The organism is Collinsella sp. AF38-3AC, assembly GCF_003474365.1.
Lineage (GTDB): Bacteria > Actinomycetota > Coriobacteriia > Coriobacteriales > Coriobacteriaceae > Collinsella.
On record NZ_QROM01000009.1, the window covers coordinates 1 to 85228 of the forward strand.

Genomic DNA, 85228 nt, shown 5'->3' on the forward strand with positions numbered 1-85228 from the left:
TTGCCTCTTGACAATGTCCTGCTCATATTAAAAGGAACGTCCCCAAGTGCCGGAAATAAGCTACCCAACAGATCATTTTGGCAACAGCAATTACGCTGATGTTTCGGAAACGCCAGCGAGCGCCGCCCAGGGCGAACAAGTTGGCATGAAAAAGGCAAAGCATGGACCTTCTGGTCATGCCTTGCCTTTTGAATGACAAATTGTCGCCCTGGGTGGCGCGTAGCGTCAACTAGTTACGCGGTTCGTAGAACCGCGTAACCCCTAAAAGCGGTTGCCGCGGAAGCCGCCGCCGTTGCGGCCGCCACGATCGCCACCGCGACCGCCGCGGTCGTTACCACGGTTGCCGCCGAAGCCGCCACGGTTGCCACCGCGGTCGCCATAGCCACCACGGTTGCCGCCGAAGCCGCCACGGTTGCCACCGCGGTCGCCATAGCCACCACGGTTGCCGCCAAAGCCGCCGCGACCGCCACGGTCGCCGCCACGGTCACCAAATCCGCCACGGCCGCCACGATCGCCACCGCGACCGCCACGGTCGCCACCGCGGCCACCGCGATCGCCAAAGCCGCCGCGGCCGCCACGGTCACCGCCACGGCCACCACGATCGTCACGGCCGCCGCGAGGACCGCGGTCCTCATCCAGGCCCATGGCGACGAGCGGAGCGATAACCTTATCGAGAGCGGCCATCAGCTCGGTGGCCTCCTCGTAAGAAAGCTCGGGCAGGAGCTTCTCCTTCTTATTGGCAAGCTCGACCAGGCCCTCAGCGGCATCCTCGGCAGCGAAGACAACGATCTTGCGCATATCGCCCTCGGCGTCGTCGATGCGGCCGACCAGATCGGCAGCCTCGGCCTCGGCCATCAGGCCATCGAGCTCACGGAGACGCATGCCCAGGAGGTCGGACATTTCCTTCTGCTCCATCTTGGGCTTGAGGTCAAGAAGCTTGATGGCGCGCTCGATGTTCGCCATGCGCTCGGCCTTGGCCTCCTCCTCCTTGGAAATAGCAAAGCGACGGCTACGCAGCAGGCGGGCGGCCTTCTGCATCTTGTCCATCAGCTCTTCGTCATCGTAATCAACGGCGGCCTCGACAACCTCGGCCTCCTCCTCGGCGGAAACCTCGTCAGCAACCTCAACCTCGGCAGCTTCGGTCTCCACGGTCTCGACTGCCTCGACCTCGGCAGCCATGGTCTCGTTCTCGGTCTCGTTCATGATCTCTTCGTTCTCGGACATGAGACTCCTTCTTGGCCCTCTCGGGCATCATCGCCCCATTCGCGGGGCCCGTCGCGCACTCTTTGCGCTTTAAACATTCATGCCTCTCGGCAAAACGTCCATTAGTTTATGGTGTCGCCATCCAATCTAGCTGCAGAATCTATGTGCACACATTAATGCGACATGTCGCGGTATCATGGCCTGAACCAAACGCATCCACCTTAAGGAGCCCGCCATGATTAAGCCCATCATGAAATCCGAGTTCTTTTTGCGCCTGCCTTCCGAAGACGCGGGGCCCGACGACGCCGCGACCGGGCAGGATCTTCTGGACACGCTGCACGAACACGAGCACGAGTGCGTGGGCCTTGCCGCCAACATGATCGGCGTACGCAAGCGCATCATCTGCGTAAAGGACGACAACAGGGCGCTGCTGATGTACAACCCTCAAATTCTTGAGAAGGTCAACGCCTACCAGACGAGTGAAGGATGTCTTTCGCTCGTCGGCGAGCGTCCCTGCACTCGTTATCGCCGCATTAAGGTGGAATATCTGGACGAGAGCTTTGTCCACCGCATCAAAAACTTCTCAGGCTACACCGCCGAGATCATCCAACACGAAATCGACCACTGCCAAGGAATCGTTATATAGTTCCGCCAATTCAAGAAGGCTCCCTGCAGCCAAGCAACTGCAGGGAGCTTTTCATAGTGCGGAACTTCTATCCCACTAGCTCTGGCGGTAGTGATCGAAGAAGTCGGCGAGGTCCTCGAGCGACTCCTTTAGTACTTCCATGCGCGGCAGGTACACGATGCGGAAGTGGTCGGGCTCGGCCCAGTTAAAGCCGCCGCCGCGCGTGATCAGGATCTTTTTCTCGTGCAGCAGGTCAAGGGCAAACTGCTCGTCATCGGTGATGTTGAACTTCTTAACATCCATCTTGGGGAAGATGTAGAACGCCGCACGCGGCTTGACCACCGAGATGCCATCAATCTTGTTGAGCGCCTCATACACAAAGTTGCGCTGCTCGTAGACACGGCCGCCGGGACGGATGTAGTCGTTGACGGACTGATGTCCACCGAGTGCCGTCTGAACGATCGATTGAGCCGGCACGTTGGAGCACAGGCGCATGTTGGAAAGCATGTTGATGCCCATGATGAAGTCGCTCATGCAGCGCTGGTTGCCCGAAAGCACCATCCAACCGATGCGATAGCCCGCAATCATGTGCGACTTGGACAGGCCGCTAAACGTAACGCAGGGCAGGTCGGGGGCAAGCGATGCAATGGAGACGTGCTCGTAGCCGTCCATGCACAGACGGTCGTAGATCTCATCAGCAAAGATCATCAGCTGATGCCTGCGTGCAATCTCGACGATGCCCTCGAGCACCTCGCGCGGATAGACGGAACCCGTGGGGTTGTTGGGGTTGATGATCACGAGGGCTTTGGTCGCGCTCGTGATCTTGGACTCCATATCCTCCAGATCGGGATACCAATCCGCCTGCTCGTCGCACAGATAGTGCACGGGATGTCCGCCGGCAAGAGTTGCGCACGCCGTCCACAGCGGGTAATCGGGGCTGGGAATCAGGATCTCGTCGCCGTTATCGAGCAGTGCGTTCATCGAAAGCTGAATGAGCTCGGACACACCGTTGCCCGTGTAGATGTGCTCCATCTGAACATTGGGCAGGCCCTTGATCTGCGAGTACTGCATGATCGCCTTGCGCGCGGAGAACAGGCCGCGCGAGTTGGAATAGCCTTCGCAGTCGGGCAGCTGCTGGCGCATGTCCTTAATGACCTCGTCGGGCGTGCGAAAACCAAAGGGCGCGGGGTTGCCGATATTGAGCTTGAGAATGCGCTCGCCCTCGTCCTCCATGCGGGCGGCCTCGTCAACGACGGGACCGCGCACGTCATAGAGGACGTTGTCGAGCTTGCTGGATTTAGAAAAAGTACGCATGGTGGCGCTCCTTGCAATTTGAGCCGAGGGGTTGGGTTCGGGTTTGGAAACGTTGCGGGGCGATGATGTCTCGCCTTGATCGGCGTCACTGGCGAGCAGCCAGGTAACATCGACCTCCAAAATACGGGCGAGCAGCTCTGCCACATCGCGCCGCGGAATCGTCTTGCCGCTCACATATTGGCTCATCTGACTCTTGCCGAGTTTTTTGCCGAGCATCTCCGATGCGCGGATCACGTCCGACTGGCGAACGTCGCGATCGGACATAGCCTGTCGCAGGCGATCGCTAAACGTCTCTTGGGCCACTAGAACCTCCTTGCTGGCAAAGTTCAATTTGTAGAACACGAATTGAACCTGAGTTCAATTTAGGCAGCAGTATAACGCCGTGCTATTTCGAAAAGTTCAATTTCAAAAATAAAATGAGCCAAACCTCGAGATTTATCCCAAGGCGATAACGACGTGCGCTCGTTTAGAGGTATTCGAGGAAACGAGCGGCGGCAAGCGAAACATCGGCCGTGCGATATATCGCATTGATCAGCCGATGAGGATGTCCCTCGAGCGGACGCACGGCAACATCGAACTGGCAGCGGCGCAAGATGAGCGCCGGAAGTATGCTCACACCCAGACCGTCCTCGACCATGGCCATAATCGCATAGTCATCCCAGGTTGACAGCTTCGAGCGCACCGCCAGGCCCGCACGACGGAACAGTGGCGTAATCTCATCGTCACTGCCACGTTCCAGCAGAATAAACTGCTCGTTGGCAAAATCAGCAAGAGAAACGGCCTTTGCAGTGGCAAGTGAAGAGTTTGCCGGCACCACCGCCATCAGCTCATCTTGCACCAACGCCCGCGATGTCATGCCGTTTCCTCGGGGCTCACGCGGAATAAAGCCCAGGTCGCAGCGCCCTTCCGCCACCCATTGCTCAATCTCCGAGTAATCGCCCATCAGCAACTCATAATCGACGTCCGGGTGATCGGCACGAAAGCGCGCAATCACCGGCGGCAGCACATGGGTCGCCACACTCGAAAATGTACCGATGCAGATTTTGCCGCGCATGAGCCCACGCATCTCATCCACCCGTCGCTGCAAACGAACAAATTCCTCGCATAACGCCTCGACCGCCGGCATAACTTGCCGCCCATCGGAAGAAAGCACTACGCCCTCGCGGCTTCTATCGAGCACTTTAAAGCCCCAGTCTGCCTCAAGATCGGCCACCATACGGCTCACGCCCGACTGCGAATAGCTCAGCCGCTCGGCGGCGCGCGTAAAACTGCCGGCGCGCACGGTCTCGAGCAGCACCTGCATCTTTTGAATATTCGTTTCCACGGCACCCCTCCACCTTTACATGAGTTTTTGTCATGTTATCCATGCATTATATTCGCTTTTCTTCTATAGCCACCTCACCCATAGTGAACATGTTCGGATATAAAGGGGACGGAAGCACATGAACAACGGACTGTTTACGTACTTAGCAGCATTGCTATTGTTTGGCTCCAACGGCATCATCGCCGCTGCCATCGCGCTGCCGAGCTCCGATATCGTGCTGCTGCGCACCTTTCTGGGAGCCCTCTCGCTTGTCACCATCCTCGTTATCACCCAACGCCATAAGCTGCAGGCGCCATCTCGTCCCCGCGAAGCCGCAGCACTCCTTCTCTCGGGAGCCGCGCTGGGCGCCAGCTGGATTTTTCTGTTCTGCGCCTACCAGACGATCGGCGTCGGCGTATCCTCGCTGCTGTACTACTGCGGCCCCATCATCGTCATGGCCCTCTCGCCGTTTATCTTTGGCGAAAAACTGACCGGCAGCAAAATCGCCGGCTTTATCGCCGTCGCCTGCGGCGCTTTTCTCATTGCAGCGCAAGGTCTCGGCGGCAACATGCCCATTGCGGGCATCGTCTGCGGCATCGCCTCGGCATTTTGCTATGCGCTGATGGTCATCGCTAGCAAGGGTGCGCCACACATCGAGGGTCTCGAGAACTCCGCGCTCCAGTTGAGCGCCGCCTTTGTGACCGCGCTGGTCCTTACGCTCGTCACCCAAGGCGCTCCCTCGTTTTTCTCCCCCGGCATCGCCGCAGGCATCGATTGGCGCGCCGTCGCTATGCTCGGCGTCGTCAACACCGGCATCGGTTGCCTGCTCTACTTTAGCGCCGTCGCCAAGCTGCCCGTGCAGACCGTCGCGGTTGTCGGCTACCTCGAGCCGCTCTCGGCCGTCGTGTTCTCCGCCGTCCTTTTGGGTGAAGTTATAACGCCAGTCCGCCTGATGGGCGCCGCACTTATCATCGGCGGCGCGATTTTTTGCGAACTCGCTGGCAAGCGCGCAAGCGCCAAGGCCGGTATCGCCCAGACAGTACGCGCTTAAAAGCCCCTGTTTTGAAATACTACCTACGTACATAAATAATCCCCAGCTGGGGATTATTGTCTAAAAATACCCGATGTGCCAAACTGCTCTTGTATGTATAAAGACGGCATAAAAGTTATCTGCTCAGGACAGATAACCGGATGTCTAAGGGAGTCCACGTGGCACACAACAAGTTGGAGGCAAACCTCCAAGACCAGCGCGGGCAAGGCGGGCACGGAGCCATCCCCCTCTCCGCTGGCATGCTTCTCGTAACGCTCGGCGTCGTCTATGGCGACATCGGCACGAGCCCCATGTACACCATGAAATCAATCGTCGCCAACAACGGCGGCATCGGTACCGTCAGCGAGGACATGATCCTGGGCGCGCTTTCGCTCGTCATCTGGACCATGACGCTCGTGACCACGGTCAAGTACGTGGTAATCGCCATGAAGGCCGACAACCACAACGAAGGCGGCATCTTCGCCCTGTTCAGCCTCGTACGCAAGGTGGCACCATGGCTGATTCTGCCCGCCATGATCGGCGGCGCGGCACTGCTTGCCGACGGCATCCTCACCCCCGCCGTCACGGTCACCACAGCCATCGAGGGTCTGCGCACCATCGAATGGGGCCATGCGCTGCTGGGCGACGGCCAGACCAACGTCATCATCATCACCATCATCATTATCTGCGGCCTATTTGCCATGCAGCGCGCCGGTACCTCGTCAATCGGCAAGCTCTTCGGCCCGCTCATGACGCTGTGGTTCCTGTTCCTGGCAGGCGCCGGTCTGTTCAACATGCTCGGCAACCTGTCCATCTTGCGCGCGCTCAACCCCATCCGCGGCATTATGTTCCTGTTCTCGCCCATCAACCATTCGGGCATTATGGTGCTCGGCTTTGTCTTCCTGTCGACAACCGGTGCCGAGGCACTCTACTCGGACATGGGCCACGTGGGCAAGGCAAACATCTATGCATCCTGGCCATTTGTTAAGGCGGCCCTTATCTTCAACTATCTGGGTCAGGGAGCTTGGCTACTCGCCAATAACTCCAACCCCCAGATGCTCGCGATGGATATCGTCAACCCGTTCTATATGATGCTTCCCGAGCCTCTACGCCCCTTTGCCATCGTGCTTTCGGCCGTGGCGGCCATCATCGCCTCACAGGCGCTCATCACCGGCTCGTTCTCGCTGGTATCCGAGGCAACGCGCCTCAACCTTATGCCGCATCTGCGCATCCACTACCCCAGCGACACCAAGGGCCAGCTCTATATTCCGCTCGTCAACAAACTCATGTGGGTCGGCTGCATCTTTATCGTGCTGCTGTTCCAGAACTCCGAGCGCATGGAAAGCGCCTATGGCCTCGCCATCACCGTGACCATGCTCATGACCACGACGCTTTTGACGAGCTATATCGCCGGCATTCTCAAGCACAAGCTGGGTGCCTGCGTCTTCAACCTGCTCTTCGGTGCCATTGAGCTGTGCTTCTTCGCCTCGTGCCTTACCATGTTCTTTGACGGCGGCTATGTGATGATCTTCCTGGCCTCGCTGCTGTTTGGCCTTATGTATGTGTGGCGCCGCGGCACCGCCATCGAGCGCACGCAGACGATCCTGCTGCCGGTCTCCAAGTACATCGATCAGCTCAACCGCCTGCGCAACGACGAGACCTATCCCGTGCTCGCCGACAACCTGGTGTTCCTCACCAACAGCCCCGATCCGCTCACACTCGACCGCGACGTGCTCTATTCCATCCTGGACAAACATCCCAAGCGCGCCAAGGCATACTGGTTCATTAACGTGCATGTCACCGATGAGCCCTATACGCACGAGTATTCCGTCGAGACCTTTGGCACGGACTTTTTGTTCCGCGTGCGCCTGGACCTGGGCTTTAAGGTCAACCAGCGCGTTAATGCCTACCTGCGCCAGATCGTTGGCGACCTGATGGCATCGGGCGAGCTGCCGCCGCAGCACCACACCTACTCCATCTATGAGACGCGCGGCAACGTGGGCGACTTCCGTTTTTGCATGCTGCGCAAGATGCTCGCCCCCGAAACGGACATCAACCGCAACGACCACCGCGTGATGGCCATCAAGTACGCCGTCCGCCGCGCCTGCGGAAGCCCGGCACGCTGGTACGGTCTTGAGAACTCGGCCATCATCATCGAGTACGTGCCGCTGTTTGCCCGCATGCGCCCGGCCGTTAAGCTCGTGCGCACCCAGGTGCCGCTCGAGGTTCAGATCGAAGAGGCCGAGGAAATGGAAGTCGACATCTTCTCGGACGACTTGGTCAACGGCAACGAGGCCGGTAGGGACATGAACGTCGATCCCACCGAGCTGCTCGAGAGTGTCGCCGATACGCCCGAACAGCAACAGCTCGACGGTCTTGAGAACGAACAACTCAACGACGCCAACTTCTAGCGACGTCACAAATCAACGACAGCGGCCCTGCACCTCACGAGAGACGCAGGGCCGCTTTGCATTGCAGTAAAGCTAACGGCTACGAACGACGCGGCTCGGGAACCACGAGCCTATCGGGGCTCGCGCCCTCGGCATCCATCAGGCTCACGTAGCGAATCGACGGATCCTCATACATCGCATAGTAATAATTGCCCGTGCGCGCGCTAAAGCATCCGGTGTAGATAGTCTTCTCGAACTTGCCATCGCCCATCCTGGACGCCCCCTCAATCATCACCACGCCCTCGAGTGAGCGGAACATGCGGACGACGTTTTCGGCCTCGCTCTCCTTTTGCGGGTAATTGGCATTGAGGTACGCCGCCTTTACAAAACGGCTCGGCGAATAGCAGTCACCGGGAATGCCGCGCATGCCGGCACCCGCGCCATAGGGTTTGAGCTCGGCGCCACGCCATGTCGCCGTCTGCGGAAAATCGCTTGTGGCTGTGATATAGGTGCGCAGGTTTTCCATGTGCCACGGGAAGGTCGGCTGGTTGGCAAGGGTGTCGACCGGATCGTCGTATACATGCAGGCCGTCAGCCATCATCTCGACCACGATGCTGCGCTGGCTGTCGCCGATAATCCAATGGAGCAGCGACACGCCCAGCCCCTCTCCGGCAGATTTGGCGACAATCACCGTGTCGCGCAGCGCGGCCTCGACCTCATCGACCGTCGAGAACGTCGCTGCCACCCACAGGGGAAACTCATAGGCCGCGATATTGGTCTTTCCATCAACCGGGCCCTCGGCATACTCGGCATAGCCGGGGAAGTTAAGCCCCGCCACAGCCAGACCCGCATCGTTACCACAGTCGAAAAACATGGGATAGTTCTTGTAATCGATGCACATGCCGATTACCGCGTGTGCCGCCGACGCATCGTCGATAAACGAATACGGAATGTGAAACCCGCGCGGCATCACACGAACCTGTTGGCCGTAGTCAAAGCTCCAGTCGAGGTTGCGGCCTAGATACATGTGGCCAGAATTATCGGTAAATCGAATGCTCGTGCACATAGCGCCTCCTAGCTCAATGTTCTTACTAAGGTCATTGTCACCAAACAAAGGAGCGCTAAACAAAAAGTCCGGACATGACAACAATGTCATACCCGGACTTTACAAGCAAGATAGACCCAACCAAGTCAACCCCGCAGGTCGTCTAAGGGGTCAAAGTGCCGCAGATTGCCACGAAAGAGGAGCGAAGCGTACTTAAGGTACGCGAGCGACGATTGAGCGGCAAGGTGCGGTGCTTTGGTCCCCTTAGACCAACTTGCCAAGACAGTGATCAATCATGTGTTGGATCATCTGTGCCTCAAAACCTGCGTAGTCGCGGCGGCACTCCTTCATCTTGCCGTCGACGATCTGGTCAAAGGCAACCTTGCACTTGATGTAGCGCGTGGACTTGGTGATCTCGTCGTGCGTCAGGCAGCTCTCCTCCATCTTGCTGGCGCCCAGGCCAAACACCAGACGGGGGTTGTAGAGCACGTGGGGCTCGCCGGCATCGTCCAGATAGACGCAGACCTTCTTGGTGACGCCAATCTGGTTGGCGGCAAGGCAGCCGGCATCCTCGAGCGACTTAATGGTATCGATCAGGTCCTGTGCGACCGACTCGTCCTCGACAGTCGCAACCTCGCAGCGCTGGGACAGGATGACCTCGTCGCGGCAGAGCTCTTTAATCATACGTTCCTCCAAAGAGTTCGTTGTAACCGCTTAAGTATACGGTACCTACACATTTTCATACGAAAAATACCGCACGTCTGCCCCCCAAAGCGCCGAACATCAACATGCGAGGAACACTAACTATAAAAAGGCGATATAGTAAGGAAGTTCGTGTCAATCGGCCTAAACTCGGGGCCGAACAAGGAAAGGGTATGCATGGACGAACTTTTTCACGTCAGTGAGCGCAAGTCCACAATCGGGACCGAACTTCGCGCTGGACTGACAACATTCCTGGCGATGGCCTACATCATCGCCGTCAACCCCGCGGTGCTCTCGGGCGCCGGCATCGATGCGGGAGCGCTCGCCTGCGCCACTTGTCTGGGCGCCGGCATCATGACCATCTGCATGGGCATCTTCGCCAACCGCCCGCTCGCCTGCGCGTCGGGTCTGGGCATCAACGCCATGATTGCGGGCATCACCACCACCATGTGCGGCGGTGACTGGCACGTGGCCATGAGCGTTATCTTCCTCGAGGGTGTCGTCATCTTGCTGCTCGTCCTTTGCGGCCTGCGCGAGGCCATTATGGACGCCATCCCCGTGGTCCTGCGCCACGCCATCTCGGTTGGTCTGGGCATGTTCATCGCCATGATCGGCCTGTGCGATGCCGGCATCATCACCGCTGGCGCCGGTACGCTTGTCGGCCTGGGCGACATCACCTCCCCCACCTTTATCGTCGGCATCATCTCCATCGTCGTGACGGTTGCCCTGGCTTCCCGCAACGTGCCGGGCTCGCTGCTCATCGGCATCATCGTCGCCGTTATCGCCGGTATCCCGCTGGGCGTCACCCATGCGCCCGAGGGCCTTATCGCCCCGCTCGACTTCTCGACCTTTGGCGCCCCGTTTGCCAGCACCGCCGACGGCAACATGGCCATCGTGAAGGTCCTGACCGACCCGATGCTGCTCGTCGTTGCCTTCTCGCTGCTCATGAGTGACTTCTTCGACACCATGGGCACCGCGATGGCCGTCGCCAAGCAGGGCGAGTTCCTAACCGAGGACGGCAATGTCGAGGACATCCGCCCCATCCTGGTCGTTGACTCCGTGGCCGCCGCTGCCGGTGGCTTTATGGGCGTCTCCTCCATCACCACCTTCGTCGAGTCCACCTCCGGCGCTGCCGACGGTGGCCGCACGGGCCTCACCTCCGTCACCACCGGCGTGTTGTTCATCCTCGCCGCGTTCTTCTCCCCCGTCGTCTCCATCGTTTCCAGTGCCGCCACCTGCGGCGCCCTGGTCTACGTCGGCTACCTCATGATGAGCGAGGTCTCCGAGATCGACTGGTCCGACGTGTCGCAGGGCTTCCCGGCGTTCATGATTGTCGCCGGCGTGCCCTTCACCTACTCCATCTCTGCCGGTATTGGCCTGGGCTTTATCGCCTACGTGGTCGTCGCGCTCTTTAAGGGCGAGGCCTCCAAGATCAAGCCGCTCATGTGGATCGCAGCCCTTGCCTTCCTCGTCTACTTCTTCGTGGCGTAACGGCATAGTCTGCTAACGCAAAACAACAAGGCGCGGAGTCGCATCGAGCGGCTCCGTGCCTTTCTTTTAGCGTCTGTCCCCGTACCAGCGTGCGACAATTGAGGCTGTCAATATCACAACACCGAGAGAAGCCTGCCTTGGAAGCACATCATAAGCAGATAACCGTTTATTCAGAGTGTGTGGAAGGCGCGCCCGTCATCTACCTCCCCGTTGCCATGGGCGACGGTAGTGAAGTCTACAAGCGCTGCCGAGAGCTCGACTGCCCGCCGTTCACCCTTGTCGCCATTGGAGGGCTCGATTGGAATCGCGAGCTGAGCCCCTGGGCATGTGACGGAACTATACGAGATGCCGAGCCCTTTGGCGGACAGGCTGCTGGTTTTCTTGACGAGTTGTTGAAGCAGATAATCCCCCAGGCCGAATCATCGCTCCCGCAACCGCCCGCCTGGCGCGGCGTTGCCGGCTACTCGTTGGCGGGTCTTTTTGCACTGTGGGCACTTTGGCAAACAGATGTCTTTGAGCGCGCGGCGAGTGCATCGGGGTCGCTGTGGTTCCCCGGCTTTATCGACTACGCGCGCGAGCGCACGATGACAGCTACGCCCGACGCCACCTATCTGTCGCTCGGTAAAAAGGAAACCAAGACGCCCAACCGCATGATGCGGCACGTACTCGACGATACGCGCGCGATGGAAGAGCTGTTTATCGAGCGCGACATTCCAACAACGCTGGAGCTCAACCCCGGCAATCACTTTGCCCAAACTGACCTGCGCATGGTGCGCGGCATCCACTGGATACTGACGCATTAAAAATGGTGCCCACGCGCATATACGCATGGGCACCATATCTTGTTTTAGCTGAACGCAGCTGCTACTTAGCAGCCTCCTCAAGCTCAGAAGTATCGAACTCAAAATCATTGCCGGGCAGAATCGCATTGAGCACGATACCCACCAGCGAGCCCACGGCAAGACCGGAAAGCGAAATCGTCACGCCGCCCAGCTCCAGCACGATGGCGCCAGCGGTGCTGTACGCAATACCGAGCGAAAGCACAAGCACCAGAGCGGCCACCAGCACGTTGCGGTTGTTCTGGAAATCGACCTGGTTCTCGATGAGGTTACGGACGCCCACAGCGCTGATCATGCCGTAGAGCACGAGCGACACGCCGCCGATAACGCATGCCGGCATGGCTGCGATGACCGCAGCGAACTTGGGGCAGAACGAAAGCACGATGGCACAACACGCGGCAATGCGGATCACGCGCGGGTCGAACACGCGCGTCAGGGCGAGCACGCCGGTGTTCTCGCCATAGGTGGTGTTGGCCGGAGCGCCAAAGAGCGAAGCCAGAATCGTGGCAAAGCCGTCACCGAGCAGCGTGCGATGCAGACCAGGATCGGCGATGTAGTTACGCTCGCAAGTGGAGCCGATAGCCGAGATGTCACCGATATGCTCGATCATGGTCGCAAAGGCCAACGGCATAATGGTGATGATGGCCGTCGTGGCAAGGCCGCTATCGAACTGCGGGCCAAAGAGCGCAAACACGGTGTTGTCCCACACGATGGGCAGACCGACCCACGGAGCGGCGGCAACGCCCGAAAAATCGACCTCACCCAACGCAGCCGCGACGGCATAGCTCACCACGACGCCCAGCAGGATCGGCACGATCTTGACCATGCCGCGGCCCCAAATATTGCATACGACAATGACGGCCACAGCGACAACGGCAACAAGCCAATTGGTCTGGCAGTTGGCGATAGCAGAGCTTGCCAAGATCAGGCCGATGGAAATGACGATGGGGCCGGTCACCACCGGCGGAAAGAAGCGCATAACGCGCTTGGCGCCAAAGGCGCGGAACAGCGCTGCCAGCACCGGATAGAGCAGACCGGCGCAGGCAACGCCCAGGCAGGCGTAGGGCAAAAGCTCGGCCTCGCCGTTGGGCGCAATTGCGGCATAACCGGCAATAAAGGCAAACGATGAGCCCAAAAATGCCGGCACCTTACCGCGCGATAGGAAGTGGAACAGCAGCGTGCCCAAGCCGGCAAACAAAAGCGTTGCCGACACCGAGAGACCGGTGAGCACGGGCACCAGCACCGTGGCGCCAAACATGGCAAACAGGTGCTGCAGACCGAGCAGGAACATGCGCGGGCGGCCGAGCGACGATGCGTCGTAGATGGCATCGCTAACGGCGGGCGTCGAGAGCTGGGACATTGATGTCCTTTCGAATGGAAGGGCGATCGGGCATATCGGATAACCTGCCCGAACGATACGATCCGAACCATTGTACGCGATACGCAGCGCCTCGCACGCGCCGCCGCCTGCGAACGGCATCGTTATTTCCAGACACGCTCCACAATACGCTTGACCAGCGCAATCTTTGCCCACTGCTCGTCCTCGGTCAGCTTGTTGCCAATCTCGCAGCTGGCAAAGCCACACTGCGGAGACAGATACAGGTTCTCGAGCGGCACGTACTTTACCGCCTCGCGGATGCGCTCGACGATGGCGTCTTCGTTCTCGAGCTCTGCCGCCTTGGTGGTCACCAGGCCCAACACGACCTTCTTGCCGGGGGCAACGTACTTGAGCGGCTCAAAGCCACCGGCACGCGGCGTATCGAACTCAAGATAGAACGCATCGACGTTCTCGTGTGCGAACAGGTACGGCGCGATGGGGCCATAGCCGCCCTCAAAAGCATAGGTAGAGTGGTAGTTGCCGCGGCACACGTGCGTGTTAATGACAAGGTCATCGGGCTTGCCCTCGATTGCGGCGTTGTTGAGCGCCACGCCCAGCTCGCTCACCTTTTGCAGGTCAACCGGGCTCATACCGGTCTTAGACACAAAGTCGGCATCGCAATAGATGCCCCAGGTGCAGTCATCAAATTGAATGTTGCGGCAGCCTGCGGCATACAGGTCGGCAATAACGGTGCGGTATGCTGCGGCGATGGCATCGGCGAGATCTTCGTCGGTCTTGTAGACGGCGCGCAGGCTCTCCTGCTGGCCATCGCAGCGGTCGAGCGTGACTTCGGAGAACGTCTGGATCGGCGCCGGAATGGTCTGTCGCGCGACCTGACCCTCCCCCTCGAGCGCCTTGACAAATTTGAAGTGCTCGACGAACGGATGATTCTCGCCGCTAATGGGACCGGTTACCACGGCGGTGTCGGCGGTAGTCTCCTCATCGTGGAACATATAGCCTGTACGCGAGGTGCGACGCTCGACGCCGTTCAGCCCCCACATAAAATCGAGGTGCCAGTAGCTGCGGCGAAACTCGCCATCGGTGATGACCTGCAGGCCGGCGGCCTTTTGCCTTGCCACCAAATCGCGGATGGCATCGTCCTCGACGGCCTTAAGCCCCTCGGCATCAAGCGTGCCTGCCGTATAGGCAGCACGAGCGTCCTTTACGGCCTGCGGACGAAGAAAGCTGCCGACGATATCGGCGCGAAACGGTGCGTTCGGTTGAATCGAAGTGCTCATAGATATCTCCCTTTTGCATTGGTTGCTTTACCGGGACAGAGTATGAGCGTTCATATGGCCATCGTAAAATATACGTTTATAACAGTTTGATATAGATGCTTCCTATGTCACTCTGGACTACCATAAAGGGACTTGAACCGTGGGGAGCACAGCAGCCTAGATATGCTGACGAATCGCGTCGATATAGGCCCGACCGTAGCGCGTGAGCGTCGTGTTCTTGCGCGTGATGATGCCAATCTCCATGTACTCGTCCACGTCGAGCGGAATCGAGATAATGCCGGGGCCGTTGAGCTCGTGGCTAATCACGCCCGAACACACCGTGTAGCCGTTGAGGCCCATGGCCAAATTGAACAACGTCGCACGGTCGCGCACGCGGATATTCTTGCGGCGCTCAAACGTCGAGGTCAGCTCCTCGGAATAGTAAAACGAGTTGTAGCTGCCCTGCTCGTAGGACAGGAACGGATAATCTTCCAAGTCCTCGAGCGTCACGCTGGAGCGGGTCGCCAGCGGATGGTCGGCGCATACAAAAACGTGCGGCGCGGCACAAAAGAGTCCCTCAAACACAAGCTCATTGGCAGCGAGCATACGCTCAATAACCTCGCGGTTGTGCTCGGATAAGTACAGGATGCCCAACTCGCTTTTCATGTGCGCGACATCCTCGATAATCTCGTGGGTCTGCTCCTCGCGCAGGGTAAAGTCGTAGCGCGCGGCATCGAACTCACGGATCACATCGACAAACGCGTTGACGGCAAAGGAGTAATGCTGGCAGCTCACGCTAAAATGCGGCACCTGCTCAGATGCCCCTTTGTACTTGTCCTCGAGCAGATCAGCCTGATCGAGCACCTGGCGCGCATAGCCCAAGAAGGTCTCGCCCTCATCGGACACAATGACACCCTTGTTGGTGCGCTCAAAGATATGCACGCCCATCTCGTTTTCGAGATCGCGAATCGACGCGGTAATCGAAGGCTGCGACACATAGAGGCGACGCGAGGCCTCGGTGATGCTGCCACATTCGGCAACCTTTACAACGTACCTGAGCTGCTGAAGCTTCATGGCTTTCTCCCTAGACGTTCGCGATGCCGAAGTCTGCCGCGTTCATCTGACGCATAAATGACGGCATCTCACCCGTCGCGGCGCAGGCGGCAATCTGATGCAGCGCTGCGGCAACCGCATCATCTGCCGCAGCGCCGATATGCCAGCGTGCGGCAGCCGTGACGGCCTCGTTGGCATTGGCGACCGCAACGGAGTTGGGAACGGCATCGATCATGGGCAGGTCGTTATCGGAATCGCCAAATACGGCCACCTCGTCGGGCGTTAGGCCCAAAGCGCGCGCCAGCTCCAGCGCAGCGCAGCCCTTGTCCCAACCAGCCGGAAGGATGTCGAACAGGCGCACACGGTTGTTGGGAAACACAAGCGAGAGCTCCGGCACCTCGGCGGCAACGCGCTCGCGTAGCTCCGCGAGTTCCTCACGCGAACGGGCGCTCCAGATATTCGCCTTGAACACCGGCGCATCATCGACGACAGGGCGGCACGGGGCCTCTTCGCCCTTGAGCCACGCATTGCCGCCCGATTCCATAGCGCGGCGCACACGCTCGGCATCACGTGTCACGCAATAGGCATCGTTATCCCAAAAGCCATCACCCAAGCTGTATACCTTCAGATAGGTATCGTCGGTTTCTTCTTCCAGATAGGCGGCCAAGCGCATAAGCGCATCGTTATCGGTCGCACGCGAGGCGACCACTTCGCCATCGACAAACATGACCTGGCCGTTGCAGAATGCACCGGTCGAAAAACACTCGGAATGATTTTTAAACATCCAGCCCATCGCAGACGGTTGGCGACCCGAAACCGGACCAAAGTGCAGACCCGCCGCCTGCATGGCATGAATGCCCTCGATGGCATAGTCGCTGGCGCCGTCATGCCCGGCCGGAATCAGCGTATCGTCCATATCGGTCAGCACGAGTTTGATCATAAGGTCCCCCAGTCGTTTTCATCCTAACCATTGTACCGATGCGCTAGTATAGGGAACAACAGATTCGATGCGGGAGTGCCGGCGGTGCAAACCACAAGGCTGAGAGGGCGTGGGGCCCAATCCTTTGAACCTGTCAGTTAATGCTGGCGTAGGGAGCATGCCGCCTTTTTAGGGGCGCTGTCTATGCACAGCGCCCCTTTTCTATGCCAAGGAGGCATGTGCAGTGATCGATTCGGAACAGCTTAAGCAAAACGTGGTCATGGCCGTGGAGGAGATTCGTGCCACCAATCCCATGGCCGGCTCCATCACCAACACGGTAACGATTGACTTTGTCGCCAACGCGCAGCTCGCCGTGGGCGGTTCGGCCGCCATGGTCTATCTGCCCGACGAGGGCGAGGCACTCGTTGCCGGCGGCGGCGCCATCTATCTGAACATGGGCACGCTCTTCCCCATCTACGAGCAGACGATTCCCCGCGCGGCCAAGGCGGCACATGACGCCGGCAAGCCCTGGGTGCTCGATCCGGTGGGCCTGGGCATCGGCAGCCTGCGCACCCAACTGGTAAACGAACTCAAGCAGTACAAGCCCGCCATCGTGCGCGGCAATGCCTCCGAGATTATCGCGCTCGCCGGTCTGTGGGGCCTTGAGGGCGAAGCGGCCGATCTGAGCCGCGTGCGTGGCGTCGATACCACCGACACGGTAGACGCCGCCCGTGATGCCGCCGTGGCGCTCGCCCGCTACACCGGCGGCGCCGTAGTGGTCTCGGGCGAAGTCGACCTGATTACCGACGGCACGACCGTTGCCAAGTCCCACGGCGGCAGCCCACTCATGTCCAAGATCACCGGCTGCGGCTGTTCGCAGGGCGGCGTGCTGGCCGTGTACGCCTGCGCCACCGACCCGTTTACGGCGGCCATCTGCGGCACCGCCGTCTACAACGTTGCCGGCACGCGTGCCGCCGCCGTCGCCGATGCCCCGGCAAGCTTTAAGGTCGCCTTTATCGACGAGCTCTACCGCGCAACCGCCCAGGACATTGCCGATAACCAACTCGAGCTCGAGGAGGCATAAGCCATGTCCAAGCCCGCAACCAATGCCGGCATGAACACACTCGTCGCTGTGGCCATCGCCCCGTGCGGCACCGGCGACGAGCTATCTGCCGAAGTCGCCGAGGTCGTACACGTCATTCGCGAGAGCGGCCTTCCCAACCGCACCACCTCGATGTTCACCGAGATCGAGGGCGACTGGGACGAGGTCATGCAGGTCGTGCGCGACGCGACCTTCGTGTTGGCGAGCAAGGGCATCCGCACCGAAGTCGTGCTCAAAGCCGATATTCGACCCGGATTTACCGACACCATGACCGGCAAACTCGAGCGCATGGAAGCGCAGATCAAAAAGCAGGAGGAAGCACGATGAGCATCCGCGACAACCTTGATATCTCGGCCTACCTGGTACTCGGCCCCGAAAACACCCTCGGACGCCCCGTGAGCGATGTGGTGACCCAGGCGCTCGATGCCGGCTTTACCTGCATCCAGGTGCGCTCCAAGGTGGCAAGTGCCCGCGAGATCATCGCACTGACGGGCGATGCCGCACAGGCCATCGCTCAGGCCGGCAAAACCGGACAGGTCGCTCTGCTGATCGATGACCGTCTTGACTGCGTACTCGCCGCACGCGAGCAGGGCATCGCTGTCGACGGCGTGCATGTTGGCCAGAGCGACATCCCCGTCGAGGTCTGCCGCAAACTTTTGGGCCCAGATGCCATCGTGGGCCTTTCGGCCCGCTGCGAGGAGATGCTCGAGTACGTCAAGACCGCCGACATGAGCCTGGTCGATTACCTGGGCGTAGGCCCGCTCCACGAGACCGAGACCAAGCGCGACTGCGGACGTGCTGCCGACGGCTCCATCATCACCAAGAGCTTTGAGGACCTGGCTGCCCTCCATGCGGCAAGCCCCGTGCCCATCGTGGTGGGCGGCGGCGTCAAAACGGCCGATCTTCCGCAGCTCAAGACCACCGGCGTCGACGGCTTCTTTGTGGTGAGCGCCGTCTGCAGTGCCGACGACCCCTACGCCGCAGCCAAGGAGCTCGTCGATACCTGGCAGCAGGCATAGGCCCATGCCAAGCAGCTGCTCCGCAGCCCCATATCTTCAATAGCGGAAAGCGCATCCCAGTTTGGACGTCCATTTTGGGATGCGCTTTCCGCCGTGGCCCCTACCCCGCCAGATACGCTTCCAGCGCCGGCAGCGTCGCCTCCGCATCGCGACGGCCGATCTGATAGATGCGCTCGAGCTCATCGGGCTCGCGGCACAGCGACGGCACCTTCACCGATTCGCTCGGCCGCACCACAAAGATCTCGCCAGCGGCTTCGCGGCGCGCCAGGTCATCGAGCGTGGCATTGTAGACCTCGTGCCGATGCTCAAGAGCCGCGACAAACTCCGGATAGTGACGATACACGCGACGCAGCATGGGCATCACGCTATTGGGTTGCTTTACAAAGCCCGCCGGCTGCGTCAGCACCACCACGTTGCGGTCATAACCCTGCTCAAACAGCCAAGTGCTGGGAATGGAATCGGCAACACCGCCATCCAAGTACTTACGACCCTCGATGGCAACAGGACGCGTCGCCACGGGAATCGCCGACGACGCCCGGATCCACTCAATATCGCGCTCGTCGCCATAGGGCAGGTCATGGTAGACGGCCTGCCCCGTCTTAAGATCGGTACATACGCACGTAAACCGCATGGGGCAGGCGCGATATGCCTCCAGATCGATGGGATCGCGCTCGATGGGTACCTCATGATAGGCAAACTCGGCATTGAACATATCGCCGGTTCGCAACCAGCTCGTCACGCTCGCATAGCGCTTGTCGGCGCAATAGGCCTTGTTGTAGCGAATGGCGCGGCCGATCTGGCGCGATTTAAAGTTGTAGCCAAACGCCGCGCCCGCCGAGACTCCCACCATATGGTCGCAGGTCAAGCCGTGCTCCATCCATACGTCGAGCACGCCCGCCGTATACATACCACGGTAGCCGCCTCCCTCGAGCGCAAGCCCCACCGTGCGCGTCGTATCTGGCTGTGCCATGCAACCATCTCCGTTCCTGCGTTTTAAACCGGAACAAGTATACCCGTCAACATATACCGACTCAGTCGCATTTATATCGAGCATCGCATCGCCACGCTACCGATTGGCGAATAATAGCCGCCCGCGGCAGGGGCACCCATATACAATCCTCTATTGTTGTTTATACTACTCAATAGTTATCAGCAGCGAACACGGACCGACATATTAAACCAGCGACGCAGCAAGGCGGGGGCCTGGATACACGCAAAGCGTTGAGCAGCAACGCGTGTGTACAACGAGCTCGCCCGACACAATACACCCCGACCTCAGAAAGCCGCTTACAGCATGGATATCGCCAGCAATTACACCGAGACGCTCGAAAAGACCATCCGTGACCTTCTCGAGCGTCAGGACGATCTGATCAGGACTGCCTTTACCGACCAGCTTACTGGGCTTGGCAACCGTGGCGGCTTTGCCCGTTCCCTAGAGGAAATCTGAGAGCAGGAACTGCCCGTGACCATGGCGTTTATCGACATTGATAACCTTAAGCATTGCAACGATATCTTTGGGCATGACGAGGGAAACCGCTATATCTTGCAGGTAAGCCTCTATCTCAAGCTATATATGAAGGTGGACGAGGCGGCATTTCGTCTGGGAGGCGACGAGTTTGCCATCCTGTCTACGATTGCGACCGAGGATGACCTTGCCGAGCGTCTGGAGCACTGTCGAGAGGTCCTGCTCAAGAATAACGATTCCGAGATGCCTCACTCGTCTGTTCCGCTCGACGGGGCCGATGTTCGTGGCGCTCTTTGACGAGCTTGATCCCGAAGAGACCGACGCGGTCGCAGACGAAATCGAGCGGTTCTTGGGATCGTCGTGCTCTTGGGCTCATTTGAATATCAGCCGCCCCTTCGCGTGGCCACGCTTCATCTGGACGCCGTCGACCGACAGCCCGTTTCCATTTTGAACGAGCTCAATTCGCTGGTTAAAGAGGCGCCGCAGGTACCGGGCACCAAGCTGGACTAGCGTCGTGGGGCGCGATGTGAAACACAGGCCGTTTCGCATCGCGCCCCACGCCATCCGCCCGCTCGTGCGATAATCCTCCGCAGAAGTCACCGACAGCAGAGGGAGTTTGTGATGAAGGTTCTTTTGGTCAATGGCAGCCCTAAGGCAAACGGCAACACGGCCCGCGCACTCGCCGAGGTCGCCGAGCAGCTCAACGCCGAAGGCATCGATGCCGAGATATTTCAGCTGGGCGCCAAGCCCATTCGCGACTGCATTGGCTGTGGTCAGTGTGGCAAGCTCGATTGCCGCTGCACCTTTGACGACGACGTGGTCAACGAGCTCATTGCCGCCGCCGAGCAGGCCGACGGCTTTGTCTTTGGCTCCCCCGTCTACTACGCGCACCCCAGCGGACGCATCCTCTCGGCCCTCGACCGCGCGTTTTATGCTGGCAGCAAGGCCTTTGCGCACAAGCCGGGCGCCGCTGTCGCCGTTGCCCGCCGCGGCGGCACGTCGACCACCTTCGACGTGCTCAACAAGTACTTCACCATCAACCAGATGCCCGTGGTAGCATCCACCTACTGGAACAACGTCTTTGGTGCCATGCCGGGTGAGGCCGCCCAAGACGCCGAGGGCCTCGCCACCATGCGAAACATCGGCAATAACATGGCCTGGCTACTGCGTTGCATCGAGGCGGGAAAGGCCGCCGGCATCGAAGCCCCCCAGGCCGATCGCGCTAGGACCAACTTTATCCGATAATTCCAGCGGTGGTCACCTTGATGTTCTATCAATATCAGCGAAAAACCAGCTGATGAGGCAAGGTGCCTTGAAAGAGGAGGGCGCTGGGCTTTTGCCCGCGCCCGACGATTGAAAGGCAGATTGCCCATCAGATGGCTTTGCAGCGTCGAGGTGACCGCCGTTCGTTAGAACGGCGGAACAAATACATGAATATTCAAATCTTCGGCACCAAAAAGTCCTTCGATACCAAGAAGGCGCAGCGTTATTTTAAGGAGCGCCGTATTAAGGTGCAGTTTATCGACCTTAAGGAAAAGGAGATGAGCAAGGGCGAGCTCACGAGCGTGATGCAGGCGGTCGGCGGCATCGACAAGCTGCTCAACCCCAAAGCCAAGGACGAGGAGACGCTCGCGCTCATCCAGCATCTCACCCCCAGTCAGCGCTTTGATAAGCTGCTCGAGAACCAGCAGGTTCTGGCCGAACCCATCGTGCGCAACGGCAAAAAGGCCACCGTCGGCTATTGTCCCGACGTATGGGGAGCCTGGGAGTAGCCTGTGTTATTTGCCCGTGCGTGGGTATAAGAGCAGGCGTTTGGCATAAGATTCATCTGTAAGCCATGTCTAACAAAGGAGGGCACATGCCCAACAAACCCGTGAAGATCATCATGCTTACCGGATACCTCGGTGCCGGCAAGACCACGCTGCTCAACCACATCCTCGCCAACGACGATGGCATCCGCGCTGCCGTGATCGTCAACGATATCGGCGAGATCAACGTCGACGCCAGCCTCATCGCCGACGGCGGCCTTTCCGAGACCGACGACCTTATCCCGCTCACCAACGGCTGCATCTGCTGCACGCTTTCGGACGACCTGGCCAACCAGCTGCAGGGCATCGCCGATTCGGGCAAGTTCGACTACATCATCATCGAGGCTTCGGGGATTTGCGAGCCTATCCCCATCGCCTACACCATCTCGAGCTTCTGCGACGAGGCCAAGGTGGGCGGCGAGCCCAAGCTCGCGCTCGACAACATCGTGGCCGTGGTCGACTGCGCCCGCATGTATGACGAGTTCAACGGCGGTCGCGACCTGCTGGCCGAGGATATCGACGAGGACGACATCGAAAGCCTGCTCATCCAGCAGATCGAGTTTTGCTCCACGCTGATCCTCAACAAGACCGATACCGTCACGCCTGAGCAGATCGCCGAGCTCAAGGCCATCGTGCGTAGCCTGCAGAAGGACGCCGTGATTGTCGAGGCCCAAAACGGCGAGGTCCCCATGGAGGAGCTGCTCGACACCGACCGCTTCGACTTTATGCGCGCCTACAACTCCGCCGCCTGGATCGAGGCCATGGAGCATCCCGAGGAGCACGAAGACCCCGAGGTACTCGAGTATGACATCGAGACCTTTGTATACTCGCGCCGCAAGCCGTTTGACCTGCAGAAGTTCACCGATTTTGTTGAGCAGGAGTGGCCCGACGAGGTCATTCGCGTTAAGGGTCCGCTGTGGCAGACCGGTGATCCGGACATGTGCTACATGTTTGAGCAGGCCGGCCACCAGATCCGCCTGATGGAGAACGGGCTGTTTGTCGATTCTGCGCCCGATAGCGAGAAGCAGAAGATTATCGACGAGAACCCCGAGATCATGCAGATTTGGGACGACGAGACGGGCGACCGCATGACGAGCCTGTGCATCATCGGCCGTCATATGGACAAGGACGCGCTCATCGCCGCCCTCGATGCCTGCCTGACCGACTGGCACCGCGCCTAGGTTTAACGAAGCTAGCATTTTTCCGCCCACGTAACCGCCAAACCACCACGAAGGTGCCTGTCCCCTTCGTGGTGGTTTTTCATTCTGAGCCAAGGAGATTCATGTTCAATATCGTGCTATACGCGCCCGAGATTCCGGCCAATACAGGCAATATCGGCCGTACCTGCGTGGTCACTGGCACTCGCTTGCACCTGGTAGAGCCGCTGGGCTTTTCGCTCGACGACAAGACGGTGCGTCGAGCCGGCCTGGGCTACTGGCAAAACCTGAACGTGACGACATATGCCAGCTGGGAGGATTTCCTTGCGCGCAACGGTCTCTCCCCCGCCGACGAGCGCCTGCACCTGCTGACCAAAAAAGCGCGCCGCACCTATGCGCAAAGCACCTACCGCGACGGTGACTATCTGGTCTTTGGCAGCGAGAGCTCGGGGATTCCCGAGCCACTGCTTGCCGCGGCGCCTGAGCGCTGCGAGCGCATCCCGATGCTGCGCGATTGTGACTCACTCGATAATGCCGAGGCATGGGAAGCCCACGAGGAATCGCTCGGACATACCGAGGACAGCCACGAGGCCATCCTTCAACAGGATATCTGCGGCAACTTCGTCGACCCGAACGACTACCGCATCAGCGCACTCAACCTCTCCAACAGCGCCGCCATCGTCCTCTACGAGGCCCTGCGTCAGACAGACTTTCCCGGAATGTGACAAAGGGACCGTCCCTTTGTCACATTCGGTTAGAGGTAGCGGCCGGTAATGCTCTTGGGGCAGGCCGCGATGTCGTCCGGCGTGCCGGCGCAGACGATTTGCCCGCCGGCGTCGCCACCGCCCGGGCCCATGTCGATCACGTAATCGGCGTTACGGATAAGGTCGAGGTCATGCTCGATCACGATAACCGTGGCGCCCTTGGCAACGAGGCCGTCAAACACGTTCAACAGCACCTGAACATCGAGCGGATGCAGGCCGATCGTGGGCTCGTCAAATACGAATACGGCATCATCCTGCACGCGGCCCATCTCGCTCGCGAGCTTAAGGCGCTGCGCCTCGCCGCCCGAAAGCGCCGGTGTGGGCTCACCGAGCGTAAGATAACCCAGGCCCAGGTCGTGCAAGGTCTGCAAGCGCGTCTGAACTTTCTTGAGCCCCACCGTGGCGTCGATGGCCTCGTCCACACTCATGTCCATGAGCTGCGGCAACGTAAGCAGACTCCCGTCCTTGCCCTCGCGATGGATATGCGAAGCCGCGTCTGCATAACGTGAGCCGCGACATGCCGGGCAGACGATTTCGACATCGGGCAAAAACTGCACGTCGAGCGATATCGAGCCCGTGCCATCACACGTAGGGCAGCGCAAGGCGCCGGTATTGTAGCTAAAGGCGCCCGCCTTGTAGCCGGCTGCCTTGGCCTCGGGCGTACGGGCGAAGGCGCGGCGCAGCTCATCATGGATGTCGGCATAGGTCGCTACCGTCGAGCGCACGTTGGCACCGATGGGCGTGGCGTCAATCAGGTTGGCACGTGCAATGCCCTCGGCATCGATCCAGCGCACGTGGCGCGGCAGGCGCTCGCCGGCTGCCTGCGCCTTAAGTGCCGGGATGAGCGTCTCGAGTACCAACGTCGTCTTGCCTGAACCCGAAACACCCGTAACCGCGACGAGACGGCCGCGCGGGATATCGACTTCGAGTGGCTTGACGGTATGGATGGTATCGGTCGCCATGCGGATATGACCCTGGTCGAACATTTCGTCGTCAGTCACCTGCGGACGCAAGCGCTTGGGCTCGGCGCGCAAAAACGGCGCGATACGGCTGTCCTGCGATTGCTCGACCTCGTCTACCGTACCAGCGGCGATTACGTTGCCGCCGCCTGCTCCGGCAACGGGGCCCATCTCGACCAGATAATCAGCCTCCACCAGCACACGTGTATCGTGGTCGACAACAACCACGGTGTTGCCGTCATCCACCAGATCGCGCATTACGCCCACCAGGCCGTCGACATTGGCAGGATGCAAGCCGATCGAAGGCTCGTCCAGCACATACAGCACGCCCGTCGATCGGTTGCGCACCACACGGGCTAGCTGCACACGCTGGCGCTCACCCGTGGAGAGCGTGGCACCGGCGCGGTCGAGCGAAAGGTAATCGAGGCCCAGGTCAACCAGGCGGCGAGCCGTACTCAAAAACGAATCGCAGATGTCCGTCGCCATGGGCCGCATCTCGGTCGGCAAGGATGCGGGCACCCCACGCACCCACTCAATCGCCTCGCCCAGCGTCATGGCCGCCGCCTGCGCCAGATTGATACCGCGCACCTGAGACTGGCGCGCGGCTTCGGAAAGACGCGTGCCTCCGCAGTCGCGGCACGGCCCCTCGTGCAAAAAGCGTGCAACGCGCTTGAGCCCCTTGTCGTCCTTAACCTTGGCGAGCGCATTCTCAACGGTATAGACGGCGTTGTAATAGGTAAAGTCGAGCGGCGTGGCACCCTCGCCGTTTTTGGGAACGTAGAGAATGTGCTTTTTAACCGCCGGACCATGGAACACGATGTCGCGTTCGGCGGGCGTGAGCTGGCTAAACGGCACGTCGGTACGCACGCCCATCTCGCCGGCTACCTGCTTCATCAGATCCCACATGAGTGTGCCCCAAGGAAGCACCGCGCCCTCGTTGATAGTCTTTGACTCGTCGGGCACCAGGCTCGCCTCGTCCACCTCGCGCATGACGCCGGTACCGCCGCAGGTAGGACACGCGCCGCCGCTGTTAAAGGCAAGGTCCTCGGCACTCGGCGCGTAGAATTCACGGCCGCATGCGGGGCACGCGAGCGACAGGCCCGCGGCGACGTTAAGGCTCGGCTCCACGCGCGTCCCGCAGTGCGGGCAAACGTGATGGGCGCAGCGGCTAAAGAGCAGACGCAGGCTGTTGTTGAGCTCGGTCATGGTGCCAAAGGTCGAGCGCACGCCCGGCACGCTGGGGCGCTGATGCAATGCGAGCGCCGCCGGCACGTGCAGCACCTCGTCCACCTGGGCGTGCTCGGCTTGCGTCAGGCGACGTCGAGTATAGGTGCTGAGCGCCTCCAAGTAGCGACGCGAGCCCTCGGCATAAAGAACCCCCAGCGCCAGCGAGCTCTTGCCCGAACCCGATACGCCGGCAATACCCACCAGCTTTCCCAGCGGAATATCGATATCGATGTCCTTAAGGTTATGGACACGTGCGCCACGTACCTCGATAGCACTTGGTTGTTGCGACACCGTCATCGCTCCCCTTCCTGTTAGCCGAACGTGGCAAAGGGACTGTCCCTTTGTCACGTTACTCGCACTGTGCTCGCCCGCGCCAGTCTTCGCAGGTCAAATAGGTAAAGTACTCGGTACGCACATCGCCCATAAGCTCGCAGGGCACGTCGCGCTCAACGTGATGCGGCACGAACCCACATTTTTGTTGGACGCGTAACGACTTGTTATTGCCCTCATAGTATCCGCACCAAAGCGCCTTGCAGCCAAGCGTTTCAAACGCATAGCGTTGCATAGCTCGCACTGCTTCCGGAGCAAAGCCTCGACCCCAAAACGGCTTGGCGATCCAATACCCCACCTCGAGCTCAAGTCCAACGCTTTGGCCGTTCGATTCGCAGCGCGGCGGCATGAGTCCAATGCTGCCCACGGGCTCGTCTGTCTCGGGCAGGCAAATGGCAAAGGTATGGGGCGCCGTAAAGACCGTCTGAATGATCTCTCTGCTTTCCTCAATGCTTCGATGGGGTGGCCAGCCCGCAGCCGGCCCCACGTCCGGGTCGCTCGCGTATGCAAACAGGCTCGCCGCATCCGTCTCGCGCCACGGACGAAGCACCAAGCGCTCAGTATGAATCACCACGTTTCAACCTCTCAATTATCGATGTGACAAAGGGACTGTCCCTTTGTCACATGTAGCCGAAAAATTCCGCGTCGGCGGGGCGATAGGGACGGAAGGTGGCAGGATCGATCTTTACGTGCGCCGCGGCGGGCACGTCGTACCATTTGACCGTGTAACCGGCGCCGTGGGCGCAAAAGACCGAGTCGGGCGTATTGGGCAGATCGGCCTCGGGCTCATAGGCGGCCGCCTCGATGACGCGCTCGACATCATGGCACGCTGCATAACCGGCGAACTCCAGGTACAGATGTCCGCGGCCGCTCGTGTAGGCAGCAACCTCCAGCGCATAATCCTGCGCCTCGGATGCCGGCACGCGACCCACAAGCTTCGCCCGGTCGTCCGTCATCTCCGGCGGCTCGTACTCGGCGCCCATGCGCGTGATATCCGAGAGCGCCCTGCCCACGCACTCCCCCGGCACCTCGAGCTCAAAGTGGTACCACGGCTCCAGCAGCACCGCCACGCCCGACTCGCGCGCCTGTATGAGCCCCTGGCGAATCGCGCGGTACGTTGCCTGCCGAAAGTCACCGCCCTCGGTGTGTTTGGCATGCGCACGACCGCCCGTGAGCGCAATGCGCACATCGGTGATGGGCGAGCCGGTCAGCACACCCAGGTGATCGCGCTCCATGGCGTTGGTGAGTGCCAGACGCTGCCAGTTCAGATCGAGCTCGTCGGTCGAGGCAACGGTACCAAATTGCACGCCCGAGCCCGCTGGCAGCGGCTCCAGGCGCAGATGCACCTCGGCGTAATGACGGAGCGGCTCAAAGTGGCCCACGCCCTCGACCGGCTGCGAGATAGTCTCCTTATAGAGAATGCCGCCAGGCTCAAACTCGACCGCAAGGCCAAAGCGATCGGCCAACACCCGCTGCACGACTTCAAGCTGCACGGCGCCCATCAACTGCAAGTGAATCTGCTCAAGATGCGTGTTCCAGCTTACGCCGAGCATGGGGTCTTCGTCCGCCAGCTCGATCAGCGCTTTAAACACCGCATGGACATCATGTTCGCCCGGTAGCACCGTATAGGTGAGGACCGGCGCAATGACGGGTGCATCGCACCCGGGCTCCGCACCCAAGGCATCCCCCGGGCGAACGTGCGCAAGACCCGTCACGGCACAAATACCGCCAGCAGCAACTTCCTGGGCGAGCTCGTACTTCTCTCCGTTATAGATGCGCACCTGATCGACTTTCTGCCCCCATACCTCGGCACCGGAGCGCCCCTCGATCATCTGTTTTGCACGTAGCGCGCCGCCGGTCACTTTAACCCAAGCCAAGCGCTCGCCGCGAACGCCTCGGCTGACACGATAGACACGCGCGGCGAACTCCGGGGCCCACGCCTGTTCACGCATCAGTGTGCACATGCCATCCAGCAGCTCGCCCACGCCTTGGTCCTTGAGCGCCGAGCCGGCAAAGCAGGGAAAGAGCTTGCGCTCGGCAACCATGCGCGACAGCGTTGCAACGGAAAGCTCACCCGTCTCAAGAAACTCCTCGAGCGCCGCCTCGTCCAACGCGGCAGCGTCCTCCCAAGCGGCGCCGCCCGCCAGCAGTTCGTTCGCATCGAGGCAGCCCTCGGAAAGGCGCTGCCCAAGTTGCGCCAGTAAAACATCGCGGCCGGGATTCTCCAAATCGATTTTGTTGATAAAGACGAACGTCGGGATGTCATAGCGCGCAAGCAGGCGCCACAGGGTTTCGGTGTGTCCCTGCACGCCGTCGTTGGCGCCCACAACCAAAATCGCGTAGTCGAGCGCGCGCAATGTGCGCTCTGCCTCAGCCGAAAAATCCACGTGACCGGGGGCGTCCACGAGCATGACGTGGGCATCTCCGTGGTCGAGCACGGCCTGCGACGAGAAAATCGTGATGCCGCGCTCGCGTTCGATAGAGTTGGTATCCAGGTGCGAGTCGCCATCGTCCACGCGGCCGCGCTTGCGAATGCGACCCGCGTTGAACAGCATGGCCTCGGCCAGCGTGGTCTTGCCGGCATCGACATGCGCCAAGATTCCAACGACCGCTTGCTTCGACATGGCTCTCCTCTTATTGCAAGCCCATCGCACGTGGCAACGGGCACCCTCGTTCCACACTGGATGATACAATTTACGGGCCGGCGGGCGAAGCGGGCCCTATCCCCCGACCGAGCTCATCGCCCCGCGTTGCCGCGCGGCGATTTTCGCAGGTTCGCGCCTTGCGAAAGCCGGCACCTCCCCTTTTGTCTGCCCGGTCTCATCTGAGGCGGTAACAATGCGAGTCCCACAACGACGCGTTTTACCAAAAATGGCCCCACGCGGGGCCATTTTCATTTCGATGAAACGCTGGTATGTGACTCGGCCCTTATGCCTCGCGCAGCCAGTCGAACGCAACACGCGGCGTGCCGTCCGACACATACACGACTCCGGCGCGCTCGAACCCCGCCTTCATGCTCGCACCCTGCATGGGCAGGTTGTCCGCGTGCGTATCGATACGCAGATGGTCGGCACGCTCCTTGGCAAAGGCAAACATCGCGGCCGCGATACCGTGCACGGTGCCGTCGGACGCCACGCGGTGCAGCACGGCGTACGGAGTGTCGCTACGCCACTGACCGTCCTCGATGACGTCATAGCACTCGTCCGGGCCCGGCAAAAAGGCAAACGTCGCCACCACGCGACCGTCGACTTCGCACACATAGCTGCCGCCGGCGGCGATATCGGCAGTCAGCTGCTCGGCCGAAGGCGTGCCCTCGGGCCACTGCGTGGCGTTGCCATGCGCGCGCATAAAGGCGCGGGCGACGTCATAGATGGCCATGACGGCGGGAATGTCGGTATCGAGGGTTTTTCTGATCATCACGCGGCGACCTCACGTTTATTGGTATCACTTTGATTGAGCAATGATACCAGCGTTTGGAAAGGACACGAAGCAGATGGGAAGCAAAAAGCGAGCCGCCTGGTCAAAGGCCAAAAGCGAGTTTTTGGGCGCTGCCACCGGCGGCGATATGAGCGACCTGTTTGCGCGCGAGGACGAGCGCCGCGATGTCCTGGACGCCGAGCGCGATGAGGCTTGGCGCTACAAATCGTGCGAGCGCAAAAACCGCTACGACACACGCGCCGAGGCCGAGGCCGTTATGGCCGACTGCGAAAACCACGGGCGTCGTGGCTTGGCCTGCTATAAATGCGAATACTGCGGCGGATGGCACCTGACGTCCCACCCTTGGAAATAGGCCCCGCATCGGCGCGGCGCTCACGCAGCACCGGCCATCGTGCGCAGGCTACGGGCGCGGCGGCACCAAAACATCGTAGCGGACGGCCTTGCCCGCAAGCTGATAGCTCGGCTTAATGCCGGCAAGCAGCGGCCCCTTCACTGGCCGCTTGATAACAACCTTGCGCGGGCACGGCGCAAGAGCAGCCTCGACCAGCGTCTCCTCATCGGCACACGGCTGCTCCAAATGGTGCAAGAGCTGGAACTTCTTTTTAACCGCCGCGCTCTTGGTGCGCTCGGGAAACATGGGGTCCAAATACACCACATCGGGAGCCGCGAGCTCACCGCGCTCGACCAGCTCAGCCGTATGGCGAAGGCCGGCAATGCTGTCCTCGCCCGCATGCAAGCGCATGCGTGCCACGGCAGCCGCAAGCGCCGGATCATCCGCCGCGCGGTCCAAGGCATCCTTGAGCAATGCCGCAATCACGCAATCCTGTTCATACAGATCGACGGTAAAGCCCGTGGCGGCCAGCAGCAGCGAATCCTCGCCAAAGCCTGCCGTGGCGTCAATCGCCCATGGCTGCTCGATGCCTTTTGTGCGCGCAGCCTTCACCAGCAGCTCTTGCTGCAGACGGCCCTGCTTGAGCCGTGGAAGCATGCGGGCAAAATCGGCACGCAGCTCCATCGCGCCGTCGGTGAGCGTGAGGCCCTCGGGCTTCCCGGTCAGCTCAAGCCCCGCGGCCCGAGCAACAGAAAAGGGATCGACGACGCCCATGGGCACTCCTTTACAAGCAAAATGAATACGTGAGCGCCGCCCCTGTCGGCACTCAACCGTCCGCTATTGTCCCACATGCGACATGGCCCACAGCATCCCAATGCAAAGCACCGCCATCAATCCCGTGCATACGGCAGCGATCACAGAATCACTCATGCGCCTTCCCAACGACCGCGGCTCGCGCACTTGCCCTGTTCCGTACATCATGGCTCCTCCTTAGACCAACTCCTTGTCACGACCTCATCATCGCAGCGCCGCACATGTGCTGCCATCGATTTGGCTTACGTCCAGCTTTCCTTTTTGAAAGATTGCTCTGCACAGGCGAGAAGCGCTTTCTAGCACACACGCCGTCACGTTGAACTACAATGTGCTTCACGATATGTGCAGCTTATGGGACGCGCCAGACTGGCAGCGCCCGAATCGAAAGGACTACCTATGAGCGCCGCGCGCAAGACACTCAAAATCCTTGCCCTCATCTATTTTGTTTTGGGCATCGCCAGCCTCGTCATCGGAATCGCCGGCATCGCGACCGGCAAATTTGAATCCATCTACGGATCGAACGCCATACTCGCTGCTGTCGTTGTGATTATCAAGGGCGTTGTCGATCTTGCCGCAGGTGTTGCGGGCATCAAGGGTGCCAACAAGCCTTCGCAGGTGGATGGCGCGTTTAAGCTCGGTATCGTTGCCGCGGTCGCTACGCTCGTCCAGGCTGTGCTTACCCTTCCCGCGCTCGGCGGCAGCGCCGTCAATATCGGCGCCTTTGTCATCGTGGTCTACGACCTGTTCTTTATTCAGCAGGCGCACGCCGTGAAGGCCGAAAACAAGGACCGTCTGTAAGCGCTCGCTTCTCATAACCTCTGCAGCCAAGCAACTAAAAAGGGCCGATCGCGCAGCAACGCGGTCGGCCCTTTACGTTAGCCCAGATAAAACCCGCCAAAATAAACCTGTCCCTTTTTTGTAGGTTAGCTGTGGCGGTACTCGGCGATGATGAAGTCGATGTCGGTCTGAAGGGTATCGAGGTTTGCCAGGCGTGCTTTGTCGGCGGGGCGCGTGCGGTAGTAGTACGGCGTCATCTGGAACACCGCCTCGATGTCGGCCTGGGTCTGAAGGGTGATAGAAGCTGTCACGCGCCGCGTTCCGACCAACTCGAGCTCGGTAGTCTTCGGCAGCTTCTCGTCATTGAGGTATGGCCTGTCGTAGAGCACCTCCTTGAGCCCAAACAGGTGATGGGCACCCGGCACCACGGTGTAGAGCGAGCCCTCGGGCACCAGCACGCGAGCAAACTCGCGCTCGTTAAAGGGAGCAAAGAGCTCGGTCACCATATCGAAGGCGCCATCTGCCACGGGGATATCCTTCATGTTGGCCACAAAATAGGTCGCATCGCCGCGCTTGGCGGCCAGGCGCACCATCTCTTTGCCCAGGTCGAAACCGTAAGCATCCACGCCCGGCACCGCACCCATGGCACTGGTGTAGTAGCCCTCGCCGCAGCAAATATCGAGCAGCGTCATGGGGCCATTCGCAGACGTTGCACGTCCAGACACCTGCTTGCGCACCAGCTCGACCATCGCATCGCGCAACGGCGCGTAGTAACCGCGGTTAAGAAAGTCGCGACGACTGCGCGCCTGCGACTTGGGATCGCCCATGGAGTCGCCGCTCTTGGACGAGCGCAGCAGATAGAGATAGCCCTCGCGCGCACGGTCAAACCGGTGTCCGCCCGCGCATGTAGCACCGCGCTCGTCGTCCACCAACGGCTCATGGCAAACGGGACACAACAACATGGCAACTCCTTAGCGCGAACAACACAACGCCCACCATTGTCGCACGCCTTCCCCACCTAGTCATCGGGGACGTTATTGAATGACCAGTCGTTTAAGAACGTCCCAACGACTATCTAAGTACCGACTGGTTGCATTAGGAGTATCATCGTCTGCGCAAATAAGCACGAAATAGCATATTAGAGATTGAGAGTGTATGGCCGATACCGCATCTAAGCACATTGACATGACCACCGGCTCGCTGTGGCGCAATATTCCCCTGTTCGCCTTCCCCGTGGCCGCCACGAGCATCTTGGAACAGCTATCGAACCTCATCGCCACGGTCATCATCGGCAACTTCTCGGGCGACCAGGGAACCCTTGCCATGGCAGCGGTCGGCTCCAATGTTCCGATTACCAGTCTTATGCTCAACCTGTTTATCGGCATGTCGCTTGGCTCAAATGTGGTCATCGCCAACGCTATCGGCCGCAACGATCAGAACATGGTCAAACGTGCCGTCCATACCTCGGTTTTAATGGCGCTCGTGGGCTTTGTCGTCATCGCGCTGGGCGAGATCTTTGCCGAGCCCATGCTCGCCGCGCTCAACGTTCCTGCCGAAACCATGCCGCTCGCTTCGCTCTACCTGCGCGTCTTTTTGCTCAGCATGCCCTCGATCTTGCTCTACAACTTTGAGGCCGCGATCTTCCGCTCCGTCGGCATCACCCGCATGCCGCTGCAGGCGCTTGCCGTGTCCACCGTCCTCAACATTGGCCTGGACCTCATCTTTGTCCCCGTACTTCACTGGGGCGTCGCGGGCGTCGCCATCGCCACCGCCATCGCCTACACCGTCAGCGCCGCTACGCTCTTTATCCGCCTGCTCAAGACCGACTCTGTCGTCCGCGTCACCCCGCGTGACTTGGCTATCGACCCCGTCGCCCTCAAGCGCATCGTTAAGATCGGCTTGCCCGCCGGTATTCAGAGCGCCGTCTTTGCCGTTGCCAACATCATCATCCAGTCCGCCATCAACAGCTTGGGCACCGAGGTCATGGCGGCATCCAGCGCCGCCATGAGCCTGGAGTATGTGTGCTACAACCTGCTCAACAGCTTTAGCCAGGCTTGCACCACCTTTGTGGGACAAAACCACGGCGCACGCCAGATTGACCGCTGCACCAAGACGCTCAAGGTCTGCCTGGTCGAAGGCGGCATCGTTGCGCTCACAACGATTATCGTCATCGTCGGTCTGGGGCGCGAGATCCTGGCACTGTTCAACAGTGACCCCAACATCGTCTCGATCGGTTATATCCGCGTGTGCTCGATCTTCCCGGCGTACGCCTTTAGCATGTTCTACGAGAACATGTCCGGTTATCTGCGCGGCTTTGGCATCTCGCTCATGCCCGCCCTCATCACCATGATTTGCGTCTGCGGCATCCGCTTCTACTGGGTATTCTGCGTGTTCCCGCACTTCCGTACCTTTGCGAACATCATGATGGTCTACCCCATCAGCCTGGGCACCACGGCATTCTTTATGGTCGTGGCGGTATTGCTCTGCCACCCGGCACGCACCTACCGTCTAGCACAAGCCAAGACCGGGGCGTGCTAGACATGCACAACTTGGTGGCATATCGGCAGCTAATTGACGATATGCGAGCTCATATAGTCGATAAAGCGCCTCGTAGCGATAGGCATGGTGTCCCAGCTGCGCCAGGCGGCCACCACGTCACGCGAGGGGGCATGCACGATGGGCCGCACATGAATATCGGCTTGCATGCCCTCGACCGTACGACGGTAGAGCATGCTCACGCCCAGGCCCTCCTCCACCATCGCCATGATGGTGTAGTCGTCGGTCACCTCACTCGTCACGTGCGGCGACAGCCCATGCGCCGCGAATGCATCGAGTACCAGGCTCTGTTCGCCCTCATCCAGCAGCACAAACGGCTCGGACGCCAGGTCGGCGAGTGTCACCTTTTCCTTTGCCGTCAGCGGATGCGCGGCCGGCAGCAGTGCCACCAACTCGTCGTGATAGACCACGCGCTTCTCGAGCCCAGCGGTAAATCCGCGCGCCGTAAAGCAAAAGTCAACTACGCCATCGTGCACCCACTGGGCGTTGCGCGTGTAATCGCCCTGCTTGAGGGTAAAGTGCACGCCCGGGTGCAGGGCCCCAAAGTCGCGGATCACACGCGGCAGCACGGTACGACTCACGTTGGTAAACGTCGCAATGCGAATGTCGGTCGACGAAAGCCCCAACAGCTCCTGACGCTTACCCTCAAGCTCGGCCTCGGCCGTTACGATCTGGCGCAGATACGGCAGATACTGTTTGCCGTCGCGCGTAAGCGAGACGCCCTGCTTGCCGCGCTCGATAATCGTGGTGCCCAGCTCGCGCTCGAGCGCCTTGACGGCCTGGCTCACCGCACTTTGTGTATAGCCCAGTTCGTCCGCCGCGCCCTTAAGACTGCCGCAATCGACCACCATACATACAATCTGATATCGCGATGCCATCGTGCCTCCACATCGATGTAGCCGTAAAACGTTTTGCCAGGGCCTTTTCTGATTACATTAGTATTTCTTAATCATACTGAAAATACATTCGCTTTACTACATCCACATCTGGGAGCAGAATCCTTTTTACGAAACCGTTCTGTAACAAAAGGAGTCCCATGGATCGCAAAAAAGCAATCGCGCTCTCATTTTCCGTTCCCGTCGCATGGGGCTTTTCGTACCCCCTCATGAAGATCGGCATGGACAGCATGAACGCCACGAGCATCGTTGCGTTGCGCTGCATCATCGCCTTTGTGGCCTGCCTGTTGCTCTTCCACAAGCGCGCTTTCCGCATCAACCGTGACCTTATGGTCCGTGCCGCCATCATCGGCGCCATCATGGCAACCGAGCTCACCTGCATGTGCCTGGGCTCCAGCCTCACCTCTGCCTCCACTGCCGGCTTTTTGCAGAGCCTGACGGTCGTGATCGTGCCGTTTGCCAACGCCGCCCTGCTGCGCCGCGCCCCCGAGCGCAAAGTGCTCGTCGGCACCGCCATCGTCACCTGCGGCATGCTGCTGCTCTCGGGCGCCGACTTTACCAGCCTGAATCCCGGTGCGATTATCATGCTGCTCTCGGCCTTTATCTATGCCAGCCACATTATCGTAGCCAAGCGCTTTGTCGAAGAAGTCGATCCGCTGGCTCTGGGCGTTTGGCAGCTGGGCTTCGGCGGCTTGTTCTCGGGCATCGCGGCATGCACCTTTGGCGGCTTTACGCTTCCCAGCACGCCGAACGAGATCGTCGTTGTCGTTGCGCTCGCACTCATCTGCTCTGCCTACGGCTTTATCACCCAGACGCTCGTGCAGCCCCACGTACCCGCCGAGACCACCGGCTTCGCCTTCTCGCTCGAGCCGGTCTGCTCCGCCGTCTTCTCGTTCTTCCTGGTCGGCGAAGTCCTGAGCCCCATCGCCTTCTTTGGCGCAGCGCTCATCCTCACCGGCGTCATGGTGGCAACCGTCGAGCTTCCACACCTTCGCGCACATGGGCATACTCGTATGGCAGGAGCGCCCGAGCACGTCTCGTAGACCCCACTCCTCATGCAGCCGTGGCATAAAGGTCTCTGGACGCCTTTACAATAGGTGCCAACATAGCATCTGCCATAAAGGAGTTCCATGGACACTGTAACTCGCGACCGCAACATAGCAACTTGGTTGGGCGATGCGCCGCAGCCGGTCCGTGACACTACGAACCAGTTGCTCGAGCGCATCGCCCTTTTGCGTGCCGAGCAGACCATCTACCCGGCACAAGACGACATCCTCAATGCCCTCGCCTACACGCCGGCCGACCAGGTCAAGGTTGTCATATTGGGTCAAGACCCTTATCACGGACCTAACCAGGCAATGGGGTTGTCGTTCTCGGTCCCCGCGACGCAAACCAAGTTGCCGCCGAGCCTGCGCAACATCTATAAGGAACTCAAAGCCGATCTGGGTTGCCCCATTCCCGCCACGGGAGACCTAACCCCATGGGCACAGCAGGGCGTCCTGCTCCTCAACACCACGCTCACCGTGCGCGAGCATGCCGCGAACTCGCACGCCAAGCTGGGCTGGAGTACCCTGACCGACTACATTATCGAACGCTGCTGCCAGCTGCCCCAGCCGGTAGTCTTTTTGGCATGGGGCCGCTTTGCCCAGCAGATGGTCGAAGGCAAGCTCGCCACGACCGGCGCGGGCAAGGCAACCGACAAGTTCTGCCTGGCCTCTACGCACCCCTCGCCGCTTTCGGCCAACCGTGCCACAGCAGAACTCCCCGCTTTTATGGGGTCGCGTCCCTTCTCCGCTGCCAATCGGTTACTCGAACAGCACGGCTCGACCCCCGTTAACTGGACTTGCCTCGGATAAAAATCGATACATCAAAAACGCGCCCGACAGCTTTCCATCGGGCGCGTTTCCTATTCGGGCCAAATAAATTGCGTGCGGCCGGCCTCGCCGCCATCGATCAGCAGGCTCTGCCCGGTCATAAACCGGTTGGTCACGCCCACAAAGTAGATCCACTCGGCAATCTCTTGGGCGGTGGCCCAGCGCTTAAGCGGCGTGAGTTCCATAATCTGGCTCCACAGGTGTTCGTCTTCCATCACGCAACGGTTGAGCGGCGTGATCACGCCACCCGGGTCCACACTGTTGGCGATGGCCTGCGGCGCCAGGCGGTTTGCAAGGTTCTTGGTGTAGGCGATAACGCCGCCCTTGCTGGCGGCATAGTCGGGAAACTCCGATCCCGTATGCCCGCTCGCCGACCCCACATTGACCACGGATTTGATAGCCGGTGTCGGCTTGGCGGCAAGCCCCTCCCCCACAAAGGCATAGCGCTCGGTCACGTTGATGGTGCCACGCAAGTTGGCGGCAATATCGTCGGCCGAATCCTGCACACCGGCAACGTTCACGATTGCCTGTGGCTCAAGGTCGCCTGGAAACGAGTCAGGCTCGCGGACATCAACGATCAGATGGCGGTAGCGCTCGTGTTCGATCGCCGCCGGCAGCAGATCAAAGCCCACGACCTCGTGGCCCTCGTCCAAAAAGCGCTGCACGCACGCGGCTCCGATACCACCCGAAGCACCCGTGATCAAAACCCGCATGCTTGCTCCTTAGGCGGTTGCATGGCGCTTGAGGTACTCGGCGCCCACATTCTCGCGCTCCCAGCCACGCACGACCTTGTAGCCCACGGGGCTCAGGAAGACCTCGCACAGCAGCTCGGCAACAGCGCCGGTCAGCGAGCACATAAGAACCTGCACCCAGGTCCAACCAAAGAACGTGTGGCTCACCACAATGGCAAAGACCAGGTTGTCGATAAACTGGCCGACACCCGTAGACACATAGGAGCGGAAGGCAAAGCTCGCAAAGTTATTCTTTTTGAGCATGCGGCCGAGCGACTGGTTGAGTGTGGAGTTAACCACGGCAGAGACGAGCATTGCCAGCGAAGAGCCCAGCACCACGTACCAGGTGCCACCGATGGTGGCGTTAAGGGCAGTGTTGACCTCGATCATGCCCGTGTCATAGTAGGCGCCCCACATACCGGGCGTGAGCGAGCACAGCCAAAAGCACAGGCTTACGGCCAGGTTGACCGCCAACGCGAGGATAGAGATTTTGATGGATGCCTTGGCGCCAAAGCGCTTGCAGATCATGTCCTGGCACAAAAACGAGACCCAGCTCACCACAAAGCCGCAGTCGAGCGCCAGATACGGCAGGCTGATAAGCTCTTTGTTGGCCAGCAAGTTCATCATGATAACGCTCACGAAAAACAGCGAAACCGTTGCCGCGGGAATGCTCCGCAACAGGACCTTGTAGTCCTCCATGACCTTCTTGATCATTATGTACTCCTTTGGTTTTAGGTTTAACGAGCAGGATATCGGACCCGAACTGCTCGGCCGCCACGGTCTTGAGGCGACGGTGGGTATGATAGCCGCTCACACGGCGGCAGGCAAGCAAGCGGCGCGGCAGCCCCACAGGACCACCGCGCCGGCGCACTAAAACGTTACGTTGCCAAACTCCGACAGGACAAGGTCGGGGTTGTGGTCGGTCGCCCAGTCAACATTCCACGGGCTCGTAAACAGCAGCAGCTTGCCGCCGCGCATGTCCTCGACGCGCAGGGTGTCACGCGTGAGCGAAAGGCCCGGGATGTCGATGGTGTCGGGGTCGTTCTGGATCCAGCGGATGTCCGTATAGGGCAGCGGCTGACGACGGACTTCAACACGGTACTCGGCCTTAAGGCGGCGCTCGAGCACCTCAAACTGCAGTACGCCGACCACGCCCACGATGACGCTCTCCATGCCGGCACCCAGCTCGCGGAAGATCTGGATGGCGCCCTCCTGGGCAAGCTCCTCCATGCCCTTCACGAACTGCTTGCGCTTGAGCGTGTCGACCTGCGTGATGCGGGCGAACATCTCGGGGGCAAACGTCGGGATCTGCGGATACTGTACGTGGCGCTTGCCAGAGCACACGGTGTCGCCGATGCTAAAGATACCCGGATCGAACAGGCCTACGATATCGCCCGCGTACGCCTCGTCCACGATGGCGCGGTCATCGGCCATCATCGACGTGCCCGTGGCAAGCTTGAGCTTACGGTTGCCCTGCACGTGGAAGGCATCCATGCCGCGCTCGAACTTGCCCGAGCAAATGCGCACAAAGGCGATACGGTCGCGGTGGTTCTTGTCCATGTTGGCCTGGATCTTAAACACAAAGCCGCTAAAGTCGTCGCGGCACGGATCGACCGGCTCGCTGGTGAGCGTATCGGTATAGGCGCGCGGCGTCGGGGCCAGGCGCAAGAACTCCTTGAGGAAGGGCTCCACGCCAAAGTTGGTGAGCGCCGAGCCAAAGAACGCCGGGCTCAGCTTGCCGCAGGCCACGGCATCCAGGTCGAGCTCGTCGCCGGCGCCATCGAGCAGCTCGATGTCGTCCATCAGGTTCTTGTGGTTCTCCTCGCCAATAAGCTCATCCATGGCGGGGTCGCCCAGCTCGGCCTCGACCTCGGCGACCTTCTTGGTGGCGTTGGCGTGACCGTCGCCCTCAAAGGCGATGACGCGACGGGTCTGACGGTCGAACACGCCGCGGAAGTTACGGCCGCTGCCGATTGGCCAGTTCATGGGGTACGTATTGATGCCCAGGACGTTCTCGATCTCTTCCATGAGCTCAAACGGATCGCGGGCCTCGTGGTCGAGCTTGTTCACAAAGGTAAAGATGGGAATGTGGCGCAGCGTACAGACCTTAAAGAGCTTTTTGGTCTGGGCCTCGACGCCCTTGGCGCCGTCGATGACCATGACCGCGGCGTCGGCGGCCATAAGGGTACGGTAGGTATCCTCCGAGAAGTCCTGGTGGCCGGGAGTATCGAGGATGTTGACGCAGGCGCCGTTGTAGGTGAACTGCAGTACCGAGGAGGTAACGGAAATACCGCGCTCCTTCTCGATGTCCATCCAGTCCGAGACGGCATGCTTGGCCGAACTCTTGCCCTTGACCGAGCCGGCGGTCTGGATGCTGCCGGTATAGAGCAGCAGCTTCTCGGTAAGCGTGGTCTTACCGGCGTCCGGGTGGCTGATGATCGCGAATGTACGGCGCGACGAGATTTCATCCGACAGGCTTGCCATGCGGATCCTTTCTTGCATTGAGTGCATTACGTCGTTGAAACCGTACTATTGTAGCCGCGAAATCCCGCCACAGGGCACCTATCAGGACAAATTCATCAGCCAAGCTCGCTGTGCATCGAACAGCTGCCTCAAGGACTGTCTCGATCTGTAACATCTAGCCATCAAAATCGACTCCAGATGTTACAGATCGAGATAAACAAACAGGCGGGCAACCAATGTCTCAATCTGTAACATCTAGTCACCAAAAACGGGCCCTAGTGTTACAGATTGAGATAAACGGGCAGGAAGGTCGGGTCTGTCTCAACCTGTAACATCCAGCTGCCAAAATCGACTCCAGATGTTACAGATCGAGACAAACAAACGAGGGGACAGACGAGCCCATATTTCCTCTTGCATAACTGTGCATAGTGTATATATACTGTGCTTACCGGTTATATACACGTGTAGCCCAACAGCTAAGGAGCCGCTGTGGACATCATCCTATCCAATTCGAGCGACAAGCCCATCTATGAGCAGATCTCCTCGCAGGTCAAAGCTCAGATCCTTTCGGGCGCACTCGCTGCAGGAGCCAAACTCCCCAGCATCCGCGCGCTCGCGAGCGACCTCGGTGTGAGTGTCATCACCACCAAGCGCGCCTATGCCGACCTGGAACAACTTGGCTTTATCTGTACCGTGCAGGGCAAGGGCTGCTTTGTCGCCGAGGGCAACCAGGAACTCTTGCGCGAAAACCAGCTTTGCCATATCGAAGAGTTGCTTGCGCAGGCCGCTACGCAGGCCGAAACCCTGGGCGTCACGCGCGACAAATTGCACGAGATGCTCGACCTTGTAGCCCCCGAAACCATGCAGTAGCCATCTGCAAGAAAGGCTATACCATGCAAAACTTGCTAGAACTCAAAGGCGTCTCACGCCGCGTAAGCGACCGCTTTTCCCTACGCGATGTCACACTCACCGTGGAGCCCGGCCAGATTGTTGGCTTTGTGGGCGCAAACGGCGCCGGTAAGACAACGACGATTCGCGCCGCGCTCGGACTCATAAAGCTCGATGCCGGCGAGGTGCACCTGTTTGGGCAGCACTGCGGCACCGACGCGCCCGGCGAGACACAGCGCCATCTGCGCTCCCGCATCGGTCTTGTCCTGGACACGTGTCCTTTCCCTTCCACGCTCAAGGTGGGCCAGATCGAGACGCTCGTAGGCCCGGCGCACCCCACATGGAGTCGCGAAACATTCGCCAGATTTATCGAACGATTTGGCCTTGATCCCAAAGCCAAGGTCAAAGACCTCTCCCGCGGCATGGGTATGAAGCTGCAGCTCGCCTGTGCGCTCAGCCACAATGCCAGGCTGCTCGTTTTGGACGAAGCCACCGCGGGCCTCGATCCCATGGCGCGCGAGGAGCTGCTCGATGAGCTGCTCGCCTTTGTTTCCGACGGCCAGCGCAGCGTACTGCTCTCGAGCCACATTACGTCCGACCTCGATAGCGCCGCCGATCGCGTCATCTGCATCGATAACGGTTCGATTGCATTTGACCTGCCACGCGAGGACATTACCGACCGCGCCGGAATCGCCCACTGCACGCAAGCACAGGCCGCAGAGCTCATGGCTTGCGTCGAAGGCGCCCGTGCTGCCCGCCACGCCTATAGCGTGGACGTGCTCGTGCCCAACCGCCGTGATACGCTCGAGGCTTTCCCCGAGATTCCCTGCGATCGGGCAACCATTGATGACTACCTTCGCCTCATGCTGAAAGGGGCTTCGAAATGAAACGCGCCTTTATGTCCGAGCTCGCCATCGTTCGCACGCTTATCCCGAGCATCGCGGGTGTCGGCTTATTTATATTCATCGTGATGACCCTCGCCAACGCATCGGATGGTGATTCCGGCATGAGTGCTGGCGCCTGCGCAGTCAGCGCCATGTCGCCCATCATGATCATGAACTCGCTAGCCGGCTTCGACAATCAAAACGGATGGGAGCGCTATCGGGCAACGCTGCCCTTCTCGCGCAAAGACATCGTCTGCGCACGTTACCTGTGTATCGTTGCTTTCTCGGCCATCATGGCATGTGCGGCCGCGCTGTTGAACATCGTCACCATCCCACTCTTCAATAATGCAGGCATTTTCCCGACGGGACAGGTCGTATTTGAGATCGCAATTGCCTCGGCAGCCTCGATGCTCATCTCCCTCATGATGGTGTTTTTGGCGCAGCCGCTGTTCTTTCGTTTTGGACACATGGAGGCGCTGCGCCTGTCCGTTGGTCTGTTTGCCTTGCTCGGTTGCCTTGCTATGGCCACGCTGAGCTCCTCCAACCCCATCAGCAACTGGCTCATGTCGATTGCCGGGGCAAATCCCGATTCCGCCGTCCTCGGCTGCCTGTGCGCAGGAATTGCCGTCCTGGCCCTCGCGCTATGCGCAATCAGCTGCACCGTCAGCACCAAGGTTTATCGAGTACGCGACCTGTAATCGACAGCTAAAGGACTTGGGCGGCACCCCACCTCATTTACTAGATAAGACGAAGCAGTAACAACGTCGTTACCACCCTTCACGGCATGCCGTTCACTTCTCGGAAAAACATTCACCTTCAATTCGAGCCCTAACCAAATGGCTCCCCGGAACATGGCCCCGTCTCGCCGCGGCCATATCAAACCTTCATGGTGGGGCGGTATCCTTATGTCCATAAAACTCGCAGGATAAACCCATTATCCAAGGAGGCATCGCACCCGTGTCGTGGGTCGTCGCAGCATTTGCGTCAGCATTCTTTGCCGGCATCACATCCATCTTGGCCAAATGCGGTATCAAGCAGACCGACTCCGATATCGCGACGGCCATTCGCACCTGCGTGGTGCTCGTTTTCGCCTGGGCAATGGCGGGCATTTCTAGATCCATTGGGACCATTGGCAGTATCGAACCCAGATCCTGGCTCTTTCTCGTCCTCTCGGGACTCGCTACAGGTGCTTCGTGGATCTGTTACTTTAAGGCGTTGAGCATCGGAGACGTCAATAAGGTCGTACCGGTCGACAAGATGAGCACCGTGCTCGCCGCGCTGGTCGCCATCGCGCTTTTTGGTGAGACGAGCAACCTTGCGGTTAAGCTCGTGGGAACCGCTGTCATCACCCTCGGCACGTTTTTAATGATCGAGAAGAAGCAGTCCGCCGGACCCGAGCAGCAGCAAGACCGGACCTGGCTCGCTTACGCCCTTGGCGCCGCCGTGTTCGCGGCACTCACCTCCATCCTCGCCAAGATCGGCATCGAAGGCGTCGAGTCAAACCTGGCCACGGCAATCCGCACCTGCGTGGTACTGGTTATGGCATGGGCAATCGTGGCAGCCAAGGGAAAACTGGAGCAGGTCGCGCACGTTGACCGGCGCGAACTCACATTTCTCGTAACATCGGGCATCGCAACCGGAGCATCGTGGCTGCTCTATTACTACGCCATCGCTGCAGGCCAGGTGAGCGTCGCGGTGCAGATCGACAAACTATCGATTGTCGTATCGGTACTATTTGCGCGTCTGGCATTCAACGAAAAACTCTCACGACGCAGCGCCATCGGTCTCGCCCTCATCGTACTGGGCACCGCCGCGCTTGCAATTTGGAAGTAGCGCCGATACCGAACGAAATCCAGTCCACCCGCAAATCCGTGACACAGCGCCCGCACCGGACTTGAGATGTTTGTACTGACTGCGCGCTATCGTGCTACTTGCGCAGCGGCTTGGGCAGCGGAATGCCAGCGGCAATAACGGCGGCGATGATCATGCAGACGATACCCTTGAGTGGGAAGCACATGAGCAGCAGGCCCACGACCATGACCGGCTGACGCATGACCGCACCCATCATCGATGCCGTGCAGACGGCGACGCAAAAGACCGGATCGGCGCCGGTGAAGACAGCAAGGCCGTAGCCCAGGCTTACGCCCGAGAAGATAACCGGGAAGAAGTGGCCGCCGCGCCAGCCCATGTTGATAAGGGCGGGCGTCAGCATGGCCTTGACAAGACCGGTTGCAATGAGTACGCCAGCGGGAATGGTCATATAGGTCTCCATGAGCACATCGGCCTGCGTCTCGCCGGCAAACATGGTGTAGGGCAGGACCGTGCCGCAAATGGCGAGCGCCAAACCGGCCAGCATGGCCTTGATGACAGGGTGCTCCCCCATGGCGTGGGCCAGTGCCTCGCTCGCGTGCTCCGAAACAAAGTACAGCCAGCCACAGACAGTGCCGATGAGCGCCAGGGGAATAAGCCAGGCAAGCTCGAGGTTGCCCACCTGAGCAGCCTCGAACCTCGGCATACCCATACCGCCGCCCATAAGCTGGCCGAGCAACAGATAGGTGCCCAAGCCGCCGGCAATCGCGATGCCGTAGACCACGGTCTTTTGCGCCTTGGGCAGCTTGATGGTGATCTCGTCGGACGCTGAGTCCTCATCGTCGTCGGCGCCCTGGCCGTCGGCGCTGCCGGCGAGCGGCGCCACAAAGCCAAAGACAGGCGCGGTAAAGAGCGCCGTCAGGGCAGCCTGGGTACCCAGCAGCGTGAGTTGCCTAAACTCGGCGCCAAAGCAACGCATGCGGTCGCCGACCCAGCTGCACAGACCTGCAATGACACCGGTCAGGCCAGCCTCCGGTCCAATGCTTCCGCCAAACAGCAACGGCAGCAATGCCGCAAGAGATAGCTTGCCGAGGTTGTCGTACGGGTAGCGGCAGTCGCGCTTTACCTTGGCCATCACCTGGTTGAGGTCATCGGTCTTGGTGCCCGTCATCTTTTCGTACAGACCGATCAGCAGGCCGCCCAGCAGGCAGACGAAAAACGGGTACGGTAAAAAACCGAACGGACCGCTCGCGAGCTCGGGCGAAGCGACGCCCAGCATTTGCGGAATCTCGGTCCATAGATAGTCGATACCGTGCTCCATCGCAAAAAAGAACAGCCAGACCGCAGCGCCTGCGAAAGCGCCAGTCACAGCAACGCTAGCTAAAAACAGCGCACGGTTTTTGGGTTTTGCCAGGTTACCCATCGGGTCCTCCCGTGGTCAAAGTCAACATAGATACGCCTTATTGTAGGGCGAGCATTGTCCAGACGAGCCAACCATCTGCGCCCCAAACGACACCATTGAGTGCCAGGGCACTACGGATGCGAACCTCAACTCCCAATAATCGAGGCAATCTCGCGCAAATCGTCGGCAAAGTAGATGCCTTGCTGGCGCTGCGGACTCGATAAGCCCTTATCGATCATATGCCCGAGCAGCGCCTTGAGGTCGTTGTAGTAACCGTCCAGGTTATACAGGATGCACGGAGCACTCAGGTGTCCCAACGATACCGCAGACATGACCTCGGCAATCTCCTCGAGCGTGCCCGTCCCGCCGGGAAAGGCAATGAAGGCATCGCCAAGCTCAATCATCTTGGCTTTGCGCTCAGCCATATCGCTCGTCACGATAAGGTCGTCAATACCTTCGTGTTGAAACTCTGCCTCGATAAAAAAGCTCGGCTCAACGCCCGTCACATGCCCGCCAGCATCGAGCACGCTATCGGCAAGCGCGCCCATCAGGCCCGATTTAGACCCGCCGTATACCAGCGCGTGCCCGTTGGAGCCAATCCAGTTGCCCAGCTCTTGCACCGCAGGCAGAAACGCCGGGTCATTGCCGACGCTGGCGCCCAGATACACGGTGATATTCATATTCAGTCCCCCTCGTCGTGACGCACGGCGCCCGTTCTAGCGTTGGCGTCGGCGATATTCGCGTACGCGGCGCGACAGGTCAGCGAGCTCGTCACGATCGAGCTCTTCCAAATGCTCAAGATCATCCATAAAGCGCGCCATGGTGTCCTTTTGGCGCAGTTTAATGAGCGTATTGCAGTAGTTCACCGCCACACCCGTGAGCATGGCGATGTAGAAGATGCTGATGACGCTCAGGACGACGGTAATAGCGCGGGCGACCGGCGTTTCGGCCGGGATATCGCCAAAGCCGATGGTCGAGACCGTCTCAAAGCTAAACCAGAGACCATCGCCAAACGTGAGGGTCGTGGGCTCGGACAGCCAGACAGCCGTCGAGCACAGCAGGTAAAAGATAAGAAACAGGCCCGTGATGCGTGCAAAGCCAGCCTGTCGCAACACGTCGGCAAGCGTCCTCAACTTGTTCATCGCGACCCCTTTTCCCAGACGCCCAATCACATTCGCTCGGTATTGTCCCACGCCTTCCCCGCAAACGGAACCAGTCGTCGGGGACGCTTCTAAACGGCGGGTTATGAAGGACCGTCCCCGTGGCAAAACGGCATACGTTTCAATCTGCGACAAATAGGACATCCCCACAGGTCTCACGGCCCGAACGAGTATCTTGATATAGACATACCGCCCACCGCCGTGCCCGCAGCACGCAAAAAGAAAGGGAGTCCACAATGTTTAGGCCTCTTCGCAGAAAAAAGCGCGCCATCACCGATAAACAGGCGCGAGAGCTGCTCGCCGATTGCAAGCGCGGCGTTTTTGCCGTCAACGGCGACGATGGCTATCCCTATGCCATTCCCGTCAATTACTTCTTTGACACCGAGCACGACAAAATTTATTTTCATGGTGCCAAGGCAGGACACAAGGTCGACGCACTCAAACGAAACGACAAAGTCTGCTTTACCGTCTATGGCAACGATTGGTATAAGGATGACGACTGGGCACCCTATGTTCAGAGCACCGTGGTTTTTGGCCGCTGTCGCCTCGTGAACGATGACCCGGCATTTGTCGAAGATACAATCCGCCAGCTCGCCCTCAAATACTACCCTTCCGCCGAGGAGGCCGAAGAGGAGATCAAACAAAGCATAGGGGGCGTCCAGCTGTATGAAATTACGGTTGAGCACCTTTGCGGCAAGCAGATTCAGGAAAAATAGCAAACGCGGAAAACGTGCTCGCAGCCCTCTGTGCCCTCTGTGCCCTATGCGCCCACGCACGCTAACGGCGTGGGCGCAGACCGCGGCGGCCGAATCGCTTGCCCCCTATACCCCAAAAACGTAGCGGTCCAAGCGGTCGCACGCCTCCCTTACACGCGAAAGCGGCAGTGCTAGATTCACGCGAATGTGGCAAGATCCGTGGAACGGACGGCCGTCCTGATAGCCCACGCCCACACGCGCGCCCTCATCGAGCAGCCACTGAATATCGCGGCCATGCTCGCGGCACCACTCCGTGCAGTCTAGGAACACCATATAGGTGCCCTGCGGGCGCGAATAGGACACGCCCTCAAAATGCTCGTCCACGTAATCGCAGAAGTAGTCAATGTTGCCCTCGATGACCTCGTTGAGTTCATCGACCCACTCGTAGCCCTGCGGCTGGTAGGCGCCGATAAGCGCATGCATCGAAAGGACATTCATCTCGTTATAGTGGGTCATATTGGACACGGCGCACACGCGATCGCGCAGCGTCTCGTTATAGATGATGTGGTAGCTGCCGACCAGGCCCGCCAGGTTAAACGTCTTGCTCGGCGCATAGAGGGCGACCGTGCGCATGCGGGCATCCTCGCTCACCGACTGCGTCGGGATATGCTTGTGGCCGGGCATGATGATGTCGGACCAGATCTCGTCCGAGATCACCACGCAATCGAGCCGGCGATAGATGTCCATGGCGCGCTCAATCTCATCGCGCTCCCATACGCGGCCGCAGGGGTTATGCGGCGAGCAGAACACCGCGGCATGGATATGGTTTTGGACGAGCTTGCGCTCCATGTCCTCAAAGTCCATGCGCCACACACCCTGGTCGTCGAGCTTAAGCGGGCTGTGGACAATGCGATAGCCCGCGGCTTCGATAGACTTGGTAAAGCCGATGTAGGTAGGGCTGTGGACCAGCACCGCATCGCCTGGCTGAACATACGCACGCAGCGTCGACACGACACCGCCCAGCACGCCGTTTTCGTAGCCGATATGTTCAGGGCGCAGACCCTCGACGCCATTGCGGCGGCTCTGCCATTCGATGATGCGGTCGAAATACTCGGAGCGCGGGTTAAAGTAGCCAAACATGGGATGCTGAGCGCGCTGAATGATGTGCTCCTGGACCGTAGGCACCGTGGCAAAGTTCATGTCGGCCACCCACATGGGAATGCGGTCGAAGCCCTCGTCAGGCGCGTTCGGAGCCATGCCGGGGATCTCGCCCCAAGAGTCAGCGGCGATGGAGTCCATGCCGTGGCGGTCGATGATTGAAGTGAAGTCGTATTTCATGCTGGACTCCCGTGCAAAGTAGACTGTTTCGATAGGCGCTATTGTCCACCAGCGTGGGCGGTTTTGGCGCGGGGTTTGGCGCTTAATTTGACGGGTGCAGACGAATGGCAGGTTAGTCTTGCGCGTCGTTGACGGCAACTACGGTTAGCTGGGTTTCGTCGACCGTAAAAGATATGTCGAGCCCGGCGAAGGCCAGATGATAGACGCGGTTCGGCTCGTGCTTGCTGCCTGCGCGGCGCGGGTCTTGGCGCAGGACCTCGACCAGGCCGGGGAGCTTTGTGGGCGGGACCATATCCTGCAGCGTCTGCGGGAACTCGATGTCGAGCTCTTGCCACGGAGCATCCTCAATCCAGCCGCCGGTCGCATCCGGGTGACAGTCCGCAAACGGAATGTAGGGCTTAATGTCGTAGATGGGCGTGCCGTCGCGCAGATCGGCCCCCAGCACATGGATGATGGGGCCATCGTCGGTGAGCTCAACGTGATCGAGCCTTACGCAGGTAAGTCCGATAGGATTGGGGCGAAACGGGCTGCGCGTGGCAAAGACGCCCACGCGCTCGGCTCCGCCCAGACGCGGCGGGCGCACAGTTTTCGACCACTTGGCATTGGTGCCGGACCTGTCCTGCGTCTTGGCATCGACGGCGATGTCTTCGGCCGTGCCGCCGGGCGTTCCGTTTTCAAAGCGCCAGAGCAGCCACAGGTGAGAGAAGGAGTCCAGACCCTCAACTGACGCGCTGGAAGCATATTCCGGCTCAAAGACAATGCGCCCCTCAAGATGGGGCGCCAAAAAGCTGTTGCGCGGAATGCCGAACTTCTGCGGCAGGTCGGTATGTATGTGTGCGATAGGTTCCATGCCGGTCATTGTACGGCATGGAGGCGTGGGGCGTTGCGCGCAATTCTTCGCCGCGGTCCTCCGTCGTGCAACCAACGGTTGCTTGGAAGGGCACCTGCTGCCGCGTATGCTTAAGCCATCAACCAGCAGAAAGGAGCCGCTATGGCCTTTGCAGAAAAGCTCATCGCCGTCCGTCGCGCCCATCACCTTACCCAGGAGCAGCTCGCCGCCAAGCTCTTCGTCACACGCCAAGCCGTCAGCCGTTGGGAGCGTGGCGAGGTCATACCGGGCATCGACATGATGAAGCTCATCGCCGCCGTGACCGGCGAGCCACTGTCTCATCTGCTTGAAATGCCCGAGCACTATTGCCAGAGCTGCGGCATGATACTCACGCCCGACGACTGCGGCACCGATGCTGCGGGTACCGCGACCGACCATTACTGCAAGTGGTGCTACGACCATGGCCAGTACACCTACGACACCACCATGGAGGCAATGATCGAGGATTGTGCCCCGCGGCTGGCGCAAAACACCGGCATGTCGCTCGACGAAGCCGTCTCGCTCATGGGCGCCGTCCTGCCGCAACTGGAGCGCTGGCACACCGTGCAGGAAAACGAGGAGCGCTACGGCGCCGAAGCGCGGGCGCGCTATGGCGATGAGGCTATCGATGCAGCAAACGAGGCGCTGCTGGACATGGACCCCGAGACATGGAACGACATGAAGGAACTTGAACGCGCTATTCTGGGCCAGCTCTCGATTGCCATGGGCATTGGCGACCCAGAGAGCAACGAGGCTCGTAAGCTTGTCGCGATGCATCGTCGCTGGATTGCTCTCAACTGGGGATGCGAGCCCCAAGACGAGGCGTACCTGGGCCTCGCCCACGGTTATCTTGCCGACCAGCGCTTTGTTGACTACTACGACAAGCCCTGCGCCACCGGAGCCACGGCGTTTCTGGTCCAGGCCATCGAGTCTTCGTTGACGCGCGCATAGACCGCGGCGGCTTTGGGTATTTCAATCAAAACCTCAACCGATTGGAGACCTATGGCTACTAATCACGAGCTCGCGCTGTACGTTATGACCGGCTGCCCGTATTGCTTAAAGGTCAAGCACTTTTTGGCCGATAACGGCGTGACCATTCCCGAGCGCAATATCTCGACCGATTCCGATGCCGAACAGACACTCATCGCCGTCGGCGGAAAACGCCAGGTTCCCTGCCTGTTCATCGACGGCAAACCACTCTACGAATCGAGCGACATCATCGCGTGGGTGCAGGAAAACCTGCTCTAGTACGCACGCTCTGTCCGTCCAGGGCCCCAACCCATACGACCCAAACATGTACACCAGCATCCAAAGTCGACATTTTTCGACATCTTTGGATGCTGGCGTACAGCTTTTTGCATGGGCCCAGCACAGGCGATCCGTTCTTCTCCGTCCCCAAGGGATCATTTAGCCACAAAAGCGGGCGATGGGCGCAAGTGGCTGCTCGCGAAAGACACGCTCGACGGCGGCACGGTATTCATCGACCTTTTTGGTCTTGCGTACGAGCTTGTGAACGGTCGCGGGATCGGCGAAGGCGCATTTGGCGTAGAACCACCACTCCTTCATGCGAAAGACCGCGTTGCCCCCAATCTCGTCCGCATAGGCCGCAAACAGCATGTCATGGAAGCGTTGCAGCTCAGCGGCGGTAGCGGCAGGGTCGCCCTTAACCATGCGAGCCAGCGCGGGATTCGCAAGCAAGCCGCGCCCCAACATTACGTGACGTGTTCCGGGATAGGCCTTCACCAGCGCATCCATGTCCTCAAGATCAAAGATGTCGCCGTTATAGGCCACGGGGAACGGCGCCCGTTCCAGCGTCTCGCCGTAAAACTCTTTGCGCGGTGAGCCCGTATAACGGTCCTTTTGCACGCGCGGATGCACGATCAACTCCGCCAGCGGCATTCGGCAATAGAGGTCGAGCACGCGCTCGTACTCGTCATCGCATTCGAGCCCCAGTCTGGTCTTGACCGACACCGGCAAGGGCGAGCGTTCGCACACGTCGCTCAAGAACACCTCGAGCTCATCCAGGTTGCGCAGAAAGCCCGAACCCTTTCCTTTGGCGACAACCGTACCCGAGGGGCAGCCAAGGTTGAGGTTGACCTCGCGGTAGCCCATATCGGCAAGCACCTGTGCCGCCCACACAAACTCGTCCGCATTCTTGGACATCAGCTGGGGCACCACGTTAAGTCCCTGGTTATTAGCAGGGTCGATCTCTTTAAACGCCTTGCCGCCAAAGCGATTGCCCACCCGCGGCGGCGGCAAAAACGGCGTGTAATAACAATCGAGCGCGCCGAAGCACTCCGCATGCACGCGACGGAACACATGCCCGGTAATGCCCTCCATAGGGGCCAGCGATAAATACATCAACATCCATTCTCAAATCAATGTGACAAAGGAACAGTCCCTTTGTCACATTATTCGGAGCGTAGGGCTTCCACGGGGTCTTTCTTGGATGCACTGCGGGCAGGTAGCAGGCCAGCAACGACCGTCAGTAGCACCGAAATTGCGATGAGCATCAGCGCGTCTTGAACGGGCAGGCTCATCAGATTGGGAACCTGCTTGGCCGCAAGCGCCCAGGCATTAACCGGAAGGCTCACAGCCACCACGACGACAATGGCAAAGACGCCGGCAATGAGGCCTTCGATAAAGGTCTCGGCATTGAATACGTTGGCCACGTTACGCTTCGATGCGCCAATCGCGCGCAGGATGCCAATCTCCTTTTTGCGCTCCAGCACGCTGATGTAGGTGATGATGCCGATCATGATGGAGCTCACCATCAAACTGATACTCACGAATGCGATGAGCACCAAGCTGATGGTGTTCACGATGTCGGTCACCGAACCCATGATGATGCCCATGTAGTCGGTGTACGAGATCGCCTGTTCATCGTGGCCAGTGGCTTTAACCTGCTTGTTGTACGCATCGATGTGATCGAGTACGCGCTCCTTGGCCTCAAAGTCACGCGGGAAAATCTTGACCGAGATGGGGTCTGCCTCGTCCGCATAGCCCAACGTGGTCAGATTGTTATCGTAGGTGAGCTTTGACGCCTTGGCATAGCTCATCATGAGCGAGCTCAGGTCCTCGGCGTCCATGTTGAAGTGAATGGCACGAGCGAAGGCACCCGCATCCACGCGCATGGCGCTCGCCAAGTTGGCAAAACTCGAAGACATCTGCGTCGCCATTTGGTCCATAAGTCCCGCCGCACCCATCTTGAGCTGGGCCGATACCGTCATCGCGATCTGCTCGCTGATTGTCTTGGTCACCTGATCCATAGACTGCTGCAGATACGGAGCCAGCTGCTTTTGCACATAGTCGGTCATCGCGTGCTCAAGACGCTCGGCCAGGGCATCGCCGCCGAGCGCCTTGAGCTGAGCCAGGTATTGCTGGGCGTCGGCATCATGCTCAAGATACGTCGAGAAAGCGGCAGCAAGCTTTGACGCGTCTTTAAGATCTTCGGGCGACAGCGCCTTAAACTGATCCGACTGTATAAAGCCCTCAAACAGCTGGTTGGCAAGCGTTCCCACCTGCTGCATTTGCTCGGGTGTGAGCTCCAGACCGTCAAAGATGCCCGAGAAATCTGGAGCCGGCGCTTTGGCCATGATGTCGCTGAAGTCGATGTCCTTCCCAACGCCCGAAAGGTCAATGTCCAGACCGGACAAGTCGATACCAGAAAGGTCCATACCGCTGGCCGCACCCGAGAGCGCAGACGTATCGAGCGAGAACGCGCTCTTTAGCGCCGCCTCGTCCACGCTGAACATGCTGCCCAGATCAACGCCTTGCTTGGCCTCGCCTTGCAGCTCATCAAAGGTTTTACCCGTAAAGACATCCGTCTCGGGGCGGGCAAGCTGCTCCTGCACGATCTGCGAATCGGCAGCGCGCTCCATAAGCTGGCGAGTCAGCGCATGCGTGTAGGCAATGCCCGGGGACAATGCACTCGCGTTAGCCGTCTCGTTGGGTCGCACCACGCCCACAATGCGCACGTCGATACCGTCAGCAACCTTGGACGCCATAAAGTCGGCATCGCCAGACATGTCAGTCCACATGCCGGTCTCTTCGTTTTTGCGATAGGCATCGGCCGGCGACAACACCTTAAATGTCGTGGACAGCGCATCGTCGTAGGTAAAGTCGGTGCCGGTCTCGGGCGTCTCGACCTTGCCGTCGGCCGTCATGGCGCTGTTGACCAGGTCATTGAGCTCATCGATATCCAGCGCACCGATGCTATAGAGCGTATAGTCGCCCACCGTGCCGCGGCTCGAAAGCACCATCACGGCCTCGTTGGCGGACGTGGGCCAATGGCCGGCAACGACATCGTACTGGCTGTCGAGCAGGCTCTGGTCGTCAATCATCTCGTTAAAGACCGAGGTTCCCATGGAATCCATGCTCACCGTTGCCGCCGAGCTCGCGCCTCCGCTCATGGCCTCGGTCATGGCGTTGGGCACCAGCCGGACAGGCTTCTCATCGCCCTTGCCGGCACGATAGACAACCGGCGATACACCGTAGCCGTACTGAATGGCGTTGACCTCTTTATCGATGCCGTCGCCACCGGCATCGAGCCATGCCTTAAAGCTCGTCATGTCATTGGACTTAACGCTCGCAAACATATCCTTTACGGCCGTGACCACAGGAATCTTATCGGTTCCCTTAGCCTCGCCGCCGGCACTGTCGTCGGACGAATCCACGCTTTCAGACGAACCGTCATCCGTGGCCCCCTCTCCGCCCATCATGGACGACAGGTCGTAATCCTGCTTGGAAATGCTGAGTGGGTAGCTCGAGAGCGTGTCCTCCTCAACCTTTTTGATGTAGCCGTTTACGCCATTGGAGAGTGCCAGGATCGCCGCAATGCCGATAATGCCAATCGAGCCCGCAAAGGCCGTCATGGCCGTACGGCCCTTCTTGGTCATGAGGTTTCGGGCAGAAAGCCCCAGCGCCGTCACAAAGCTCATCGAGGTTTTGCGCGTAGGCTTGGCCTCGCGGCGCGCGGCCTTGGCAACATCAAAGGGGTCGGAATCGTCGGTGATCTTGCCGTCCGCCAGGTTGACGATGCGCGTAGCGTACTTGTACGCCAGCTCGGGATTGTGCGTGACCATAATGACCAGACGGTCGCGCGCCACGTCCTTGAGCAAATCCATGACCTGCACGGATGTCGTTGAGTCTAGGGCGCCGGTCGGCTCGTCTGCCAGCACGATCTCGGGGTCGTTGATCAGGGCGCGGGCGATGGCCACGCGCTGCATCTGTCCGCCCGATAGCTGGCTCGGGCGTTTGTTAACGTGCTCGCCCAGGCCAACTTTCTCCAACGCCTCGCGCGCACGCTGGCGGCGCTCGGCATGCCCCACACCCGTGAGCGTGAGCGCCAACTCAACGTTTTCCAAAATGGTCTGATGCGGAATGAGGTTATAGCTCTGGAACACAAAGCCAATGCGATTGTTTCTGTAGGCATCCCAATCGCGGTCGCTGAAGTCCTTGGTCGAGATGCCGTCGATCAGCAAGTCGCCGGAATCAAAATGATCGAGTCCACCAATGACGTTGAGCATCGTAGTTTTTCCCGAGCCCGAGGGACCCAGGATGGCCACGAACTCGTTATCGCGAAAAGACAGGCTTACGCTGTCGAGCGCCACCTGCGTAAACGACTGCGCAACATACCTTTTGCAAATATCTCTGAGATCCAGCATGGACGGCAACCTCTCCCCCGCCGTTCGCGTTCGACACGTTTGACCTACTCTATCAGCTTTTCTGCCGGTACCAGTAAGGAATGTAGCGAACAAAAAAAAACGGGACAGCACGCCGCATGGCGCACCATCCCGCGTATAACATCCCCGATGCGACAAAGAGGCTGTCACTTTGTCACATTCCAATGCGCGCTACTTTTCGAGCCCGCACGGCATAACGTTAGCGCTGCCGCGGCGAGCCTCAGTCACGGCTGCAAAGAAGCGATAGCCGCCCGAGAAGTTAAAGCACTCAAAGCCATGCTGCGCCAAAATGCGGCAAGCAATGTAGCTGCGAATGCCGCTCTGGCAAATCACGTAAACCGGCTTGGCCCGGTCGAGCTCGCCCAGGCGATTGCGCAGATCATCGACGGGAATGTTTACGAAACCATCGATATGCCCGCGCTCATACTCCCCTTCCGTACGAACATCGAGCAGCTGCACGCTGCCATCGCGTGGCAAGTTGGGCTCATCCTCCCAATGCCACTGCGCCAGTATGCCGCGATTGAGGTTCTCGATCATAAAGCCCGCCATATTGACGGGATCCTTCGCCGATGAATACGGCGGCGCGTATGCTAGGTCCAAATCCTTAAGCCTATCGCCGCGCATGCCTGCCTGGATGGCAGTCGCCAGGACGTCGATACGCTTGTCCACACCATCGATGCCCACGATTTGCGCACCCAGCAGGCGCAATCCCTGCTTCTCGAAGACAACCTTCATGGTCATGGGCGTTGCACCCGGATAATAACCCGCATGCGAACCGGGCGACAGGACCACGCTGTCGCAGTCAATTCCCGCCGCGTGTGCTGCCTTTTCGGATAGTCCCGTGCTTGCCGCCGTCAAGTCGAATACCTTGATAACCGATGAGCCCAACGATCCGAGGTAGCAGCTGTCCATGCCAGCTATGACATCGGCGACGACACGCCCCTGCTTGTTGGCGGGGCCGGCGAGCGAAATGACCGCGTCCTCGCCGGTCACCTGATGCGTGACCTGCACGGCATCGCCCACGGCATACACGTCGGCAGCAGAGGTCTCCATGCGGTCGTTGACCACAATAGCCCCCTTGATGCCCAGTTCGAGCCCCGCCTCTTGCGCCAGATGGCTCTCAGGTGCCACGCCAATGGCAAGCAGCACCATATCGGCTCCGATAGGGTCATCGCCCGCAACATGGGTGACAACGCGGCCATCAACTTCCTCAAAACCTGTCACATCGGCCTTGAGGCGCAGATCGATACCGTGCTCACGCACCTCGGTATGCAAAAGGGTCGCCATGTCGTAATCCAGGTTGTTCATAAGCTGGACGGGACGCTGCAGAAGGGTCACCTGGAGCCCCAGCTCACACAGATTCTCCGCCGTCTCGACGCCAATGAAGCCGCCGCCGATCACGACGGCACTGCTCGGTCGCCGCTCTCGAACATAGCTGTGAATACGCAGCGTGTCCTCAACGGTGCGTAGGCTAAAGATTTTATCCGAGTCGATGCCCGGCAACGCAGGGCGGATCGGCTTTGCACCCGGCGACAGGATGAGCTTGTCATACGTCTCGACAAATTCCTCGCCCGTCAGCATATTGCGAACCTCGACCGTATGCGAATCGGGATGGATGGCAAACACCTCGTGACTCGTCTTGACCGCAATGCGAAAGCGATCCCAAAAGCCCTTGGGAGACTGCAGCGTCAATGCGCTCTCTTCTTCCATCACGCCGCCAATGTAGTACGGAAGCCCACAGTTGGCATACGATACAAAACCCGTGCGCTCAAAGATGACAATTTGGGCCTGCTCGTCGAGTCTGCGCAAACGTGCCGCCGCCGATGCGCCGCCCGCGACGCCTCCAACGATAACCACCTTCATAGCCAACGCACCACCTTTCCCGTGTAGCCGCTTATGCCGCCGATATTCTTGACACTGCCATACCCAGAACGCTTAAGAAAACTCACAGCTTGGTTGCTTCGCGCACCGCTCAGGCAATGCACGAAAAGCTGCGTGCCCTTGTCTGGATACAGCTCAAGCACCTGGTTGATACGATTGAGCGGAACGTTGACGCTGCCCGGAATGTGGCCCTGTCCATGCTCGTCAGCACTCCTCACGTCGAGCAGCACCGCCCCCTTAGAAGCCTTCCATTCCTGGACGCCCACATTAATGTCCGGTCCTGCAAACAAATCAAACAATCCCATAGCGCACTCCTTTGCTGGTTGCTTTGGGCAAGTATGCCAAGGCACTGCGGTCGCGTTCTGTGACCAAGTCACCAAACGGAAAATATGTTGCCGACGGCAGATGCAGCTGCGCGGTAGGTCTAGACCAACCGTGCTAACCCATCTACATCACGCACGATAATCCGTCCGCGCCTAATCTCGATGAGCCCGTCCTGCGCAAGACGTCGCAGAGCGCGCGTCACCGCTTCGCGCGCAGAGTTGATGTCGCGTGCAAGCTCGTCTTGCGTTACGGCAACTTCTGCTGTGCCCGCAGCTCGGCAATGCTCGAGCACGTAGCTGGCGACGCGCTGATCGAGGCGCTTAAAGAGCATCTGCTGCAGCACGCATACCACCTGGGAGTAGCGCTTCACCTCAACCTGGAGCATAAAGGCCTTAACGTAGACATTATCGCGGGCGAGCTGGGCACACACGCTCGCAGGCACCACCAAAAGCGATGACCTGCGTGCTGTAACCACCATGGTGTCAAATGAAATCTGCTCGATAACGCACGAGGCCGTGGTGACACAGCACTCTCCGCAGCCAACCCTAAACAGCGTGACCTCCTTGCCTTCCTCGGAAAGCAGGCTCACGCGAATGTCACCTTCGATAATAAAAACAATGCCAGTGCAAGAATTTCCGCTGCTACCGATTATCTGCCCGGCATCAAAGGATCGCAGCGACGAGCGCTCTGCCACGAGCGTCTGCTCATCGGATGTAAGTTGTCCCCAAAACGGCAACCGCTCGACCATGCTGCCGACCATAGCCGCCCCCTTTCGACGTATACCCATGATGCTACCCCGAAGCAGAAAAAAGAGTCGCTGTTTCCAGCGACTCCCCTTCAGTTGTCTGTCCCACGGACTTACTGTTCGCTCTTCGCGAGTGCCTGATCGATCAGTTTGTTGAGCGCCTCGCGCTGCTCAGCGGAGTTGATGCCGCCCATGATCGGCTCTCCCACAATGTTACCGTTCTGGTCGATCACATTGGTGGTCGGGAACGAGTACAGGTTGGAGGTGAACTTTCCGGCCTCGCTGTCCGACTTAAACCAGATGTTCTTATACGTCACGCCCTTCTTGGAAAGCACGTCCTTGGCATCGGCCACCTCGTCTTTGTTGCCATCGAGCGTAAAGGAATTAACGCCCACGACCTGGCCGCCCTTCTCGGCAAGCTCCTTGTTGAGCTTCTCCAGATCGCCCAGCTCTCCCACGCACGGCTTGCAGGTGGTAAACCAGAAGTTCATGACGGTGACCTTGTTCTTGGAGAACAGCTCGTCGCTGTTTACATCGTTGCCGTCCAAGTCCTTGCCCTTAAAGCTGGGAAACTTCGTCTCCCCACTCTCGCCGTTGGTCATGCCTGCGGTCGAGGCATCGACGCTCTCCCCCTCGCCGGGCGTGCTGCCGCATCCGGGGAACTCCTTCTCCAGCGCCATGAGCTTGTCCTCGATCTCCTTGACCTGCTGCGCGCCCGCCTTAAGCGTCTTAAGCTCGTCAGCCGCAAACTGATCCTTGGCGCCCTCGATGGTATCGAGCAAGAAGTCACCGTAGTTCTTGCCGTCCTCAATCATGGGAGTGTCTTTGTTGGCCGCAAGGAACACCTTTTCCCATAGGGCGTTATCGCTCGCAAAGATCTCGTTTTCCTTTTGCAGCAGCTGCTGGTACAGCTCGGCCGCCTCCTCGGCACTCGACGGCTTTTGCGCTATGAGCTCGGCAATCTGCGCATCGCCGCTCGTGGCATCCTTCGCGTCGCCCTTGGGGGCAGAGCACGCCGCGAGAGTCAGCGCCAGCACGGGCAGCATCAACAGAGCCGCAATTTTTGACAGTTTCATGGTTCCTCCGTTTATATCGAAACTTATATAGGTACCTATTTGTTTTCGCAGGCTTGCGTGGACTGCGCGGGTTTGTCGCCCGTCAAACCCAGCCCGTAGCGAAAGCTAATAGCATCGACGGGGCACGCGCCCACGCATTTGCCGCAACGAATGCACTCGGCATGGTCGGGCGTACGCGTAACGTCCACGTCCATCTGGCACACCTTGGCGCACTTGCCGCACGAGACGCATTTACAATGATCAACCCGAATCCCCAGCAATGACACCTTGTTCATGAGCGCATAAAATGCGCCGAGGGGGCAAATCCATTTGCAGAAGGGGCGATAGAACAGCACGCTCAGCACCGCAACCACAATGAGGATCGCGAGCTTCCAAGAAAAGAGCTTTCCCAGCGCGGAGCGGATTCCCACGTTCATGATGGACAGCGGAATCGCGCCCTCGAGCACACCTTGCGGGCAGATGTACTTGCAAAAGAACGGGTCGCCCATACCCACATCGTTAACCACCAAGACGGGCAGCAGCACCACGGCAAACAGCAGCACGGCATACTTGATGTACGTGAGCGGCTTGAGCTTTTTCGTGGAGAGCTTTTTGCTGGGAATCTTATGAAAAAGCTCTTGTAGCCATCCAAACGGGCACAAAAAGCCGCATACAAAACGTCCCAGCAGCACGCCGATCAGAATGAGCGTTCCGGTGACGTAATACGAAAAGCTAAACTTAGACGAGCCCACCACCGACTGAAACGACCCGATGGGGCACGCACCCGAGGCCGCCGGACACGAGTAGCAGTTGAGGCCCGGCACGCAGACGGCTTTGCCCGCTCCCTGGTAGATGCCGCCCTTGGCAAAGTTAGGCAGGTGAATATTGGTCGCAAGCGTCGCCGCCGCCTGAATCAATCCACGAAATCGCGCTAAAAGATGCGATGCAGTGTTTTTTCTTTTATCCAATTCCGATACACTCCAAGCACAGCCTGATTGCCTTGGCCAGCACGGCATCTGCCTCGCCGCGCATAATTCCAAAGCCAACCATGGCTACCCCAACGATCAGCAAAGCCACCTGCGCCACAGGCTTAATCGCTTTGAACAATCTGACCACTCCTTTCGTTTCGCGACCCATTGGACCATACCGACTATAAAATCCGTGTTAAGCGTGAATGATTATGCAAGGAGAACGTTATACGTATCTTGGTCGTCGAGGACGAGCGGGCGCTGTGCGATGCGATCGCACGCAGCCTGCGCAACTTGGCCTATAGCGTCGACTGCTGCTACGACGGACAACAGGCCCTCGATCTGCTCGATGTCGAGACCTTTGATCTTGTTGTGCTCGACCTCAATCTCCCCCATGTCGACGGCATGACCGTGCTCAGGCAACTCAGGACAACTGATTGCGAGACCAAGGTGCTCGTGCTCTCGGCACGCGGCGAGGTCTCCGACAAGGTAGCGGGGCTCGGTGCGGGCGCCAACGACTACCTCACCAAGCCGTTCCATCTTGACGAGCTGGCGGCACGCATGCGCAGCCTCACGCTCGGGCGCTTTACGCAAAGCGACGTTGTTCTAACCTGTGGATCACTGAGCTTTGACACCAAGGCGCGCCTCGCCTCCGTGGGCGGCGAGGTTCTATCCCTCACGCGCAAGGAGACCGGCATCCTGGAATCCCTGATGCTTAACCAAGGGCGGCCGGTGCGCCAGGAAGAGCTTATCGAGCATGTATGGGACAGCAGCGTCAACAGCTTTAGCAACGCGACCCGCGTGCATATCTCATCGCTGCGCAAAAAGCTGCGCGGCGCGTTGGGGCACGACCCCATCCGCAACCGAATCGGCGAAGGCTACGTTATGGAGGACGGCAAATGAAGCGGCTGTCGCTGCAGTGGCGCATCACGTTGATGACGGCCTTACTGATATGTTCGACCTGCGTACTTATGAATTGCCTGGTTGGTTACTCCGGCATGCGCTACATGGACTCGATTGGTGCAGAAGCGGCGGCGCACAACAAGGTGGAGACCGCAGCGCCCAGCTCATTTGACCCGGCAAGCAAAGAGCTCGACGATGAGTTGACCATCGTCGTGAGCGACGCCCAAGCATCGTTTAGCGCGACGAGCTGGTGCATAACCGCGGCGGCGACGCTGCTCGGTGGCGTGCTAGCCTACTTCGTGAGCGGATATGCGCTGCAGCCGTTGCGCTCCTTTGCGGCGCAAGTCGAGAGCGTGCGGCCCGACAACCTCGCCGACACAAAGATCAGCGAGGACGTGCCCTCTGAACTCAGGCGCTGCAGCGCGTCGTTTAACGACATGATTTCCCGCCTTGACGAGGGATTATCCGCACAAAGACAGTTTACGGGCAATGCGGCGCACGAGCTGCGCACGCCGCTCGCGCTCATGCAAGCCCAGGTTGAGTTGTTTTGCGCTGAGCACCCCGACGCCGATGCCGATACAGCGAGCCTGCTCCGGCTGCTGCAGGAGCAGACCGAGCGAATGACGCACATGACAAAGACCCTGCTCGAGATGAGCGAGCTGCGTAGTGTTCCCTGCAACGATGCGATTGACCTGGCGCCGATGATCGAAGAAGTGCTCACCGACCTGGCGCCCCTTGCCGAGCAAAAGGGCATCACGCTTGTAAGCAAGGGCGACGCGCAAACGATCGGCTGCGACACGTTGATCTATCGGCTACTGTTCAACCTGGTTGAGAATGCCATTCGCTACAGTGCGCCCAGCTCAACCGTGCAAATCGGCGCCCGTGCCGAAGGCGACCGCGTGCTGCTTCGCGTGCGTGACCAAGGGCCAGGCATTCCCAAGCAATACCAGACGAGCATCTTTCAGCCCTTCTTTCGTGTCGACAGATCGCGCAGCAGAGCATATGGCGGTGTGGGGCTGGGGCTTGCGCTGGTCTGGGAGATCGCCGCGCTTCACGGCGGCTCCATCGAGGTCGAAGAAAGCTCGAAGCGCGGAACGACCATGCTCGTGATTCTTCCCGCTCGCGCACCCGGCTCATTAAAATAACGAACGGGATGGCACGCCGTGTGGTGTACCATCCCGCACATAACATCGAAGATGTGACAAAGGGACCGTCCCTTTGTCACATCTGCTAGTTCTCGTCGCCTACCAGCTGAGTTAGCTTACTCCCACTCGACCGTGCCGACGGGCTTCGGCGTAAGGTCGTAGCAAACGCGGCAGATACCGGGGACCTCGGCGGTCACGCGTGCGGTAATGCGTTTGAGCAGCGCCCAGTCGAGCTCGGGCACCTCAGCGGTCATGACATCGACGGTATTGATGCAGCGAATAATGCAGGGCCAGTCGTAGGCGCGCTTGCCCTCGCGCACGCCGGTGGCGCGGAAATCGGGCACCACGGCAAAGTACTGCCAGATGGTCAGACCGGCCTTGTCGATCTCCTCGCGCACGATGGCGTCGGCCTCGCGCAGCGCCTCGAGGCGGTCGCGGGTAATGGCGCCAAGGCAGCGGACGCCCAGGCCAGGACCGGGGAACGGCTGACGCTCAACCATGTTCTCGGGCAGGCCGAGCTCGCGGCCCACGACGCGCACCTCGTCCTTGTACAGCAGCTTAACGGGCTCGCAGAGCTCAAACTGCAGGTCCTCGGGCAGACCGCCAACGTTGTGGTGGGCTTTCACGCCGTCCTGCGACTCCAGAATGTCGGGGTAGATAGTGCCCTGGGCGAGGAAGCTGACCTCGTCGCCAACCTTGCGGGCCTCCTCCTCGAACACGCGGATGAACTCGGCGCCGATGATCTTGCGCTTGGCCTCGGGCTCGTCGACGTCGACGAGTTTATCGAGGAAGCGGTCGGTGGCGTCCACATAGACCAGGTTGGCGTCCATCTGGTTCTGGAACACGTCGACGACCTGCTCGCTCTCGCCCTTGCGCATGAGGCCGTGGTTCACGTGCACGCAGATGAGCTGCTTGCCGATGGCCTTGATCAGGAGCGCCGCGACGACCGAGCTGTCAACGCCGCCGGAAAGGGCCAGCAGAACCTTCTTGTCACCGATCTGCTCGCGGATTGCGGTGACCTGCTCGCCGATGAACACCTGGGCAAGTTCGGGAGTGGTGATACGCACCATATCGTCGGGACGCTTGTTGGGATCCATGCAGGGCTCCTTTTCGGTTCGATGGAACGCGCCGCGCATATGCAAACGCGCTGTCATATGCCCTCATTATATGCAGAGCAAGGTTCGTTTCCCATCGCTGCAACGGAGCTTTTTGCAGGGGTGGCAATTTTTCCTAATGTCGAGGTCAGCTAGACTTCGGTAGCTCCCTTGGGAGCATTGCCAATAGACTCTTCCTTTATTCGTTCGGCATAATCGTAGGCGATAACCACAAATTCCAGTCCCGAGCAACAGGAGTACAATTGCTGCTAATGTGGCCACCTGATGGAAGATGGAAGATGGACTGCGATAGTTACCCGCTCATTCCCATGCCGTTGATGTGCACCGCCTTTGTGCCGGGGCAGATTGACGCTGCGGTTGCAGGCATTTCCGACCCCGATTCACGCACCATCGCCACGGCAGAAGCGCTGTACTTTCGCGGACAGGCCACCCTCGCTGCCAAGACGGCGCGCCCCTATCTTGACGCCACCGATCCCGCGCTGCGCTATTCCGCATGCTTTATCTGCGGATATGCCAGTCTGTCGCTCAACCGTATCGCCGATGCCCGTCGTTGCCTTACGGGCATCCTCGATACGCCAACTGACGAGGAATCGCCCGCCGCTCACGCCACGCATATCCTGTTCGCCTCGGCCGCGAGTGTCCTGTTGCACTTGCCTTCCCCGTATTCTGCCGAAGAGTTTCATCCGCTTGCGGCGCATCTGCCCGAAGGCCTGCGCCTGTTCGCCAGCTACGTGATGGCGCACGCCTTGTATCTGCGCGGCGAATACGGCCGCAGTCTGGGCATGGCGGAAAACGCCCTGATCATGAAACAGGAAAGCTATCCGATCTCGGAACTGTTCCTGCACCTGGCAGCTTCCATGGCATACATGAGCCTCAAAGACGTCGACGCCGCAAAGGCACACTTCGGAGCCGCTTGGGACATTGCGCGTCCCGACGGCCTTATCGAGCTCATCGGCGAACACCATGGCCTTTTGCAAGGACTCATCGAGGCATGCCTAAAATCGCAATACCCTGACGATTTCGCACGCATCATCGAGATTACGTATCGATTCAGCTACGGCTGGCGGCGCATCCACAACCCCGATTCGGGCGAGGACGTGGCCGACGATCTAACGACCACGGAGTTCACCATGGCCATGCTCGCCTGCCGTGGGTGGACCAACGCCGAAATCGCACGCCATATGGGCGTGTCGCCGGGCACTGTTAAAAACCGCCTATCCGGCGTATATGCAAAGCTTGGCATCGGCACGCGCGCCGAGCTGGTCGCTCATATGTTGCGTTAGCGACCGGGCTGCCAAGCGCATCGAACGCGATCCGGAGCCCGGCACTTCGCTCGCCTAAATTGGACATTTTGACCCTTGAACGGCACTACCGCCACGGGGCACCTTCTCGCAAAATTGGATTATTTCCACCGATACCTGCGGGATGGGAGCCCAAGATGCTTGATCGCCGTTCGTTACTTGTTGCCGGAGCGTCCTCGCTGGCGAGCATGATGTTGCCGCGCGTGCCGGGCACCTCAAACGCCTTCATACTGCCGTTCGCGCCCGCCGAAGCCTATGCCGATGAAGAAGATCCCTTCAGGGTGCTCGTTCTCTCGCGCACCATGTTTGGTGTGGTCGTGGTCGACGTCGCCAACAAGAATATGCCCGTCAAGGGAGCGCAGGTCACGCTCGCGTCGCGTTATGCCGCGGGCAAGCAGCTCTCCGCCACGACCGACGATGAGGGCACGGCCATCTTTGAGGTCGCGCCGCTTTCGGAAGGCTACGTGGACGAGGCAACGCTTCTCGACGCGTACGACTTTAACGGCGGCATCTCCATTAGCATGGCGGGCTACCGCGATGTCGAGATTCCCCTTGCGCGTATCCAGGGCGGCACCGCCATAACCGCGCCCACGCGTCCGCTTTCCGACGGCGAGCCGTACTTCCGCCAGCTCACATTCGACGAATGGGACATCCAATACGCTGAAGCCACGTTCATGGCATTGCCGAAGGACGACACGGCAAACGAGCAGCCCGATACGCACGCCTTTACCGTGCAGGCACATCTGCCACAGGGTGGACAGGCAACGCTGCGCATCAACAAAGTGACGCCTGCCGCGGGCAGTTCGCCCGAAACCGTCACGCAGATCGGTCAGATCAAGGCCAGCGCGTCGGGTTCGGATAATCTGGCAACGTTCACGCTCGAAGACAAGTTCCTCGATGCGGCGTCGGGCCTTCTGGAAGAAGGATGCAAGCTGCGCTTTGTGCTCGACTATCAGGGCAAAACCTACACGCTCTCCTCCCCCATGGGCGTTGCCACCGCACCAGCTTCCAAGGCGGAATCGGGCTCGACCACCATCATTCCCACCACCATGGATCAAGAGATCACTCCGTTTGATTTCCCCGCGGCGTTCCCCGGCATCGGCGGCAACAAGTTCACCTGCTGGATGCCCACGTTTCCGATTCTCTTCGATTTCTCGTTTGCCGGGTACGTACTGTTTGGCGGCGGATACAAACCGGTCGGCTACATGAACGATTCGGGCAATCCGGATCCGGAATACTGGAAGAAGTCGCCGCGCGAGTCGGGCGCCAAGCAGGCAAACCGCTACCTCGACGAGATGGAGGGGAAGTGGAATCAGTACAAGAGCATGAGTGCCGGTTCGGGCACCGACCCAAGAAACACTAAGCTCCTTCGCCACCATTACACGCTGCTATTCACGATGGATATCGCAACACAGGTGTACGGATCGCTCGCCTACGACTGGGTTGGCAAAACTTGGGGCAACAACAACGATCCGGCGTACGGCAATATTAAGGCTCTCTTCCAAGTAAAAACCGACCTCAATTGGACCGAGCAGTTTACCTTGGGCCCGGTGCCGTTTTTCCTAAACGTCAATCCTTGGGTGTTGGCAAAGCTAGCGCTCGCGGTAGGCGCCCACACACACGGCAGCGGTGCGGCGTTCTTCAAAAACATTTCGCTCGACTATTCCAATACGTCGGGATCATTCACCATCCAGATCGGGCTTGCCGTCACCTTTGGAGCCGGCGTTGCAGGCGTCGCTTCGTCCGCCGTGCGCGGTGCCGCATCCCTCACACTGTTCATTGGGTACGAGAAGGCGGACGGCCACCAGCTTCCGCGGCTGCGCGTGGGTGCAGACGTCGATGTCGACGTGATACTCCAGTTCATCATGTTCAAGTGGACCACCAAGGCCTGGTCGGGGTCGTGGCCCACACTCGCCGATTCGTGGGATATGTCGGTGAACAACGGCGACCAATATGTGCTCCAGCACTCTGAGTTGGCACTGAGCGGAGACACGCCTTATACGCTGGATGCCTGCTTTGGCGCGACCGGCAATGCCGAGTCGGGCAGCGTAGCGCAGTTTATCGCGTCGGCCACCATCGTCACCAATGCCGAGCTGCTCGCATGCTCCGAAGTTGCAGCCACCGCCGTAAACGTCGTACCGATCGTACGCGATTGGGAGCAAGCGGTCACACGCATTGAGCTCGAGGCGGATGCAGAGAGCAACGACGCAGGACAGGTCGAACATTTCGTCCATGCCCTGATGGGGGATGACGAAAATGCCGCACCGATGTATGAGTACACCTACATCGGCCAGGCGACGAACGCCGTTGCGGACTCGAACGCCAATTCTGCCGGCGTGTCGGAGGACGAGAGAGGCGGCATAAAGCCCTCGAGCGACAACGTGCTGTTTACTGGCGTGCTCAGCGAAGCCCGCATGAAGTTTGCGGAGATCGCCGGCACGGAATATCTGTTCCGTATCGCCTCGGTGCGCTACGGCGAGAATGGCCGTTCGCGACTGGTAGTGCACACGAAGGCAAACGGCGCATGGTCCGCTCCCATGCCGGTCGACTTCCCTCTTGGCTTTGGCGAGGCCGACGTGGAGCGCAGAGACACGTTCGATTACGACTTCGACATGGTTGAATACACCGATGGCGCGGGGCACACGGACGCCTACGTGTTACTGGTCTCGGGCGAGCGCCCCGAAGGCGACGCAACCCGGTTCGACACGGCTAGCACATCCGGCATACTGTCCGTTGTGCGCCTGCGCATAAGCAATAGCGAGGTTCGCGTGGTATCGCACACGTCGTGGCGCAGCATCTCGCGCGGCCGCCTGCAGGAGGACGGCTACCATTGCCTGCAATGTCCGCGTATCACAGTAGGCAAGACGCTTGTCGACGGACGTCTGTCGGGCGCCTATCTCCATCGCCGCGGAGCCACCGCCGAGAAGGCGTTGGGCACCGAGGCAGAAGTCGCGCTCGAGTGCTTTACCCTGTGGTCGGATCTGTCGGGCGACAGCCTCACGTTCCGTCAGGTTCTCCGCTTTCCGCAGGCACCGTCGAGCATCGAGCTGGGCGCACCCGAAAATATCAACGGCAAAATGGTGGTGCCCGTTGCGTACGAGACCGCAGACGGTTGCGGCTGCGCATCATACGCCGTGATCGGCCAGTCCATTGCTGCCTGGGACGTTATGTCACCAGACGCCACGGTATCCTGTGCGGTGCCGTGGCCACAACATTCGGGCTTTTTGGCAACCGTCAACGAGCAACTGCAGCATATTACTTGGACGCGAGGCGCATCGGCATTTGCAACGCAGCCCGTGGGCGCCGCAGGCTGTGGCCCGGCATCGTTTAGCGTGAGCAACAACGGCAGGTGCGTGCTCTATGTAGAGAATACCGATGGCAAGGTGGGACAAACCTACGACGAAGAAGGCAACCCGGTAGCAGTGATGGGCAAGCACTTCCGCATCTTCGCCAGCACCTTGGCAGGCGATCTGTTCACGGAGCCGTTCGTGATGTGCGAACTGGACCATCCCGTCGATCAGATAACGACATTTTTGACGTCGGGTGGTATGCTCTCCGCGCTCGCCACGCACATTGTGAGCGTGGAGAAGAGCGAGGCAGAGCTGCACGGCATCGAAGTGCCCTTGGTGGCGTGTGCCACTCCGACGGGCGCGGTCGCTACCTCGGGCGCGGTGGTGCCCGGAGCGGCAGGCGAATCCTTCATGGTCACGGTGCGAAACGACGGCAACACCTTGCTGACCGCCGGAACGATCGATCTGTACCGAGAGGGTTCCAACCAGCCGTTCTCCAGCGCATCCATCGGATTCGGAGCGAACGCACGCACGGCATCGATCTACGATCCGGAGCTTGCCGAGGACGCTTCGGCCAACGACATGGCACACGTGAAGTACGCGCTCGAGACGCTGGGCACACGTTTTGCAACGCACCCGCTGGTTGCCGACAATGGAAACGCCGTGCTGGCACCGGGCTGCACGGCACAATTCCGCATGAGCTTTGCCATCCCGGAGAGCTGGGGCGACGAGGTGGGCAAACGCGTCACGCTGTATGCGAAGGCGCGTGACCTGGTGGCACTCGATCCCGTAACGTTCGAGGAAATTCGACCGGGCGCAAACTCGACGCTGGGCGCCGTACTGCACGAGCTTCATGTACCCGACGCGGCATGCGAGCGCTCAGAAGTTCAGGTCGGCGTATGCGACAGCGCGAATACGACAGGGCTTCACGACGCCCCGATGACAGCAGACGGCGATGGTGGCTCGAGTGGCGGCGGTACTGACGAGGGCGGCGGCTCCGGCGGAAGCAGCTCCGGCAGTGGCAAGGACCACGGCAATAACAAGCGCTCCGGAAAAGTGGGCGCGCTTGCGGGCACGGGCGATGTCAACGCTCCCCTTACGGCAGCCGCTGCAGCACTCGCCGCGGCAGGCGCCGGCCTCGTCGCCTACAGCGCCCGCCGCACGGCGCTCGAAACCGACGCCGCTCATAAGGTCAATTCGGATAGGCCTCGCTAGCTCCTAGTTACTATTGTGAGAGACGCCGACTCGGCTCATCGAACATCAAAATGGGCCGGTTCTGGATACCCAGAGCCGGCCCATTACGCATTAAATGTCGTCTGAGGTGTCGAGTTCTGCCTCGAGCTTGGCACGGCGTCTTTTCGCCGTGAAAAACGTTGCGCACAGGACAGCAAACGTGGCCGCGAAAATCGTCGCACCGCAGAACACGCCCGTGTCCAGGTTCGCCAACCAAAAGACGCTTTCGAGCGGTACGATCTGCGCCTCAGCGACACAGCGCATTGCGGCAATAACAAGCGCGAACGCGGCGCCGCTAAGACCGCTGACAAGCAGGAAATATCCAACAGGAAGATGCTCGGTTTGCCCAAAACGATTGGTATCGACATAGCCCTTCCGCGTTTGCAGCCCTGCGCAAATCAACATCACGAGAACGAGCCAAAAATACATGGCTGCCTCGAATGGCGTTGCAAAGCCATGCGGCATTTCACTGGCGTCGCTGTGAACCCACGCAACCTGTCGAGCTATAACCTGGTAGAAAAAGATCATCAACATGCCAAACGAAAGCAGCACGAAACCAATCTTGTAGATCTTCGCGTTCTCAGCCTCCAGGCGTTCATCCTTTGGGCCGGCATATTCACGCCACTTTTGCACGATTTTCAGATCTTCATATTTCATAGTGAACTCCTAAAGAGTATTAGGGTCGGCGTCGGTTTCGTCTTCCCAAAACAAGTCGTTCAACGTAACGCGCAGCGCCTTACAGATTGCCACGCACAAATTGAGCGTGGGGTTGTAGCCGCCCGCCTCGATAAGGCCGATGGTTTGGCGCGCAACGCCCACGGCTTGGGCTAAGTCAGCTTGCGAAAGGCCAGCCGCCGCGCGTGCCGCCTTCATGCGTAGGTTCTTTTTGCCCGGCATGGAGTTCCTTTCGTAAATGTGGACAGATATCCGTTGCAACATGACAGAAATATATTGCATCCTTCACAAGATGTCAACTATATCTGTCATTATGGAAACCATGTCCGCCATCGCCATGTGGACATAACAATTTCGATTCGCTATTCAAACTTACTCGGACAAAACCGACTCGGTTTTGTCCGAGTAAACGCGAGCGTAAACTATCACTGTCCGCTATTCGACATCCGGCCCCTCCCCCATCAGCCATCGGGCGATGTCGACCACCTTAATCCCCTCATAATCAACAGCCTCGTGCTTTGTTCGCGCAATGACCATTTTGGGATACGCATCACGTATCGCAAGCAGGGGTGCCACTTCGCGTTCAAAAGTCTCCTGACGCGAAATGTCATCGCTAACTTGGATATACACTCGCTCATCGCGACGAATTGCCACGAAGTCGATTTCCTTCTTATAAAGCACCCCGACATAGATTTCCCAACCGCGTCTTAGGAGCTCTATGGCGACCATATTTTCATATACGTGCCCGAAGTCGAGCTTTTTAGTGCCCAGTTTTGCGTATCTGATTGCATGATCCGATAAATAGTATTTATCACCCGAAGTGAGGTACTTTTTACCGCCTACGTCATAGCGGCGCACTCGATAGAACGCAAAGGCCTGGCATAAATATCCGAGGTACTGGGCGAGCGTTGCCACGGAAACGCGTGTTCCGGCAGCATCCAGCGCAGCCACAATCCCGCTAACAGAAGATATGTTACCGATATTGTCCATTAGGAAATCGCATGCACGTTCTAGCTGCACCTTGTTACGAACCCCATGCTTTTCTTCCACATCACGCAAAACCAAGACATCTAGCACGTTCGCAATATATCGATAGCGAGCTCGCTCGCTAGGATACAAATATGAGCCAGGCATTCCGCCCTCTCTCAAATATCGGTCAAGCGCTTCGTCCGGGTTATGAATTTCGTGATATGTCGAAAACTCAAGCAAGGAAAACGGAAATACTTCAACCTCATATGTCCGCCCGCGAAAAAGCGTCGCCAAATCACTCGAAAGCAAGAAAGCGTTGGAGCCAGTAACGTAGATATCGTATTTTCCCGATGCATGAAGGCTATTGACCGCTTTTTCGAACCCAACGCAGGTTTGCACCTCATCGATCATCACAATGTTATCGAGGCCCTCGCAATAGCCTTCCTCAACGTAGCGATGCAATGCTCGATAATCCGTTAGTTCCTCGAATTCGAGGAGATTGAAATTGATGCGGATAATATTGGCATCGGGGTCGGCCTCACGAAAGCGATCAGCAAGAGCTTCCAGTAGAACAGATTTGCCGCACCTACGAATGCCGGCAATAACCTTGATGTCCGGCGTTCCCTTAGCGCCAAGAAGCGCTTCCATATATTGAGGACGTTCGATAATCTTCATATCTTCACCGTTCTATTAAATAAAAGCTCTCTTGATTCGTTTTCGTTTAATATATGTCTTATCCTACTAAATGAAATCAAATAACTCTTGATTTCATTCAGCTATTTCTCCCAATAAAGTAACATCAATCAATATACCACGAACGATTGTTCGATGGATTTCGTGTTGGGTGGAATCGTCTGTGGGCTGGGCTATGCTACTTTGACTATCTATATGACTTAAACGCAGCAAAGGAGCACCGAGAGAGCGAGTATGGCAAAAAACACCGCAAACTATGGTAACGACAGTATCCGCCAGCTCAAGGACGAGGAGCGCGTACGCCTGCGCCCCGCCGTCATCTTTGGCTCGGACGGACTCGACGGTTGTGCGCATGCCGCCTTCGAGATCCTGTCCAACGCCGTTGACGAGGCGCGCCAGGGCTACGGCAAGCTCATCACCCTCACCGCTTTTCGCGATGGCTCTATTCAGGTAGAGGACAACGGCCGTGGCTGCCCGCTCGACTGGAACCCCTCCGAGAAGCGCTTTAACTGGGAGCTCGTCTTTTGCGAGCTCTACGCCGGCGGCAAGTACAACAACAACCAGGGCGGCGACTACGACTTCTCGCTCGGCACCAACGGCCTGGGCTCGTGCGCGACCCAGTACGCCTCCGAGTACATGGACGTCACCGTCTGGCGCGACGGCAACAAGTACTCCCTGCACTTTAAGAAGGGCAAGGTTGTCGGCGCCAAGAAGAAGGCACTCGAGATTGAGCCCAGCGACGAGAACCGCACCGGCACCACTATCAAGTGGCGCCCCGATCTTGAGGTCTTTACCTCGATCAGCATTCCCCACGACTGGTATCGCGAGACCATGCGCCGCCAGGCCGTGGTCAACGCCAACGTGACCTTCCGCCTGCGTATTGAGGGTGACGATGGCGAGTTTTCCGAAGAGGATTTTTGCTATCCCAAGGGCATCGAGGACTACGTGCTTGAGAAGGTCGGTACCGACTACCTTACCGAGCCCTTCTTTATTGAGGCCGATCGTCGCGGTCGCGATCGCGAGGACCTGCCCGATTACAACGTAAAAATCACTGCTTGCATGTGCTTCTCGCGCACTTTCATGATGCAGGAGTACTACCACAACTCATCATGGCTCGAGAACGGCGGCTCGCCCGAGAAGGCCGCGCGCAGTGCTCTGACCAGCGCCATCGATGCCTACATTAAGGGCCAAGGCAAGTACAACAAAAACGAGAGCGGCATTAAGTGGCAAGACGTTCAGGACTGTCTGGTACTGGTGACCAACTGCTTCTCCACTCAGACGTCCTACGAAAACCAGACCAAGAAGGCCATCAATAACCGCTTTATCCAGCAGGCCATGACGGCATTCTTTAAGGAGCGCCTCTCGACCTACTTGATCGAGAACAAAGACGCCGCCAACAAGATCATGGAGCAGGTACTCATCAACAAGCGCTCGCGCGAGAACGCCGAGAAGACGCGTCAGAGCATTAAGACCAATCTGCAGCAGAAGACCGACATGGCCAACCGCGTGCAGAAGTTCATCGACTGCCGTTCCAAGGACAAGAACCGTCGCGAGATCTACATCGTAGAGGGCGACTCGGCAGCAGGCGCCATCCGCACGTCGCGCGATGCCGAGTTCCAGGGCGTTATGCCCGTCCGAGGCAAGATCCTCAACTGCCTGAAGGAGGATTATCCGCGCATCTTTAAGTCCGACATCATCATGGACCTCATGCGCGTGCTGGGCTGCGGCGTGGAGATCAAGGACAAGCGCATCAAGAACCTTGGTGCCTTCGACTTGGACAACCTCAACTGGAACAAGGTCATCATCTGTACGGATGCCGACGTCGACGGTTATCACATCCGCACACTCGTGCTCACCATGCTCTACCGCCTGGTGCCCACGCTTATCGACGAGGGGTACGTGTATATCGCCGAGTCGCCGCTCTACGAGATCAACTGCAAAGAGAAAACCTACTTTGCCTACACCGAACTCGAGAAAAACGGCATCCTCAAAGAGATTGGCGACCAGAAGTGTTCCATCAACCGCTCCAAGGGTCTTGGTGAAAACGATCCGGACATGATGTGGCTCACCACCATGAACCCCGAAACGCGCCGCCTGATCAAGGTGGAGTCCGAGGACGTCACCAAGATGGAAACCATGTTCAACCTGTTGCTGGGCAACGACGAGGCGGGCCGTAAGCGCCATATCTCCGAGCACGGCAAGGAATACCTGGACCAGCTAGATCTGCAGTAGCAGCAAATCAATAACGACGGCCCATAAGAAGTTCAAGAGGAAATCGTGGCAAAGAAGAAGACGAAGAACCAGCCAAAGAAAAAGCAGGTCAACGCCGAGAACGTCATCGGCCTGCACTCCGAGGTCACCGACCAGCCGATCACGCAGACGCTCGAGGTCAACTACATGCCCTACGCCATGAGCGTCAACGTCTCGCGTGCATTCCCCGAAATCGACGGCTTTAAGCCCTCGCACCGCAAGCTGCTCTACACCATGTACAAGATGGGTCTGCTCAAGGGCGAGCGCCAGAAGAGCGCCAACATCGTGGGCCAGACCATGAAGCTCAACCCGCACGGCGACGCCGCGATCTACGAGACGATGGTGCGCCTGGCCACCGGCAACGAAGCGCTTCTTGCCCCCTTCGTGGAGTCAAAGGGCAACTTTGGCAAGTACTATTCGGGCGACCTGAGCTACGCCGCCTCGCGTTATACCGAGGCCAAGCTCTCCCCCATCAGTGCCGAAATCTTCAAGGACATCGACAAGGACCCGGTCGACTTCGTTGACAGCTACGACGGTGCCATGAAGGAGCCGCGCCTGCTGCCCACCACGTTCCCCAATATCCTCGTCTCGGCCAACAAGGGCATCGGCGTCGCCATGGCGTCCGACATCTGCGGCTTCAACCTCAACGAGGTCTGCACTGCCACGATGCACTACCTGCAGGATCCCGACTGCGACCTGCTCGAGTACATGCCCATGCCCGACTTCTCGACCGGCGGCGAGATCATCTACCGCCGCGAGGAGATGGAGAAGATCGTCGAGACCGGCCTTGGCAGCTTCCAGATTCGCTCCCGCTGGCGCTGGATTCCCGAAGAGCGCATCATCGAGGTCTACGAGATCCCCTACACCACCAAGACCGATGTCATCATCGAGCGCATCGTCAAGCTCTCCAAAGAGGGCAAAGTCAAAGAGATCGCCGACATCCGCGACGAGACCGACCTTTCGGGCCTGCGCATCGCAATCGACCTTAAGCGCGGTGTCGACCCCGACAAGCTCATGGCGAAGCTTTATCGCTCGACCACGCTGCAGGATTCGTTCTCGTGCAACTTCAACGTGCTCGTCGACGGCTATCCCCGCGTTATGGGCGTGCGCCAGATTCTGCACGAGTGGGTCAAATGGCGTATTCAGTCCACGCGTCGCCGCATTAACTTTGACCTGGGCAAAAAGTCCGAGCGCCTGCACCTGCTGCACGGCCTCGAGGCGATCCTGCTCGACATCGACAAGGCCATCGCCATCATTCGCGGCACCAAGCTTGAGGCCGAGGTCGTGCCCAACCTTATGAAGGGTTTCGACATCGACGAGACCCAGGCCGAGTTTGTTGCCGAGCTTAAGCTCCGCAACATCAACGAGGAGTACATCCTCAACCGCACCAAGGACATCGCAAAACTCGAGGGCGAGATTACCGAGCTCGAGGAGATCCTCTCCAGCGAGGAGAACATCAAGAAGGTCATCAGCGACGAGCTGGCCGCGGTCAACAAGAAGTACGTGATGCCGCGCCGCACGGGCAGGATCGAGCCCCATGAGGTTATCGAAGTAAGCTTGGAGCCCGAGGTCGAGGAGTACCCGGTCACTATCATGCTCTCGCGCGATGGCTACCTTAAGAAGATGACGGACCGCGTGCTCAAGAAGGCGACCACACTCAAGTACAAGGACGGCGACAAACCCTTTATCGAGTTCCCGTCCTCCAACACTCACGAGCTGCTGGTCTTTACCAACAAGAGCCAGGTATACAAGTGCAAGGTTGCGGCGTTTGAGGATACCAAGTCGGCCCAGCTGGGCTCATACCTGCCGACCGACCTCGAAATGGAACCCGACGAGAGCGTGCTCTGGGTCATCGACCCCGAGGATTACAAAGCCGACGTACTGTTTGTCTTTGAGAACGGCCGCGTGGTGCGCGTCGCACTTGCCGGATACGTCACCAAGACCAACCGCAAGCGCCTTAAGAACGCCATCTACGGCGGCAGCAAGCTGCTGTATGCGCAGGTACTCAAGGAAGACCGCGACATCGCGCTGGTCTCGAGCGACTATCGTTTGATGAACTTCAACACGTCGCTGCTTAAGACCAAGACGACCACCAACACGCAGGGCGTCCAGGCTTTCACGGCCAAGAAGGGCCGCTCGGTCACCACCATCGGCACGACCGAAGAGATTCTTGGTGCCGGTGTCTCGGCCGAAAAGTTCACTGCGCAGAGCCTGCCTTCTGCCGGTGCCCTCATGAAGGAAAACGACATGCCGAGCCTGTTTGACTAAAACAACGGCAGAACCGCCATAAGCTCTTAAAACGGTGGGGCCCGGAACGCAGCAACATCGCGCTCCGTGCCCCGCTCGTTGCAACGTATATCATATGCCCCACACAGGAATCGCTTGGACATCCTTGGTAATAAGGTATGGATCCGGGGTTTGGCAGACAACGTGTCCAAACCCAATTTCATAGCCGGTCAGGCCCTCGAGACAGGAAAAATTCTTCACCGCATCTTTGCCCACCGTGGCCGACATCTTCACCTCGACGGGATGGAGAATATGGCCCTCTTGGATGAGCAAATCAATTTCGCGCTTCTTTTGGTCTCGATAGAACCATACGTCGCGAAGGCTCTTCCCCGTGTTCATAAAGCTCTTCAAAATTTCCGAGACAACGAACGTCTCAAATATATGCCCCGCCGCGGCCCCATTGCGCAATTGCTCCGGCGTTATCCACCTCGTTAGATGACAAACAAGACCTGTATCCATAAAGAATATCTTAGGGGTCTTGGTCAGACGCTTATCGACATTAGGCCAAAAGGGCTCGACAATCCGAACGATGTTCGACGCCTGCAAAACCGAGAGCCAAGCCTTCACCGTCTTACGGTCGACGTCAACGGTGTTTCCAATATCGGTGGCATTTAACAGTTGCCCCGTTCTCGCTGCGCACGCGACCATAAAGCTGTAGAACTTCGCCTCATCCTTTACGTTTACAAGATCGCGAACATCGCGTTCGAGATATGCGGCAACGTAGTCGGAATAATAGGAGTCCCAATCGATAGTTGGGTCTTGCAGTTCGGGCATCGAACCCCTATGGATGATGTTCCAAATATTTCCCGAAGACATCTTAGAGGCCAAGGAAACCTTTTTGGGGATATACGGACGAGGGCCCTGGGGACCACCAACGAGTTCGCGCAAGCTTAAAGAGGGCATCTCCAGAATTCTAATCCTCCCCGCCAAGGATTCGCTCACCCCTTTCATAAGGTGATATGTCTGGGATCCCGTGAGGACGATTCGTCCCTTCTCCTCTGATTGATCGACAACCCACTTCACCGGAGAAAAAAGCTCAGGCACTCGCTGAATCTCATCAATGATGATCGGCAGATCATGAGACTCGAAAAACAGGGCGGCGTCCTCTTTTGCAAGAAGATAATCCCGCGGGTTCTCCATCGAAACATAGTCGAATCGGTCGCCTAGATGTTGCTTGAGAACCGTCGTCTTCCCAACTTGGCGCGCTCCGGTCACCAAGACAACTTTTCCCTGTCCCAGCATCGAATCTATCGTCTGTTCAATTTCGCGCTCGATGTACATACAATCGCCTCCCGTTATGGAGTCTATTATCTCGTACAAACGTTAATTGGTCAAAATCGGGAGCGCTACTCCCGATTTTCACTCACAGTCTTCTGCCCGATTCTGGCCCCAGCAGGGTCTCAGAAATTGCCAAGCGTATGGGCGTCGCCAGCAACTATGCAAGTCAATACAAACGCCGCCTCCTCGAGGACGGCGTTATCGGGGAACGTGGACGTGGCCTCGTCGGCTTCGACATCCCCGCGTTCAAGGAGTTCCTGAGCGAGAAGGCCTCCTAGCGCGCCAAGATTGTCCGCAAGGACTTCAACGCATGGCAATCAGCATTCCTCTTGGTAAGGACAGCAAGCATTTCCACTAGTGTTGATTGCCATGCGCTCTTCGAGCCCTTAGGCGAGCTTGCGAGCGAGCTCTCGCACCTTTTCCAGCTTGGGCGAGGAGGCCATGCTGTCGCGCTCGGTCATGCCGCTAATGGTGACAATGCCCTGGTCCTCCCACTTGCAGTACGCGCAGGCTGACTTGTACATAGCGATAGCCGCATCATAGACGCCCTCGCTGTGGCTATCGAGCAAAAGGGCCGTCTTGGTGAACGGGAAGCCCGTAGCACCGAAGGCGTACAGGCGGTCGATGACAGCCTTCTCCTGTGCAGTGATATCAAACCAGTAGATAGGCGAAGCGAAGACAACCATGTCGGTGTCTTTCAGCGACTCGATCACGTTGGCCATGTCATCCTTCTGCACGCAGACGCCCTCATGGGCGAAGCAGTATTGGCATCCCAAGCAGCCGGCGATCTTCTTGCTGGCAACGCGGACGACCTCGACCGCATTGTCGCCCTCACGCGCGGTCTCGGCAAACGCCTCAACCATGGTGTCGGTATTGGCGCCCTTGCGCGGGCTGCCGCTCAATACAACGATTTTCATAGGATTCCCTCTCCTTCATGCCGCAGGCGCGCAGCATGTTTTCTTGTAACCAAAACGAATGGAGCTATTCAGTCGTCTGTAGACCGCATCTCTCGTTCGTGCCCTCCAAAGAAGGTGCAAGCAGAAGCATCACGGGCATTGATCAGCGCCGATATGGATCACGACATGAAACCGTAAGGGTTGGCCAGAGGTTGCTAGATTCAATAACTCTCAGCAATGGAGCGAATGACGACTTCGGCGATATAATCCGTGTCATCTTGATTGTTCCTGCGCGGAAGGTACAGCTCATGTCCAAGCTCAACATCGACCAGCGATCGATTCGCGATCTTCTCACCGATAAGCGATCAGACTTCCTCATCCCCGACTACCAGAGGCCCTACGCCTGGGGCGAGGATGAATGCGCAACGCTGTGGGATGACCTGTTCTCGTTCGCTTTTCCAGGCGATGACTACGAGCGTTTCGACAGCGAAAACGACGAATACTTTCTAGGGCCCATCGTCACCTTTAAGAACCTCTCTGGCCAACTTGAGATCATTGACGGCCAGCAGCGCCTCACCACCATCATGCTGCTGCTCCGCGCGTTCTACGACAAGTTCACCAACATGAAGGATAAGCAGTCTGTGAAGATGCGCGAGGCAATCGCCCGTTGTGTATGGAAAACCGACGAGTTCGACGAGCCCGACATGGAGCGCCTCAAGATCGACTCCGAGGTTGCATCGGACAACGACAAGAATGAATTCCTCGAGATTTTACGAGAGGGCAACGTAGGCGATGGCTGGAAGAGCGCTTATGCCCGCAACTTCGCTTTCTTCCAGAGGAAAATTGAACAACTGGTGAGCGAGTGGCCCACCTACACCGTCTACATGGCCACACGCGTCATCAACAATGTGATACTGTTACCCATTGAAGCGGAGTCGCAGGACACCGCGCTACGCATCTTCTCGACTCTAAACGACCGAGGGCTGCCTCTCTCGGATGCCGACATCTTCAAAAGCCAGTTCTACAAGCATTATTCCGACACGGGGCGCAAGGACGAGTTCATCCGTCGCTGGAAGGCGCTCGAGGAGGGAGCGAACGCTATCTTCCGGCCCATGCGCGGTACACCAACCGATGAGCTATTTACGCGCTATATGTACTACCGCCGCGCGAAGAAAGGCATCCGCGACACGACCACCGCATCGTTGCGCGACTTCTTCGGTGCCGATGGCTACGCCATGCTCAAGGAGGACGCCACGCTCGACGATCTCGAGGCGCTGCTCGGCTTCTGGAAACGCGTCGACGCGCAGGAAGGGTTCAGCGAGCGCGTGCTCCGCAGGCTCTTCGTGCTGAACTACGCCCCCAACGGCATGTGGACCTATCTGCTAAGCGTCTGGTTCCTTGCCAACCGCGACAGCAAAAGTGTCCTCGATGACGAGGCACTCTACGGCTTTCTAAACAAGATCACGGCATTCGTTCTCGCCTACGCCATTGAGCGTCCCGGCGTAAATGCGCTGCGTTCGCCAGTGTATCCCGAGATGATCAACATCGTGGAGCACCGCCCGGTGGAGTTTCCCAACCACCACTTCAATCGCGCAAATATTGCTGAGCGATTCCGAACCTACGTGTTCACCAACGGCAGGCCTGTAACGAAGTCCATGCTCACTTGGTGGGCGTACGCAGACCCAGATCAACCACTCATGGACCTAGACACTACGCTCGAAATTGAGCACATCTATGCCAAGAAGCGCAACGAGGTAGACCCGCTCGTCGACCAATCCAACCTGGAGGCGCTGGGTAACAAGGCGCTGCTCGAGAAGCGTGTAAACATCCGCGCGGCCGACTACAGATTCTGCGATAAACGCAAGTACTATGAGGGATACACCGACGGCAATGGCAAGCGCAAAGCCGGAACAAAGATCGCGGAACTCAAGCGCCTGACACAAGTCATGGGAGACTTCACCGAAATAGACATCGCGACTCGCACGGCTCAGATCATCGATGCCTTCGTGGACTACCTGGGCGACAACGGACTTTTGAGCTAAGGAGCGAACATGTTCGAAAGACTAACCAAGCACGCTGGCAAGCTGGAGGACAGAAACATGAATGTCGAGCTTGGGGGCGGGACGCTCGGACTCGAGGATTTCGTCGACGATTTCTATGAACTGGACGGGTTCGCGGACACCAGCTACTTCGAGACGCTTGAACGCCATGGCATCGACACCTCGGAAGGCATAGACAGCTGCGACATCGACCATGGGGACATTGACCTGATACGTGCATGCATCACGTGGTGCGTTCGTGGCGACCGCTTCTGCGACGGACTCCTTGCCGCGCAAGCCAGGAGCGGGTTTCTGGACCGCTGCCTCTTCCGGCTGAAGGAGCTCGACGAGGGCTGAACGGCGGCCACGAAGACGTCTGGCGCTGCGACAGCACAGCGATGCGACAATGCCATGCCGTCGCACTCCGTCATGCCACCAAATCAAAAGCGGAACCATCGCTCAATCTTGAGATGCATTGACCAAAGGCTCACGTTTCTACCGAGAAGTCGAGAGCGCGGGGCACACTGTGGCGCTTTATCCTCAGCTCATAGCTGCACTGCTTACTTAAAATGAACCCGTGGTCAAGATGAACTACGAGAATCATAGCGGGCGGATACCGCCCGTATGCCCCCTTCGGAATAGGCGGGCTCGCCGGCGTTCACGGCACGGTAGATGGTGGAGAAGCTCACGACGCAGCGCCCGCCGCGCTCGAGGCGGGACCTGCCGTCTATCTGCTCGGGCGACCGGCGGTCGTCGACGATGCGCCTGCGCACCTCGGCCGCGAGGGCCGGGTCGGAGAGCCTCTTGCGGGGCCTGCAGGCCTTGCGGCGGGCGTCGGAGCGCGACTGGGCGGCGATGGCCCCGTAGCGCCCGTTCCGGCCGTTCCTGGCGATCTCCCTGCTCACCGTGGACTTGTTCCTGCCTATCGCAGCGGCGATAGCCGAGACCCCCTCATGCCTCGCGTGCATCTCCGCTATCCTGTCGCGCTCCTCGGCGCTAAGATGCCTGTAGCGGCGCATGTCCCCTCGCTCCGACGTTGACCTAGACAGCCAACATCGTAGCCCCCGGGAGTGCGCCACGCTCGTGAGCGGGCCCCATGCCGTTGCACTCAGAATGCTAATCCGCCGCCCTAAAAAACGCCTCGAAACCCCTTCTGAGATTTCGAGGCGCAGAACGCGCGATGCTTTTTTCCTTTTAAAGACAATAGCCTACCAAATGCCAAGCAGATGCTGCATGCCCAGGCTCACCAGAGCGATGCCGATCCAGCAGCACAGACCCATAAAGATGGGTTTGCCGCCCGTCTTAACCAGCTTGACTATATTGGTGTTGAAACCAATCGCCGCCATAGCCATAACAATGAAGAACTTGGAGAGCTCCTTTATGGGCGCGGTCACGCCCGCAGGTAGCGCGAAGACCGTGGTGATCACGCTGGCAAGCACAAAGAAGAGGATAAAGAAGGGGAAGATCTTCTTGATATCGAACGTGCCCGCAGCTTCGCCGCCCTCGCCGTTCGCGGCGGCGCGCTTGGCCTTGTGAACCTGCCAAAATGCCAGCGCCAGCGTGATGGGGATGATGGCGAGCGTGCGGGTGAGCTTCACAATGGTCGCCTCGTCCAACGTATTGGCGCCAGGGTGTATGCCGTCCCACGCGGCAGCGGCGGCGGTTACGGACGAGGTGTCGTTGACGGCGGTGCCGGCAAACAGGCCAAAGCCCTCGTTTGAAAGGCCAAGCATGCCGCCAAGAGCCGGGAAAATAAGCGCGGCGATGATGTTGAACAAGAAGATGACGCTGATGGCCTGCGCGATCTCCTCATCGTCCGCATCGATAACCGGAGCGGTCGCCGCGATTGCCGAGCCGCCGCAGATTGACGACCCCACGCCCACCAGAGTGGAAATCTTGGTGGGGATCTTGAGGGCGCGATGCAGGGCGAAAGAAATCACCAGCGACGTGGTGATAGTCGCCACGATAATGGGCAGCGAACGGGCGCCCACGCGCGCGATCTGGGAAAGGTTGAGGCCAAAGCCCAACAGGATAACCGCGTACTGCAAGATCTTCTTAGAGGTGAACTTGATACCGGGCGCAAACGGCAACGCCGCGTCGTCCTTAATAAACAGCGCCAGCACCATACCGATGAGGATGGCGAAGACCGGCCCGCCGATCACGTCGAAGCGCTTGCCCAAAAACCATGCCGGCAGAGCGATAAGCAGGCATAGCGCCACGCCCCTCCAGCTATCTTGAACCTTGTCCCACGTTCTTTCCGCCATATCTTCTTCCTCTCTATACGCGCCGTCCCTGCATGCGCGGAACCGCTCCGCCGCCTACGACATAAACCCAAATCTCTCTCGGCAAACAGCCAAGATTGAATGCATAGCGATAGTACTACCTTGGCTTATAATTCTTTTCACCCTATTGGTTATCACTCTATAAGTATTTGTTATATATGGACGATGTTATAGATGATTCTTGAGCATAGGAGTCAACGTGCTGGATTACCGCACCCATACGTTCTTGACGGTCTGCAGGCTGGGCAGCTTCACGCAGGCGGCAGCGGAGCTCCATATCACCCAGCCCGCCGTATCGCAGCATATCCGGCAGCTCGAGGCGCATTACGGGTGCGCCCTCTTCCACAAGGGCGGCCGGCGCGGCGAGCTCACGCAAGCGGGGGCGATGCTGTTTCGAGCGCTCGAAACAATGGAGAACGATGAGACGAGGCTCAAGGCGCAAGCGAAAGCCCTAACGCTGGAGCAGCCCGCCAAGGCTCCCCTGCGTTTTGGCTGCACGCGCACCATCTGCGACTATTGGATTCCCCGCGTACTCGCCCGCCATATGGCAAAACATCCCGACGAGATGGTGCAGATGAGCGTTGGCAACACGCAGGAGCTTGTGGAAGGCCTGGAGGCCGGTACTATTGATTTCGCCTTGGTAGAAGGATCCTTTAACAGGGCCCTCTTCGACTCCGCCCCGGTATCGCGCGAGCGCTATGTAGCTGTTGGGAGCGCAGATGAGTTCGACGCGTCCTATAAGCCGGTATCCATGGCCAGCCTACTCGACCGCAGGCTCATCCTACGCGAAGCGGGGTCGGGCACGCGCGAGATCCTAGAGAAGCACCTCGCCGCGCGCGACCTCGATCTTGACGACTTCGCAGGCACGTTCGAGGTCGCCAGCATCCCCGCCATCAAGCTGTGCGTCCGGGCGGGGACTGGCATTACGTTTTTGTACCGCGCAGCGGTTGAGCGCGAGCTCGATCAGGGCGAGCTGCGCGACATCACCCCAAGCGACTTCTTTGTCGAGCACGACTTTCGCCTGATCTGGCAACGTGGCAGCCTCGCTGCGCGCCGCTACCAGGAAATCGCCCGCTCCTGGAGGCGATAAAGCCCGCAGTGCCCGCGCACGTACACAGGCAGAAGCCCGGCTCCGCGCCAAAAACGGCCTCCGATGGCGCCTAAAAACCAAAATCGACCTCCAGTGGCAAAAACCAACGCCAAAACAGGCCTCCGATGACACTTTTACCATTGCCATCGGAGGTCGATTTTGGCAAGCTGCAGGTAGAGACGTCGCTCATTTTTATGGCAAGCGCTCGTATTTGCCACCGAAGGCCAAAAATGGGCTCTTCGACGTTTCTAGTGGGTAGCGCATGTCAGCTTCTTCTGGGCCGTGAAGTCCAGGCGGCCCAGCCGGAGGAAGATTATCGTCCTGAAATAGGCGATGCTCCTGAAGCCCCTTGCAGCGCTGCGGACCGACTGGACGACGGGGTTCAGCCCTTCCAGGAACGAGTTTGTGGAGCCCCTCTTCCACCAGTTCAGGATGCCCTCCCGCTCCTTCCTGAGCGTCCTCGCCACGGTCTTCATCTCCCTGACATTGGAGTGCATCTGGCCTCCACGCCGCCTCCGAGGCCGCGAGCGCCCATGGGGGTTCCGTCTCGCTCGCCAACAGCCCCTCGGGCGGCGCGGTGGCCACCATCGCGGTCCCCCTGTGCGGGGCCTGACGACTCAGGCCCTCACACCGGCGTGTCTCGCAATCAAACGCTTCCCGGATAATAATGCCCGTTGCAGGGCTCGCCCTGGCTAGTCGCCGCCCATGTGCATGAGCATGTCAGCAATGCGAGTCGCCATCTCGTCCGCCGCTGCACGGATGTTGGCGACCCAGGACGCAAGGCCGGTCTGATCGGATGCCTCCGCTTCAAGCACGTCGTAGTTCGCGGTCACCGCCATGAGCGGGGTGACGAGGTCGTGCGAGGCGGTGCAAACGAACGCGCGCTCCCGCGCCTCGGCCTCCGCCACCGGTCGCAGGGCACGTCCCGCTGCCGCCCACGCCACGGCGAGCGCCCAAAAGCCGAAGCGATCGGCGTCACTCGCTTCGCTAAATCAACTTTATGGGATGACGGATCACGGTCTTGAGCTTCTCCGGCGCGCACTTGCGCGGGTCGGAGAGGTAAATCTCGTGATGCAGACAGGCTTCGGAGAAGTCGGGGGCGTAGCCCCGTTCCGCTGCAAATGTGCGCATGGCGTCTATGGTCGCCGGTTCGTCGTTGTAAGGCCCGGTATGCATGCGCTGAATGCAAAGACCCTCGTCGACCCTCAGCAGCTCGACCGACGAGAAGTCCAGCTTCTTCTTGGCAGCGGCTTCCGAGACGGCCCAGTCGAAGTCCTCGCGAGTGACGAAATCGGGCAGGCGGATGCATGAGATGAGGTTGAAGTCGTCCTTCCGCGCGTAATCGATCCCGCCATCGGTGTGGTCTTGCCACCAGAAGCCCTCGAGCGGAGGCACGACGAAGTCGAAATAGCCTTCGATCTCTCGCGGGCCGTTTTTCGACATCTTGATGGTATAGGCGACGCCATAGGGCATCGGCAACGCGTTCTGCTACGCGCCGCCTTCGGCATTGGGATCGCCCTTGCCCCGCACGGCAACGTAGCTCATAGACGGAACGATCAGAAAGCTCGGCTTGTCAGGCGGTTTGCCCGCGATGTTGTAGCGCACCGTAGACGCTGATGGAGATGGCTGCGCGCAGGCACGAGTGCGCCGCCGCACCTCATAGCCTGTTTCTCGGGTATTTGGGGCGCGCGGCGTTCAAAAATGTGAAGCGGTTCCGCATGGCTCGGGATTGAGCCGAGGTGCCCTACTTCTCGCCCTCCAGCAGGCCCACGATGCGGTCGATGTCGACGGCGAAGCGGGGCCTTCCTTCGCGCTCGTAGCGGTCGAGGTACGCCTGGCACTCGGAGACAATGCGCTTGGTGT

Annotated in this window: 78 protein-coding genes, 3 pseudogenes and 1 riboswitch; of the genes and pseudogenes, 37 read left to right on the top strand and 44 right to left on the bottom strand. The window is 59.1% G+C overall.

Features of this window, described 5'->3' with window-relative positions:
• Positions 1–261: 261 nt before the first annotated feature.
• Positions 262–1224 (bottom strand): hypothetical protein, encoded by a 963-nt coding sequence (locus DW029_RS06630; RefSeq protein ID WP_118345601.1) that lies wholly within the window; start codon positions 1222–1224, stop codon positions 262–264.
• 214 nt (positions 1225–1438) lie between these two features.
• Here DW029_RS06630 and DW029_RS06635 point away from each other — a divergent pair, with 214 nt between their 5' ends.
• Positions 1439–1849 carry a peptide deformylase gene (locus tag DW029_RS06635; protein WP_117734541.1) on the top strand — a complete coding sequence of 137 codons (411 nt, stop codon included), beginning with the start codon at positions 1439–1441 and terminating at the stop codon, positions 1847–1849.
• A gap of 75 nt (positions 1850–1924) precedes the next feature.
• Here the strand turns inward: DW029_RS06635 and DW029_RS06640 are convergent, their stop codons facing one another.
• Both DW029_RS06640 and DW029_RS06645 read right to left on the bottom strand, forming a co-directional pair.
• Positions 1925–3406: an aminotransferase class I/II-fold pyridoxal phosphate-dependent enzyme gene (locus DW029_RS06640; RefSeq protein ID WP_117734733.1), complete on the bottom strand. Its 1482-nt coding sequence runs from the start codon at positions 3404–3406 to the stop codon at positions 1925–1927.
• Positions 3407–3608: 202 nt separating this feature from the next.
• A complete protein-coding gene (locus tag DW029_RS06645) occupies positions 3609–4466 on the bottom strand; it encodes a LysR family transcriptional regulator (RefSeq protein ID WP_118345602.1) in 858 nt (285 codons plus the stop codon).
• A gap of 118 nt (positions 4467–4584) precedes the next feature.
• Here DW029_RS06645 and DW029_RS06650 point away from each other — a divergent pair, with 118 nt between their 5' ends.
• Together DW029_RS06650 and DW029_RS06655 are read left to right on the top strand one after the other, a co-directional pair.
• Entirely contained in the window at positions 4585–5496 is a 912-nt protein-coding gene (locus DW029_RS06650; RefSeq protein ID WP_118345603.1) for a DMT family transporter, read from the top strand.
• A 140-nt stretch (positions 5497–5636) separates the two neighbouring features.
• Positions 5637–7886, top strand: coding sequence for a KUP/HAK/KT family potassium transporter (locus tag DW029_RS06655; protein ID WP_118345604.1), 2250 nt, complete (start codon positions 5637–5639; stop codon positions 7884–7886).
• Between the two features lie 79 nt (positions 7887–7965).
• Here DW029_RS06655 and bsh read toward each other — a convergent pair whose 3' ends face one another.
• Together bsh and DW029_RS06665 are read right to left on the bottom strand one after the other, a co-directional pair.
• The gene (bsh, locus tag DW029_RS06660) at positions 7966–8931 is read right to left on the bottom strand and encodes a choloylglycine hydrolase (protein ID WP_117743292.1); all 966 of its coding nucleotides are present in this window, start codon (positions 8929–8931) and stop codon (positions 7966–7968) included.
• A gap of 243 nt (positions 8932–9174) precedes the next feature.
• The gene (locus DW029_RS06665; protein WP_117734546.1) at positions 9175–9594 is read right to left on the bottom strand and encodes a peptide deformylase; all 420 of its coding nucleotides are present in this window, start codon (positions 9592–9594) and stop codon (positions 9175–9177) included.
• Positions 9595–9789: 195 nt separating this feature from the next.
• Between DW029_RS06665 and DW029_RS06670 the strand changes: the two genes are divergently transcribed.
• Both DW029_RS06670 and DW029_RS06675 read left to right on the top strand, forming a co-directional pair.
• Positions 9790–11103 (top strand): NCS2 family permease, encoded by a 1314-nt coding sequence (locus DW029_RS06670; RefSeq protein ID WP_117734547.1) that lies wholly within the window; start codon positions 9790–9792, stop codon positions 11101–11103.
• A gap of 137 nt (positions 11104–11240) precedes the next feature.
• Positions 11241–11906, top strand: a complete 666-nt coding sequence (locus tag DW029_RS06675) for an alpha/beta hydrolase (RefSeq protein ID WP_147351880.1) — start codon at positions 11241–11243, stop codon at positions 11904–11906.
• Between the two features lie 61 nt (positions 11907–11967).
• Here DW029_RS06675 and DW029_RS06680 read toward each other — a convergent pair whose 3' ends face one another.
• The 4 genes from DW029_RS06680 to DW029_RS06695 form a co-directional block, all read right to left on the bottom strand.
• Positions 11968–13302, bottom strand: a complete 1335-nt coding sequence (locus tag DW029_RS06680; RefSeq protein ID WP_118345606.1) for a uracil-xanthine permease family protein — start codon at positions 13300–13302, stop codon at positions 11968–11970.
• Positions 13303–13424: 122 nt separating this feature from the next.
• Positions 13425–14558, bottom strand: a complete 1134-nt coding sequence (locus DW029_RS06685; RefSeq protein ID WP_118345607.1) for a 5-methyltetrahydropteroyltriglutamate--homocysteine S-methyltransferase — start codon at positions 14556–14558, stop codon at positions 13425–13427.
• Between the two features lie 156 nt (positions 14559–14714).
• On the bottom strand, positions 14715–15611 hold the full coding sequence (locus tag DW029_RS06690; protein WP_118345608.1) for a LysR family transcriptional regulator: 897 nt from the start codon (positions 15609–15611) through the stop codon (positions 14715–14717).
• Between the two features lie 10 nt (positions 15612–15621).
• Positions 15622–16530 (bottom strand): HAD-IIB family hydrolase, encoded by a 909-nt coding sequence (locus DW029_RS06695; protein ID WP_117734552.1) that lies wholly within the window; start codon positions 16528–16530, stop codon positions 15622–15624.
• Positions 16531–16591: 61 nt separating this feature from the next.
• Positions 16592–16702: riboswitch (TPP riboswitch) on the top strand.
• Between the two features lie 51 nt (positions 16703–16753).
• Here DW029_RS06695 and thiM point away from each other — a divergent pair.
• Genes thiM through DW029_RS06710 form a run of 3 tightly spaced genes read left to right on the top strand, consistent with a single transcriptional unit; the run spans position 16754 to position 18630 of the window.
• A complete protein-coding gene (gene thiM, locus DW029_RS06700; RefSeq protein ID WP_233543825.1) occupies positions 16754–17593 on the top strand; it encodes a hydroxyethylthiazole kinase in 840 nt (279 codons plus the stop codon).
• Between the two features lie 3 nt (positions 17594–17596).
• Positions 17597–17938 carry a thiamine-binding protein gene (locus DW029_RS06705; protein WP_233505090.1) on the top strand — a complete coding sequence of 114 codons (342 nt, stop codon included), beginning with the start codon at positions 17597–17599 and terminating at the stop codon, positions 17936–17938.
• Positions 17935–18630: a thiamine phosphate synthase gene (locus DW029_RS06710; RefSeq protein ID WP_117743298.1), complete on the top strand. Its 696-nt coding sequence runs from the start codon at positions 17935–17937 to the stop codon at positions 18628–18630. Before DW029_RS06705 ends, DW029_RS06710 begins: the two co-directional genes overlap by 4 nt.
• 100 nt (positions 18631–18730) lie before the next feature.
• Here the strand turns inward: DW029_RS06710 and DW029_RS06715 are convergent, their stop codons facing one another.
• On the bottom strand, positions 18731–19600 hold the full coding sequence (locus DW029_RS06715) for a patatin family protein (RefSeq protein WP_117743299.1): 870 nt from the start codon (positions 19598–19600) through the stop codon (positions 18731–18733).
• 324 nt (positions 19601–19924) lie between these two features.
• Here DW029_RS06715 and DW029_RS11265 point away from each other — a divergent pair, with 324 nt between their 5' ends.
• From DW029_RS11265 to DW029_RS06740, 7 genes are all read left to right on the top strand, one after another.
• Positions 19925–20077, top strand: a complete 153-nt coding sequence (locus tag DW029_RS11265; protein WP_158572631.1) for a hypothetical protein — start codon at positions 19925–19927, stop codon at positions 20075–20077.
• A gap of 15 nt (positions 20078–20092) precedes the next feature.
• Positions 20093–20392 carry a diguanylate cyclase domain-containing protein gene (locus DW029_RS06720; RefSeq protein WP_118345609.1) on the top strand — a complete coding sequence of 100 codons (300 nt, stop codon included), beginning with the start codon at positions 20093–20095 and terminating at the stop codon, positions 20390–20392.
• A 69-nt stretch (positions 20393–20461) separates the two neighbouring features.
• Entirely contained in the window at positions 20462–20605 is a 144-nt protein-coding gene (locus DW029_RS11270; protein ID WP_233543826.1) for a hypothetical protein, read from the top strand.
• Between the two features lie 111 nt (positions 20606–20716).
• A complete protein-coding gene (locus tag DW029_RS06725) occupies positions 20717–21340 on the top strand; it encodes a flavodoxin family protein (protein WP_118345610.1) in 624 nt (207 codons plus the stop codon).
• 185 nt (positions 21341–21525) lie between these two features.
• The gene (locus DW029_RS06730) at positions 21526–21867 is read left to right on the top strand and encodes an arsenate reductase family protein (RefSeq protein WP_022093957.1); all 342 of its coding nucleotides are present in this window, start codon (positions 21526–21528) and stop codon (positions 21865–21867) included.
• An 86-nt stretch (positions 21868–21953) separates the two neighbouring features.
• Positions 21954–23084 carry a GTP-binding protein gene (locus tag DW029_RS06735; RefSeq protein ID WP_118345611.1) on the top strand — a complete coding sequence of 377 codons (1131 nt, stop codon included), beginning with the start codon at positions 21954–21956 and terminating at the stop codon, positions 23082–23084.
• Between the two features lie 101 nt (positions 23085–23185).
• Positions 23186–23785: a tRNA (cytidine(34)-2'-O)-methyltransferase gene (locus DW029_RS06740; protein WP_118345612.1), complete on the top strand. Its 600-nt coding sequence runs from the start codon at positions 23186–23188 to the stop codon at positions 23783–23785.
• 29 nt (positions 23786–23814) lie between these two features.
• Here DW029_RS06740 and DW029_RS06745 read toward each other — a convergent pair whose 3' ends face one another.
• From DW029_RS06745 to DW029_RS06760, 4 genes are all read right to left on the bottom strand, one after another.
• Positions 23815–26307, bottom strand: a complete 2493-nt coding sequence (locus DW029_RS06745; RefSeq protein ID WP_118345613.1) for an excinuclease ABC subunit UvrA — start codon at positions 26305–26307, stop codon at positions 23815–23817.
• A gap of 52 nt (positions 26308–26359) precedes the next feature.
• Positions 26360–26914: a GNAT family N-acetyltransferase gene (locus DW029_RS06750; RefSeq protein ID WP_117743304.1), complete on the bottom strand. Its 555-nt coding sequence runs from the start codon at positions 26912–26914 to the stop codon at positions 26360–26362.
• 46 nt (positions 26915–26960) lie between these two features.
• Positions 26961–28964 (bottom strand): translation factor GTPase family protein, encoded by a 2004-nt coding sequence (locus tag DW029_RS06755; RefSeq protein ID WP_118345614.1) that lies wholly within the window; start codon positions 28962–28964, stop codon positions 26961–26963.
• Positions 28965–29268: 304 nt separating this feature from the next.
• On the bottom strand, positions 29269–29757 hold the full coding sequence (locus tag DW029_RS06760; RefSeq protein ID WP_117734562.1) for an N-acetyltransferase: 489 nt from the start codon (positions 29755–29757) through the stop codon (positions 29269–29271).
• 76 nt (positions 29758–29833) lie between these two features.
• Here DW029_RS06760 and DW029_RS06765 point away from each other — a divergent pair, with 76 nt between their 5' ends.
• Positions 29834–30130 (top strand): hypothetical protein, encoded by a 297-nt coding sequence (locus tag DW029_RS06765; protein ID WP_118345615.1) that lies wholly within the window; start codon positions 29834–29836, stop codon positions 30128–30130.
• Between the two features lie 48 nt (positions 30131–30178).
• On the opposite strand, the gene DW029_RS06770 is transcribed toward DW029_RS06765, so the two are convergent.
• Entirely contained in the window at positions 30179–30883 is a 705-nt protein-coding gene (locus tag DW029_RS06770; protein ID WP_118345616.1) for a class I SAM-dependent methyltransferase, read from the bottom strand.
• 435 nt (positions 30884–31318) lie between these two features.
• On the opposite strand from DW029_RS06770, the gene DW029_RS06775 reads away from it, so the two are divergent.
• The gene (locus DW029_RS06775; RefSeq protein ID WP_117734564.1) at positions 31319–31720 is read left to right on the top strand and encodes a hypothetical protein; all 402 of its coding nucleotides are present in this window, start codon (positions 31319–31321) and stop codon (positions 31718–31720) included.
• A 125-nt stretch (positions 31721–31845) separates the two neighbouring features.
• Here the strand turns inward: DW029_RS06775 and DW029_RS06780 are convergent, their stop codons facing one another.
• The gene (locus DW029_RS06780; RefSeq protein ID WP_117734565.1) at positions 31846–32661 is read right to left on the bottom strand and encodes a putative RNA methyltransferase; all 816 of its coding nucleotides are present in this window, start codon (positions 32659–32661) and stop codon (positions 31846–31848) included.
• A 193-nt stretch (positions 32662–32854) separates the two neighbouring features.
• Between DW029_RS06780 and DW029_RS06785 the strand changes: the two genes are divergently transcribed.
• Positions 32855–34237: an MATE family efflux transporter gene (locus DW029_RS06785; RefSeq protein ID WP_118345617.1), complete on the top strand. Its 1383-nt coding sequence runs from the start codon at positions 32855–32857 to the stop codon at positions 34235–34237.
• Positions 34238–34266: 29 nt separating this feature from the next.
• On the opposite strand, the gene DW029_RS06790 is transcribed toward DW029_RS06785, so the two are convergent.
• Complete coding sequence (locus DW029_RS06790) at positions 34267–35133, bottom strand: LysR family transcriptional regulator (protein WP_118099070.1); 867 nt, start codon at positions 35131–35133, stop codon at positions 34267–34269.
• Between the two features lie 158 nt (positions 35134–35291).
• Here DW029_RS06790 and DW029_RS06795 point away from each other — a divergent pair, with 158 nt between their 5' ends.
• Positions 35292–36194, top strand: coding sequence for a DMT family transporter (locus tag DW029_RS06795; protein WP_118345618.1), 903 nt, complete (start codon positions 35292–35294; stop codon positions 36192–36194).
• Positions 36195–36281: 87 nt separating this feature from the next.
• Positions 36282–37007, top strand: a complete 726-nt coding sequence (locus DW029_RS06800) for a uracil-DNA glycosylase (protein ID WP_118345619.1) — start codon at positions 36282–36284, stop codon at positions 37005–37007.
• A gap of 50 nt (positions 37008–37057) precedes the next feature.
• On the opposite strand, the gene DW029_RS06805 is transcribed toward DW029_RS06800, so the two are convergent.
• The 3 genes from DW029_RS06805 to DW029_RS06815 form a co-directional block, all read right to left on the bottom strand.
• On the bottom strand, positions 37058–37738 hold the full coding sequence (locus tag DW029_RS06805; RefSeq protein ID WP_118345620.1) for an SDR family NAD(P)-dependent oxidoreductase: 681 nt from the start codon (positions 37736–37738) through the stop codon (positions 37058–37060).
• Positions 37739–37747: 9 nt separating this feature from the next.
• Positions 37748–38470, bottom strand: a complete 723-nt coding sequence (locus tag DW029_RS06810; protein ID WP_233543827.1) for a VUT family protein — start codon at positions 38468–38470, stop codon at positions 37748–37750.
• A gap of 156 nt (positions 38471–38626) precedes the next feature.
• On the bottom strand, positions 38627–40240 hold the full coding sequence (locus DW029_RS06815) for a peptide chain release factor 3 (protein ID WP_117734571.1): 1614 nt from the start codon (positions 40238–40240) through the stop codon (positions 38627–38629).
• 468 nt (positions 40241–40708) lie between these two features.
• On the opposite strand from DW029_RS06815, the gene DW029_RS06820 reads away from it, so the two are divergent.
• The 5 genes and pseudogenes from DW029_RS06820 to DW029_RS11870 form a co-directional block, all read left to right on the top strand.
• A complete protein-coding gene (locus tag DW029_RS06820; RefSeq protein WP_117743314.1) occupies positions 40709–41089 on the top strand; it encodes a GntR family transcriptional regulator in 381 nt (126 codons plus the stop codon).
• Between the two features lie 23 nt (positions 41090–41112).
• On the top strand, positions 41113–41994 hold the full coding sequence (locus DW029_RS06825; protein ID WP_117734573.1) for an ABC transporter ATP-binding protein: 882 nt from the start codon (positions 41113–41115) through the stop codon (positions 41992–41994).
• On the top strand, positions 41991–42689 hold the full coding sequence (locus DW029_RS06830; RefSeq protein ID WP_117734574.1) for an ABC-2 transporter permease: 699 nt from the start codon (positions 41991–41993) through the stop codon (positions 42687–42689). Before DW029_RS06825 ends, DW029_RS06830 begins: the two co-directional genes overlap by 4 nt.
• A 259-nt stretch (positions 42690–42948) precedes the next feature.
• Positions 42949–43362, top strand: a pseudogene (locus DW029_RS11865) (EamA family transporter); the annotation flags it as partial.
• 57 nt (positions 43363–43419) lie between these two features.
• Positions 43420–43824, top strand: a pseudogene (locus DW029_RS11870) (EamA family transporter); the annotation flags it as partial.
• Between the two features lie 94 nt (positions 43825–43918).
• Here the strand turns inward: DW029_RS11870 and DW029_RS06840 are convergent.
• The 3 genes from DW029_RS06840 to DW029_RS06850 all read right to left on the bottom strand — a co-directional run bounded on the left by DW029_RS06840 (position 43919) and on the right by DW029_RS06850 (position 46344).
• The gene (locus tag DW029_RS06840) at positions 43919–45223 is read right to left on the bottom strand and encodes a chloride channel protein (protein ID WP_117763678.1); all 1305 of its coding nucleotides are present in this window, start codon (positions 45221–45223) and stop codon (positions 43919–43921) included.
• A 125-nt stretch (positions 45224–45348) separates the two neighbouring features.
• Positions 45349–45882 carry a TIGR00730 family Rossman fold protein gene (locus tag DW029_RS06845; RefSeq protein ID WP_117734577.1) on the bottom strand — a complete coding sequence of 178 codons (534 nt, stop codon included), beginning with the start codon at positions 45880–45882 and terminating at the stop codon, positions 45349–45351.
• Positions 45883–45918: 36 nt separating this feature from the next.
• Positions 45919–46344, bottom strand: a complete 426-nt coding sequence (locus DW029_RS06850) for a potassium channel family protein (RefSeq protein ID WP_158550201.1) — start codon at positions 46342–46344, stop codon at positions 45919–45921.
• 254 nt (positions 46345–46598) lie between these two features.
• On the opposite strand from DW029_RS06850, the gene DW029_RS06855 reads away from it, so the two are divergent.
• Complete coding sequence (locus DW029_RS06855) at positions 46599–47078, top strand: pyridoxamine 5'-phosphate oxidase family protein (protein WP_117734579.1); 480 nt, start codon at positions 46599–46601, stop codon at positions 47076–47078.
• A gap of 105 nt (positions 47079–47183) precedes the next feature.
• On the opposite strand, the gene DW029_RS06860 is transcribed toward DW029_RS06855, so the two are convergent.
• Positions 47184–48395: a MalY/PatB family protein gene (locus tag DW029_RS06860; protein ID WP_117734580.1), complete on the bottom strand. Its 1212-nt coding sequence runs from the start codon at positions 48393–48395 to the stop codon at positions 47184–47186.
• A gap of 112 nt (positions 48396–48507) precedes the next feature.
• Complete coding sequence (gene tsaA / locus DW029_RS06865) at positions 48508–49245, bottom strand: tRNA (N6-threonylcarbamoyladenosine(37)-N6)-methyltransferase TrmO (protein ID WP_233502110.1); 738 nt, start codon at positions 49243–49245, stop codon at positions 48508–48510.
• A 141-nt stretch (positions 49246–49386) separates the two neighbouring features.
• On the opposite strand from tsaA, the gene DW029_RS11275 reads away from it, so the two are divergent.
• Complete coding sequence (locus DW029_RS11275) at positions 49387–50214, top strand: TipAS antibiotic-recognition domain-containing protein (protein ID WP_117763677.1); 828 nt, start codon at positions 49387–49389, stop codon at positions 50212–50214.
• A 51-nt stretch (positions 50215–50265) separates the two neighbouring features.
• A complete protein-coding gene (locus tag DW029_RS06875) occupies positions 50266–50511 on the top strand; it encodes a glutaredoxin (RefSeq protein ID WP_117763676.1) in 246 nt (81 codons plus the stop codon).
• A 159-nt stretch (positions 50512–50670) separates the two neighbouring features.
• Here the strand turns inward: DW029_RS06875 and DW029_RS06880 are convergent, their stop codons facing one another.
• From DW029_RS06880 to DW029_RS11875, 8 genes are all read right to left on the bottom strand, one after another.
• Positions 50671–51624: a tRNA-dihydrouridine synthase gene (locus DW029_RS06880; protein ID WP_117794370.1), complete on the bottom strand. Its 954-nt coding sequence runs from the start codon at positions 51622–51624 to the stop codon at positions 50671–50673.
• A gap of 50 nt (positions 51625–51674) precedes the next feature.
• The gene (locus tag DW029_RS06885; protein ID WP_117743320.1) at positions 51675–54929 is read right to left on the bottom strand and encodes an ABC transporter ATP-binding protein/permease; all 3255 of its coding nucleotides are present in this window, start codon (positions 54927–54929) and stop codon (positions 51675–51677) included.
• A 189-nt stretch (positions 54930–55118) separates the two neighbouring features.
• Complete coding sequence (locus DW029_RS06890) at positions 55119–56810, bottom strand: FAD-dependent oxidoreductase (protein ID WP_118345622.1); 1692 nt, start codon at positions 56808–56810, stop codon at positions 55119–55121.
• Complete coding sequence (locus DW029_RS06895; protein ID WP_117734587.1) at positions 56807–57133, bottom strand: rhodanese-like domain-containing protein; 327 nt, start codon at positions 57131–57133, stop codon at positions 56807–56809. Before DW029_RS06895 ends, DW029_RS06890 begins: the two co-directional genes overlap by 4 nt.
• 119 nt (positions 57134–57252) lie before the next feature.
• Positions 57253–57912 carry a Crp/Fnr family transcriptional regulator gene (locus tag DW029_RS06900; RefSeq protein ID WP_158553148.1) on the bottom strand — a complete coding sequence of 220 codons (660 nt, stop codon included), beginning with the start codon at positions 57910–57912 and terminating at the stop codon, positions 57253–57255.
• 98 nt (positions 57913–58010) lie between these two features.
• Positions 58011–58973, bottom strand: a complete 963-nt coding sequence (locus DW029_RS06905) for a redoxin domain-containing protein (protein ID WP_118345623.1) — start codon at positions 58971–58973, stop codon at positions 58011–58013.
• A 35-nt stretch (positions 58974–59008) separates the two neighbouring features.
• Entirely contained in the window at positions 59009–59920 is a 912-nt protein-coding gene (locus DW029_RS06910) for a 4Fe-4S binding protein (protein WP_233505092.1), read from the bottom strand.
• A complete protein-coding gene (locus tag DW029_RS11875; protein ID WP_055252401.1) occupies positions 59913–60089 on the bottom strand; it encodes a CD1871A family CXXC motif-containing protein in 177 nt (58 codons plus the stop codon). The genes DW029_RS06910 and DW029_RS11875 overlap by 8 nt, the downstream gene beginning before the upstream one ends.
• A 59-nt stretch (positions 60090–60148) precedes the next feature.
• Between DW029_RS11875 and DW029_RS06920 the strand changes: the two genes are divergently transcribed.
• Both DW029_RS06920 and DW029_RS06925 read left to right on the top strand, forming a co-directional pair.
• Positions 60149–60823, top strand: a complete 675-nt coding sequence (locus tag DW029_RS06920; protein WP_117743324.1) for a response regulator transcription factor — start codon at positions 60149–60151, stop codon at positions 60821–60823.
• The gene (locus DW029_RS06925; RefSeq protein WP_117794373.1) at positions 60820–61968 is read left to right on the top strand and encodes a HAMP domain-containing sensor histidine kinase; all 1149 of its coding nucleotides are present in this window, start codon (positions 60820–60822) and stop codon (positions 61966–61968) included. Before DW029_RS06920 ends, DW029_RS06925 begins: the two co-directional genes overlap by 4 nt.
• 116 nt (positions 61969–62084) lie before the next feature.
• Here the strand turns inward: DW029_RS06925 and guaA are convergent, their stop codons facing one another.
• A complete protein-coding gene (gene guaA / locus DW029_RS06930) occupies positions 62085–63065 on the bottom strand; it encodes a glutamine-hydrolyzing GMP synthase (RefSeq protein ID WP_117743326.1) in 981 nt (326 codons plus the stop codon).
• A gap of 296 nt (positions 63066–63361) precedes the next feature.
• On the opposite strand from guaA, the gene DW029_RS11480 reads away from it, so the two are divergent.
• Positions 63362–64366 (top strand): helix-turn-helix transcriptional regulator, encoded by a 1005-nt coding sequence (locus tag DW029_RS11480; protein WP_199407122.1) that lies wholly within the window; start codon positions 63362–63364, stop codon positions 64364–64366.
• A 155-nt stretch (positions 64367–64521) separates the two neighbouring features.
• Entirely contained in the window at positions 64522–68889 is a 4368-nt protein-coding gene (locus tag DW029_RS06940; RefSeq protein ID WP_118099057.1) for a hypothetical protein, read from the top strand.
• Positions 68890–68979: 90 nt separating this feature from the next.
• Here the strand turns inward: DW029_RS06940 and DW029_RS06945 are convergent, their stop codons facing one another.
• The 3 genes from DW029_RS06945 to DW029_RS06955 all read right to left on the bottom strand — a co-directional run bounded on the left by DW029_RS06945 (position 68980) and on the right by DW029_RS06955 (position 71226).
• Positions 68980–69564 (bottom strand): hypothetical protein, encoded by a 585-nt coding sequence (locus tag DW029_RS06945; protein WP_118099056.1) that lies wholly within the window; start codon positions 69562–69564, stop codon positions 68980–68982.
• 9 nt (positions 69565–69573) lie between these two features.
• Positions 69574–69804, bottom strand: coding sequence for a helix-turn-helix transcriptional regulator (locus DW029_RS06950; protein ID WP_117734598.1), 231 nt, complete (start codon positions 69802–69804; stop codon positions 69574–69576).
• A 213-nt stretch (positions 69805–70017) separates the two neighbouring features.
• On the bottom strand, positions 70018–71226 hold the full coding sequence (locus DW029_RS06955; protein ID WP_118099055.1) for an ATP-binding protein: 1209 nt from the start codon (positions 71224–71226) through the stop codon (positions 70018–70020).
• Positions 71227–71478: 252 nt separating this feature from the next.
• Between DW029_RS06955 and DW029_RS06960 the strand changes: the two genes are divergently transcribed.
• Both DW029_RS06960 and DW029_RS06965 read left to right on the top strand, forming a co-directional pair.
• The gene (locus DW029_RS06960) at positions 71479–73476 is read left to right on the top strand and encodes a type IIA DNA topoisomerase subunit B (RefSeq protein WP_118099054.1); all 1998 of its coding nucleotides are present in this window, start codon (positions 71479–71481) and stop codon (positions 73474–73476) included.
• 45 nt (positions 73477–73521) lie between these two features.
• Complete coding sequence (locus DW029_RS06965) at positions 73522–75762, top strand: DNA gyrase subunit A (RefSeq protein ID WP_118345624.1); 2241 nt, start codon at positions 73522–73524, stop codon at positions 75760–75762.
• Between the two features lie 90 nt (positions 75763–75852).
• On the opposite strand, the gene DW029_RS06970 is transcribed toward DW029_RS06965, so the two are convergent.
• Together DW029_RS06970 and DW029_RS06980 are read right to left on the bottom strand one after the other, a co-directional pair.
• Entirely contained in the window at positions 75853–77061 is a 1209-nt protein-coding gene (locus tag DW029_RS06970) for an ATP-binding protein (RefSeq protein WP_117734602.1), read from the bottom strand.
• Positions 77062–77444: 383 nt separating this feature from the next.
• Positions 77445–77975, bottom strand: coding sequence for a flavodoxin family protein (locus DW029_RS06980; RefSeq protein ID WP_117734603.1), 531 nt, complete (start codon positions 77973–77975; stop codon positions 77445–77447).
• A gap of 287 nt (positions 77976–78262) precedes the next feature.
• Here DW029_RS06980 and DW029_RS06985 point away from each other — a divergent pair, with 287 nt between their 5' ends.
• Both DW029_RS06985 and DW029_RS06990 read left to right on the top strand, forming a co-directional pair.
• Positions 78263–79996, top strand: a complete 1734-nt coding sequence (locus DW029_RS06985) for a DUF262 domain-containing protein (RefSeq protein WP_117734604.1) — start codon at positions 78263–78265, stop codon at positions 79994–79996.
• Positions 79997–80053: 57 nt separating this feature from the next.
• Positions 80054–80350: a DUF6508 domain-containing protein gene (locus DW029_RS06990; protein ID WP_233543828.1), complete on the top strand. Its 297-nt coding sequence runs from the start codon at positions 80054–80056 to the stop codon at positions 80348–80350.
• A gap of 224 nt (positions 80351–80574) precedes the next feature.
• Here DW029_RS06990 and DW029_RS06995 read toward each other — a convergent pair whose 3' ends face one another.
• On the bottom strand, positions 80575–81012 hold the full coding sequence (locus tag DW029_RS06995; RefSeq protein ID WP_117734606.1) for a helix-turn-helix domain-containing protein: 438 nt from the start codon (positions 81010–81012) through the stop codon (positions 80575–80577).
• 189 nt (positions 81013–81201) lie between these two features.
• Positions 81202–82257: a YeiH family protein gene (locus DW029_RS07000; protein WP_117734607.1), complete on the bottom strand. Its 1056-nt coding sequence runs from the start codon at positions 82255–82257 to the stop codon at positions 81202–81204.
• A gap of 217 nt (positions 82258–82474) precedes the next feature.
• On the opposite strand from DW029_RS07000, the gene DW029_RS07005 reads away from it, so the two are divergent.
• A complete protein-coding gene (locus tag DW029_RS07005; protein WP_117734608.1) occupies positions 82475–83365 on the top strand; it encodes a LysR family transcriptional regulator in 891 nt (296 codons plus the stop codon).
• A gap of 248 nt (positions 83366–83613) precedes the next feature.
• On the opposite strand, the gene DW029_RS07010 is transcribed toward DW029_RS07005, so the two are convergent.
• The 3 genes and pseudogenes from DW029_RS07010 to DW029_RS07020 form a co-directional block, all read right to left on the bottom strand.
• On the bottom strand, positions 83614–83862 hold the full coding sequence (locus tag DW029_RS07010) for a transposase (protein WP_117794380.1): 249 nt from the start codon (positions 83860–83862) through the stop codon (positions 83614–83616).
• Positions 83863–84057: 195 nt separating this feature from the next.
• Positions 84058–84309 (bottom strand): histidine kinase dimerization/phospho-acceptor domain-containing protein, encoded by a 252-nt coding sequence (locus tag DW029_RS07015; RefSeq protein ID WP_147351882.1) that lies wholly within the window; start codon positions 84307–84309, stop codon positions 84058–84060.
• A gap of 43 nt (positions 84310–84352) precedes the next feature.
• Positions 84353–84970 (bottom strand): annotated as a pseudogene (locus DW029_RS07020) (GyrI-like domain-containing protein).
• Positions 84971–85228: the final 258 nt, after the last annotated feature.

Bases quoted from the DNA above. Each gene is read 5' to 3' on its own strand.
- DW029_RS06770 (WP_118345616.1), bottom strand. From the start codon at position 30,883: ATGGGCGTCGTCGATCCCTTTTCTGTTGCTCGGGCCGCGGGGCTTGAG.
- DW029_RS11875 (WP_055252401.1), bottom strand. From the start codon at position 60,089: ATGGGTCGCGAAACGAAAGGAGTGGTCAGATTGTTCAAAGCGATTAAG.
- DW029_RS06830 (WP_117734574.1), top strand. From the start codon at position 41,991: ATGAAACGCGCCTTTATGTCCGAGCTCGCCATCGTTCGCACGCTTATC.
- DW029_RS06790 (WP_118099070.1), bottom strand. From the start codon at position 35,133: ATGGCATCGCGATATCAGATTGTATGTATGGTGGTCGATTGCGGCAGT.
- DW029_RS06785 (WP_118345617.1), top strand. From the start codon at position 32,855: ATGGCCGATACCGCATCTAAGCACATTGACATGACCACCGGCTCGCTG.
- DW029_RS06650 (WP_118345603.1), top strand. From the start codon at position 4,585: ATGAACAACGGACTGTTTACGTACTTAGCAGCATTGCTATTGTTTGGC.
- DW029_RS06780 (WP_117734565.1), bottom strand. From the start codon at position 32,661: ATGTTGTTGTGTCCCGTTTGCCATGAGCCGTTGGTGGACGACGAGCGC.
- DW029_RS06730 (WP_022093957.1), top strand. From the start codon at position 21,526: ATGAATATTCAAATCTTCGGCACCAAAAAGTCCTTCGATACCAAGAAG.
- DW029_RS06775 (WP_117734564.1), top strand. From the start codon at position 31,319: ATGAGCGCCGCGCGCAAGACACTCAAAATCCTTGCCCTCATCTATTTT.
- DW029_RS06850 (WP_158550201.1), bottom strand. From the start codon at position 46,344: ATGAACAAGTTGAGGACGCTTGCCGACGTGTTGCGACAGGCTGGCTTT.
- DW029_RS06885 (WP_117743320.1), bottom strand. From the start codon at position 54,929: ATGCTGGATCTCAGAGATATTTGCAAAAGGTATGTTGCGCAGTCGTTT.
- tsaA (WP_233502110.1), bottom strand. From the start codon at position 49,245: ATGGAACCTATCGCACACATACATACCGACCTGCCGCAGAAGTTCGGC.
- DW029_RS06890 (WP_118345622.1), bottom strand. From the start codon at position 56,810: ATGAAGGTGGTTATCGTTGGAGGCGTCGCGGGCGGCGCATCGGCGGCG.
- DW029_RS06855 (WP_117734579.1), top strand. From the start codon at position 46,599: ATGTTTAGGCCTCTTCGCAGAAAAAAGCGCGCCATCACCGATAAACAG.
- DW029_RS06900 (WP_158553148.1), bottom strand. From the start codon at position 57,912: ATGGTCGGCAGCATGGTCGAGCGGTTGCCGTTTTGGGGACAACTTACA.
- DW029_RS06685 (WP_118345607.1), bottom strand. From the start codon at position 14,558: ATGAGCACTTCGATTCAACCGAACGCACCGTTTCGCGCCGATATCGTC.
- DW029_RS11265 (WP_158572631.1), top strand. From the start codon at position 19,925: ATGGATATCGCCAGCAATTACACCGAGACGCTCGAAAAGACCATCCGT.
- DW029_RS06800 (WP_118345619.1), top strand. From the start codon at position 36,282: ATGGACACTGTAACTCGCGACCGCAACATAGCAACTTGGTTGGGCGAT.
- DW029_RS06980 (WP_117734603.1), bottom strand. From the start codon at position 77,975: ATGAAAATCGTTGTATTGAGCGGCAGCCCGCGCAAGGGCGCCAATACC.
- DW029_RS06875 (WP_117763676.1), top strand. From the start codon at position 50,266: ATGGCTACTAATCACGAGCTCGCGCTGTACGTTATGACCGGCTGCCCG.
- DW029_RS06710 (WP_117743298.1), top strand. From the start codon at position 17,935: ATGAGCATCCGCGACAACCTTGATATCTCGGCCTACCTGGTACTCGGC.
- DW029_RS06765 (WP_118345615.1), top strand. From the start codon at position 29,834: ATGGGAAGCAAAAAGCGAGCCGCCTGGTCAAAGGCCAAAAGCGAGTTT.
- DW029_RS06805 (WP_118345620.1), bottom strand. From the start codon at position 37,738: ATGCGGGTTTTGATCACGGGTGCTTCGGGTGGTATCGGAGCCGCGTGC.
- DW029_RS06690 (WP_118345608.1), bottom strand. From the start codon at position 15,611: ATGAAGCTTCAGCAGCTCAGGTACGTTGTAAAGGTTGCCGAATGTGGC.
- DW029_RS06665 (WP_117734546.1), bottom strand. From the start codon at position 9,594: ATGATTAAAGAGCTCTGCCGCGACGAGGTCATCCTGTCCCAGCGCTGC.
- DW029_RS06735 (WP_118345611.1), top strand. From the start codon at position 21,954: ATGCCCAACAAACCCGTGAAGATCATCATGCTTACCGGATACCTCGGT.
- DW029_RS06825 (WP_117734573.1), top strand. From the start codon at position 41,113: ATGCAAAACTTGCTAGAACTCAAAGGCGTCTCACGCCGCGTAAGCGAC.
- DW029_RS06755 (WP_118345614.1), bottom strand. From the start codon at position 28,964: ATGTCGAAGCAAGCGGTCGTTGGAATCTTGGCGCATGTCGATGCCGGC.
- DW029_RS06960 (WP_118099054.1), top strand. From the start codon at position 71,479: ATGGCAAAAAACACCGCAAACTATGGTAACGACAGTATCCGCCAGCTC.
- DW029_RS06635 (WP_117734541.1), top strand. From the start codon at position 1,439: ATGATTAAGCCCATCATGAAATCCGAGTTCTTTTTGCGCCTGCCTTCC.
- DW029_RS06745 (WP_118345613.1), bottom strand. From the start codon at position 26,307: ATGACGGTGTCGCAACAACCAAGTGCTATCGAGGTACGTGGCGCACGT.
- DW029_RS06990 (WP_233543828.1), top strand. From the start codon at position 80,054: ATGAATGTCGAGCTTGGGGGCGGGACGCTCGGACTCGAGGATTTCGTC.
- DW029_RS06950 (WP_117734598.1), bottom strand. From the start codon at position 69,804: ATGCCGGGCAAAAAGAACCTACGCATGAAGGCGGCACGCGCGGCGGCT.
- DW029_RS06715 (WP_117743299.1), bottom strand. From the start codon at position 19,600: ATGGCACAGCCAGATACGACGCGCACGGTGGGGCTTGCGCTCGAGGGA.
- guaA (WP_117743326.1), bottom strand. From the start codon at position 63,065: ATGGATCCCAACAAGCGTCCCGACGATATGGTGCGTATCACCACTCCC.
- DW029_RS06970 (WP_117734602.1), bottom strand. From the start codon at position 77,061: ATGTACATCGAGCGCGAAATTGAACAGACGATAGATTCGATGCTGGGA.
- bsh (WP_117743292.1), bottom strand. From the start codon at position 8,931: ATGTGCACGAGCATTCGATTTACCGATAATTCTGGCCACATGTATCTA.
- DW029_RS06995 (WP_117734606.1), bottom strand. From the start codon at position 81,012: ATGCGCCGCTACAGGCATCTTAGCGCCGAGGAGCGCGACAGGATAGCG.
- DW029_RS11480 (WP_199407122.1), top strand. From the start codon at position 63,362: ATGGACTGCGATAGTTACCCGCTCATTCCCATGCCGTTGATGTGCACC.
- DW029_RS06725 (WP_118345610.1), top strand. From the start codon at position 20,717: ATGAAGGTTCTTTTGGTCAATGGCAGCCCTAAGGCAAACGGCAACACG.
- DW029_RS06815 (WP_117734571.1), bottom strand. From the start codon at position 40,240: ATGGCAAGCCTGTCGGATGAAATCTCGTCGCGCCGTACATTCGCGATC.
- DW029_RS06640 (WP_117734733.1), bottom strand. From the start codon at position 3,406: ATGTCCGATCGCGACGTTCGCCAGTCGGACGTGATCCGCGCATCGGAG.
- DW029_RS06630 (WP_118345601.1), bottom strand. From the start codon at position 1,224: ATGTCCGAGAACGAAGAGATCATGAACGAGACCGAGAACGAGACCATG.
- DW029_RS06955 (WP_118099055.1), bottom strand. From the start codon at position 71,226: ATGAAGATTATCGAACGTCCTCAATATATGGAAGCGCTTCTTGGCGCT.
- DW029_RS06810 (WP_233543827.1), bottom strand. From the start codon at position 38,470: ATGATCAAGAAGGTCATGGAGGACTACAAGGTCCTGTTGCGGAGCATT.
- DW029_RS06670 (WP_117734547.1), top strand. From the start codon at position 9,790: ATGGACGAACTTTTTCACGTCAGTGAGCGCAAGTCCACAATCGGGACC.
- DW029_RS06860 (WP_117734580.1), bottom strand. From the start codon at position 48,395: ATGAAATACGACTTCACTTCAATCATCGACCGCCACGGCATGGACTCC.
- DW029_RS06840 (WP_117763678.1), bottom strand. From the start codon at position 45,223: ATGGGTAACCTGGCAAAACCCAAAAACCGTGCGCTGTTTTTAGCTAGC.
- DW029_RS06740 (WP_118345612.1), top strand. From the start codon at position 23,186: ATGTTCAATATCGTGCTATACGCGCCCGAGATTCCGGCCAATACAGGC.
- DW029_RS06760 (WP_117734562.1), bottom strand. From the start codon at position 29,757: ATGATCAGAAAAACCCTCGATACCGACATTCCCGCCGTCATGGCCATC.
- DW029_RS06845 (WP_117734577.1), bottom strand. From the start codon at position 45,882: ATGAATATCACCGTGTATCTGGGCGCCAGCGTCGGCAATGACCCGGCG.
- DW029_RS06880 (WP_117794370.1), bottom strand. From the start codon at position 51,624: ATGTATTTATCGCTGGCCCCTATGGAGGGCATTACCGGGCATGTGTTC.
- DW029_RS06940 (WP_118099057.1), top strand. From the start codon at position 64,522: ATGCTTGATCGCCGTTCGTTACTTGTTGCCGGAGCGTCCTCGCTGGCG.
- DW029_RS06705 (WP_233505090.1), top strand. From the start codon at position 17,597: ATGTCCAAGCCCGCAACCAATGCCGGCATGAACACACTCGTCGCTGTG.
- DW029_RS06925 (WP_117794373.1), top strand. From the start codon at position 60,820: ATGAAGCGGCTGTCGCTGCAGTGGCGCATCACGTTGATGACGGCCTTA.
- DW029_RS06655 (WP_118345604.1), top strand. From the start codon at position 5,637: ATGTCTAAGGGAGTCCACGTGGCACACAACAAGTTGGAGGCAAACCTC.
- DW029_RS06680 (WP_118345606.1), bottom strand. From the start codon at position 13,302: ATGTCCCAGCTCTCGACGCCCGCCGTTAGCGATGCCATCTACGACGCA.
- DW029_RS06905 (WP_118345623.1), bottom strand. From the start codon at position 58,973: ATGAAACTGTCAAAAATTGCGGCTCTGTTGATGCTGCCCGTGCTGGCG.
- DW029_RS06795 (WP_118345618.1), top strand. From the start codon at position 35,292: ATGGATCGCAAAAAAGCAATCGCGCTCTCATTTTCCGTTCCCGTCGCA.
- DW029_RS07000 (WP_117734607.1), bottom strand. From the start codon at position 82,257: ATGGCGGAAAGAACGTGGGACAAGGTTCAAGATAGCTGGAGGGGCGTG.
- DW029_RS11275 (WP_117763677.1), top strand. From the start codon at position 49,387: ATGGCCTTTGCAGAAAAGCTCATCGCCGTCCGTCGCGCCCATCACCTT.
- DW029_RS07010 (WP_117794380.1), bottom strand. From the start codon at position 83,862: ATGCACTCCAATGTCAGGGAGATGAAGACCGTGGCGAGGACGCTCAGG.
- DW029_RS06695 (WP_117734552.1), bottom strand. From the start codon at position 16,530: ATGATCAAACTCGTGCTGACCGATATGGACGATACGCTGATTCCGGCC.
- DW029_RS06895 (WP_117734587.1), bottom strand. From the start codon at position 57,133: ATGGGATTGTTTGATTTGTTTGCAGGACCGGACATTAATGTGGGCGTC.
- DW029_RS06985 (WP_117734604.1), top strand. From the start codon at position 78,263: ATGTCCAAGCTCAACATCGACCAGCGATCGATTCGCGATCTTCTCACC.
- DW029_RS06945 (WP_118099056.1), bottom strand. From the start codon at position 69,564: ATGAAATATGAAGATCTGAAAATCGTGCAAAAGTGGCGTGAATATGCC.